Source organism: Paraburkholderia sp. BL21I4N1 (assembly GCF_002973525.1).
In the GTDB taxonomy this organism is placed as follows: Bacteria; Pseudomonadota; Gammaproteobacteria; order Burkholderiales; family Burkholderiaceae; genus Paraburkholderia.
In genome coordinates, this window is record NZ_PVEN01000016.1 from 1 (window position 1) to 115343 (window position 115343).

At 62.7% G+C, this 115343-nt stretch carries 94 protein-coding genes and 1 pseudogene (1 of these 95 running past the window's edge); 31 read left to right on the forward strand and 64 right to left on the reverse strand.

Annotated features, from left to right (window positions below):
* From B0G83_RS29595 to acnA, 4 genes are all read left to right on the forward strand, one after another.
* Nucleotides 1-132, forward strand: a 132-nt coding sequence (locus B0G83_RS29595; protein WP_308701498.1) for a citrate/2-methylcitrate synthase, incomplete at its 5' end; no start/stop codon positions are given.
* A 108-nt stretch (nucleotides 133-240) separates the two neighbouring features.
* Nucleotides 241-750, forward strand: coding sequence for a hypothetical protein (locus B0G83_RS29600; RefSeq protein WP_105510937.1), 510 nt, complete (start codon nucleotides 241-243; stop codon nucleotides 748-750).
* 25 nt (nucleotides 751-775) lie between these two features.
* Nucleotides 776-2227, forward strand: coding sequence for a bifunctional 2-methylcitrate dehydratase/aconitate hydratase (locus tag B0G83_RS29605; protein ID WP_105510938.1), 1452 nt, complete (start codon nucleotides 776-778; stop codon nucleotides 2225-2227).
* Between the two features lie 48 nt (nucleotides 2228-2275).
* Nucleotides 2276-4993: an aconitate hydratase AcnA gene (gene acnA, locus B0G83_RS29610; RefSeq protein ID WP_105510939.1), complete on the forward strand. Its 2718-nt coding sequence runs from the start codon at nucleotides 2276-2278 to the stop codon at nucleotides 4991-4993.
* 166 nt (nucleotides 4994-5159) lie between these two features.
* On the opposite strand, the gene B0G83_RS39270 is transcribed toward acnA, so the two are convergent.
* The 8 genes from B0G83_RS39270 to B0G83_RS29650 all read right to left on the reverse strand — a co-directional run bounded on the left by B0G83_RS39270 (nucleotide 5160) and on the right by B0G83_RS29650 (nucleotide 13744).
* Entirely contained in the window at nucleotides 5160-5462 is a 303-nt protein-coding gene (locus tag B0G83_RS39270) for a hypothetical protein (RefSeq protein ID WP_258168381.1), read from the reverse strand.
* Between the two features lie 758 nt (nucleotides 5463-6220).
* Nucleotides 6221-6889, reverse strand: a complete 669-nt coding sequence (locus B0G83_RS29620) for a hypothetical protein (RefSeq protein WP_146120314.1) — start codon at nucleotides 6887-6889, stop codon at nucleotides 6221-6223.
* Nucleotides 6890-7113: 224 nt separating this feature from the next.
* Nucleotides 7114-7749 (reverse strand): response regulator transcription factor, encoded by a 636-nt coding sequence (locus B0G83_RS29625; protein ID WP_105510942.1) that lies wholly within the window; start codon nucleotides 7747-7749, stop codon nucleotides 7114-7116.
* Between the two features lie 235 nt (nucleotides 7750-7984).
* The gene (locus B0G83_RS29630) at nucleotides 7985-9043 is read right to left on the reverse strand and encodes an OmpA family protein (RefSeq protein ID WP_105510943.1); all 1059 of its coding nucleotides are present in this window, start codon (nucleotides 9041-9043) and stop codon (nucleotides 7985-7987) included.
* A gap of 154 nt (nucleotides 9044-9197) precedes the next feature.
* A complete protein-coding gene (locus B0G83_RS29635) occupies nucleotides 9198-10037 on the reverse strand; it encodes an ABC transporter permease (RefSeq protein ID WP_105510944.1) in 840 nt (279 codons plus the stop codon).
* 15 nt (nucleotides 10038-10052) lie between these two features.
* Nucleotides 10053-11330 (reverse strand): ABC transporter permease, encoded by a 1278-nt coding sequence (locus B0G83_RS29640; protein ID WP_374954954.1) that lies wholly within the window; start codon nucleotides 11328-11330, stop codon nucleotides 10053-10055.
* Nucleotides 11331-11447: 117 nt separating this feature from the next.
* Nucleotides 11448-12497, reverse strand: coding sequence for an ABC transporter substrate-binding protein (locus B0G83_RS29645; protein WP_105510946.1), 1050 nt, complete (start codon nucleotides 12495-12497; stop codon nucleotides 11448-11450).
* Nucleotides 12498-12634: 137 nt separating this feature from the next.
* Nucleotides 12635-13744 (reverse strand): ABC transporter ATP-binding protein, encoded by a 1110-nt coding sequence (locus tag B0G83_RS29650; RefSeq protein WP_105510947.1) that lies wholly within the window; start codon nucleotides 13742-13744, stop codon nucleotides 12635-12637.
* A 130-nt stretch (nucleotides 13745-13874) separates the two neighbouring features.
* On the opposite strand from B0G83_RS29650, the gene B0G83_RS29655 reads away from it, so the two are divergent.
* Nucleotides 13875-15431: a PLP-dependent aminotransferase family protein gene (locus B0G83_RS29655; protein ID WP_105510948.1), complete on the forward strand. Its 1557-nt coding sequence runs from the start codon at nucleotides 13875-13877 to the stop codon at nucleotides 15429-15431.
* A gap of 78 nt (nucleotides 15432-15509) precedes the next feature.
* Here the strand turns inward: B0G83_RS29655 and B0G83_RS29660 are convergent, their stop codons facing one another.
* Nucleotides 15510-19310: a DUF748 domain-containing protein gene (locus B0G83_RS29660; RefSeq protein ID WP_105510949.1), complete on the reverse strand. Its 3801-nt coding sequence runs from the start codon at nucleotides 19308-19310 to the stop codon at nucleotides 15510-15512.
* Between the two features lie 214 nt (nucleotides 19311-19524).
* Nucleotides 19525-20943 (reverse strand): DUF1254 domain-containing protein, encoded by a 1419-nt coding sequence (locus B0G83_RS29665; protein ID WP_105510950.1) that lies wholly within the window; start codon nucleotides 20941-20943, stop codon nucleotides 19525-19527.
* Between the two features lie 329 nt (nucleotides 20944-21272).
* Here B0G83_RS29665 and B0G83_RS29670 point away from each other — a divergent pair, with 329 nt between their 5' ends.
* Entirely contained in the window at nucleotides 21273-23891 is a 2619-nt protein-coding gene (locus B0G83_RS29670) for a heavy metal translocating P-type ATPase (RefSeq protein ID WP_105510951.1), read from the forward strand.
* Between the two features lie 164 nt (nucleotides 23892-24055).
* The gene (locus tag B0G83_RS29675; RefSeq protein ID WP_105510952.1) at nucleotides 24056-26029 is read left to right on the forward strand and encodes a methyl-accepting chemotaxis protein; all 1974 of its coding nucleotides are present in this window, start codon (nucleotides 24056-24058) and stop codon (nucleotides 26027-26029) included.
* A 25-nt stretch (nucleotides 26030-26054) separates the two neighbouring features.
* On the opposite strand, the gene B0G83_RS29680 is transcribed toward B0G83_RS29675, so the two are convergent.
* Nucleotides 26055-26708 carry a glutathione S-transferase family protein gene (locus B0G83_RS29680; protein ID WP_105511069.1) on the reverse strand — a complete coding sequence of 218 codons (654 nt, stop codon included), beginning with the start codon at nucleotides 26706-26708 and terminating at the stop codon, nucleotides 26055-26057.
* 219 nt (nucleotides 26709-26927) lie between these two features.
* Here B0G83_RS29680 and B0G83_RS29685 point away from each other — a divergent pair, with 219 nt between their 5' ends.
* Entirely contained in the window at nucleotides 26928-28307 is a 1380-nt protein-coding gene (locus tag B0G83_RS29685) for a polyhydroxyalkanoate depolymerase (protein ID WP_105510953.1), read from the forward strand.
* A 19-nt stretch (nucleotides 28308-28326) separates the two neighbouring features.
* Here B0G83_RS29685 and B0G83_RS29690 read toward each other — a convergent pair whose 3' ends face one another.
* Nucleotides 28327-28761, reverse strand: coding sequence for a cupin domain-containing protein (locus tag B0G83_RS29690; protein WP_105510954.1), 435 nt, complete (start codon nucleotides 28759-28761; stop codon nucleotides 28327-28329).
* A 175-nt stretch (nucleotides 28762-28936) separates the two neighbouring features.
* Nucleotides 28937-29548: a flavin reductase family protein gene (locus B0G83_RS29695; protein ID WP_105510955.1), complete on the reverse strand. Its 612-nt coding sequence runs from the start codon at nucleotides 29546-29548 to the stop codon at nucleotides 28937-28939.
* Nucleotides 29549-29774: 226 nt separating this feature from the next.
* Between B0G83_RS29695 and B0G83_RS29700 the strand changes: the two genes are divergently transcribed.
* Both B0G83_RS29700 and B0G83_RS29705 read left to right on the forward strand, forming a co-directional pair.
* The gene (locus tag B0G83_RS29700) at nucleotides 29775-30104 is read left to right on the forward strand and encodes a helix-turn-helix transcriptional regulator (protein ID WP_105510956.1); all 330 of its coding nucleotides are present in this window, start codon (nucleotides 29775-29777) and stop codon (nucleotides 30102-30104) included.
* Nucleotides 30104-31447, forward strand: a complete 1344-nt coding sequence (locus B0G83_RS29705; RefSeq protein WP_181157137.1) for a type II toxin-antitoxin system HipA family toxin — start codon at nucleotides 30104-30106, stop codon at nucleotides 31445-31447. Before B0G83_RS29700 ends, B0G83_RS29705 begins: the two co-directional genes overlap by 1 nt.
* 155 nt (nucleotides 31448-31602) lie before the next feature.
* Here the strand turns inward: B0G83_RS29705 and B0G83_RS29710 are convergent, their stop codons facing one another.
* From B0G83_RS29710 to B0G83_RS29725, 5 genes are all read right to left on the reverse strand, one after another.
* Nucleotides 31603-32517, reverse strand: a complete 915-nt coding sequence (locus tag B0G83_RS29710) for a 3-hydroxyacyl-CoA dehydrogenase family protein (RefSeq protein ID WP_105511070.1) — start codon at nucleotides 32515-32517, stop codon at nucleotides 31603-31605.
* Nucleotides 32518-32695: 178 nt separating this feature from the next.
* Nucleotides 32696-32998: a hypothetical protein gene (locus tag B0G83_RS29715; RefSeq protein WP_105510958.1), complete on the reverse strand. Its 303-nt coding sequence runs from the start codon at nucleotides 32996-32998 to the stop codon at nucleotides 32696-32698.
* A 437-nt stretch (nucleotides 32999-33435) separates the two neighbouring features.
* Nucleotides 33436-33594, reverse strand: a complete 159-nt coding sequence (locus B0G83_RS38765; protein ID WP_167444630.1) for a hypothetical protein — start codon at nucleotides 33592-33594, stop codon at nucleotides 33436-33438.
* A gap of 260 nt (nucleotides 33595-33854) precedes the next feature.
* Complete coding sequence (locus B0G83_RS29720) at nucleotides 33855-35432, reverse strand: hypothetical protein (protein ID WP_105510959.1); 1578 nt, start codon at nucleotides 35430-35432, stop codon at nucleotides 33855-33857.
* A 132-nt stretch (nucleotides 35433-35564) separates the two neighbouring features.
* Entirely contained in the window at nucleotides 35565-36251 is a 687-nt protein-coding gene (locus B0G83_RS29725; RefSeq protein WP_105510960.1) for an MgtC/SapB family protein, read from the reverse strand.
* A gap of 200 nt (nucleotides 36252-36451) precedes the next feature.
* Here B0G83_RS29725 and B0G83_RS29730 point away from each other — a divergent pair, with 200 nt between their 5' ends.
* Entirely contained in the window at nucleotides 36452-37561 is a 1110-nt protein-coding gene (locus B0G83_RS29730; protein ID WP_105510961.1) for an AGE family epimerase/isomerase, read from the forward strand.
* Nucleotides 37562-37614: 53 nt separating this feature from the next.
* Here the strand turns inward: B0G83_RS29730 and B0G83_RS29735 are convergent, their stop codons facing one another.
* Nucleotides 37615-37890 (reverse strand): hypothetical protein, encoded by a 276-nt coding sequence (locus tag B0G83_RS29735; RefSeq protein WP_105510962.1) that lies wholly within the window; start codon nucleotides 37888-37890, stop codon nucleotides 37615-37617.
* A 218-nt stretch (nucleotides 37891-38108) separates the two neighbouring features.
* Between B0G83_RS29735 and B0G83_RS29740 the strand changes: the two genes are divergently transcribed.
* Nucleotides 38109-38312, forward strand: coding sequence for a cold-shock protein (locus tag B0G83_RS29740; protein ID WP_007178724.1), 204 nt, complete (start codon nucleotides 38109-38111; stop codon nucleotides 38310-38312).
* 122 nt (nucleotides 38313-38434) lie between these two features.
* On the opposite strand, the gene B0G83_RS29745 is transcribed toward B0G83_RS29740, so the two are convergent.
* Nucleotides 38435-40057 (reverse strand): methyl-accepting chemotaxis protein, encoded by a 1623-nt coding sequence (locus B0G83_RS29745; protein ID WP_105510963.1) that lies wholly within the window; start codon nucleotides 40055-40057, stop codon nucleotides 38435-38437.
* A gap of 268 nt (nucleotides 40058-40325) precedes the next feature.
* On the opposite strand from B0G83_RS29745, the gene B0G83_RS29750 reads away from it, so the two are divergent.
* The gene (locus B0G83_RS29750) at nucleotides 40326-40760 is read left to right on the forward strand and encodes a PaaI family thioesterase (RefSeq protein ID WP_105510964.1); all 435 of its coding nucleotides are present in this window, start codon (nucleotides 40326-40328) and stop codon (nucleotides 40758-40760) included.
* A 130-nt stretch (nucleotides 40761-40890) separates the two neighbouring features.
* Here the strand turns inward: B0G83_RS29750 and B0G83_RS29755 are convergent, their stop codons facing one another.
* The 9 genes from B0G83_RS29755 to B0G83_RS29795 all read right to left on the reverse strand — a co-directional run bounded on the left by B0G83_RS29755 (nucleotide 40891) and on the right by B0G83_RS29795 (nucleotide 49855).
* The gene (locus tag B0G83_RS29755) at nucleotides 40891-41739 is read right to left on the reverse strand and encodes an ureidoglycolate lyase (RefSeq protein ID WP_105510965.1); all 849 of its coding nucleotides are present in this window, start codon (nucleotides 41737-41739) and stop codon (nucleotides 40891-40893) included.
* A gap of 71 nt (nucleotides 41740-41810) precedes the next feature.
* Nucleotides 41811-42554 (reverse strand): SDR family oxidoreductase, encoded by a 744-nt coding sequence (locus tag B0G83_RS29760; RefSeq protein WP_105510966.1) that lies wholly within the window; start codon nucleotides 42552-42554, stop codon nucleotides 41811-41813.
* A gap of 46 nt (nucleotides 42555-42600) precedes the next feature.
* Nucleotides 42601-43431: an amidohydrolase gene (locus B0G83_RS29765; RefSeq protein WP_105510967.1), complete on the reverse strand. Its 831-nt coding sequence runs from the start codon at nucleotides 43429-43431 to the stop codon at nucleotides 42601-42603.
* 7 nt (nucleotides 43432-43438) lie between these two features.
* The gene (locus B0G83_RS29770; RefSeq protein WP_105510968.1) at nucleotides 43439-44479 is read right to left on the reverse strand and encodes an aldo/keto reductase; all 1041 of its coding nucleotides are present in this window, start codon (nucleotides 44477-44479) and stop codon (nucleotides 43439-43441) included.
* 107 nt (nucleotides 44480-44586) lie between these two features.
* The gene (locus B0G83_RS29775) at nucleotides 44587-45897 is read right to left on the reverse strand and encodes a UxaA family hydrolase (protein ID WP_105510969.1); all 1311 of its coding nucleotides are present in this window, start codon (nucleotides 45895-45897) and stop codon (nucleotides 44587-44589) included.
* Between the two features lie 42 nt (nucleotides 45898-45939).
* Nucleotides 45940-46269 carry a UxaA family hydrolase gene (locus tag B0G83_RS29780; RefSeq protein ID WP_105510970.1) on the reverse strand — a complete coding sequence of 110 codons (330 nt, stop codon included), beginning with the start codon at nucleotides 46267-46269 and terminating at the stop codon, nucleotides 45940-45942.
* A 25-nt stretch (nucleotides 46270-46294) separates the two neighbouring features.
* A complete protein-coding gene (locus B0G83_RS29785) occupies nucleotides 46295-47350 on the reverse strand; it encodes an ABC transporter permease (protein WP_105510971.1) in 1056 nt (351 codons plus the stop codon).
* Nucleotides 47340-48872, reverse strand: a complete 1533-nt coding sequence (locus tag B0G83_RS29790; RefSeq protein WP_105510972.1) for a sugar ABC transporter ATP-binding protein — start codon at nucleotides 48870-48872, stop codon at nucleotides 47340-47342. Before B0G83_RS29790 ends, B0G83_RS29785 begins: the two co-directional genes overlap by 11 nt.
* Nucleotides 48869-49855, reverse strand: coding sequence for a sugar ABC transporter substrate-binding protein (locus tag B0G83_RS29795; protein WP_156126846.1), 987 nt, complete (start codon nucleotides 49853-49855; stop codon nucleotides 48869-48871). Before B0G83_RS29795 ends, B0G83_RS29790 begins: the two co-directional genes overlap by 4 nt.
* 360 nt (nucleotides 49856-50215) lie before the next feature.
* Here B0G83_RS29795 and B0G83_RS29800 point away from each other — a divergent pair, with 360 nt between their 5' ends.
* Together B0G83_RS29800 and B0G83_RS29805 are read left to right on the forward strand one after the other, a co-directional pair.
* Nucleotides 50216-51004, forward strand: coding sequence for an IclR family transcriptional regulator (locus B0G83_RS29800; protein ID WP_105510974.1), 789 nt, complete (start codon nucleotides 50216-50218; stop codon nucleotides 51002-51004).
* Nucleotides 51005-51135: 131 nt separating this feature from the next.
* Nucleotides 51136-51681 carry a hypothetical protein gene (locus tag B0G83_RS29805; RefSeq protein ID WP_105510975.1) on the forward strand — a complete coding sequence of 182 codons (546 nt, stop codon included), beginning with the start codon at nucleotides 51136-51138 and terminating at the stop codon, nucleotides 51679-51681.
* Between the two features lie 78 nt (nucleotides 51682-51759).
* Here B0G83_RS29805 and B0G83_RS29810 read toward each other — a convergent pair whose 3' ends face one another.
* Nucleotides 51760-54153: a GNAT family N-acetyltransferase gene (locus B0G83_RS29810; RefSeq protein ID WP_105510976.1), complete on the reverse strand. Its 2394-nt coding sequence runs from the start codon at nucleotides 54151-54153 to the stop codon at nucleotides 51760-51762.
* A 367-nt stretch (nucleotides 54154-54520) separates the two neighbouring features.
* On the opposite strand from B0G83_RS29810, the gene B0G83_RS29815 reads away from it, so the two are divergent.
* Together B0G83_RS29815 and B0G83_RS29820 are read left to right on the forward strand one after the other, a co-directional pair.
* A complete protein-coding gene (locus B0G83_RS29815; RefSeq protein WP_105510977.1) occupies nucleotides 54521-55390 on the forward strand; it encodes a LysR family transcriptional regulator in 870 nt (289 codons plus the stop codon).
* Nucleotides 55391-55612: 222 nt separating this feature from the next.
* A complete protein-coding gene (locus tag B0G83_RS29820; protein WP_105510978.1) occupies nucleotides 55613-56581 on the forward strand; it encodes a fimbrial protein in 969 nt (322 codons plus the stop codon).
* A 108-nt stretch (nucleotides 56582-56689) separates the two neighbouring features.
* Here the strand turns inward: B0G83_RS29820 and B0G83_RS29825 are convergent, their stop codons facing one another.
* The 11 genes and pseudogenes from B0G83_RS29825 to B0G83_RS29875 all read right to left on the reverse strand — a co-directional run bounded on the left by B0G83_RS29825 (nucleotide 56690) and on the right by B0G83_RS29875 (nucleotide 70228).
* Nucleotides 56690-58291: a peptide chain release factor 3 gene (locus B0G83_RS29825; protein WP_105510979.1), complete on the reverse strand. Its 1602-nt coding sequence runs from the start codon at nucleotides 58289-58291 to the stop codon at nucleotides 56690-56692.
* A gap of 300 nt (nucleotides 58292-58591) precedes the next feature.
* Nucleotides 58592-61177, reverse strand: coding sequence for a fimbria/pilus outer membrane usher protein (locus tag B0G83_RS29830; protein WP_105510980.1), 2586 nt, complete (start codon nucleotides 61175-61177; stop codon nucleotides 58592-58594).
* 130 nt (nucleotides 61178-61307) lie between these two features.
* On the reverse strand, nucleotides 61308-62051 hold the full coding sequence (locus B0G83_RS29835; protein WP_105510981.1) for a fimbria/pilus periplasmic chaperone: 744 nt from the start codon (nucleotides 62049-62051) through the stop codon (nucleotides 61308-61310).
* Between the two features lie 78 nt (nucleotides 62052-62129).
* The gene (locus B0G83_RS29840) at nucleotides 62130-62687 is read right to left on the reverse strand and encodes a fimbrial protein (protein WP_105510982.1); all 558 of its coding nucleotides are present in this window, start codon (nucleotides 62685-62687) and stop codon (nucleotides 62130-62132) included.
* A 296-nt stretch (nucleotides 62688-62983) separates the two neighbouring features.
* Nucleotides 62984-64365: pseudogene (locus B0G83_RS29845) on the reverse strand (MFS transporter).
* A 134-nt stretch (nucleotides 64366-64499) separates the two neighbouring features.
* Entirely contained in the window at nucleotides 64500-65939 is a 1440-nt protein-coding gene (locus B0G83_RS29850; RefSeq protein WP_105510983.1) for an NAD-dependent succinate-semialdehyde dehydrogenase, read from the reverse strand.
* Nucleotides 65936-66973, reverse strand: a complete 1038-nt coding sequence (locus B0G83_RS29855; protein WP_105510984.1) for an aldo/keto reductase — start codon at nucleotides 66971-66973, stop codon at nucleotides 65936-65938. The genes B0G83_RS29850 and B0G83_RS29855 overlap by 4 nt, the downstream gene beginning before the upstream one ends.
* 50 nt (nucleotides 66974-67023) lie before the next feature.
* Nucleotides 67024-67548, reverse strand: coding sequence for a formaldehyde-activating enzyme (fae, locus tag B0G83_RS29860; protein ID WP_105511071.1), 525 nt, complete (start codon nucleotides 67546-67548; stop codon nucleotides 67024-67026).
* Between the two features lie 587 nt (nucleotides 67549-68135).
* Nucleotides 68136-68426, reverse strand: a complete 291-nt coding sequence (locus B0G83_RS29865) for an H-NS family nucleoid-associated regulatory protein (protein WP_105510985.1) — start codon at nucleotides 68424-68426, stop codon at nucleotides 68136-68138.
* A gap of 163 nt (nucleotides 68427-68589) precedes the next feature.
* Nucleotides 68590-69789, reverse strand: coding sequence for a serine hydrolase (locus tag B0G83_RS29870; RefSeq protein ID WP_105510986.1), 1200 nt, complete (start codon nucleotides 69787-69789; stop codon nucleotides 68590-68592).
* Between the two features lie 235 nt (nucleotides 69790-70024).
* A complete protein-coding gene (locus B0G83_RS29875) occupies nucleotides 70025-70228 on the reverse strand; it encodes a hypothetical protein (protein WP_105510987.1) in 204 nt (67 codons plus the stop codon).
* Between the two features lie 187 nt (nucleotides 70229-70415).
* On the opposite strand from B0G83_RS29875, the gene B0G83_RS38770 reads away from it, so the two are divergent.
* Nucleotides 70416-70592, forward strand: coding sequence for a hypothetical protein (locus B0G83_RS38770; RefSeq protein ID WP_181157136.1), 177 nt, complete (start codon nucleotides 70416-70418; stop codon nucleotides 70590-70592).
* Nucleotides 70593-70733: 141 nt separating this feature from the next.
* Here B0G83_RS38770 and B0G83_RS29880 read toward each other — a convergent pair whose 3' ends face one another.
* Both B0G83_RS29880 and B0G83_RS29885 read right to left on the reverse strand, forming a co-directional pair.
* Complete coding sequence (locus B0G83_RS29880; RefSeq protein WP_105510988.1) at nucleotides 70734-70994, reverse strand: hypothetical protein; 261 nt, start codon at nucleotides 70992-70994, stop codon at nucleotides 70734-70736.
* 87 nt (nucleotides 70995-71081) lie between these two features.
* Nucleotides 71082-72569, reverse strand: coding sequence for a sigma-54-dependent Fis family transcriptional regulator (locus tag B0G83_RS29885; protein WP_105510989.1), 1488 nt, complete (start codon nucleotides 72567-72569; stop codon nucleotides 71082-71084).
* Between the two features lie 313 nt (nucleotides 72570-72882).
* Between B0G83_RS29885 and B0G83_RS29890 the strand changes: the two genes are divergently transcribed.
* Both B0G83_RS29890 and B0G83_RS29895 read left to right on the forward strand, forming a co-directional pair.
* Entirely contained in the window at nucleotides 72883-74283 is a 1401-nt protein-coding gene (locus B0G83_RS29890) for a GntP family permease (protein WP_105510990.1), read from the forward strand.
* Between the two features lie 112 nt (nucleotides 74284-74395).
* Nucleotides 74396-74803 carry a RidA family protein gene (locus B0G83_RS29895; protein WP_105510991.1) on the forward strand — a complete coding sequence of 136 codons (408 nt, stop codon included), beginning with the start codon at nucleotides 74396-74398 and terminating at the stop codon, nucleotides 74801-74803.
* 8 nt (nucleotides 74804-74811) lie between these two features.
* Here B0G83_RS29895 and B0G83_RS29900 read toward each other — a convergent pair whose 3' ends face one another.
* Nucleotides 74812-78315, reverse strand: a complete 3504-nt coding sequence (locus B0G83_RS29900; RefSeq protein ID WP_105510992.1) for an ATP-binding protein — start codon at nucleotides 78313-78315, stop codon at nucleotides 74812-74814.
* Nucleotides 78316-78615: 300 nt separating this feature from the next.
* Between B0G83_RS29900 and B0G83_RS29905 the strand changes: the two genes are divergently transcribed.
* The 5 genes from B0G83_RS29905 to B0G83_RS29925 all read left to right on the forward strand — a co-directional run bounded on the left by B0G83_RS29905 (nucleotide 78616) and on the right by B0G83_RS29925 (nucleotide 85457).
* Entirely contained in the window at nucleotides 78616-80292 is a 1677-nt protein-coding gene (locus B0G83_RS29905) for a PAS domain-containing methyl-accepting chemotaxis protein (RefSeq protein ID WP_105510993.1), read from the forward strand.
* Nucleotides 80293-80793: 501 nt separating this feature from the next.
* Nucleotides 80794-81045, forward strand: a complete 252-nt coding sequence (locus B0G83_RS29910; protein WP_105510994.1) for a hypothetical protein — start codon at nucleotides 80794-80796, stop codon at nucleotides 81043-81045.
* Between the two features lie 367 nt (nucleotides 81046-81412).
* Nucleotides 81413-82405 (forward strand): DedA family protein/thiosulfate sulfurtransferase GlpE, encoded by a 993-nt coding sequence (locus B0G83_RS29915; protein WP_105510995.1) that lies wholly within the window; start codon nucleotides 81413-81415, stop codon nucleotides 82403-82405.
* 88 nt (nucleotides 82406-82493) lie between these two features.
* Complete coding sequence (locus B0G83_RS29920; RefSeq protein WP_105510996.1) at nucleotides 82494-84224, forward strand: FAD-dependent oxidoreductase; 1731 nt, start codon at nucleotides 82494-82496, stop codon at nucleotides 84222-84224.
* 9 nt (nucleotides 84225-84233) lie between these two features.
* Nucleotides 84234-85457, forward strand: a complete 1224-nt coding sequence (locus tag B0G83_RS29925; RefSeq protein ID WP_105510997.1) for a winged helix-turn-helix domain-containing protein — start codon at nucleotides 84234-84236, stop codon at nucleotides 85455-85457.
* A gap of 21 nt (nucleotides 85458-85478) precedes the next feature.
* Here the strand turns inward: B0G83_RS29925 and B0G83_RS29930 are convergent, their stop codons facing one another.
* The 3 genes from B0G83_RS29930 to B0G83_RS29940 all read right to left on the reverse strand — a co-directional run bounded on the left by B0G83_RS29930 (nucleotide 85479) and on the right by B0G83_RS29940 (nucleotide 87202).
* On the reverse strand, nucleotides 85479-86078 hold the full coding sequence (locus B0G83_RS29930; RefSeq protein ID WP_105510998.1) for a LysE family translocator: 600 nt from the start codon (nucleotides 86076-86078) through the stop codon (nucleotides 85479-85481).
* Between the two features lie 76 nt (nucleotides 86079-86154).
* Nucleotides 86155-86412 carry a hypothetical protein gene (locus tag B0G83_RS29935; protein WP_105510999.1) on the reverse strand — a complete coding sequence of 86 codons (258 nt, stop codon included), beginning with the start codon at nucleotides 86410-86412 and terminating at the stop codon, nucleotides 86155-86157.
* 124 nt (nucleotides 86413-86536) lie between these two features.
* Nucleotides 86537-87202, reverse strand: a complete 666-nt coding sequence (locus B0G83_RS29940) for a metalloregulator ArsR/SmtB family transcription factor (RefSeq protein ID WP_105511072.1) — start codon at nucleotides 87200-87202, stop codon at nucleotides 86537-86539.
* Between the two features lie 86 nt (nucleotides 87203-87288).
* Between B0G83_RS29940 and B0G83_RS29945 the strand changes: the two genes are divergently transcribed.
* Together B0G83_RS29945 and B0G83_RS39610 are read left to right on the forward strand one after the other, a co-directional pair.
* A complete protein-coding gene (locus B0G83_RS29945; protein ID WP_105511000.1) occupies nucleotides 87289-88728 on the forward strand; it encodes an MFS transporter in 1440 nt (479 codons plus the stop codon).
* A complete protein-coding gene (locus B0G83_RS39610; RefSeq protein ID WP_146120316.1) occupies nucleotides 88725-88898 on the forward strand; it encodes a LysR family transcriptional regulator in 174 nt (57 codons plus the stop codon). The genes B0G83_RS29945 and B0G83_RS39610 overlap by 4 nt, the downstream gene beginning before the upstream one ends.
* A 182-nt stretch (nucleotides 88899-89080) precedes the next feature.
* Here the strand turns inward: B0G83_RS39610 and B0G83_RS29950 are convergent, their stop codons facing one another.
* From B0G83_RS29950 to B0G83_RS29985, 7 genes are all read right to left on the reverse strand, one after another.
* On the reverse strand, nucleotides 89081-90289 hold the full coding sequence (locus B0G83_RS29950) for a betaine/proline/choline family ABC transporter ATP-binding protein (RefSeq protein WP_105511001.1): 1209 nt from the start codon (nucleotides 90287-90289) through the stop codon (nucleotides 89081-89083).
* Nucleotides 90286-90939, reverse strand: coding sequence for an ABC transporter permease (locus B0G83_RS29955; protein WP_105511002.1), 654 nt, complete (start codon nucleotides 90937-90939; stop codon nucleotides 90286-90288). The genes B0G83_RS29950 and B0G83_RS29955 overlap by 4 nt, the downstream gene beginning before the upstream one ends.
* A gap of 16 nt (nucleotides 90940-90955) precedes the next feature.
* Nucleotides 90956-91807, reverse strand: a complete 852-nt coding sequence (locus B0G83_RS29960) for a glycine betaine ABC transporter substrate-binding protein (RefSeq protein WP_258168382.1) — start codon at nucleotides 91805-91807, stop codon at nucleotides 90956-90958.
* Between the two features lie 62 nt (nucleotides 91808-91869).
* Complete coding sequence (locus B0G83_RS29965; RefSeq protein WP_105511004.1) at nucleotides 91870-92586, reverse strand: ABC transporter permease; 717 nt, start codon at nucleotides 92584-92586, stop codon at nucleotides 91870-91872.
* Between the two features lie 848 nt (nucleotides 92587-93434).
* Nucleotides 93435-94235: a methylmalonyl-CoA decarboxylase gene (gene scpB / locus B0G83_RS29975; protein WP_105511005.1), complete on the reverse strand. Its 801-nt coding sequence runs from the start codon at nucleotides 94233-94235 to the stop codon at nucleotides 93435-93437.
* Entirely contained in the window at nucleotides 94232-95491 is a 1260-nt protein-coding gene (locus B0G83_RS29980; protein ID WP_105511006.1) for a CaiB/BaiF CoA-transferase family protein, read from the reverse strand. Before B0G83_RS29980 ends, scpB begins: the two co-directional genes overlap by 4 nt.
* 42 nt (nucleotides 95492-95533) lie before the next feature.
* Nucleotides 95534-96862 carry an MFS transporter gene (locus B0G83_RS29985; RefSeq protein ID WP_105511007.1) on the reverse strand — a complete coding sequence of 443 codons (1329 nt, stop codon included), beginning with the start codon at nucleotides 96860-96862 and terminating at the stop codon, nucleotides 95534-95536.
* A gap of 154 nt (nucleotides 96863-97016) precedes the next feature.
* Here B0G83_RS29985 and B0G83_RS29990 point away from each other — a divergent pair, with 154 nt between their 5' ends.
* The gene (locus B0G83_RS29990) at nucleotides 97017-97934 is read left to right on the forward strand and encodes a LysR substrate-binding domain-containing protein (protein WP_105511008.1); all 918 of its coding nucleotides are present in this window, start codon (nucleotides 97017-97019) and stop codon (nucleotides 97932-97934) included.
* Between the two features lie 44 nt (nucleotides 97935-97978).
* Here B0G83_RS29990 and B0G83_RS29995 read toward each other — a convergent pair whose 3' ends face one another.
* The gene (locus B0G83_RS29995; RefSeq protein ID WP_105511009.1) at nucleotides 97979-98878 is read right to left on the reverse strand and encodes a DMT family transporter; all 900 of its coding nucleotides are present in this window, start codon (nucleotides 98876-98878) and stop codon (nucleotides 97979-97981) included.
* A 159-nt stretch (nucleotides 98879-99037) separates the two neighbouring features.
* Between B0G83_RS29995 and B0G83_RS30000 the strand changes: the two genes are divergently transcribed.
* Nucleotides 99038-99955: an AraC family transcriptional regulator gene (locus B0G83_RS30000; RefSeq protein ID WP_105511010.1), complete on the forward strand. Its 918-nt coding sequence runs from the start codon at nucleotides 99038-99040 to the stop codon at nucleotides 99953-99955.
* Between the two features lie 44 nt (nucleotides 99956-99999).
* Here the strand turns inward: B0G83_RS30000 and B0G83_RS30005 are convergent, their stop codons facing one another.
* The 4 genes from B0G83_RS30005 to B0G83_RS30020 all read right to left on the reverse strand — a co-directional run bounded on the left by B0G83_RS30005 (nucleotide 100000) and on the right by B0G83_RS30020 (nucleotide 106665).
* Nucleotides 100000-103020 carry an FAD-binding and (Fe-S)-binding domain-containing protein gene (locus B0G83_RS30005; protein WP_105511011.1) on the reverse strand — a complete coding sequence of 1007 codons (3021 nt, stop codon included), beginning with the start codon at nucleotides 103018-103020 and terminating at the stop codon, nucleotides 100000-100002.
* Nucleotides 103021-103047: 27 nt separating this feature from the next.
* The gene (locus B0G83_RS30010; protein WP_105511012.1) at nucleotides 103048-103803 is read right to left on the reverse strand and encodes a 2-keto-4-pentenoate hydratase; all 756 of its coding nucleotides are present in this window, start codon (nucleotides 103801-103803) and stop codon (nucleotides 103048-103050) included.
* A gap of 46 nt (nucleotides 103804-103849) precedes the next feature.
* On the reverse strand, nucleotides 103850-105136 hold the full coding sequence (locus B0G83_RS30015; protein ID WP_105511013.1) for an MFS transporter: 1287 nt from the start codon (nucleotides 105134-105136) through the stop codon (nucleotides 103850-103852).
* Nucleotides 105137-105444: 308 nt separating this feature from the next.
* Entirely contained in the window at nucleotides 105445-106665 is a 1221-nt protein-coding gene (locus B0G83_RS30020; RefSeq protein WP_105511014.1) for an alanine--glyoxylate aminotransferase family protein, read from the reverse strand.
* A 161-nt stretch (nucleotides 106666-106826) separates the two neighbouring features.
* On the opposite strand from B0G83_RS30020, the gene B0G83_RS30025 reads away from it, so the two are divergent.
* The gene (locus tag B0G83_RS30025; RefSeq protein WP_035560730.1) at nucleotides 106827-107552 is read left to right on the forward strand and encodes a GntR family transcriptional regulator; all 726 of its coding nucleotides are present in this window, start codon (nucleotides 106827-106829) and stop codon (nucleotides 107550-107552) included.
* 525 nt (nucleotides 107553-108077) lie between these two features.
* Here the strand turns inward: B0G83_RS30025 and B0G83_RS30030 are convergent.
* Both B0G83_RS30030 and B0G83_RS30035 read right to left on the reverse strand, forming a co-directional pair.
* Nucleotides 108078-108323 carry a hypothetical protein gene (locus tag B0G83_RS30030; RefSeq protein ID WP_105511015.1) on the reverse strand — a complete coding sequence of 82 codons (246 nt, stop codon included), beginning with the start codon at nucleotides 108321-108323 and terminating at the stop codon, nucleotides 108078-108080.
* A gap of 9 nt (nucleotides 108324-108332) precedes the next feature.
* Nucleotides 108333-110687, reverse strand: a complete 2355-nt coding sequence (locus tag B0G83_RS30035) for a DUF6531 domain-containing protein (protein WP_146120317.1) — start codon at nucleotides 110685-110687, stop codon at nucleotides 108333-108335.
* 399 nt (nucleotides 110688-111086) lie between these two features.
* Here B0G83_RS30035 and B0G83_RS30040 point away from each other — a divergent pair, with 399 nt between their 5' ends.
* On the forward strand, nucleotides 111087-112673 hold the full coding sequence (locus tag B0G83_RS30040; RefSeq protein ID WP_105511017.1) for a Na+/H+ antiporter: 1587 nt from the start codon (nucleotides 111087-111089) through the stop codon (nucleotides 112671-112673).
* A 54-nt stretch (nucleotides 112674-112727) separates the two neighbouring features.
* Here B0G83_RS30040 and B0G83_RS30045 read toward each other — a convergent pair whose 3' ends face one another.
* From B0G83_RS30045 to B0G83_RS30055, 3 genes are all read right to left on the reverse strand, one after another.
* Complete coding sequence (locus B0G83_RS30045) at nucleotides 112728-113021, reverse strand: hypothetical protein (protein ID WP_035560715.1); 294 nt, start codon at nucleotides 113019-113021, stop codon at nucleotides 112728-112730.
* Nucleotides 113022-113265: 244 nt separating this feature from the next.
* Nucleotides 113266-114597 carry an MFS transporter gene (locus B0G83_RS30050; protein WP_105511018.1) on the reverse strand — a complete coding sequence of 444 codons (1332 nt, stop codon included), beginning with the start codon at nucleotides 114595-114597 and terminating at the stop codon, nucleotides 113266-113268.
* Between the two features lie 60 nt (nucleotides 114598-114657).
* Nucleotides 114658-115343, reverse strand: the 3' portion of a protein-coding gene (locus tag B0G83_RS30055; protein WP_105511019.1) for a hydroxymethylglutaryl-CoA lyase. Its footprint extends 256 nt past the window's final position; the window shows 686 of its 942 coding nt (coding positions 257-942); its start codon lies off the right edge, out of view; it ends in the stop codon at nucleotides 114658-114660.

Genomic DNA, 115343 nt, shown 5'->3' on the forward strand with positions numbered 1-115343 from the left:
GTGATTGCCCGCACGGCCGGCTGGAGCGCGCACATCATCGAGCAGCGGATCGACAACAAGATCATCCGCCCGAGCGCGAATTACACCGGACCGGAGAATTTGAAGTACCTGCCGCTAAATAGGAGAAAATAGCGGCCGCTGTGCGTTTTTAAGGCGCGTGCAGTTCCACCGACGCGGTCGCCTGGACCGGCAGCCCGCGCACTGTTCAACTGAATGAAATTAGATAGAAAGGTTTTCTCCATGAAAAAGCTGATGATCGCCGCCGTGATTGGCGCACTGTCCACGACGATGCTGACCGTCGCGACGGACGCCGCCGCGCAAACGACGACCACGACCACCACCACGACCGCCAAGAAAGCGGTGGCAAAGCGCCCGCAACCGAAGCGCCTGATCAAGCGCAAGGTCAATCCGGCCAAGGAAGCGAAGGTCGATCCGGTACCGGACGGCGCGGAAAAGTGGTCGTGCAACGAAGGTCTGGCTTTCGAACTGAAGGGCGACATGAAGCGTGATCAGATCGTCACGGTTCACTGGGCGAACAAGAACTACAACCTGCCGCGCGAAGCGACCACCACGGGCGCGGACCGTTTCCACGACGCCGCATCGGGTATGGATCTGGTCGTGATCCCGACGAAGGCCATGCTGTTCTCGGATAAGGACAGCTCGCGTCTGGCCGACGAATGCAAGACGGCAGCCATGATCCAGGGTGCACCGGCGCCGACGCAATCGAACGCGATCAACAACTCGAACTAAACAAAGTCGTCAGGAACGCTCCCCGATGTCCGCTCCGATTTCCAACGTACGACCCGACCCAGACCAGGTACTGGTCGATATCGTCGATTACGTTCTGGACTATCCGATCGACAGCGCGCTCGCGCTGGAAACCGCGCGTCACTGTCTGATCGACACGCTCGGCTGCGGACTCGAGGCGCTCACCTACCCGGCCTGCACCAAGCTGATGGGACCGATCGTGCCGGGCACGATCGTCCCCAACGGCGCCAAGGTGCCGGGCACGTCGTTCCAGCTGGATCCGGTTCAGGCCGCCTTCAACATCGGCGCCATGATCCGCTGGCTGGACTTCAACGACACCTGGCTGGCCGCCGAATGGGGGCATCCGTCGGATAACCTCGGCGGCATTCTGGCAACGGCCGACTGGCTGTCGCGCAGCGCCATTGCAGCGGGCAAGCCGCCGCTGGCAATGAAAGACGTGTTGATCGCCATGATCAAGGCGCACGAAATTCAAGGCTGTATCGCGCTCGAAAACTCCTTCAACAAGGTCGGGCTCGATCATGTCCTACTGGTCAAGCTGGCGTCCACGGCGGTGGTCGGGCAACTGCTCGGCCTCTCGCGCGACGAGCTGATCAATGCAGTGTCGCTGGCGCTGGTCGATGGACAGGCGCTGCGCACTTACCGCCATGCGCCGAATACGGGTTCGCGCAAATCGTGGGCCGCCGGCGACGCGACCTCGCGCGCGGTACGCCTCGCGCTGATCGCGAGGACCGGCGAGATGGGCTATCCGTCGGTGCTGACGGCGCCGACGTGGGGCTTTTACGACGTCCTGTTCAAAGGCAACGCGTTCAAGTTTCAGCGACCGTACGCTTCGTACGTGATGGAAAACGTGCTCTTCAAGATTTCTTTTCCGGCAGAATTCCATGCGCAGACTGCGGTGGAAGCGGCGATGACGTTGCATGCGCAACTGGTGGCGCACGGCAAACGCATCGAAGACATCAGCCGGATCACGATTCGCACGCATGAAGCCGCGTTGCGCATCATCGACAAGAAGGGCCCACTGAATAACCCGGCCGACCGCGATCATTGCATTCAGTACATGATCGCCGTGCCGCTGATCCACGGTCGCCTGACGGCCGCGGACTATGAAGATTCGATCGCGCAGGACGCGCGAATCGATGTGCTGCGCGCCAAGATGGCTTGTGTCGAAGACGCGCAGTTCACGAAGGATTACCACGATCCGGAGAAGCGTTCGATCGCCAATGCACTGACGATCGAATTCAACGACGGGTCGTCATTCGACGAAGTCGTGGTCGAATACCCGATCGGTCACAAGCGTCGTCGCGAAGACGGGATTCCGTTGCTGGTCGAGAAGTTCAAGACCAACCTCGCGCGCCGCTTTCCGGTCAGGCAACAACTGGCGATTCTCGACGTGTCGCTGGATCAGGCACGGCTCGAAGCCATGCCGGTCAATGAGTACGTCGATCTGTACGTCATCTAGTCAAGTTAATAAGTACTGTAGTTCCGCGATCAAACCAAGGAAAACACCATGGCCCACAACCTCCACAAAACGCTCAAGGAATTCGACAGCGGTTCCGGCAAAGGCAAGTTCTACTCCCTGCCGCAACTCGGCAAGGCACTGAACATCAAGATCGACCGCCTGCCGGTTTCGATCCGTATCGTGCTGGAATCGGTGCTGCGTAACTACGACGGCAAGAAGATCGCCGAAGAACACATCACGCAACTGGCCAACTGGAAGCCGACCGCATCGCGCGTCGACGAAATCCCGTTCGTCGTGTCGCGCGTGGTGCTGCAAGACTTTACCGGCGTGCCGCTGCTCGCCGACATCGCTGCCATGCGCGGTGTCGCCAAGCACATGGGCAAGGATCCGAAGTCGATCGAGCCGCTGGTCCCGGTCGATCTGGTCGTCGATCACTCGGTGCAGATCGATCACTTCCGCGAAAAGAACGCGCTCGATCTGAACATGAAACTGGAATTCCAGCGCAATAACGAGCGCTACCAGTTCATGAAGTGGGGCATGCAGGCATTCGACACGTTCAAGGTCGTGCCGCCGGGCGTCGGTATCGTTCACCAGGTGAACCTGGAATACCTCGCACGCGGCGTGCACAAGAAGGCTGAAGGCACGGATACGGTGTACTACCCGGATTCGCTGGTCGGTACCGACAGCCACACCACCATGATCAACGGTATTGGCGTGGTGGGCTGGGGCGTGGGCGGTATCGAAGCCGAAGCCGGCATGCTCGGCCAGCCGGTGTACTTCCTGACGCCGGACGTGGTTGGCGTCGAACTGAAGGGCAAGCTGCGCGAAGGTCTGACGGCGACCGATCTGGTCCTGACCGTGACCGAACTGCTGCGTAAAGAAAAGGTGGTCGGCAAGTTCGTCGAGTTCTTCGGCGAAGGCACGAAGTCGCTGTCGCTGCCGGATCGGGCAACGATCGGCAACATGGCGCCGGAATACGGCGCAACCATGGGCTTCTTCCCGGTCGACGAAAAAACCATCGACTACTTCAAGGGCACGGGCCGCACGGACGCGGAAATCTCCGCCTTCGAAAACTACTTCAAGGCACAAGGCCTGTTCGGTATTCCGAAGGCTGGCCAGATCGACTACACGAAGGTCGTCACGCTGGATCTCGGCACGGTGACGCCGTCGCTGGCAGGTCCGAAGCGCCCGCAAGACCGTATCGAAATCGGTCACGTGAAGTCGACCTTCAGCGACCTGTTCTCGAAGCCGGTGGCGGAAAACGGCTTTGCGAAGAAAGAAGCCGATCTGGACGCGCAATACACCACGACCAACGGCGTCGACGTGAAGAACGGCGACATCCTGATCGCCGCGATCACGTCGTGCACGAACACGTCGAACCCGAGCGTGCTGCTGGCCGCTGGCTTGCTGGCGAAGAAGGCGGTCGAAGCGGGTCTGACGGTCGCGCCGCACATCAAGACGTCGCTCGCACCGGGCTCGCGTATCGTCACCGAGTACCTGACGAAGACCGACCTGCTGAAGTACCTCGACAAGCTGGGCTTCACGCTGGCCGCTTACGGTTGCACGACCTGTATCGGTAACGCGGGCGACCTGACGCCGGAACTGAACGAAGCGATCACGAAGAACGACATCGTCGCGGCTGCGGTGCTGTCGGGCAACCGTAACTTCGAAGCGCGGATTCACCCGAACATCCGTGCCAACTTCCTGGCCTCGCCGCCGCTGGTCGTCGCTTATGCGATCGCCGGCAACATCACGCGCGACCTGATGACGGAACCGGTCGGCAAGGGCAAGGGCGGCAAGGACATCTACCTGGGCGACATCTGGCCGACCAGCGAAGAAGTCAACGACCTGCTCAAGTTCGCACTCGACGCCGACGCGTTCCGCAAGAACTACTCGTCGCTGACCAAGAAGGGGGACCTGTGGAGCAAGATCGAAGGAGAAGAAGGTCAAGTCTACGACTGGCCGAAGTCGACCTACATCGCTGAGCCGCCGTTCTTCGGCAAGGACTTCTCGATGACGCCGGCCGACAGCATCGCCGCGGTCAAGGACGCGCGCGCACTGGGCATCTTCGGTGACTCGGTCACGACCGACCACATCAGCCCGGCTGGCTCGATCAAGGAAGACTCGCCGGCAGGCAAGTGGCTGAAGGCAAACGGCGTGCAGAAGGCCGACTTCAACAGCTACGGCTCGCGCCGCGGCAACCACGACGTGATGATGCGCGGCACGTTCGCGAACGTCCGGATCAAGAACCTGATGATCCCGGCGAAGGCAGACGGCACGCGTGTGGAAGGCGGCCTGACGATTCATCAGCCGAGCGGCGAACAGGAATCGATCTACGACGCAGCCATGAAGTACATCGACGCCGGCACGCCGACCATCGTGTTCGCGGGCGAAGAGTACGGCACGGGCTCGTCGCGTGACTGGGCGGCCAAGGGTACACAACTGCTGGGCGTGAAGGCTGTGGTCGCACGCAGCTTCGAGCGGATTCACCGTTCGAACCTGGTCGGCATGGGCGTTCTGCCGCTGCAGTTCAAGGGCTCGGATAGCGTGCAATCGCTCGGCATTACCGGCGAAGAAACGTACGACATCGAAGGCCTGGGTTCGGACTTCAAGCCGCAACAGGAAGTGACGCTGGTGATTCGCGGCAAGGACGGCAAGGAAAAGCGCGTCCAGGTACTGCTGCGTATCGACACGCCGATCGAAGTCGACTACTACAAGCACGGCGGGATTCTGCCGTTCGTGCTGCGTTCGCTGCTGGCGGCTTAAGCAGACCGTTTAGGCTGCTGTTTAGCTGTGTAGTGGCAACGCAAACAGCCATGCTGTTTTGCAGGGGCTGCGTTCTGTGGAAGAGCGCAGCCGACTTTAGAAGCCCGACCGTTGGTCGGGCTTTTTTTATGCGCGGATTTTATGCGCGGTTTCTTTCGGCACGCCGTTACGGCTGGGCGCCCTCGGCGTGGAAGGCGCCGGGGTTATCGGTGATCCGGCGCTGCGTCATGCGGGCATTCCAGTCGCTCCCGGTCTCGCCGGGTGCAAGTCCCGTGGCGCGCAACGTGACATTCGCGCGCCGCTGTCGCGCCGCCCAGTCGAGTAGTGCAGCACGCTCGGCGGTGTCGCGGATGGACGAGGCCTGCTCGGTCCATTCGGCCTGACGCGATACGGCCGGTCTGGTAGCCGAAGGAACCGCGCGGGTCACAGCAACGCGCGCGTCCACTTGCGCGCGGGTCAGGCGCGCCATGGCCACACGCCGGGCGGGTTGGGCAGATTGGGCACGGAGTTTCGTTTCGAGACCGAGGCGAGAAACGTGCGTGACCGGGTGCGCCCCGACGGAGGGCGACATTCGTGCTGGCTCAGCTTTGAGCGCGATTTTCGGCGCCTTGCCGACGGCAGGTGACGCGTTGCTCGCTCGATGCCGGTCTGCATCAGGCGTGGTAGTCACTGACGCGCCTGACGTTTGCGGACGCGCCGTGAGCACGTCTGCCGAACGAGCTTCGGCACGCGCTTTCGGCGAAGCCACGCCTGGGCCGCCTTGCGATGGCACGACGGAGCGTGTTGCCGCGCTGGCCGCTACAGTCGCTGACTTGTTGGCGTCGCGCGTTGCACAGGTCGACAGCAGCCAAGCCAGTGCAATGCCGCAACTCAGAAAAATCGTCGCTCCTACTACATGGTCCGAGCGGGACGAGCGCGGTCGCACCTTGCCCATTTCAAGGTAACGTCGCGCTTCGGCCAACTGCGCATCGAAACGTCCCGAATGATCGCGCTGCGGCGGCAACTTGTAGGAAAAGACAAACTTCGGCTCCGGCGCGGCGGGGTTGCGATGTGTTGCAGGCAATCGGGGGTGAGCCGCGTCCCGAATGGCTTGTTGCGCCTTATCAGGTACCGCTGATGCCGGTTCTTGGTGTAGGGTTGTCCGTACACCGAAAGGCGCCGGCAATCCGCTGAGTAGTTGCGCATTCGGCAACGCCAGATCGCCTTGAATCAAGGCCCAAGGTCGGTTCATCGCGGGGTGCTCCGATGGGCGACGGCCATTGTGTCGAGTTGCATGACCAACGTCCTCACGCGGGTTGTCAGCACGTCGATGGAACTGGCGTTATACGCCGGAGGCGCGGCACTCGTGTGCCGCAACGCTTCCATCAAACTACACGCGCCGACAAGGCCCACCGCCCCGCTCAACCGGTGCAGCACGCTGCGCAAACGATCTGAGTCGCCGTCGCGACGCAGCGCACTGAGGTGCGCGAGGTCTTCATTCATTGCACGGCGCCAGCCCGCCAGAAACGCCTGGAGATCGATACCCTCTTCAGACAGCGCATGAAGATAACGTGCTTCGAAGGGTTCAAAAGACGTGTTCCCCGAGAGGTCCTCCCCGACCGCCGCGTTGAAATAACCTGGCGTTTGCGGATCGGCGTGAGCCAACCCCGACTGCTCGCTCCATGACTCGACGGTGAACGGCGCGGTCAAGCTCGCACGGTGGCCCGGCGTGGCTAGTTGGCGAGGAGTACGCAGTTGACGGGTAGCGTTGTTTGCCTGCTGGGCAGTACGCCGCTGCGCGAGCCGGAATAGACCGGCCCCAGCGAGGGCGGCGACAATCAGCGCCGCGAGCATCAATATCCACGATCGCTGACTTGCCACGTCATGGACGCCATACCGTATCGTATCGATCTGCACGGCGTTCGCCGTGTTGTCGCCCAACGGTAGCGCGTTCGCGCGCATCGACAGCATCCACAGCAAGGCAAATGCGCAGAGACACCCCAATACCGACGCGAGACGGATCGAAGCCAACCCAACAGGGCAAGCATGACCCGCTGAAACATGGCGAACCAGCCACCGCGTACGACCATGCACGCTCGCAAAAGAATGCGACGGGCTCATCTTATTCATAGCAGCGAAACTCAATCGATCAGTCTGTGCAACGAAGCGAACTCAACGAGTGCCGCCAAAGATGAGAGCCCGAGTTTTTCCTGAATGCGGCTCTTGTACGTGCTGACGGTTTTGTCGCTCATGAATAACGCGTCGCCGATCGCCTTATTCGACAGCCCTTTTGCGAGCATTTGAAGAATCACCAGTTCCTTGTCCGACAGCAGACCGATCCGGTCTTCCTCGCCACCCATGAAGACGGCAGGCGCAATGCCGGAGCCGTTGGCATTCACCGGGAAAACCGAGTAGCCCGCCAATACCGCCTCCACGCCGCGCAGTATTTCCTTCATTTCCTGCGACTTGCCGACGAAGCCGTGAACACCGGAACGCATCGCGCGCGGCGCGAAAATAGCCGGATCGTGTCCAGACAAAACCAGCACACGAATCGCCGGATGCGCAAGCTTCAGACGCGGAATCACATCGAGCCCGCTGATGCGCGGAATGTCGAGGTCTAATATGGCAAGTTTCGGTGTGTATTGCCGCGCAAGCTCGACAGCGGTTTGTCCATTGTCGGCTTCGATGACTTCTTCGATACCGAGTAATTGCATAAGCTGCATTTTGATGACCATTCGGAATGCCGGATGATCGTCGATAACCAGAATCGTTGACATGATTGATTTTCCTTTTTGAGAATCCTTTGCCGCACGTATCGTTGACATCACAGGATCTGACGATGCATTGATTCGTGCGGCGCTTTCGCTTGTTCCGAGCATGGAAGACAGAGGATCAGTGAGTGCTACCGCCCCGAAACACGCGAGTGGCGGCTATCGCGTCGCGAGTAAAACATCCCGCGCTTCAGGTTGGCGACCCTGTTTCGCACAGAGATATGCTCGACAGAAGAGTGCGCTAGGACGCCGCGCCCACCAGCGCTATCTCGACACGACGGTTTGGCGCGAGACACTGCACCAACGCGTCCCGCTTGCTCTGATGGCATTCAACCCGCTGATTGGCACTGCCTCGACCACGCGCGGTAATCGGCAATGTCACGCCATGCGCACGCAGATATCGTTCGACGGTTTGAGCACGTTGCGTGGACAACCACGCGTTGTGAGCGGCGGCGCCAAGACGGTCTGCATAGCCGGTGACCTGCAATCCGCGGACGGCCGGAGCGCTTCCAAGTGCGCTCACCACACCATCGAGTTGACGCTGACCATCCGGCGTTATCGAGGCTTCGTTGAAACGGAACAGCGAATCCGTCCGCAGCGTGATGGTTTGCGGCGCTTTTGACGATGAAGCCGATGCGGGTGCAGATACCAACGTGGCCTGCTTGCATCGCACCGCCGTTTCCGCCGATTTACGCAGGTTGTCTTCGACTTCAGGCAAGCGCTTCTCAGCATGGGCGAAACTGCGTATCCATGCGTCATGCCCTGCCTGCATCAGTTCGACCTCGGCGCAGGCGAGCGGCGGCTGGGCTTGCGGACATTGAGCAAGCGCTGGATCTGCCTTGATCGCGTTAACAATTGCCCACAAATCAGGGCGTACCGTGGACACGGTGCGCAACGCTGGATTCGCGGCGGATAACGGTGTGCCGTGCTCAACGCCGATCGTGATCGTTGCGGCCTGGCCGATCGCCTCTTCGACGAAACCCCATTGGTCGTGCGTTTCTCGCGCCTGCTGAGCGGCGTCCAGCCAGCATTGCGCCTTCGCATGAAAGTAGCCGTTGCTGTTACCGGGCACCCGATCGAGGCGCTCCCGCAACGACACCATCGCGGTGCGACTGTTCGCGATCGGCGCGTAGGCGTTGATCCATTGCGAGTTGGCCGCACCCGCAGGTTCGTCCTGCGTGGCGCCAATGCCCGTTCTCAACACTGACGTGTCTTCGATACCCAGTCGCTCACGCGCAGCATGGTCCGCGCAGCCCGTTAAGGCCAGCGCGCAGACAAGCATTGTTAGCTGGAATTTCATTGACTGTCTGCGTCGAGCGCATCTTCCTGAAGAGGGCTCAGAGTATGAACAGACGCAGACACACGGGGAATGGGAACAATCTTAGAAACGGTTCGGAACTTTGCAGAATGTAAGGAACCTTAAATATCTCATGCGGCGATGTCGCTCATGCGCCTCATGCTTTGACCGCACGTGCGGCATTGCGGCCTCGCAACCATTCGAGCGCCAACAGAAGACCCGTCGAAAACACGATCAGAATCGTTGCCAGCGCTGCAATGGTTGGGCTGATGTTCTCGCGAATGCCGGTGAACATCTGGCGCGGCAACGTGGTCTGATCCGCGCCGGCAAGGAATAGTGTGACGACGACTTCATCGAACGATGTCGCGAACGCGAACAACGCACCCGAGATCACGCCCGGCGCGATCACCGGCAACGTAACGCGAAAAAACGTCTTCACCGGATTCGCACCCAGCGACAAACTGGCGCGCACCAGGTTGTAATTGAATCCCTGCAACGTGGCCGCAACCGTCGTGACGACAAAGGGCACGCCGAGCGACGCGTGCGCAAGAATCAGCCCGATATAGGTGTTGGCCAACCCGAGCGGCGCAAAGAACAGGTACATGCCGACGCCGACCACTACCACGGGCACGATCATCGGCGAGATCAGTATGGCCATCAGCAGCCCTTTGCCGCGGAAATTCGCTTTGGTCAGGCCGATCGCCGCCAGGGTGCCGAGTACCGTCGCGACCACCGTCGCCGACGGCGCCACGATGAAACTGTTTTTGGCGGCCGTGCGCCATTCATCGGATGCCAGCAGGTTCTGATACCAGCGCAGCGACCAGCCCGGGATCGGATACACCAGAAATGTGCTCGACGAAAACGACAACGGCACGATGGCCAATACCGGCAGGATGAGATATAGCAGCGTCAGCACGGCCAACGCGCGCAGCGCGAAATACCACACGCGTTCCACCATCGACGTATGCGGCGCGAACAAAGGCTTGGCAAGTTTCATCGCAATAGACTCCGTTCAGCCAAGGCTCAATGACGAACGCGTGAAGCGTCCATAAATCACGTACAGCACGAGCGTTGCGGCGAGCAGCAGACCGCCGAGCGCGCACGCCATGCCCCAGTTGATCGTCACGTTGGTGAAGTACGCGACGTAGTAGCTGACCATCTGATCGCCCGGTCCCCCGAGCAAAGCCGGCGTGATGTAATAGCCGATCGCGAGAATGAACACCAGCAAGGCGCCCGCGCCGATGCCCGGATACGTCTGCGGCACATAGACGCGCCAGAACGCGGCGAACGGATGGCTGCCGAGCGACACTGCCGCGCGCTGATACGTGGGCGGGATCGATTTCATCACGCTGTACAGCGGCAGGATCATGAACGGCAGCAGAATGTGCGTCATCGAAATGTAGACGCCGGTGCGGTTGAACAGCAGCGCGAGCGGATCGTGAATCAGGCCGGTTGCGATCAGCGCTTTATTCACTAGCCCCTCGCTTTGCAGAATCACGATCCATGCCGCCACGCGTACGAGAATCGAGGTCCAGAATGGAATCAGCACGAGAATCATCACCAGATTCGCGCGCCGCTCGGACAGCGTCGAAATCCAGTACGCGAGCGGATAACCGAGCAGCAGCGCGAATAACGTGACGGCCGCGCCGATCACGAAGGTGCGGCTGAACACGGCGAGGTAGATTTGCTGATCGGGATCGGTCGGGATGATATGACCGAACGCGTCCTGTTTATGGTCTAGCGAAGCGAGCAGGTAGAACGCCGAATACGCGCCCGAGTTCTTTGCAATGGCTTGCCAATACGTGACGTCGTTCCAACGTTCGTCCAGTTCGACGAATTTCGCGTGGACCTGAGCAGGCGTCAGTTGCAGCGGCTTGTTGTTGTCGTCGACAAACGGCATGGCACGCGCGGACTTGGCGACCAGCGAACGATAACCGGGAATCTCCACGTTGAGGCGGCGTGCGAGCGCGCCCATGCCGTCGCCGTCCGCGACGGCGGTGAGATCGGTAGCCAGTGCCGCATAGGCAGCGTCCGGCGGCGGCGTTTTGCGGTCCCACGCGCTCAGCGCATGCAGCGTATGCGGCAGCGCGCCGACCACTTCCGGATTTTGTGCCGCGCGCGTCAACAACGCGCCAATCGGCACGACAAAAATCAGCAGCAGGAAAATGGCGAGCGGCGCGATCAACAGCAGGGCCATGGCCCGCTTTTTCGATTCCGCGGCCTTCAGTTCACGCTTGAGTCGGCCACTTGCTTCAGGCGTCGAATCGGCGGCGATCGTCATCGTAGTCACACCTGTCTCCGTCTAGCCGTTCGCGCACCTCTAGCCGATTTGCGCGAACGTTTCATTGCATCGATACGGCGCGGCCCTGCATCCATCGAGCCGCGCCTTCTCATATCCAACTGGTTTTTACTTCGAAGCCCACGACGAGAACCGCTGCTCCAGTTCATCGCCATGATCGGTCCAGAACGCGAGGTTCTGCAGCACGGCGTTCTTGCCGTTGGCCGGCGAGTTCGGCAGATTGGCGAGCGTCTTCGCGTCGAGCGCCTTGATGGCCGTCACATTCACCGGACCATAGGCGATGTTATGCGCGTAGTCCTGCTGCGGCTTCGACGAGATCGAATAAGCAATGTACTTCTCGGCCAGCGCTTTGTTCGGCGTGCCCTTCGGAATCGCCCAATAGTCGAGGTCGTAGATGCTGCCGTTCCAGACCACCTTGAGGTTCTTGCCTTCGCGCTGCGCGGCGTCGATCCGGCCGTTGTACGCGGTGGACATCACCACGTCGCCCGCCACGAGGAATTGCGGCGGCTGCGCGCCTGCTTCCCACCATTGAATATTCGGCTTCAACTCGTCGAGCTTCTTGAATGCACGGTCCTGGCCTTCCTTCGTGGCGAGCACCTTGTAGACGTCTTTCGGCGGCACGCCGTCGGCCATCAGCGCGAATTCGAGGTTGTAGCGCGCGCCCTTGCGCATTGCGCGTTTGCCCGGGAATTTCTTCACGTCCCAGAAGTCGGCCCAGCCGGTCGGCGCGGTTTTCAGCTTGTCGGCGTTATACGCGAGCGCCGTGGACCACACGAAAAAGCCGACGCCGCACGTTTGCGGCGCTTCGGGAATCAGATCCGACTTCTTGCCGAGCTTCGACCAGTCGAGCTTCTCGTACAGGCCTTCATCGCAGCCACGGCCGATGTCGCCCGATTCGACTTCCACCACGTCCCAATTCACATGCTTGGCTTCGACCATGGCCTTCACTTTGGCCTGCTCGCCGTTGTATTCGACGGCGGTCACTTTGTTGCTGGTCTGCGTTTCGAACGGCTGGTTGAACGCCGCCTTCTGCGCGTCGCCATTCGCGCCGCCAAAGTTGACGACCGTCAGTTCGGCGGCATTGACTTGCGCGGCGCCCAGCGCGAGCGCGACAGCACCGACAGCGATGGCGCAGCGCGATTTCACGATCTTGCTCATGGTGTGTTGCTCTCCTTGGGTGATGTGCTTCAAATCTGTGTACGACGCGGTTTTGTTATGTGCTGCTGGGAAGACCTACGCACGTAGGGCGCATTGCACGCCCGGCGTGTTCACTACATTCAATACGCTCAACGTCTTTAAGCTTCGGCAAAAACCCGCAGGTGCTCCGGTGCGAACTCCAGTGCGACCGGTGCGCCAGGTGCAAAGGTATCGAGCGCCGCCGTGCCGAGCGGCACCTTCACGAAACATTCGTCCTGCTGCGGCAAACCGCAGCGCATCCGCACGTGGTCGCCGAAATAGATCAGCCCGCGCGCTTCGCCGCTTAGCGCGTTGGCGCCGGCGCGCCACTCACCGTTCGGCGTGCCATTGGCCAGCTTCATGCGCTCGGGCCGGATACACGCGACCGCCGACGCACCCGCTCGCGCGCCGCCGATATTGCGGCCGGTGAGACGCGTACCGTCGCTCAGATGAAACTCGCAGAACTCGCCGTCGACATTCGCGATCGTGCCGCGCAACTTGTTGCTGTCGCCGATAAAGTTGGCGACGAACTCGTTGCACGGCGATTCGTACAGACGATCCACGGTATCGAGTTGCTGCACGATGCCTTTATCGAACACGGCGACGCGATCGGACATGGTCAGCGCTTCACCTTGATCGTGCGTGACGTACACGAAGGTGACGCCGAGCTTCTCGTGCAATGACTTGAGCTCGTACTGCATGTGTTCGCGCAACTGTTTGTCCAGCGCGCCGAGCGGTTCGTCCATCAGCACGAGCTTCGGTTCGAACACCAGGGCACGGGCGAGCGCGATACGCTGCTGCTGGCCGCCCGACAACTGCGCCGGATAGCGCTTCGCGAAGCTCTCCATGCGCACCATTTTCAGCGCGTTATTTGTGCGTTCCGCACGCTCCTGCGCCGAAACCTTGCGCACGGTCAACGGATACGCGACGTTCTGCTCGACGGTGAGGTGCGGAAACAGCGCGTAGTTCTGAAACACCATGCCGATGTTGCGCTTATGCGGCGGCACCGTATTGAGCAACGTGCCGTCGAGCCAGATCTCGCCGCCGGTGGGAAATTCGAAACCCGCCAGCATCATCAGGCAAGTGGTTTTGCCTGAACCCGACGGTCCGAGCAGCGTCAGGAATTCGCCCTGATAGATGTCCAGATCGAGCTGTTTGACGACCAGCGTTTCGCCGTCGTAGGTCTTGCGCACGCCGCGAAAGCTGACGATCACGTCATCGGTTTTCATCGCTCCAGTCTCCTCTGCGATCCAGCTGGCTCCCCCTGCAAAACAGCGGGATTGTGTCAATTGCGTGGCTCACTATAGACCGTTACGGTTCTACAATATGGAACCATTTCATTATTCCGGATAGAACCACTTGGACACCGTGATCTTGTCGGATTGGCTCGCCGCGAGGCTCGACCGCACGGCCGCCGAACCGGTCTACAGACAGACGTTGCGGCTGATGCAGCAGGCCATTCTGACCGGCCAGCTGCCGCCCGGCACCAAGCTGCCGAGTTCACGCACGCTCGCCGAAGACCTCGGCATTGCGCGCAATACGGTGCTGCACGTCTACGATCAGTTGACCGCCGAAGGCTACGTGATTTCAACCACCGGCAGCGGCACCTATGTCGCGGACACGAGACCGGACACGGCCGCGATGAACACGCGCAAACAGCCCCTGGTAGCGAGTGTCGACACGCCGACGCGTCCCGCCGCAGACTCGCTGCCACCACCGCCGTCGCCGAAACGCGATCTCGGCGACCTGTCGGCGCGTGGGCGCCGGCTGATCGACAAAGCGGGCGTATCCGCCAAGCAATGGGGTGCATTCATGCCGGGCGTGCCCGACGTCGCCGAATTTCCGGCGCGTACGTGGAGCCGCCTGCAGGCCAGGTTGTGGAAAGAGGCCAATCCCGATCTGCTCACTTACGCGCCGGGCGGCGGATATCGACCCTTGCGGCGTGCGCTGTCGGACTATCTGCGCGTGGCGCGCTCGGTGAACTGCACGCCCGATCAGATCATCATCACCACGGGTATTCACCAGTCGATCGATCTGGCGGTGCGTTTATTGACCGACGTCGGCGATCGCGCGTGGGTCGAGGAGCCCTGCTATTGGGGCGCGCGCAGTGTGCTGCAGTCGTCGGGGATCACGCTGGTGCCGGTGCCCGTGGACGCTGAAGGTCTGAATCCGCGTGAACAAGATTTGCAACAGCCGCCGCGTCTCGCGCTCGTCACGCCATCGCATCAATATCCGCTCGGTATGGTGATGAGCCTCGCGCGGCGCCGCACGCTGCTCGAATACGCGCGTCAGCACAACGTCTGGATTATCGAAGACGACTACGACAGTGAATTCCGCTACGGCAGCCGTCCGCTCGCATCGCTGCAAGGACTCGACGAAGCCGGCCAGGTGATCTACGTGGGCAGCCTCGGGAAGATGCTGTTTCCGGGCTTGCGGATTGGCTACATGATCGCGCCGGAGCATCTCGTGGAGACCTTCCGGACCGGCGTCGCGGAGTTGTATCGCGAGGGACAGTTGATGCAGCAGGCGGTGATGACGGACTTCATCATGGACGGCCATCTCACGTCGCACGTTCGGCGCATGCGCGCGTTGTACGGCGAGCGCAGGCAGATTCTGATCGACGCGATCACGGCGCGCTTCGGCAACGAACTGCCGGTCATGGGCGACGAAGCCGGTTTGCATCTGGTGCTCGGTTTGCCGGATCACGCGAACGATCGCGCGGTGACTGCCGCCGCTTTCGATGCCGGCGTGATCGTGCGTCCGCTCGCCAGCTACTACAGCAGCGATACGCCCGCGCGGCGCGGTTTGCTGCTGGGCTATGCGTGCGTGCCGAACGAGAAGATCGGCCCCGCGTTCGACACGCTCGCGCGGGTGATCGAGCAGACCGCGCTGAAGAAGCCGACGCGCGCCGCCTGAATCTGCGGCGGCACGCGTTGCGTGACTTCGAGTGCCATGGCGCGCTCGGGGCAGCGCGCAGCGCTCGCCGCGATCACGTTACTTCAAGCCGAAATCGACCCGCGTGGTCGCGCCCTTGTCCTTGATACCGTCGGCATTCAGCTTCGGCGCAACGATAAACACACGGCTGCTGTCGATCTTGCCGTCCAGATACTGCTGCACGCTCTGCGCCCGCTGCTGCGCGAGCTGACGCAGGCTGGCGTCGTCGATCGGTGCGTTGGCGGCGATCGCGCTCTTCATTTCATCGTCCGGCAAGCTCTTGGTCAGACCGACGAAATTGCGCGGCTTCTTGAAGTCGGCGGACTTGTAGGCCTTGGTCAAATACTTGTCGTAATCCTTCGGATCGACCGTGACCGTCGACAGATCGACGCTCTCGCCGTTGCCCACCACGTCCTTGATCTTCTGCTGCTTGACCAGACGGTCCACATATTGCGTGCGCAACGCGGGTTCGTCGACAGCGGGGTCGACGCGGCCGATCAGGTCCATCTTCACCGACGTCTTGTCGGCCAGCGCCTTGACGATCGTGTCGAGCTTCTTGTTGTCCGCGTCAGTGAGTTTCGCGGAGCCCGGCTCGAATTCGACATAGCCCAATTCCTCGCCACCACCGCCGAACGCGTTGGCGATCAGCGAGAACGGTGCAGTCACCGCCTTCTGCAGCAGGTTAAGCACCGCGTGCCAGATTAGCCCACCAACGCTGAACTCAGGATTCGACAACGACCCCGAGACCGGCAGATTCACGTCGATTTCACCGCGCGAATTCTTCAGCAGCGAGATCGCGAGACGCACCGGTAGTTTGGTTGCCGTATCGTTCTGCACGTGGTCGCCGAACGTGAGTTGATCGATGAACAGGTGATTGTTCGCGTTCAGCTGATCGTTATCGAGCTTGTAGTGCAGATCGACGTTCAGCTTGCCCTTGGTGATCGGATAGCCTGCATATTTCGCGGAATACGGCGTGAGGTTGGTCAGCTCGATATCGTGCGCGCTCGCCGTCAGATCGAGCGCCGGTTTCGCGATCAGCGGATTGACCGTGCCGCGAATCGATAGCGGACCGTTGGCCGCCAGTTTCGCGGCGACATCGACCGGCGCGGCGGTCGTGGACTGCGTGCCGAACGCGCCGATCGTGCCCGTAATGCCGACCAGATTCGCCGTGAAATTCGGCTTGATGAAGTTGTCCGTGTAGGTCACGCGGCCTTGCTGCAAGACCAGTTGACCGAAGTGCAACTTGACCGGGCTTTGCGGCGGCGTAGCGGCTGTCACGGCGGCGGGCGCGGCGGGGGTAGCCGACGAAGCCGGTGCGGATGCGGACGCAGCCTCCACCGCCGGCGCTTGCGGCGTCAGCGGCACCGGCTCGGCGCCGCTCTTGTCGCGCGTCAGTGACTGGGGCGCGCCGCTTTCATGCGCGACCACGTCCTTGAGGTTGAGCTTGCCTTGTGCGTCGAGCAGCACGCGTCCGTAGAACTTCGTGAAGGTGACTTTGCCCGCATCAACCTCCGTGCCGCGCTCGTCGTAGTCGGCTTTGAGGTTGGTCAGCGCGAGCGAGCCCCAGCCCGCGAACGGGTCGGAAGTCGCCTTGTCGAGCATCCGCACGTCGACCAGCGCCATGTCGCCGTGATAGTTGGCCTTCAGCGACTTCGCCTGGCTCAGCGCAAGTTCGCCGTTCGCGTTGAGCAACGCGCTCGCGATCACCGCGTTGAGCTTGCTGCCAAAGTACGGCTCGAAAGCCGCCGCGTCGAGCCGGTTCGCGTTCACCTTGACCGCGACCTTGAGCGGCGTGGCCGTGACGTCGCCCTTCACGCCGAGCGTGCCTTTCTTGTTCAACGTGGCCTGCAGATCGATCGGCAGCGGACGGCTGAGGTCGTCGCTAATCTGCTGCACTTTCAGTTGCAACGGCGTGATGCTCAGGCGCACCGGTTGTGGCGTGGTGTTGTCGGTGAAATTGGCGGTCGCGTCTTTCAGGTTCAATTCGCCGATCTTGTAGTGCCACACGGGCCCTTGCGCCTGCGCCTTCTTGACCGCGTGAATCGCCGTGCGCTGCTGCTCGGCTTCATGCGGACCGGCCAGCGACGTGAGATTGATGCTGCCGTCTTTCAGGCGTTGCGCGTCGACCGAAAGACCGGTCGTATCGACGCTCGTGATGTCCGCCGTGCGTGCCGCCACGTCCACCTGCTTGATCGCCACGTGCGCCTGCGCGAGCGCGACGAGCGGCTGCCTGCTGCCGCGCGCCGCCAGCTTTAGCGATTGCAGATCGAGCTGCGTGTCGTCGACCATCACGGCGACCGGCGCTTTCGACCAGTTCGCGCCGAGATTCACGGTGGCGGACAGCGCGCCGTCGGTCACTTGCGCGGCGGTTGCGGTGTCGATATACGGCTGCAGCAGCGGCAGCTTCAGCGACTTCAGATCGAGCTTCGCGCTCGCGGTCTTCGCGACGAGGCCGAACGCACCCGCCACACCAAGCGAACCGGCGCCGTCCTTGAAATCGGTATTCAGCGTGTAATGCGCCGGTGCGGTGGCGAGCGTCGAGAAATCGGTCAGCGTCACAGCCAGTTTTTGCAGACCGAGATCGACGGGGCGCGAGGCGGCTTCGTCGTGAACGTTCACGGTGCCGTCATTCAGCGCGAGGCGTTTGATCGCCAGATCCAGCGGCGGCGCAACCGTTTCCGTTGCAGCGGCGCCGGATGCGATAGCCGGTGCGCTGGCCGTCGTGGCCGACGAGGCGGCAGCCGAGGCTGAGGCCGACGATGCCGAGGCTGTCGCCGGAGCAGACGCCGACGGCGCAGGCGCGAACATGTGCTCGACACTCAACACACCGTCTTTGTCGCGCGCCAGCTCGGCGCTCGGCGCGTCGATGCGGATCTCATCGAAGTGATAGAGGCTCTTCAACGGCTCCAGCGTCGCGGCCGCCACGTGCACCGCATGGGCCGCGAAGAACGGCGCCTTGCCCTGATCCCGCACGTCCACGTCGATCATATCGACGGTGCCGGCCACACGCAGCGACGGCGCGTCGTTGGAGATCACGAAGTTGAGTTTGAGGTCGGTGGACAGCTTGCCGGACTGCACGATCACCGGCAGTTTGGTCGGCACATACGACATGAGCTTGGGCACGTCGAGCCCGTCGAAGCGCAGCGACACTTCCGATTCGCGTGACGTGGCGAACGGCTTGGTCTTGCCGTCGATCGCCAGCGGACTGCCGTCGATCCGCGCGCGCAGCAACGGCTCGACGAAGATGTCGGTTTTCGACGGCAACGTGGCGATAAACGGAATCCCGAGCTTCCATTGATCGATCACATGGGTCACACCGAGCAGCTTATCGTCGAACGTGATCTGGCCGTTTTCGAGGCGAATATTCGACACGGAGAACAGCGTCGGCTTGCTATCGGGGCTGGTCGGCTGTTTCGAGAATTTGTCGATCAGGTCGGTGAAATTGAAACGCTGCGCGTCGTAACGAACAATATGAAAACGCGGCGAATCGAGCTGCACTTCGTCGACGATCGGCGCCGCGCGAAACAGCGAACTCCACGACGCCTGCACGATAAGCCGCGAAATATCGACGAAATCGCCCGCGCCGTCTTTATCGCCGATATGCACGCGGTCGGCTTCGAGTCGAAGCGTATAGGGATTGAGCGCAATCCTGCCAATGGTGGCTGGACGGTCGAGCTGTTTGCCGAGCTGTTGCTCGGCAATATGGCGAATCAGCGGCGGTGCCGCGAAGAAGCCGAGCAGACCGAACACTACGATGAAAATGAGCAGGCCGATCAGGACACGCCGGGTCCGGCGCGACTGCGCGACATCGCGCACGGTCTGCATGGAGGATGCTAATGATGCTTTGTTGAGGCTTGCCATGCTCGGTCTTGGGTAGTGCGGCGGCAAGCCCGCCGCGAAAACGAAAATCCCGCAAGCGGCAGTATAAGTCGTGAATCTGGTGGGGGATAGAAATGTAAGCCGGGGCTTACACAATCGCTGACGCGATTAAAAGTTTATGCCCGCCGTTTTACAACGGCGGGCATAAGTTAATCGATGCATCAAACACGCGCTGCTGTCACATCAGCGACGCATTTCACTGACGCACGACCGCCGGCGGTTGCCAGCTTCCGTCGGTGGCTTGCGGCTTCGGTGCATACAAACGCAGCACCAGTTGCAGATCGGCGCGCGGCGCCGGCAACCAGTTGCCGCTCTTGCCACGTACCGACGAGACCGTCACGTCGAGCGAACCGTCGCGATTGCGACGTGCGCCGTTGCGATCGCCGACCGCCAGACGCGCCGGCGCGCTTTCACCCAACGCACCGTCTTTCGTATAGGCCGTGATCGACCAGAAACCGCGCACCGGCGGCAACTGGTTCGGCGCAAAGTGAATCACATAGCGATTGGCGCCGTTCAGCGCACGACCGTCGCTGTCTTGCGTGACGACCGCTCGGACTTCGTCGTCTTTCGTGCCGATACCCGGTTGCATCGACGCAGCGTAAGCACGCAACGCGTAGTCGGGACCGTAATTGCCGACGCCGTCGCCGAACCAGTTCCAGCCGTTGCCGTTCAGCAGATTGGACGGCGCCGTGACGACCCGTTCATGACCTTCGGTGAGGCCGGCGGCAATCGCATCGGCCGCCTTCGGCAGCTTGACTGGCTCGCCCGGCGTCACGCCGAGGTCGGCGAGGAATTTCAGCGCATGCGGATCGGCCGGGGTCGGCGGATTGTCGGGCAAGGCTTGCGCGAGTCGCGTGAAAAAACCGTTGGCGTCGAGCGCGGCGACTTGCGCGGCCGGCGTGCCGGATGCGCTCACGGCCGCGTCGGCGGCATTGCTGCGCGGCGGCGTAATCGTCGCCGTGCGCGTGTCGCCGGCGTAGACGCTAAGCGGCGCAACGCGAATGGCGCGCTGCAACTTGCGGACCGCCGTCAGGTCGCGCGTGCCGTTCGACTGGATACGCACGCTCACCCACGCGTTACGGGTCGGCACGTCGACGCGCTTCACACCCTTGGGCAGGTCGCCCTGCCAGCCGGGGCCGACAAAGGCAATCGTTTGCGATTTAATGCCGGCCGCGCGAGCAGTGAATTGTGCACTGGTCGACCAGACGACGTTGGTCCACATGTCCAGCACGCGGGCATCGACGTAACGGCCGTGCGAATCGGGTAGCGAAACGATCACCGGCTCGCTGCCGACGTCCAGCCAGCCGGTCGAGTCGAGCGTGTCGAGGCTCGGCTGCGGCGGGTTGGATGCACCGACCGGCGGCAACGCCTGCGCGTGGCGCAGCGTATTGAGCGGCGCCTGGCCCGGATCGGTGCCGACCGCCGCGTCGCGCGCGACGCCCATCAGCACCAGCGGGTAGCCGAATACGTACGAGTCGGCGACTTCGTCCTTGATCCAGCCCGTGGGTTTCTGAGTCGCAACAGGAGGCGACGCGCAACCGGCCAGAAACGCGAGGCCTGCGAACGATGCGCAGGTCCAATGAAGCGAAAACAGTTCTCGGCGATTTTTTATCATTCGTTCAGGTGGCGGAACGTGCGGTCCTAAGGGAAACGTCGGCGCGCAGCGAGATCTGCTTTGGCGGGGTCTCCCCAAACCCCGCGCAGCCAGTCCGCCGTGCGCGATGCCGACAACACCGGGTTGTATCGTATCCTTGCTCACCAGGCAAGCGCAAAGGTATGAATAGCGCGTTGTCATGCACACGCCATAAGCGATTGCGTCGGAGCGGCGGCGCTCCAAGCGGCGACGTTCGGCCGCACCGTGCAATACGTCCTTGACCTTCCCGTCATGGGAAGGTCGATACTGGGTTCATTACGCGGCCCATGCCGCCATGAGCCTTGCCTACCATGACCGAACTCGACAACCCGCAGCGTCCCACGGACACCACCGCCGTTCCGGCCCGAACCGCCGAACTCGAGATTGGCGGAATGACTTGCGCGTCCTGCGCCACGCGTGTCGAGAAGGCGCTGGCGAAAGTGCCGGGCGTCACACGCGCCTCGGTGAACCTCGCCACGGAAAAAGCCCGTATCGAGAGCGACGCCTCCGTCGAACCCGACACGCTCGCTAATGCCGTGCGCAAAGCGGGCTACGAAGCGACGCTGGTGCCGTCCGAGGAGACCGCGCCCGCGGCTTCTTCCGCGTCGGCCGCGTTGGCCATTCAGCCGCCGCAAGCCACGGAGCTGGCGATCGGCGGCATGACCTGCGCGTCCTGCGCGATGCGGGTCGAGAAAGCCCTCGCAAAGGTGGCGGGCGTGACGAGCGCGTCAGTGAATCTGGCCACCGAAACGGCGACCGTCAGTTTGAGCAGCGCTGAGTCCGCCCCCGCCACGGAGGCACTGATCGCCGCCGTCAAGAAAGCCGGCTATGAAGCGACCTTGATCGCGCCGCCGGATGCGCCGGCTTTTGCAGTCGAGGCAGACCAGGCATTCCGCCTGGATCACGGCGATCACGCGGTACCGGCCGCCTCCATCGTCCCCGCCGACCGCAAACGCGACCAAAGCCGCCGCGAGCTGGCCGCCGTCCTCGCCTCCGCCGTGCTGACCCTGCCGCTCGTCGTGCCGATGGTCGCCGAATGGTTCGGCGTGCAAGCCATGCTGTCGCCGTGGTTGCAGCTCGCGCTGGCGTCGCTCGTGCAATTCGTGTTCGGCGCGCGCTTCTATCGCGCCGCTTTCCGAGCCGTGCGCGCCGGCGCGGGCAACATGGACTTGCTGGTGGCGCTCGGCACGTCGGCGGCGTATGGCATCAGCGTCTACGAACTGGCGACGCATCCCGGCGACATGATGCATCTGTATTTCGAAGCGTCGGCGGTCGTGATTACGCTGGTTCGCTTCGGCAAGTGGCTCGAAGCGCGTGCCAAACGCCAGACCACGGACGCGATCCGCGCGCTCAACGCGTTGCGTCCGGACCGCGCGCGCATTCGCGTCGGCGCCGACGAGCGCGAGGTGCCGCTCGCGCAAGTGCGAGTCGGCACGGTCGTGATCGTGCGTCCCGGCGAACGCGTGCCGGTGGACGGCGCGGTGCTCGAAGGCCGCACGCACATCGACGAATCGCTGATTACGGGCGAAAGCCTGCCGGTGCCGAAACAGGCCGCCGACAAGGTCACCGCCGGTTCCATCAACGGCGAGGGCGCGATTGCCGTGACGACCACCGCGATCGGTGCGGAAACCACGCTCGCGCGAATCATCCGCCTCGTGGAAAGCGCGCAGGCCGAGAAAGCGCCGATCCAGCGACTGGTGGACCGGGTCAGCGAAATCTTCGTGCCGGCGATTCTGGCGATTGCCGCGCTCACGCTGGTGGGTTGGCTGATCGCGGGCGCGGGCGGCGAAACCGCCATCCTGAATGCAGTAGCCGTGCTGGTGATCGCCTGCCCGTGCGCGCTCGGACTGGCCACGCCGGCCGCCATCATGGCCGGCACGGGCGTCGCCGCGCGGCACGGCGTGCTGATCAAGGACGCGGAAGCGCTGGAAACCGCGCATCGCGTAACGATCGTCGCGTTCGACAAGACCGGTACGCTGACGCTCGGCCAACCATCGGTCACGGCGTTCGAGCCGATCGGCGAAATCAGCCGTGACGAAGCGTTGGCGCTGGCTGCAGTGGTGCAGCGGCATAGCGATCACCCGCTGGCACGGGCGGTGATCAAGGCGTATGAGGCGGTGTCGGCAAACCAGCCCAATGCGCCAATGACGGCGAGCGCCGCGCGTGCCGTCGCAGGTCGCGGCGTCGAGGCGGATGTCGACGGCCGCACCTTGGCGCTGGGCAGCACGCGCTGGCTCAACGAACTCAACATTGCGTTACCGCCGGCATTGACCGAACGCGCCCATCAACTCGAAGCCGCGGGCAACACGGTCTCCTGGCTGATGCGGCGCGACGAGCAAGCGCCCACCGCGCTCGCCCTGATCGCTTTCGGAGACACCGTCAAACCGACGGCGCGCGCGGCGATCGAACGGCTGGCCGCGATGGGCATCAAAAGCGTGCTCGTCACGGGCGACAACCGCGGCAGCGCCGCCAGCGTCGCCCAAGCGCTGGGCATCGACGAATTCCACGCCGAAGTGCTGCCCGACGACAAAGCCCGCGTGATCCGCGACCTGAAAATCCGTAGCGCCGGCATCGTCGCGATGGCGGGCGACGGCATCAACGACGCGCCCGCGCTGGCCGCCGCCGACATCGGCATCGCGATGGCAACCGGCACCGACGTCGCCATGCACGCGGCCGGCATCACGCTGATGCGCGGCGATCCCGCGCTGGTGGCCGACGCGATCGACATTTCACGCAGAACCTGGCGCAAGATCCAGCAGAACCTGTTCTGGGCGTTCGTCTACAACCTGATCGGGGTTCCGCTCGCCGCCTTCGGCTTGCTGAACCCGATGCTGGCGGGCGCGGCGATGGCCTTTTCGAGCGTCAGCGTCGTCACCAATGCGCTATTGCTGCGCACGTGGCGCGGTGCGCGGCAGCCCGCAGTACGCTGACGGCACAACGCGCCGGCCGCCGCTGAACACCCCACCGATTACGTCAAGCTTTCAAAAACCCTAAAGAAAGCGGACGACACTGCCGTTAACCCTGACATCAACGCGCGGGCCCCGCTTAAGCGGGGCCCGCGCTTTCGCTTGTCCTCCTCACTGCGTAATCGTCAATGGAATTCCTCTCTCTGCGCCGCGCCAGCGTCGGCGCCCGGCTTGCCGTTCTCTCGTGCGTACTGGTGGCGCTGATATTCGCCGCCTTCACCTGGGCGCTCACCCGCACGGCCGGCAAACAGGTCAGCGATCAGGTGCTCGACCGTATCGCCGATCGGGACCGCTCGATCGCCGCGATGATCACGCTGTTCGACAAGGCGCTGTCCGCCGAAGTCGACCGCTCGATGTCGCTGTTCGCGAGCTTCCTGCCACCCGGCTATACGCTCGACGACACCCAGAAAGTCGACATTGGCGGCGTCGCGACGCCGACCATCAAAGCCGGCGACAAGGTCCTCAACATGGACTTCACGATTCCCGACCAGTTTCTGGAACGCAGCGGCGCGGTTGCCACGGTGTTCGCGCGCAGTGGCGACGACTTCGTGCGCGTGACGACCTCGCTGAAGAAACAGGACGGTTCGCGCGCCATCGGCACCTTGCTCGATCGCAAAGCGCCGGCGTATGCGCTGATCCTCGCGAACAAGTCCTATACGGGACTGGCCGCGCTGTTCGGCAAACGTTTGATCACGCAATACCGGCCGATCACCGACGCCAGCGGCCGCGTGATCGGCGCGCTGTTCGTCGGCGTGAACGTGGACAAACAGATCCAGTCGGTCGAAGACGACATCCGCAATCTGAAGATCGGCGACAGCGGTTACTACTTCGTGCTGAACGCGTCGAAGGGTGCGGATCGCGGCAAGCTGATCGTGCATCCGGCCGCGGCCGGCCAGAGCGCGGACAACGCGAACGCGCCGTATCAGCAGATGCTCGACATGAAGGAAGGCCAGCTCGAGTACCGCTCGGCCGACGCCACGCTCGGCGAGCGCGACGCGCGCGACAAGTTCGTCTCGTTCGTCACGGTGCCGGAATGGCAATGGCTGGTCGGCGGCGTCGCGCCGCGCGACGAAGTCATGGCCGACGTCACCACGACACGCAACACGTTCCTGGTGCTGGGCTTCGTGCTGGTCGGCGCGTTCGCGGTGGTATTCCTGGTCGCGGTGCGGCGCATGGTGAGCCGTCCGCTCGCGGAAGCGGCCAAAGCGTCCGAGCGCTTCGCCTCAGGCGATCTGAGCGTGCGCGTGGGCCGGGGCGGCAACGCCCGCGCCGATGAAATCGGCCGCCTGATGCAATCGATCGACGGCATCGGCGAAGGGCTCGCGCGCATCGTTTCGCAAGTGCGCAACGCGTCGGCGGGGATGTCGCAGGGCACGGAGAAGATCGCTACCGGCAGCGGCAATATCGCCGCGCGGATCGCCACCCAGGCGAGCAGCCTCGAAGAAACGGCGGCCAGCATGGAGCAGATCACGTCGACCGTGCAGCAGAACGCCGACCACGCCGCGCAAGCCAATACGCTCGTCACGCGCGCGGCCGAAGCGGCGCTCGAAGGCGGCCGCGCCGTGGAACGCGTGGTGTCGACCATGGGCGAGATCAGCCGCTCGTCGCAGAAAATCGCCGAAATCACCACGGTGATCGAAGGCATCGCGTTCCAGACCAACATCCTCGCGTTGAACGCCGCCGTGGAAGCCGCGCGAGCGGGCGAACACGGCAAGGGCTTCGCGGTGGTGGCCTCGGAAGTGCGCGCGCTGGCGCAACGCAGCGCGGCGTCGGTGAAGGAAATCGAGAGTTTGATCGCGACATCGGCGGCGACCGTGCGCGGCGGTTTCCAGATCGCCGAAGAAGCCAGCTCGACGATGCAAGGCATCGTGCAGCAAGTCGGCCAGGTGCGCGCGATCATGGGCGAAATCAGCGTCGCGTCGCGCGAGCAATCGGGCGGCATCGAGCAGGTCAATCTCGCCGTGACGCAAATCGGCGAGGCGACCCAGCAGAATGCGACGATCGTCGGCGAAGCGGAACTCGCGGCGGCCGAGCTGCGCGATCAGGCCGCGCGCCTGGCGCAGGTGGTCAGTGTGTTCAAGCTGGAAAGCGGGCGGGATTGAGCGCGAGCTTTAACGGAAGCGGTCGTTAAAACTCGACGTCCAGTTCGTCGATCTCCTCTACTTCCTGCTGCGCGTCGGCAATCCACGCCTGCATTTCGGGCAGCGCCATGATCCGCTGCCCGTATTCGACGATCTCCGGATCGAGCTTGACGTCGTAGGTCACGAAACGCGTCACCACGGGCGCGTACATCGCGTCCGCCGCGCTGCGCTCGCCGAACAGGAACGGGCCGCCGTACTGTTTCAGGCAGTCGCTCCAGATCGCCACGATCCGGTCGATATCCGATTGCGCGCGCGCCCACACCTTGAAGCCCGGAAAATGCGCTTTCAGGTTCATCGGCAGCGCCGAGCGCAGCGAACCGAAACCCGAATGCATCTCGCCGCAAATCGAACGGCAATGCGCTCGCGCGCGAATGTCTTTCGACAGCAGCGCCGCTTCGGGTCTCAACTCGTTCAAATACTCCGCGATGGCCAGCGTGTCCCACACCTTGATGCCGTCGTGAACGAGGCACGGGACCAGAATCGACGGCGACAGCAGCAGTAATTCGGCGCGCGCTGCGGGGTCGTCGATCGGCATCACGATCTCGTCGAACGGCAGGCCGCTGAAGCGCGCCAACAGCCAGCCGCGCAACGACCACGACGAATAGTTCTTGCTGCTGATGGTGAGCGTGGTATTCGCCATACGATTCTCCTCCAGATGACGCGTTCGGCCGTCGCCCGACGCGCTGTATGCACGTTGCCGTGCGCGCACGCACCAAAGCGTGGCAATTTCGGCCCGTCGCCATGAACAGCGCAAATGCTATGCCAATGTGCAGCGCCGGTTGCGCGTGTGCACCTGCATGATTGGCACATGACTTGCCTCTACGAGAACTCCATCCTCTTCGGCACTCGTGCGAAGGTTATGAACCTGTTCGCATACTCCACATACCAGGCCCTTAGCGACATGATGCTGCCGATGCGGCATAGCGCGGCCCTGATGATTCACTCGCTCGACGCATGGCCCGCGTTTAGTGAAACGCCGCACGGACGTTCGATGCGGGCGGGCTGCGAGTTGTTGACGCTGGCCGGGCTCACGTCGGTGCGGCCGCCATTCGGCATCGACAGTGTGGTGACGGAAGGCAAGCAGGTGGCGATCGTCGAAGAGGTCGCCGCGCACACGCCGTTCTGTTCGCTGCTGCATTTCCGCAAGGACACCGCGCTCTCGACGCCGCAACCGCGCGTGCTGGTGATCGCGCCGATGTCGGGCCACTTCGCGACGCTGTTGCGCGGCACGGTGCGCACCATGCTGGCCGAACACGACGTCTATATCACCGACTGGCACAACCCACGCGATGTGCCGCTGAGCGAAGGCCGCTTCGGCTTCGACGAATACGTTCGGCACGTGATCGACTTTACGGCGATGATCGGCCCCGGCGCGCATCTGCTGGCGGTGTGCCAGCCGACCGTCGCCGCGCTGTCGGCGGTCGCGCTGATGGCCGCCGACGATCATCCCGCGCAGCCGGCCAGCATGACGCTGATGGCCGGTCCGCTCGATACGCGCATCAACCCGACGCGCGTCAACGAGTTGGCCAGAAGCAAACCGCTCGAGTGGTTCGAGAAGAACCTGATCAGCGCGGTGCCGTTCGGTTTCGCGGGCGCGCAGCGGCGGGTGTATCCGGGCTTCGTGCAGTTGACCGCGTTCATGTCCATGAACCTCGGCCGTCATCTCGACTCGTTCGAGACGATGTACTACGAGCGCGCGAAAGGCGATCCGGCGAAGGCCGACACGATTCATACCTTTTACGAAGAGTATTTCGCAACGATGGACCTCACCGCCGATTTCTATCTCGAGACGGTCGATACGGTTTTTCAGCGGCACGCGTTGCCGTTGCACGAGCTTGAGGTGGCGGGACGTCTTGTCGAGCCGTCGAAGATTCGCCGCACCGCGTTGTTGACCGTGGAAGGGGAAAAGGACGATATCTGCGCGGTCGGGCAAACGCTCGCCGCGCAAGATATGTGCGACAAGTTACGACCGTATCTGAAGACGCATCATGTGCAGACGGGCGTGGGGCATTACGGTGTGTTCAACGGTCATCGCTGGGAGCGGCAGATTTATCCGCGTGTGCGGGCCGTGATCTACGACAACGAGCCGCGTGCGGTACTGGTGAGTTCGAAGGCGCGCACGATTCAACCGGTGCCGGCGGCCACCGCCGCCGAGGTGACGGCTGCGGCGCCGGTCGCGTCGGCGGTGGTGGATGTGTCGGTGGCTGCCACGCGCGTGAGCGGCGGCGGCTCGGCTTAACCTGACACCGTGGCACCGCTTAAGCCGCGACGCTCTTCCACGGTGTGACGGCTGGCACCTCGCATGGACCGTCGACCTCGATCGATTTGAAATCCGCCGGCGACACGATCTCGATGTACTCCATGTCCGCCGAGTAGTCGAACAGATAGTGGACGATGCCCGGCGCCTGATGCACGCAATCGCCGGCGGCGACGAGCGTCTCTTTGTCGCCGTACATGAAACGCGCCCAGCCCTTCAGCATGATCACAATATGGAAATCGGCCTCATGACGGTGCCAGCCGGTGCCTTGCTCTGGTGCGTGATTCGCCTTGACGAGTTGCGCGAGGACCTTGCCACCGGTCGCCTGCGCAATGCCTAAATCGCGGTAGAGAAAAAAGTTGCGCAGGCCCTGGTCCTCGTAGGACGTGTCTTGCGGACGGATGTGGCTGAACTGCGTGGCGAATTCGGTGGACATGATCGCGCTCCTGGAGAGTGAGCCGGCAGTTGAAAACGACGCGTTGGAGCGTCGGTTGCAAGCATCAAGCGGGCCAGTTTGCGCGGACGGGTTTTGCTTCAGGTGGGGCGATGGAGCGAGCGCCGCGCTTTTCTTTTCCATTCGCGGCGCGGACTGCGTGAAACGCTTGGGCGGTTTATGCGGTCGGGCGGAACATCTGAAACATGTCGCCGATCTCCGCGTAGTCGGCGCGATAGCCCGCGCGCATGATCGGCTGTGCGGCGTGCGTGTCGAACAGGCCGTCTTTCAGATAAGCCTCGTTGATGTGGACACCGACCACTTGGCCGAGCGACAGATAGTTGTCCATCGGCGTGCCGTCGAGCGTGTGCAAACGGATCACTTGCAGTAGCTTGCATTCGAGCGCGGCCGGCGATTCGGCGACGTGCGGCACGCTCACGTTGCGGCCCGGCGCGGCGGTGAGGCCGGCGAGTTCGAATTCGTCGATATGCGGCGCGACCGGAGCCGACGAGCGATTCACCTGCTCGGCAAGTGGTTTGGTCGCGAGGTTCCAGACAAATTCGCCGGTGGCTTCGATGTTGGCGATGCTGTCTTTACGGCCTTCGCTGCAGAAACCGATGATAGGCGGGAAGCTCGCGAACGCGCCGAAGAAGCTGTACGGGGCGAGGTTCAGTGTGCCTTCGGTGTCGCGTGAAGCGATCCAGCCGATCAGACGCGGCGCGACGATGGCTTTGAACGGGTCGTGCGGGAGGCCGTGGCCGGTGGCGGGGTTGTAGAAGTAGTGGGACATGGGTTGGGCTGGAGGTTTTGCGGGGGCGCGGAGGGGTATTTATACCGCAGAGTCTTTGAGGCTGCTATGAGCGGCGCGGGAGAGCAGCCCTGCTGGCACCTTGTATTTAACAGTCTATGGACTGTTAAATAAAAATACAGCCCATAGACTGTTTATATGCATAACAGCCTTTAAGCTGTATTTGTGTGATACAGTTTAAAGACTGTATGAGATCGAAGATAATCCCATGGATTACGCTATCAAAACGCCAAGTCAGCTCCGGCCCATCTTGCAGGGTTTTCGCAAGTCCGCGGGACTCACTCAAGCGGCGGTCGCGGACCTGTTAGGCATCACCCAGCAAAGCTACGCGCAACTGGAGGCCAATCCTGCCGCGGCCAGCGTTGAACGCATTTTTAAGGTCATGCGCCTGCTCAATGTAGATCTGCGATTGAGTCAAACGTTAGCCGCAACGAGCGGCGAATCTGCGTCGGTTGCCACGCCGAAACGTCAACGGTCCGCCCCTGCGGTCAAGAAGGTCCGGCCAGTTACGGGTAAAAAGAACAAGGAAAACTGGTAATCATGGCGCGCCGCGCTCAGACGCAACGACTCGACATCTGGATGAACGGTATCCCCGTCGGCTATTGGGAAAGAGCGCGTGACGGGGAGCGTTTGAGTTATTTCGACACGTGGCTCAGCGATGAACAAGGGCGCCCGCTGTCCTTGTCGATGCCATTCACACCCGGCAATCAGCCCTATCGGGGCAACCTGGTGAGCGCGTTCTTCGACAATCTGCTCCCCGATAGCGACGCCATTCGGCGGCGGTTAGCTCAGCGACACCGTACAGGCAGCACGAATGCGTTCGATCTGCTGGTCGCGCTTGGCCGCGATTGCGTCGGCGCAATCCAGTTACTTCCCGCGGACGAAAGCCCCACCGATCTCTACAACATTTCCGGCGCGCCGCTCTCCGAACCGGAGATCGCACAGCTTTTGCGCAACGCAACCGCTGCAGCCCCACTCGGCCAATACGATGATGGTGCGGATCTGCGCTTATCGATTGCCGGGGCGCAGGAGAAAACCGCATTGCTGCGCCGTGACGGGGAATGGATCTACCCGACAGGCAGCACGCCGACCACGCATATCTTCAAGCTGCCGCTCGGGCTGGTTGGGAATATGCAAGCGGACATGCGCACATCGATTGAGAACGAGTGGTTGTGCGCCAGAATCGTCGCGGCTTATGGACTGCCTGTGGCGAATTGCGAGGTGGCGACATTCGAAGATCAGAAAGCACTCGTTGTCGAACGCTTTGATCGCAGGCTATCGAGCGACGCTCGCTGGATCGTTCGTCTTCCGCAGGAGGACATGTGCCAGGCTACCGGGCGACCGTCGCATCTGAAGTATCAGGCCGATGGCGGCCCTGGCATCGCCGAGATCATGGACGTATTGCTCGGTTCAGAGAATGCGGATCAGGATCGGCTGCAATTCTTCAAGACTCAACTGGTGTTCTGGCTACTCGCGGCGACCGACGGGCACGCGAAGAACTTCAGCATTTTTCATTTGCCGGGCGGGCAGTATCGGTCCACGCCGCTCTACGACGTTCTTTCCGCGCATCCGATCATCGGTTCGGGAAGGAATCAGATTGCCCGTCAGAAGGCCAAAATGGCAATGGCGGTTCGTGGCAGCACAAATCACTATCTGATCGACCGGATTCAACAGCGGCATTGGATTGAACAGGCTCGGCAAGTTGGGTTAGGGAGCGTAGCTGCGCAGGAGATCATCGAGGAAGTGGTTGATGCGACTGATGGGGTGATCAGTGCGGTGAAGGCGCAAGTGCCCCCCGACTTTCCGGGAGGACTGGCGGAATCGATTCTGAAGGGGATTGGAAAACAGCGGGACAGGTTGCGGGCTGCAGGGGCTCGGTAGTTGCGAAGCTTGTTCCACCATCGAATGTCAGCCTTGCAATCGGACCGCGGAACGAAACGCCATACCGGGCTTCCACCGCAGGCCAATTTCCATTGAGGTCCGTTACATCGTCCGCGGCGGCTACGACGCCCAACCGTTGGCCACTTACCGAGGCACTATCCGCGGCTAATCAACCGCTTGCGCCCAGCCTTAACGTGCGCCAAATGCGCCTCGTCCCACTCGTAAAATCCCGCGCCGCTGCGCACACCGACTCGCCCGGCGTCGACCTGTTGCCGTAGCAGATCCAGCACGTCTTCGTCTTTGGCGAGTTCCGGCATCAAATGCGTGGAGATATCCAGGAAGGTGTCGAGTCCACCCATATCCGCGCCCTCCAGCGGCCCCACGATGCCCCAACGCCGCCCGAGCGACGCCTTCATCACGCGATCGACCACCTCCGCCGTGGCCGCGCCTGAACGGACGATATTCAACGCCTCGCGCAACACCGCGAACTGCAAGCGATTGCCGACAAAGCCCGGAATCGCCTTCGCCAGCACCACGGGCTCCATGCCGATCGCGCTCATCAGCGCAGCGGTCTGTTGCGTCACATCCGGCGCGGTCGCGGTGCCCGGCACGACTTCGACCAACGGAATCATGTGCGGCGGATTCCAGAAATGCGCGATCAGAAAACGCTCTTTCGCCCGCAATGGCGCGACCAGCTGATCCGGCGGAAAGCCGCTGGTGTTGCTCGCGAGAATCGCGTCGACGGCCAGCAAAGGAGTCAGGGCCGCGAATAGCCGATGCTTCAGTTCGAGCACCTCGGGAATAGCCTCGATCACGAATTGCGCCGACGCCATTGCATCGAGCTGCGCATGCGTCTCGATGCGCGCGAGCGCCGCCTGTTTCGCGGCCAGGTCGATGCGCCCAGCGTCGATCAGTTCGTCGAGCACCGCTTCCGCTTTGGGCGCCACGCTCGCGAGACGCGCCGGGTCGACGTCGTGAACGATTGTCCTGTGCCCATGCAACGCACTTTGCGTCGCAATGCCGACGCCCATCAAGCCCGTGCCGACCACGCCTATTACTGCCTTCTTCACGCCATTCTCCACGCCGCTCTCCCGCTACCGTCGATGAAAGCGTTGAAGCATAGCGCAGCGCGTCCGCTCGCCGGTCCGAATGCAACAAAGCCGGTCTTCCGCGAGGAAGGACCGGCTTTGTCGATTTCACGCCACGTCATGCGGCGCTGTCATGCGCCCGTTGAGAGCGCATTGCGCATTAATAACGCGGGGGCGGCGGACGACGATCGTCGTGGTGATGCGGATCGAAGTCGTGCGGATGATGACGCATCCAGTCGTCGTGCGCCCAGTAACGATGGCCGTCGTAGTAACGATCGCCGTGCCAGCCGATGTTAATCGACACGCCCACCGGCATCATGTGCGGCTGACCGTAGACCACCGGGCCCGGACCGCCCTCGACCACCACCCGCTCCTGCGCGAAAGCGCTACCTGCTGCCAGCAACGCGCCGCCGGCCAGCAGAGTCGCAATGATCGAACGCGATGTCTTGTTAAAGGTTTTCATAGTGACCTCCCATCAAAGTTTGGTATCAAGCCAGCGTCCGTGTGCGGTCAACCGCGACCTGAGGTTTCAGGCTCCAACCAGACGCCGTACGCTTGAGACCAACTTTAGCGGCGCAAACCGCATGAAGACGTGAGGACTTGTAAGCGCACATTTCAATGATAGGGACCGATGGCAAGGTCGCGTTTTCGCGTTCCACTCCAACCTGCAATGCCATGCGCGGCGAATCGCTCGAGTGATACGTCAGCAGACTGTCAGCCCCCGTTACATTCATTTCGGCGCGGAAATATTCGGTGATACAGGCAAGCCGGTGCGGCGACGCCCAAAAAACAAAAGCCACAGTACGCGTTTTTGCGAACAGTGGCTTCAAAGATACGACGCACCCGAAGTGCGCGCCCGCGCGCGGTAGTCCACGCTCAGGCTGGTACGACCTGATTTTCTTAGTCGCTCAGCTTGACGCCGAACAACGTGGACTGTGCACGGCGCACGCGGTCCGCTTCGCGGCTACGCGCTTCGTACGAATAGTCCGAATCCAGCGGCAGATGGGGCGACGCAAAGAGGTCGCTGACCTTTTGGAACAAAGCAAAAATGAAGCTCATGGCGACTCCCGGTTGGTGACTGCATTGACTAGGGTTTTCCCTTAAGACTGATTATAGGGTTTTCCCTAGGCAAAATCTAGTGCGATGCAGCAATTTCTCGGGTGTGGCTCATTGCCACAGGCTTGATGCTCATGATGCGTCGCATCATGACAACGGCCCTTATTTTGAGATTCGAGGTGGGAGAGCCGAGCGTGAAACCCTTCGGGCCGTTGAGACCGCCCGCGCCGCAGCCAATGAAGCGTCGGCGCGGTGCTCAGTGCTCAGTGCGCGTTGGAGGCTTTAGGTTTGTGCGCGTGCTGCGCGCGTGCGGCACGCTTGGAGTGCGCTGGCGTAGCGACAGCTTGCTGAGGCGTGGCGGCAGCGGTCGCGGCAGCGGCACTGGCCTTCGCCGCAGCGGCGTCGGCCATTGCCATGTGCGTGTCGAGCAGGCTGGTCATGGCCGCCTGCTGGTTCTGCATCAACTCTTCGATGCGATGCTGTTGGGCCGTGGTTTCGCGCGTCAGACGCATCAGCAGCAAAGTCTGCGTGATGCCGATGGCCACGGTCACCAGCAAGGCGCCCACCACGATCGGCAGCAGCCATTTCATGCGACGCGAGTGGTCACTTGCCGCGCGGCGCTGATCGGCGATCACGCCGTATAGCGCATCGACGGTATCCGCGAAGGCAGTCGCCCGTGCGCGATCGAGTTCGGGCGCGGCACGCAGCGCGGCGGCGGCAGCTTCGGCGCGACGCGCTTCCCGCCAGGGCTCGGCGAACGCGCCGTTGGCCGGCGCGGACCCAGCGGTGGACAGCGAGGGGTTCACGCCCCGTTTCGGCCCGGCAGGCGCTGCGGCCGATGGCGGTGTGGCTCGCTCGCTTGACTCGTCCGGTTCGTTCCGTTCGTTCGGCTCGTTTGTGCCGATGGTCGCGGCGGCATTCGTGTCGGTGGTGTTGCCAGTGGTCGCGGAGGCAGTTGCGCCAATGTCCGTGCCAGCAGCGGCGCCCATCTTCGCATCCGCCGCGACGCTTTCGCTCGCCCGCATGGTCGCACCAGAAGCCGCGCCCGCAGGCGCATCGCCAACCGCACCGACGGCACCCACAGCGCGAGTGTTCGCATCGGCAGCCACCCCCGACGCACGCTCCATGTCCCGCGAGGCCGTCGTCGCCTTGGCAAAAGTCGCGGCGAACCGTGGCGGGGCCTTCCCACCGCCGGAGGTCGATGCCGTCGCCGAATCATCGGTCGACGTCGCATCCATCGCAGCCGTTGCGCCCGTCGCACTCGCCTGGCGCAGCGCGGTCACGCTGCGTGCCACCGTCGCCGCCGCCATCGCGGGCGTCAGCGGCGTCGCCGCATCCCGCGTCGATGTCGCCAGCTTCTCATTCGCGGCAGTCTGTTCCTTCGGCGTCTCATCCCCGAATGCCAGTTCAGCCGCCGGTGACCCCGCCGCGTCCCAAGGCTCGATATCCAACCCGCTCAAAACCGCGTTGACGGGCGTCGGCTCGTCGACCTTCGCGGCGCGTGGCGCACGACGCGCCGACCGCGCATCGAGTAGCGCGCCGTCGCCGGCATCGATCACGCCGACCGCTGCCAATACCACGTCGGGTAACTCGAAACCATGCAGCGTGCCTTGCCGGATGTCGATATTCATCGCTTCCAGCGTCGCGCGGGTGGGATCGTCGGGGAACAGGTCGAGCGTGCTGTCGTCGCGGGCGGCGTCGCTTAGTTGCGCGAGCCGTTGTGCCGAACGCGCGGCGCGCGCCAGCTTGTTTTCAGTTTCGGTCGAGACGGTGGCCTGGCGTCGCTTCTTCGAAGCGGCGCGCGAAGGCCGGGACTGCGTGGATGCTACGGAATCTGCCATAGAGAAAAAAGCGGTCGTCGCCGGAAAGCGGGCGCCGAGCACCGCTCGTCAATGCCGTTGGAATTTTTGAGACCGCATTGTCGCATGGCCGCCCGCCCCTGCCGAAGCCATTCACGGACGATTTTCGGCATTTTAAGACGACGCCTCGTCCTGCCGGAACTGCTTGACGCCGTGCAATTGACGCAAGCGCGCGCAGATCGCTTCGTATTCCACATTCGACACGCGATGCAGCGTGATCATCACCTCGTCGCACTCGGGCGCGTCGTCGCTTTGCTGCATCACGAACTGCTTGACGCGCGGGCTCGCGGCGCCCAGTTCGTCGTGCAGCGAATGAAACGTCATGGTGCCGCGCTCGACGATCATCGTCACTTGGCGCCGTTGTTTGACCGTGATGAAACGCCGCTCGAGCGGCTTGATGCCCGCGAGGATAATCAGAATGATGATGGTCGCCGCGATCGACGCCGTGTACAGCCCGCCGCCGACCGCCAACCCGATGGCCGCGACCGACCACAGGCTCGCCGCCGTGGTCAACCCGCGCACGATCTCGCCGCGCAGCAGAATCGAGCCCGCGCCGAGAAAGCCGATGCCCGACACCACCTGCGCCGCCATCCGCGACGGATCGAGCACGACGTGATCGCCGGTGAGCACTTCAGCAAACCCATAGGCCGATACGATCATGATGAGCGTCGAGCCGACGCAGACCAGCATATGCGTGCGCAGCCCGGCGGCCCATGAAAGCCGTTCACGCTCAAAGCCAATCACGCTGCCAAGCGCTGCAGCGAGCACCAGACGCAAGATGAGATCGAGATTCCCCAACATGGTTTTTCCTCCTTATCGGCAATAACTGGAGCGGTTTCCGCTCCTTGGTCGCAGTGCCAAACGCGACCCGTTTGCTTTATCCTAGGCCGCACGCCGCGGCGGCCGCCGTTGTGCGGAACGTAGCGGAGCGCGTCGCTTGTCTGAATGTGGCCGGAGTCCGCAGACGCATCGACATACCGTGTTTGACCAACTGAACGACTATGCAGAGCATGAACCCTTCCGCCGCTTCGACGATCGTCCTCGCCACCGCGCTACGCGATCACTTCACGAGCGTGGTGCTGCCCATGTGGCGCGGAGCGGGTTTCAACACCGCGCTGAAGCTGCCGTACGAAGCGGTCAGCGCCGAGCATCACCAGCCCATGCCCGCCGAGCGCTACCGGGCAATGGCGTGCGCGCGACAGTTGTTCGTGTTCTCGCAAGCCGGCGACGCGGACCATGCGCAGGTGCTGTTCGACTCGCTGATGCACACCTTTCGGGACACGCGCCACGGCGGATGGTTCTACAGCGTCGATGCGCAAGGCGCGCCGCTCGACACGACCAAAGACCTGTACACGCACGCGTTCGTCGTGTTCGCCTGCGCGGAATTCGGCCGACGTTCGGGCAATCGTGACGCGCTGGAAGCCGTGCATGGCACGTCGGCGCTGATCCAGTCGAACTTCGCCGCCGAGGGCGATCTGTTCAACGCCGCGCTCACCGCCGACTTCGGCAGCGTGACCGGCACGCCGATCCAGAATCCGCTGATGCACCTGACCGAAGCCTGGCTGGCCGCCCGCGAAGCAACCCGCGACAACGCGTTCGACGCCGCGTTGCGACGCCTCGCCGGCGCGATCGCGCGGCACTTCGTACACAAGCCCACGGGCTGCGTCGCCGAATTGCCGATCGGCGCGGCCGACAACCGTCTCGAACCCGGGCACCAGTTCGAATGGTTCTGGCTGGTCAAGCAGGCGGGAGGGTTGTTCGAAGGCTCGGGTCTTGCCAAAGCGCTGCCGCGCGCGTTCGCGTTTGCGCGGCAAAACGGCGTGGACGAGGAAACCGGCGGCGTGTGCGCCTCGCTCGACGAAGCCGGCGGCATCAAGGACGCCACGCAGCGGATCTGGGCTCAAACGGAATATTTGCGTGCGCTCGCGAGTCACGATGACGCGGCAATGCGCGCCGCGCTGCCGCGGCAAATCACGCTGTTCCAGCAACGCTTTCTGCGTCCGCAAGGCTGGTTCGAGTGCAAAACGGCCGCCGGTGACGTGGCGCGCGCCGACATGCCGTCGACCACGCCCTACCACCTCGCCACCGCCTACGCCGCTTTGCCGGCCTGAACGGCGGCTAACGTCTTGCCGGGCATCGGCACACGAGCCGACCGGCCGGTCGATCAATACTCTTCGCGTTGCCAGGGACCCCAGCCACTGTCGGCTGATTTAAAACGCATATAAGTTGCGCTGTGTCCGGTAGGGGTATCCGACGTATCGCCGAGCGACTTTTTATCGGTCGTGTGGAGGGCGAAAGCCTGGCGGTCTTCGGCATCCACCGTGATGCGGCCGATCGGGTCCGGGGTGTCTTCTTGAGGGGATTTCGACTCCAATATCGCCAGATAGGGGGTCAAACGACTCCAGAACGACGTAAGTTCTTCCTGCAAATAATGTGTCAATGTTTTTCCTGGAAGAGTAATACAAACAGTTTACCCTACCGGGCGGAGCCCTCTTAAAAATGCGCTTCAGGCCTCAAAAGGGCCCGAGCGGGGGAATACCCGAATACTGGTTGATTGGCGTCCATCATAAAGACGTGATACAACTCGTACTTCGCGCTCGATCTCACGTTGAGAAATAGCGGTCGCGAATGCAACACACAACATTTATTGGATCAAAAATGGCAACAGGTACTGTGAAGTGGTTTAACGATGCAAAGGGCTTTGGCTTCATCACGCCGGACGACGGCGGCGAAGACCTGTTTGCGCACTTTTCGGAAGTTCAAGGCAGCGGCTTCAAGTCCCTGCAGGAAAACCAGAAAGTGACGTTCGAAGTCAAGCAAGGCCCGAAGGGCAAGCAGGCTGCAAACATCCAGCCGGCCTAAGTACCTTCAGGTACTTTGAGGCACCCTTAGGCGCTTGCGTCTGATGCAAAATGGCCCGCTTCGGCGGGCCATTTTCTTTTGTCTGATGCTTTATTTTTAAGCGCTGCCGAGCGCCGCGACGCTTAAATCGCGCGCATGCCAGACAACGCCATTTCCCCCATTTGCCCGCGCATTTCATCGAAATGTTGCGTGCGCAACACAGTTTCCGAAATTTCGAAGACGGAAACGGCCTGCTTCAATTGTTGCGTCTGCTGATGCAGCGAAGCTGCCGCCGCCGCAGCCTGTTCGACCAGCGCCGCGTTCTGCTGCGTCATCTCATCCATCTGCACGACCGCCTGGTTGACCTGCTCGATCCCCGTGCTCTGCTCGAGCGACGACGCGCTGATCTCCGCCATCATCTGCGTGACGCGCGAAATCGATGCGGATACGTTGCTCATCGCCTCGCCGGCATGCTCGACTAGCGTCGAACCGCCCTGAATCTCGGCGACCGATTCGCTGATCAGCGTCTTGATTTCCTTCGCCGACTGCGCGCTGCGCTGCGCGAGGCCACGCACCTCGCCGGCTACCACGGCGAAGCCGCGGCCCTGCTCGCCGGCGCGCGCCGCTTCCACGGCCGCATTCAGCGCCAGAATGTTGGTCTGGAACGCAATGCCGTCGATCACCGAAATGATTTCCGCGATCTTGTCCGAGCTCTGCGCAATGCCGCGCATCTTGTCGACCACCTGGTTGACCACTTCACTGCCGCGCGAGGTCGCCTCCAGCGCGGTTTCGGCCAGCGCGTTGGCTTCGCGTGCGTGATCGGCGTTCTGGCGTACGGTGGCGGTCAGCTCTTCCATGCTCGACGCGGTTTCTTCCAGCGAGGCAGCCTGGTTTTCAGTGCGCGCCGACAGATCGGCGTTGCCGGTCGCAATTTCGTCGGCGCCGAGGTGAATCGAATCGGCGGATTCACGCACGGTTTGCACCGTGCGCGCGACGCTCGCCTGCATCTTGGCGAGGCCCGAAAACAGGCGGCCGATTTCGTTGGTGCCGCGCGACGCGATCGGCTGGTCAAGTCGACCCTGCGCGATACGGTCGAAGTGGCGCCCCGCTTCTTCCAGCGGCGCCACGACGCCGCGACGCAGCGCCGCGTAGACGGCGGCGGTACCCACCACCAGCAGCACCAGAATCGCGATGCTCACGCCGCGGAACATGGCCATGCGCGTATCGATCGAATCGAGCGACGCACGGCTGGCGGCTTTACCGAATTGCACGAAGTTGTGCGACTCGACGAGGTAAGCATCCTGGAACGACTGGGTCGGCTGGTCGAGGAACGCCTGAATATTATTGCCATCGAGGAACTGCGCGAGTTCCGTGAGCGCGTCGTGGAGCTTTTTATACCGCTCGGCGAGCGCGGCGGCGCGCGCACTGTTCTCGTCGCTGGTCTTTTCCGCGCCCATGAAGGCGGCGAAGGATTGATCGGCGGCGGTGAGCTGTTCGCGGGCGTGCTGCACGATGTCGGCCGGTTCGCCGCCGCCGCGCACCATCCGCGTACCGGCGCGCGACAGGTTGATTCGCGCATCCATCAGACGCTGGGTCGTTTCATTGACCGCGTCGACCTGCTTCAACGCGATATTCGACAGATCGCCGACGTCGTCGTGAGTACGCGTGAGCGACCAGAACCCCAATCCCACTGTAACCAGCTGAAAAACGCAGAACGCGGCCAGAACACACAACAGGCCGGATGCGACCTTGATCTTGCTGAACATCGTGGACACCTGAAAGCAAAGAATGACGGGAGCTACGTCAGGGTTAACGGCAACGCCGAAGTTTGCTTGAGATCAATGTCGGCAAAGATCGCCTTACCACCCCTTTTCATCGTCCAACTTCGCAATTCAGGTCATTTTCCGCAACAATGCTCCGCCTATCTTTCCGATTCACCTTGACGTGACGCGTAAGCGCTTCCTAGAGTGGGTAGGGACTGCACAGCGCACTCCCGTGCGGACCTCACTGCGGGCCTTGCCCCAAGGAATCACGATGACCGACCTCCTCGACCGGGCGCGCGGCGCGCTGCATGCCCAGCCGTTCAGCATGCTGCTTGGCGCCGAGTTGATGCACACCGCCACGAACGAACTGACGCTGTGTCTGCCTATCCGCGACGAACTGCGGCAACAGCACGGCTTCGTGCATGGCGGTGTCATCAGCTACCTTGCCGATAACGCGCTGACGTTTGCCGGCGCGCTGTCGCTGGGGCCGAGGGTGGTCACGGGAGAATTCAAGATCAACTATCTGCGTCCGGTGATGAACGGCACGCTGATTGCACGGGCCAAGGTGGTGTTCGCGGGACGCACCCAGGCAACCTGTCAATGCAACATCTACGTGATGGACGGCGATCGCGAGAAGCTGGTCGCCGTGGCGCAGGGCACGATCAACCGCATCGGCGATTCGGGCGAGCACGAGCCGACGGCATAGGAAACCGTTCTTCCGCACCGATATCGCAATCAATGACAAAGGCCGTTCCGGCTTGACGCCGGAACGGCCTTTCTACTTTCTGGTCACGCTTCTATTCGTGCTGGCAGCGCCAACCCGAAACCTGCGCGACTTACTCCGCCGCGTAAGTCTTCTGCGTCTGCTCGCCGAGACCTTCGATACCCAGGTGAATCGTCTGTCCCGGCTTCAGGTAAACCGGATTCGGCTTTACACCCATGCCGACGCCCGGCGGCGTGCCGGTCGAGATCACGTCACCCGGTTGCAGGCTCATGCACTGCGACACGTACGACACCAGTTTGGCGACGCCGAACACCATCGTCTTCGTGCTGCCGTTCTGATAACGGTGCCCGTCCACCTCGAGCCACAGGCTCAGATTCTGCGGATCGGCCACTTCGTCGCGTGTAACGACCCACGGACCGATCGGGCCGAACGTGTCGAAGCCTTTACCCTTATCCCACGTGCCGCCGCGTTCGATCTGCCATTCGCGTTCCGACACGTCGTTGATGACGCAATAACCGGCGACGTAGTCGAGCGCGTCGGCTTCGTCGACGTATTTCGCCGCCTTGCCGATCACCACGCCCAGCTCGACTTCCCAATCGGTCTTCTTCGAACCGCGCGGAATTTCCACGTCGTCGTTCGGACCGCTGATCGCGCTCGTCCACTTGTTGAAGATGACCGGCTCGGCCGGCACCGGCAGATTCGATTCCGCCGCGTGATCCGCGTAATTCAGTCCGATGCAGATGAACTTGCCGATCTTGCCGACGCACGGTCCCATGCGCGGATTGCCTTCCACGACCGGCAGCGAAGCCGGATCGAGCGCGCGCAGTTTCGCGAGACCTTGGTCGGTCAGCGCCGCACCGTCGATATCGGCGATCACGCCGGACAGATCGCGAATCTTGCCTTGCGCGTCGAGCAGGCCCGGCTTTTCCTGGCCTTTCGGCCCATAACGAAGCAGTTTCATCGTTGCACTTTCCTATCGTTCAAGGGTGTTCGGTTCGTCAATCCGTGCGTGTCGGTGTGTGTCCGTTTGCGTCAGTTCGACCAGCCGCCGTCGATCACGTGCGCGTGGCCCGTGGTGAACGACGATTCGTCGGACGCGAGATACAGCGCCAACGCGGCGATTTCTTCCGGCTTGCCGATGCGGCCCATCGGCTGACGCGCGACGAAGGCGGCTTGCACGGCGTCCAGCGTCGCGCCCTGCGCCTGAGCCTGCGCGACGATTCGCTGTTCGAGCGACGGCGAAGCGACCGTTCCCGGGCAAATCGCGTTACAGCGTACACCACGCGTGATGAAGTCCGCCGCGACCGACTTGGTCAAACCGATCACCGCCGCCTTCGACGCGCTGTACGCAAAGCGGTTCGGCACGCCCTTCACGCTCGACGCCGCCGACGACATATTGATGATAGACCCGCCGCCTTTCTCCAGCATGGCCGGCAGGAACGCGCGGATCATCCGGTACATGGCTTTCGCGTTGAGGTCGAAGGCGAAGTCCCAATCCTCTTCGCTGCATTCGAGAATATTGCCCGCATGCACGAAGCCCGCGCAGTTGAACAGCACGTCGATCGGGCCGAGTTCGGCGGCCAGCGCCGTGATCGCCGCGCCGTCGAGCACGTCGAGCCGACGCGCTTCGACCGGCTTACCGGCGAGCCCGTCGATGCGGATATCCGTCGCGATCACGCGTGCGCCTTCGCGTGCGAACAGTTCGGCGGTAGCGAGGCCAATGCCTTGTCCCGCCGCGGTAATCAGGGCCGTCTTGCCAGCCAGTCTTTGTGTCATCTACGACTCCAGTTGAATGGGCTTGTCTCGTGTTTGCTTCGTCAGTTCATAAGCGGTAAAACGCCGTGGCATTGCCGCCGAACACCGCTTCGCGTTCGTCGTCGCTCAACGACGCGAGCAAGGTGGTCGCCACCGAATGCCACAGCAAATAATCGCCGTTCAGATCGAGCACCGGCCAGTCGCTGCCCCACATCAGGCGCGTCGGACCGAACGACTTCAGCAGATGCTCGACGTAGGGCCGCAACGTATCTTCGGTCCACCCAAGCGACGCCTCGGTGACGAGGCCCGACAGCTTGCATTGCACGTTCGGCAAGGCCGCCAGCCGGGTGATCGCGTCGCTCCAGGCTGCGTAGCCCGCGCGGCCGTAGCGTATCGGCGGCTTCGCGCCATGATCGACCACGATGCGCAGCGCGGGAAAACGCGTCGCGAAGGTCTCGAAATGCTCGACATGGCGGGCGTAAATCAACGCGTCGAAAGTCAGGTCGTGCGCGATCAGGGCTTCGATCGCCGGCGCGAGATCGGGGTTCGCGATCCACGTATCGTCCGGTAAATCCTGCAGCATCGGCCGCACGCCTTTGAACTTCGACTCGTGCGCGAGCGCGTCGATCAGCGCGGGCGCGGTGGGCAACAGCAACGGCACCCAGCCGACCACCCCGGCAATGGACGGCTCATGGCGCGCCACGTCCAGCAGATAACGCGTTTCGTCGAGGGTCGGTGCCGCCTGCACCACCACGGTCCGTTCGATGCCCGCGCGTTCGCGCAACGGTTTGAGATCCGCCGGTCCGAACGGCCGGTACAACAGCTTCAGTTCCGGCGTCAGCCACTCGTAGTCACCGCGAGCGGGGTCCCAATAGTGCTGGTGGGCATCGATAGCCATCGTCAGATTAGTCCTCGGGCGCGGGCGCGCGGCTGTCGAGCAAGCCTTCGCCGCGCAACGCGGACCACAACGCGGCGGGGATCGGCTGCTCGAACGACGCGACGTTCTCGCGCAATTCGTCGGCACTGCGCGCGCCGGTCAACACGGTGGCGACCGCCGGGTGCGCATACGGAAACTGCAAGGCAGCAGCAGCAAGCGGCACGCCATGGGCTCGGCACACTGCTTCCAGCCGCGCGACGCGCTCGATCACTTCGCGCGGCGCTGTGCCGTAGTTGAATTTCAGATCGCCCTCGACGCCGCGCGCCAGAATGCCCGAGTTGAACGCGCCGCCTAACAGGATGCTGACGCCGCGCGTTTCACAGGCGGGCAACAGGTCGTCGAGTGTGGTCTGCTCAAGAAGCGTATAACGGCCCGCGAGCAGCGCGCAATCGATATCGAACTCGGCCATCGCATCAAGTATTACCGCGCCTTCGTTGACACCGAGCCCGACGGCTTTGATCGCACCCGACGAGCGCAGTGTGTCCAGCGCACGGAAGCCGCCGCCTTCAGTCAATTGCCGCCAGTAGTAGGGATGCTTGTCGCCATGCGTCATGCGGCCAATGTCATGCACCAGCAGCATGTCGATCTCGACAATGCCGAGGCGTTGCTGACTATCTTCGAACGACCGCAGAATGCCGTCGTGCGTGTAGTCGTAGATCGCTTCGAAGGGCAGTGGGTTTTGCCAGCCTTCCTTGTCGTCGAACGGCGTGGTGCGCGGCACAAAGCGGCGCCCCACCTTGGTGGACAACACGTATTCGCTGCGTGGATAGCGACGCAACACGTCGCCCAGACGATGCTCGGCCTTCGTGTTGCCATAGTGCGGCGCGGTGTCGAAATAGCGCACACCGGCGTCCCACGCGGCGGCAATGGTTGCGTGGGCTTCTTCGTCGGACAGGTCGCGGTAAAGGCCGCCGAGCGGCGCCGTGCCGAGTCCCAAGCCACTCACTTGCAGCGCACCGCGACCGATGCGGCGCCGCTGCCCGATCTTCGAACCGATCGTTGCCGTCATGGAGCGCGTCTCCTGTTTTTTACGTTTTAACATGCGCGGGCGAGATTTGCCCGCTGCTTGGCTGGCCTGCGAGAGGTGACCACGTTGCAGGGCGGGTTGGCGGTCGTTCAGTGCGATTCGATCGCGACGACCCGATGTGCCAGCGCAGCGCCCGACGGCAGACACGCAGGCCCAACCGGCTCGAACGTCTTGTAAGTCAGGATGAACTCCTGATGTCCCAGCATCTCCGATTTCGACGCCGTGCCGCGCGACACCGCGACCGTTTGCTCGAACACTTCGCGGCCCACTTCGTCGAGCGTGCCGCGGCCTTCGAGTATCCGGCCCGCGTCGACGTCCATGTCGCCCGCGAGATTGCGATACGTCGCGGGATTCGCGCACACCTTGATCACCGGCGAGATCGGCGAGCCGACCACCGAGCCGCGTCCGGTGGTGAACAGAATCACATGCGCGCCGCAAGCGATCAGCTCGCCGATTTCCGCGTTGTCGCTAATGTTGGGAAAGCCGAAGCGCGGCTCGCCGTCCGGCACCACGTCGAGCAGATAGAGGCCGCCGGTCGGCGGAATGTCGCCGGGTTTGATAATGCCGACAATCGGCGACGCTCCGCTTTTCGCGTATGCGCCCAACGATTTTTCTTCTTGCGTGGTGAGCCCGCCGTCCGCATTGCCGACCGCGAAACTGCCGTGGCCGAGTATCGAGTAATAGCGCGCCGCCTTCGCGACGCAGGCGACGATTTCTTCGCCGAGTTCCGGCCGCGCCGCGCGCGTTTTCATATGAAACTCGCAGCCCACCAGTTCGCCGGTTTCTTCGAAGATACAGGTTGCGCCCGCATCGATCAGATGATCGAAAGCGCGGCCGACCGCCGGGTTCGCCGTGATACCGCTGGTGCCGTCCGAGCCGCCGCAAATCGTGCCGATCACCAGTTCGCTCAGCGCCATCGGCACTTTCGGTTGCGCGGCGAGTTGCTCGCGCACGCCGCGAATCCAGTCGACGCCATATTGAATCGTGCTGCGCGTGCCGCCCTTCTCCTGGATCGTCAGCACTTCGACCGGACGGCCGCTCGCGCGCACCGCGTCGACCAGATAATGCTTGTTCATGCTCTCGCAACCGAGCGACACGAACAGCACGGCGCCCACGTTGGGATGCGTGGTCAACCGTTCGAGCATGGTCTCGGCATAGCTGTTCGGATAGCAGCCGGGAAAGCCGATCAGATGAACCGGCGGTTCGTGTTCGGCGGAAGGATCGTCGAACGCGTCGAGCGGCGCGCGGAACTGCGTGACGATTTCACGCGCCACGTGATGCGCGCATTCAACCAGATACGCCACCGCCACCACATTGCGGATGCCCTTTCGGCCGTCATTGCGCGGATAGCCTTGCAGCATCGGCGGCGCGCCGGCGGGTGCTACGGAAATGTCAGTCATGATCGTTCCAGCGCGGCGCAAGGCCACGTCGTTGTGCCCGTTTCAGTGATGGACGAACTCGTGGCCCGCGTCGTGGGTATAGGTCGGCAGGTAGTCGCTTTCGAGGTTGTGCGTATGCAGATGCGCGCCACGCGCCACCGCTTCCGTCACATGACCGATCACCGCGCCGTAGCGCAGCACCTTGTCGTCTTTCGCGAGAGGATGACGCGCGACCTTGTGACCGAGTTCGATGGTTTTGGCGAGCGTCACGCGTTCGCCTTCTATTTCAACCGGCGTGCCCGCGTCGAGACGCGCCGCCGCGATCAGGCAGTTGTCAGCGGGACTAAGCAGGATCAAACGAGGATCGGTTTGCACGGACTGGCGGGTCGTCAAATGAGTTCTCCGGATAACGTGCGCATCAGTTCTGACCTTCGCCGCTGGCGATCCGCGCCACCATCAGCGAGCCCAGAATGATCGCGCCGTAAATGGCCTGAATCCAGAACGACGGCACCTGCGCGAGCGTCAGCAGGTTCTGCACGACGCCGAGCAGCAACACACCGGTGAGCGCGCCGAACATCGTGCCCTTGCCGCCGTCGAGTGAAATACCGCCGATCACCGCCGCCGCGAACACCGTGAAGATCATGCCGTTGCCCTGGTTCGCGTTGATCGCGCCGACGTAGCCGGTCACGATCAAGCCGCCGACCGAGGCCAGCATACTGCCGAGCACGAATACGCCCCACGTGATGCGCTCGACGCGAATTCCCGCCGCGCGCGCCGCCTCCGGATTGCCGCCGATCGCGTACAGCGCGCGGCCCAGGCGGTGATAGCGCAATACGAACGCAGCGATCGCGAAGGCCACCGCCGCGAGCCACACAGACAACGGCAGTCCGAACACGATGGTGGTGGCGAGCGAGAAGAACGCCGGCGGCATATCGAACAGCGTGCCGCCCTTGGTCGCGCCGACCAGCATGCCGCGCAGCACGATCAGCATGGCCAGCGTGACGATGAACGCGTTCAGCCGCAAGCGCACGACCAGGAAGCCGTTGATCAAACCGATCACTGCGCCCACCGCCACGATGGCGAGCAGGCCGACCGCCGCCGGCCATTGCGTACCGAAGCCGGCGGACGCGGCCGGCATGACCAGCATCGCGCCGACGGCGGGCGCGATGCCCACGGTCGACTCGAGCGACAGATCGAACTTGCCGGTCAACACGATCAACGATTCCGCGAGCACCACCAGCGCGAGCGCCGCCGACGCCCCCAGCACGCTGATCAGATTCGCCTTCGTCAGAAAACTGGGGCTGACGAACGCGCCGATCACCAGCAGCAACGCGAGCGCAGGCAGCAAGGCCAGTTCACGCAACCGCGCGAGTTCGGAACGCGCGCGTTTGCCGCGTGTCGCGGCGGCCACAGCCTGCGTCGACCCCGAGGCCGACGCTGTGCTGAATGCGGGACTGGGCACACTATTCTTCATGGAGACTGACTCCTTCAACGGAAGCGATCAGGTCGTGGTCCTGCCAACCCGCGGGGAATTCGGCCGCGACATGGCCACGGAACATGACCAGCACACGGTCACAGGTGCGCAGATCGTCGAGTTCGCCGGACACGACCAGCACGGCCTTGCCCTCTTCGCGCACGCGATCCACGACGGAGAGCAACGCTTCTTTCGATTTGACGTCGACGCCAGCGGTGGGGTCGATCAGCACGAGCACGTTCGGGTTCGTGGCGAGCGCGCGCGCCATCACCACTTTTTGCTGATTACCGCCCGATAGCCCGGACACGACATGCTCCGGACCTTGCGCGACGATGCCGAGCGCGTCGATCATTTTCTGGCCGAACGCGTTCTTCTTCGCGGGCGGTGCAATGCCGAATTTGCCGAGTAGACGCGCGATCGTCATCGACGCGTTTTCCGCGACCGATTGCGTCAGCACCAGGCCTTCGTGATGGCGATCCTTCGGCACGCAGCCGATGCCGTGCGCGAGCGCGGCGGGCACATCGCCGGGCGGCAGGATCGCACCGTCCACGCTGATCGTGCCGCGTTTGGCCGCGCGCAAACCGGCAATCGCTTCGGCTACGCTCGTGCGGCCGCTGCTTGTGGCACCGGTCAGACCAACCACTTCGCCGCGCTTCACGGTGAACGACACGTTGTCGTAATCGGAGCCGGCCAGGTCTTTGACTCGCAACGCGATCGCCGTATTGGCGGGCAACGCGTCGCGCGCCGCCGCATCGGCGACGGCCAGGCCGCCGCGTTCACCCGTCATCGCTTCGATCAACTGTTCGCGCGGCAACGCGGACACCGGCGCGCTGACAATATGCCGCGCGTCGCGCAGCACCGTCACGGCCTGACAAATCTCGTACACCTCTTGCAGATGGTGAGAGATGAACAGGAAGGTCACGCCTTCGCGCTGCAACTCACTGATACGCCGGAACAGACGCTTGATTTCGTCGCCGTCGAGCTGCGCGGTCGGTTCGTCGAGAATGATGAAACGCGCGCCGTACGACAGCGCGCGTGCGATTTCCACCAACTGCCGCGCTTCCACGCTTAGATCGCCGGCGCGTGCTTCTTCGCGCACGTCGATCTTCCAGTGGTCGAGCAACTCGCGCGCGTCGCGGCGCATCGCACGCCAGTCGATCACGCCGCCGCGCGACGGCTGACGATTGATGAACAGATTCTCCGCCACGCTCAGATCGCGAATGATCGTCGAATGCTGATAGACGCACGCGACGCGTTCACGCCACGCGTCGCGATCCGCGATTGACGGCGCAACCGCGCCGCCGAAGCGTACCTCGCCGGTATCGGGCTTGCGCAGGCCGGTGAGAATCGACACCAAGGTCGATTTCCCCGCCCCGTTACGCCCGACGAGTGCATGCGACTCGCCAGGCATCACGCGGATGCTCACGTCGTTCAGCGCGGCGGTCGAACCGTAGCGTTTGGTGACGCCAAACGCTTCGACCACCGGCACGGAAGGCGTCGGCTCGCTCAGGTGACCGTTCATTTGACGGTATTGCCCCACAAGGCTTTGTCGTCGACGTTCGCCTTCGTCACGAGCGGCGCGGGCAGTTGGTCTTCGAGAATTCCCGGCGCCAGCTGGATGATGTTGCTACCGTGATCGGTCGGGCCCGGCTTGAAGGTTTGCCCCGCCAACGCAGCCTTGATATAGAACAGGCCGTATTTCGCGTACGAATCGGCAGGCTGCGACACAGTCGCGTCGATATCGCCGCGGCGGATTGCATCGAACTCCTGCGGGATGCCGTCATTGCTGACGATCACGACGTGCTTCGGATCGCCCACCGGAAACAGCATCTGCTTGCGGCGCAGCGTTTGCAGCGTCGGCGACAGATAGACGCCGCCCGCTTGCATGTAGATCCCCTTCACGTCGGGATTCGCGGTCAGCAGACTGTCGAGTGCAGTGGCCGCGACGTCGCCCTTCCATGCCGCCGGAATTTCCAGCACCGTCAGGCCCGGATAGCCCTTCATGCACGAGCGGAATGCTTCCGACCGGTCGCGTCCGTTCACCGACGCCAGATCGCCCATGATCTGCACGACCTTGCCCGACTTCACGTGGTCGCCGATGTATTTGCACGCCTTCTCGCCATACGCGCGATTGTCGGCGCGCACCACCATCGCGACTTTGCCTTGCGTCGGCGCGACGTCCACGGCCACCACGGGGACGTTTTTCGCCGCTGCGGCGTCGAGCGCGCGGCTGATCGCCGCCGAGTCCAGCGGGCCGACCACGATGCCCTTCGCACCGAGGTTCAGCAGGTTGTTCATGTCGGTGATCTGTTGCGCGGGATCGCCGTTCGAATTGACCGGCGCGAGGATATCGAGGCCCGAATCCTTCGCGTATTTGGGCAGATAGTTGTTGTACGACTGCCAGAACGGCGACGTGAGCAGCGGCAGATCGAGGCCGATCTTGCCGGTGTCGGCCTGGGCGGTACCGGCAGCGCCGAGACTGGCGATGCAAGCCGCGGCGGCCATGGTGAAGAGCGAACGGCGGACCGCGTGCGGCCTTTTGGCGAACGACATGGTTGTCTCCTTTGGCGGGCGGGAGTCGCGCTTTGGCACTGACTCCGGCCCCATGCAAGGCACTGCGTTGTGGGAACGGCGTGGACCGGACCTTGACGGCCGGCACTTCGTCCTGCGCTTTCTTATCGTGTATTGGCGTGCGTCTATTCACCAATGAACGTATTATTCATATACGGACTTTTCGAAGTCAAGGAAAGTGCACTGCAGCATGCCCCCGTGTTTTCCCTGGAGATCGTCCGCTCGCTAGAGATTCGCCCCGCACTTACACTCACGCGCCAGATAATGAGAAAAAGCCACGGAACCTCGCTCACCATGGACGCAGACGACAAAGACGACGCCGACCGTTACCGCGCCCCCGCGCTCGACAAGGGCCTCGACATTCTGGAACTGCTCGCTGAGCAGAAAGACGGACTGACACGCGCCGAAATCACCAAGTCGCTAGGCCGCAATGCCAGCGAGATGTACCGGATGCTCGAACGCCTGGTGGCGCGCCAGTACGTGGTGCGCTCGGCCGCCGGCGACCGCTACTCGCTGAGCCTGAAGCTGTATGCGCTCGCGCACCGCCATCCCCCGATGAACCGTCTGATCGCGGAAGCCCTGCCGTTGATGCAGCGCTTCGCCGATGCTGCCGAACAATCGTGTCACCTCGTGGTGTACGACCGCGGCAACCTGCTGGTGATCGCTCAAGTGGATGGCCCCGGCACCTGGGGCATCTCGGTGCGGCTCGGCTCGCGGGTCGGCTTGATCGACACCGGTTCGGGTCGCGTGATGCTCGCGTTTCAGAGCGTCGAGCAGCGTCAGCAGATGCTGGCCGAACACACCCGGGTGAAGGGCGAGGTCACGATCGATCGCGACGCGCTCGAACAGGCCTGCGAGCGGATTCGCACGGCCGGCTTTTCGCAGAAGGACAGCCAGCAGACGTTCGGCGTGACCGACGTCACGTTTCCAATCCAGGGACCCGCCGGCCAGGCGATCGCGGTGCTCACCTGCCCGTATTTGCGGCGCATCGACGAATATGTCGCGCCGACGCTCGAAGCCGCGACCACCCTGCTACGCGAGACGGTGCAGGCGTTGTCGATGTTTCGCGAGGACGTCGGCTAACACGGCGTCCGCAGAGAGTGTCGTCGAGCCGTGGTTAAGCGAAAATCAGTCGCTCGCGCACATGGTTTAGAATGGCGACCCTCTCAAATTTAAGCCGCATGGGTTCGCTCATGCGCGCGCATCGATAAGCAATGGCGAAACTTCTGACCGATTCCGAATTCCAGCGTTTTTCCGAACTCCAGCAGAAGCAGTCGAGCTTCACGATCACGCCCGAAGAAGCCGACGAATTGCGCGACATCGTCGCGCATGCGCAGAAGCGCCGCGACGACCGCGCTGCGGCGATGCAAAGCATCGAGACGTTCATTCAGCAATTCGACATCAGCCCGGACGAGCTGTTTTCGGCCGAGCAGATCGGCGACGCCGCGCGCATGTTCGGCCTGATTCCGGCCGCCAAAAAGGAACGCGTGCTGCCGCCGCAATTCACGTTCAACGGCAAGCCGTACCAGTGGACCGCCCGTGCGCTGCCGGACGATATTCGCGTACCCTTGTTCGATGCGTTCAAGGCCGGTGAATCGGTGAAGTCCTTCATCGCGACGCCGAAGGATGCGATCCGTTGCGCGGCGACGATCGCGCGCCTGGAGCGCGAAACCGGCGCCGTGTATGCGGACGCATGGCTGGAAGAGTTGTCGGTAACGCGTACGCAGGTCGATGAGGCCGTCGCCAAGCTGCCGGTTTAAGCAGGTTGAGTAGTGAATCGAGCGTCGAGTGAGGCTGTGCGAGTCTCACTCGACGCTATTTTTTTGCGCTGACGCTGGCTACGAGGTGGCGTCGGCCGCGTCGTCTAGCGCCATGCGAAAGCCGACCACGCCCGGGTCTTCCGTCCGCGTGACCGTGAAGCCGCAAGCCTTGGCGAGAGCAATCATCGGACCGTTTTCGCGCAACGCCTCGCCGACCAGCCAATGGATACCGCGCGCCCGCGCATATTTGATGATACGGTCCATCAGCAATTGACCGAGCCGCCGGCCTTTCTGATCCGAGCGCACCGCCACCGCGAATTCGGCCGTTTCGTTGTCGGGATCGGCCACGGCGCGCACGACGCCGAGCGTGCGCGTGAAACCTTCGTCGTTGACGATCGTCGCGATCAGCGCCATCTCGCGGTCGTAGTCGATCTGCGTCATGCGTGCAAGTTGCGAGTGGTCGAAGCTTCCCACCGCGCCGAAAAACCGCAGGCGCAAATCTTCCGGCGTCATCGCTTCGACGAAGTCATGGTGCGCGGCCTCGTCTTCGGGACGGATCGGCCGCACCGTCACCTGCAAACCTTGCCAGTCGAGCGTCTCTTCGAAGCGGCGCGGATACGGCACGATCGCGAGCCGGCTGCGCGTGGTGGCAATCCTCAGCGTGGGGTTGACGACAACCACGTGTTCCTTGAAAACCCGTAGCGTCAATGCCAGGCCCACGATTTCCTTGACGTCGCACACCGCCTGCGAGAGCGCCGTCAACGCGGCCAGTGCCGGCTCGGGCGACACCAGCCGCGCGTAGCGCGAACGCGTGACGATATCGCGCGCCAGCATCGGATTCAGCGGCGGCAGGCCGTAGACGCGCAGCGCTTCGGATACGCCGTCCACCGACGGCGCGACAAAGCGGAACACCGGGCCGAAGTTGTCGTCGTCGTGGAGTTCCACGGCGATATCGACAACCGGCCGCGTGGACGGTGCGGCGTCGCTTTCCGCGAAATCGGGTTGCGTCTCGACCCGCAACCCGAACCGCCGGAGAAACGTCATCGCCGCGGCGCCAGTGAGTTGGTGCTCGCCGGCCGTCAGCGCCTCGCGCGCTTGCGCCTGCGCGGCGTCGATCGACGCCGGAATCTGCGCCGGCAAACCTTCTGGCGTCTGCATCAGCAGTTCGCGTCCCATCCGGTAATCGATCAGGCGAGCGAAAGCGCGAGCGAGCCGCTGCGGCGTCGTATGAACCGGAATGCCTTGCGCGTGCAATGCGTCGCGCGTGGCGGCATCCACGCCGCCGAAGAAGCACGCCAGCAAGCCTCGGTACGCGAACCGCTGGTTCTCGATCAACGCCTGCGCGACTTCGCCGACCGGTGCGCCATGCGTCGATGCGTGCACCACGAACGCCGTGCCGGTGCTGCGATGGTCCGCGAGCAGCTTGAGCGCGGTGCCGAAGTGCTCCGGCCGGGCGTCGTCGCCCAGTTGCAGCGGGTTGCCGCCCACCGCGTGCGGCAGAACCTCGCGCAACGCGTCCGACGCCTCGTCGGGCCACGGCGCGAGCGTGTCGCCGGCCGCCGCGAAGGCGTCGCAGGCGAGCGTGGCGAGGCCTCGGTCGCTGGTAATCAGCGTCGCCGTCGCGCCGGCCGCGACGCGGCCCACGCCGAGCGTTTCGATTTCGTCGAGCAGATCGTCGAGCGCGTCGACGCGCACCATGCCGGCACGGCGGAACGCGGCCGTATAGAGGGCGTCGGCGGGATCGGCGCGCCCTGAACGCAGCGCCAGCACCGGCTTGTTGCGCGCCGCCGCGCGCGCCGCCGACATGAATTTGCGCGCCGCGCGCACGCTGTCGAGTTCGAGCAGAATGGCGCGCGTGCCGGGATCGCTCGCCAGATAATCGAGGACGTCGCCCGCGTCAACATCCGCCTCGCCGCCCAGCGCGACCGCGTGCGAAAAACCGAGCCCGCGCGCATGCGCCCAGCCGAGCACCGCATTGGTCAGCGCGTTCGACTGCGACACCCACGCGACGCCGCCCGCCTTGACCGTGCACGACGGCGCGCCGAGATGCGCGCGCAGCGCCGGCGACACCACGCCGAGACTGCCTGGTCCGACGATCCGCAGCAGATGCGGCCGCGCCGCCGAAAGCGCATGACGCAACGCGAGCCGGTCGTCATCGCTGCGCGCCTCGCCGACGATAATCGCCGCCCGCGTGCCTAGTCCGCCGAGTTTGTGGATGATGCCAGGCCACGTGGCCGGCGGCGTGCAGATCAGCGCGACGCTCGGCGCTTGCGGCAGATCGCCGACGTCGCCGATCACCTTGTGGCCGCCCAGGCTGGTGTGATTCGGATTGACCGGCCACAGCTGACCGTCGAAGCCGCCTTCCAGTACGCGCGCCCACACCATCGCACCGGTGCTGCCTGGCCGCTCGGACGCGCCGATCACGGCGACGGATTTGGGTCGGAATAAGGCGTCGAGGTTGCGGACGGTCACGGGCGCTCCGTAGAGTGGGAAGGCGCGGCGGCTTGATCGCCGGACGCGCGTCTTCGTCAGGATAGGCGAAGTCGGGCGCTTGCGCGGCGCTGCGCGAGCGCTCGCATGACAAGTTGCGGATTCCGCTTGATGTTCATCTTCATGCGGTGGAATTTTTTCCGGCTCTCCAAGCACAATATCCAGCGTCAATGCGACAATCTCAAGCGATGCCAACCGGCATGCCTGAATAAAGACGCGAGCCGATCACGGCTCGCGCGGCGCGTGGGAGACAACGCGCGGTCCGTACGCAGTACGGCCATCCATTCCGCAGTGCGGCTCGCACCCTGACCCGCCCGCACCGCATGACTAAAGAAATAGAAGGTGATGTATGCGACGCTTGCCCTCGTTGATCGCGTTGCGCTTCTTCGAAGAAACGGCCCGTCATATGAGCTTCAATCGCGCGGCGACGGCGCTGTGCGTGACGCAAGGCGCGGTGAGCCGGCAGATCAAACTGCTCGAGGAATCGCTGGGCGCGAAGCTGTTCGAGCGCGATCACAAGGGCATTCGGTTGACGCCGGCCGGGTTGCAGTTCCTGCCGTGCCTGTCCGAGGCGTTCGACACCATCGAGCGCGGCTTCCGCCAAATTACCGCAGCAAAAGGGCAGCGCCGCCTCGTGGTCGCCGTGCCACCCACCTTTGCGACGCAATGGTTTTCTCCGCGGCTCGGGTCGCTCGCGGTGGAACTGCCTGACGTCGAGCTGTCGATCCGCACCGAACCGACCAGCGACTGTCATTGCAACATCCGCTTCGGCCGCCATGCGCTGGCCGACGCCCATTCCGAATTGCTGATGATCGAGCGTCACGTGCTGGTCGGCGCGCCGCGCCTGCTTGGACAGCCGCTCGATCAGTTGCTCGGACAGATGCCCGCGCTGCATGTGCTGCATAACGACGCCCGGCTGGATCTCTGGCCGAACTGGCTGGCCAAAGCCGGGTTGCCCGCGCACTACGCCGAAAACGGTATCGAGTTCTCGACGCTCGAACAGGCGATTCGCGCCGCGCGCAAAGGCGCGGGTTTGGCGATCGTCGACCGGAACATGATCGTCGACGAACTCGCGGATGGAAGTCTTGCGCAGTTTTCCGATATCGAAGTGACGGGGCCGTTTGGGTATTGGTTGGATGTGGCGCAGCGCCATGCGGAGCTTGAGCATGTGCAGGCGTTTGCGGGGTGGATGCGGGAAGAGGGATTGAAGGTAGGGTAAGGGCTGGAACGGTCCGCGATATCCCCGTCACATGTCTCAAAAACCTAAGAATGTTCCGATTTAATTTGAGACACCGGTGGATCAAAATTCTGGATAGCCACGGCAGCATTGTGGTAAGGCCGGGAGGGCACCAAGGACGAAAGCTGTCGAGCGTTTCAGTCATGACGTGAGGCAGACGGGCAAGTCTTCTCGCACAACAGCCCCGATCCGCAGGAACCGACGATGCGCCACCCCATCAACACCACGCGAGCCGCCGTGCGCGTGATTTTGCTTGTCGTTTTTACGTTGTGCTGGACCGCCAACGCGCGCGCGGACTGCCCCACTACCGGCCTGCCGAAAACGTTCACCTATGGGACGTTGGCCATATCCAATTCGCTCGTGGCCGGCGATACGATTCCCGGCACCGTTCAGAGCTTCACGCTATCAGGGCAATGCACCAATTCCGCAACATTCGATATACCGGTCGTTGTTTGCGCATCGGGCCAAACCCCTGTGTCTGGAATGCCCGGAGTATTCACAACGGGGCTGCCCGGTGTCGGTATGCGCATGCGCAACGGTCAAGGCGTCGCGCTTAATCAATCGGGGGCTTGCGGTGCCGATTCGTCGTTGGGCAGTACCAGTTCGAACGGAAGCTTCAATGTCTCGGGCACGCTTGAACTGGTGAAGACCGGCACCGTGACTGGCGGCACAATCGCTTCGGCCCAGTTCGTCAGCGGCGTCCTGAATACGGGTATCCAACTCAACAACGGCTCGAACAGACTGACGGTCACGACGGGTGCCATTCGCCCCGTCACCTGTTCTGTCACGGCCGATACGGCCGCTCAAACCGTCGCGCTACGTCCGGTTAGCGCGTCCGCCTTTCCATCGGCGGGTTCCACGGCCGCGAATACGCCGTTTTCCATCGGCCTGACTTGCCAGACGGGTGTTTCGGTGGCTGTCACGTTTTCGTCCACGTCCTCGTCAGGCATGCCGAACGTCATAGCGTCGAACGGTACGGCAACGGGCATAGGCGTGCAGTTACTCAATGCCTCACGTTCGGCAATTGCGCTAGATAGCCCACTTCAGTTGACTTCCGGTACCACAGGCAATACATCGTTCCAGTTTTTCGCGCAGTACTACCGTTTGGGTGCCGCATCCGTGACGCCGGGCACCGTCAATGCCACGGCTATATTCACGATGACCTATCAATAGTCGCGTTACCCAAAAAAGCAAAAAGGCCACGTCGAGAATGACGGGGCCTTTTTTGCTTTGCGGTGAGGCGCTGGGAAGAGCCGAAACCGGGCACTAGCGCTAGTGGATTTACATCGTCTTCTTGAACGGCGCGCCCGAATGCTCGCGCAATTCGTTGAACACGATCTTCGGCCACGCCTTCTGCGCTACTTCAATTTCCGACACGTGCGACGCCAGATACGTCGGCGCATCCGACGCGTCGAGCGCGATCCGCGCCGCGTAGGAATCGGTGAAGCGGCGCAATTCGGCGGCGTCGTCGCAGGTCACCCAACGTGACATGCGGTAACGTGCCGGCGCCATCCGCACATCGACCTTGTATTCGGTCGACAACCGGTGCGACACCACTTCGAACTGCAGTTGTCCAACCGCGCCGAGAATCATCAAGCCGCCGACTTCCGGACGGAACACCTGAATCGCGCCTTCCTCGCCGAGCTGCTTGAGCGCCTCGCCGAGTTGCTTGGCGCGCATCGGGTCGACCACTTCCACCGTCTGGAAAATTTCCGGCGCGAAGAACGGCAGACCAACGAATTGCAGCATTTCGCCTTCGGTCAACGTATCGCCGAGACTCAGCGTGCCGTGATTCGGAATACCGATGATGTCGCCCGGATACGCCTCGCTCACCGTCTCACGACGTTGCGACAGGAACGTCACCACGTTATTGGCGCGGAACGTCTTGTTGGTGCGCGTCACCTTCACGGCCATGCCACGCTCGAAGTGCCCCGAACACACACGGATAAACGCCACGCGGTCGCGGTGCGCCAGATCCATGTTCGCCTGAACCTTGAACACGACGCCAGTGAATTTCGGCTCGTCCGGCAGCACCGGACGCTGCACGGTCATGCGCATGGACGGCGGCGGCGCCAGATCGACCAGCGCGTCGAGAATTTCCTTCACGCCGAAGTTGTTGATCGCCGAGCCGAACAGCACCGGCGATTGCTGACCGGCAAGAAATTGCTCGCGATCGAAGTCGGGCGACGCACCGGTGATCAGATCGATTTCTTCTTTCGACTTCACCCAGCTATGGCCAAAGCGGCGTTCGCCTTCTTCGTTGCTCAGCGCCTGCAGCGTTTCGACCTCGCCACCCGCCTTATCCTGACCGGCGCGGAACAACCGCACCTGATCGCGCTGGATGTCGTAGACACCCTGAAATTCCTTGCCCATGCCGATCGGCCAGGTGAACGGCACGGCCGCCACACCCAGATGCTGCTCGATTTCATCGAGCAGTTCGAGCGGCTCGCGCACTTCGCGGTCGAGCTTGTTGATGAAGGTGACGATCGGCGTCTTGCGGCTGCGGCAGACTTCGAGCAGCTTCAGCGTTTGCGCTTCGACACCGTTCGCGCCGTCGATCACCATCACGGCAGCGTCGACCGCGGTCAACACGCGATACGTATCTTCGGAGAAGTCTTCGTGGCCCGGTGTGTCGAGCAGGTTGATGACGGCGTCGCCGTACTCGAACTGCATCACCGAACTAGCCACCGAAATGCCCCGCTGCTTTTCGATTTCCATCCAGTCGGACGTCGCGTAGCGGTTGCTCTTGCGGCCCTTCACGGTGCCGGCGATCTGAATCGCGCCCGAGAACAGCAGCAGTTTTTCGGTGAGCGTGGTTTTACCCGCGTCCGGGTGGGAAATGACCGCGAACGTGCGGCGGCGTTTGAGTTCGGAGACTGACATCGGGTCTGGCGGTCACGGATAGGGGTTCGGGCGGTTGCCGGCGGCTTGTGGCTACCGGCGTGCCACGCCTTGCGCGGCGGCGTCGAGCTGCGGGAGTTGGGCCGGAACCCGCGTCACAGTGGCAACCCGAGCGCGTCGGAAACAGGTCACGAACGAGCGTTCGACAATCCGGGAATCGCCAGCGCAGAACAGCGCAGGGAACGAATGATACACGTCATGGGGGCGGAAGGCGGGAAAGGAGGTGCCGGCCGAAGGACACGGCGCCTGCCAGTCGGCGTAAATCGTAGCGGGCCGATCCGTTTAACCGCCGGCAAGACAATGCGCTTGCACCGATGTATAGGCCGTGGCCGCCTTCTCCGTCTTCTTCGGCAACACATAGTCGATACGGCATTCTTCCGACACTGCGGCGCCCCATTTCACAAACAGCGCACCCTGATCTTCGAGGCCACGCGCAAAAATCCGGCTGTCCTGCGCCACGACGCCCACGGTGCGCCCGTTGCCATCCACCACATCGGCGCCGAACGGCAGCGCCTTGCCGCCCAATTGCGGCGCGCGAATCAGCGCGGCACGACCGCTCACGGTTTTGTACTTCAGCATGACAACCGACCCGAGGCGCGGTACTGCCTGTTCCGAGGTCGATTCGAACTCGACATCGGTCGACGTGCCCTTCGGGTCGATATCGACTGTATTCATGCCATACGGCGTGAGGTACGGCACCACCGCGTAACCACGCCGATCGAGCTTGACGCCCGGCGCGCTGGTCACCTTCGCGCCCGCCGCACCCGGCGCCTCGACGATACCGAAGGTGTCGCCCACGGTCTGCGACAGCGTGACGCCGCCCGGATGCACGACGACCGAGCCGCTGATACCCGCCGACACCTGGCTCGACTGGGAACCGGAACTCGCGGACGCCGTCATCTGCGCATACGGCGCGCGATACGTGCCGCTCACGCCGGCAATGGCGGAACTGCCGCCGTTACCGCTGCCATACGTGCCGTAAGCGTTATACGCGTACTGGTTGGCATCGCCGAGCGAACCGCTGACGTTGGCCTGCAGGTTCGTGCTGCCTGCCTGGTTCGACAGATTGGTCGACAGTAAAGGCGCATGCTGGCCGTGGCCAAGCGGAATGGTGGTGCTGACCATGAACTGATTCGACATCGAACCGTTGGCGCTGCGTGTGCGTCCAGCAGTCACGCTGTAGGTTCCGTATTGGTAGCTGTTGGTATAGCCAGCCTGATAGAACGTGTCGCTGCCGTCGTGATTCCAGTATTGCTGAGCCGACGCGCTCAGAAACACCGAGCCGTAGTTCTTGAAGTTCTGGTTCACGGAGAGCTGGAGACGGTTGCGCTGCCGATAAACCGAATTGATATCGCCGCCGTGCAGGGCGAGGTCGCGCACGGACGCGGCATCCGACAGATTCATGAAGCCCGCTGTCGAGTAGCGGTAAGCCGCCACGGAAATGTTCGTGTGGGTCGGATCGATGAACTTGCTGTAGCCGATGCGCAGGCTGGCGCCGCGCTGGGCACTCTGGTTCGGCACGTGGGTCTGCGCGGCGGTCACGTCGGCTGAAAATGCGCCGAACTTCGTGTTGAGCGCCGCGCCGATATCGGCCGCCACATAACCGTTTGCCGCGACGCCGCCGCCATAGGCCGTCACCGAGTTCGTGAGGCCGCGTTGCAGGGTGAACTGCGCAAAGTTCGGCTTTGTGTCGAGGGTTGCGTTGCGCAACTGGCCGGCCGTCACCGAGAAACGCGTCGTACCCGGCCGCAGAGACTGCGCGACCGCGGCATACGGTACGGTGAAACGCTTGGTGCGACCGTCGGCCTCGGTCACCGTCACGTCGAGGTTGCCGCCATAGCCGGTCGCGTACAGGTCATTGATTTCGAACGGGCCAGGCGACACGCTCGTTTCATAGATCACCTGACCGTTCTGCCGGATCGACACGCGCGCATTCGTTTCCGCCGTGCCGCGCACGACCGGCGCAAAGCCGCGCAGCGATTCGGGCAACATGCGGTCGTCGGTGGCGATCTGCGCGCCGCGGAACTGCACGCTGTCGAATACATCGCCGGTCGTGTAGCCATCGCCCAGCGTCACCTGCGATTTCAGCGCGGCCACGTCATGTTGCACATAGGTCGCGATGTCGTCGAAACGCGTGGCCTGGCCACTTTGCTGTGACACGGACGATTGATGACGCACATGCCACGCGCCGATGTTCACGCCGGCATTCAGACCAAGGTAGCTCTGCGTCGAATCCATGCCCGGGCCGGCAGTGCGGTACGCATTCGCGTTGTAGCTGACGAAGCCCGCGTTGACGCCGGTTTGCCACATGTCGGGCGGCACATAGCCACGTGCGGCATTACGCAGGTATTTCTGCGGCACGCCCAGCGTCAACTTCTGCTCCGAAAAATCAAAGTCGATCGACGACTCCGGCACCAGAGCAGCGAGATCGACGCATTCGGCGGCAGCGGCGCCGCTCCGGTTCGCGTCGACCTTGGCAAAATCGACACCCAGCGTTTCCAGCATCTGACGGCTCAAGCAAGCGCGAGCGCTTTGTCCATCGCGTGCCGCGACAAAGCGCAGATCCTGACGCGCCACCCGAATGTCGTTGACCCAGACGTCGACCGAATACACGCCCGCCGACACCGTATTGCCGCGTGCGAATCGCGTGAGGTCCACGCCTTGAGTCGCATCGGTGTGCAGAAACGTCGTATCGAACTGGACGGCGGCGTCCGCATTATGGGCTTCAGCTGCACTCACGCTCGCCGACTGGACGCCGCCCAACACCGCAAAAACCGACAAGACGACGGCAGCGACGGGGCTAAGGCCGAACGGACCTGCGAACGCGCTAGCGCGAACTTGCGACCGTTGATCCGCTGAGAGTTTCATGATCTGACCGACTTCCCATGCCCGCAACCGACGTGCGTTATCCCTGTGCGTTGCGGATGCAACGCACGCCATGTTTGAAAAAAGTTGAATTCGGACGGAGGCGGCCGTCCAGCCGGCAAACTGCCGCGGTCTACTGGCCGAGCGACGCGTCGCCGTCGAGCGCGCCGCCGTAGTCGTTGATGGCGGTGTAGTGAACCTTGGCGCCGGCGCCCACGGCATTCATCTTTGCGATCGGCAAAACCACCGATGCACGCGGTGCAACCATGCCGCCCTGTTCGTTCTTGAAGACATGCCCGTTGCTTTCCACGTCGACTTCGCTGAACGACACGTAGTAAGGCGTCGGATTCGTGACGCTGACCGCTTGCCCTTTACCATCCGGCGACGTCGCGATCTTCCAGGTCAACTGCGCCGGTGCGTCCTCGGGCTTGCCCGGCAATCTGGCCGGACGCACGAAAACCTTGATACGCGTGCGATACGCCATTTGCAGCGAGTTGACATCCGGCGCGCTGTCGGCCTTCGGTGGAATGTCGAGAACGTTGAGCCAATAGATCGATTCGCGATCCTGCGGCACCGCTTCGCCGCTATACATCACGCGCAGCGTCTGCGCTTTCTTCGGATCCATCCGGAAGATCGGCGGCGTGATCACGAACGGCACCTTGATTTCGCCAGGTTTTGCATCCGCATTGCCGTCGTCCATCCATACCTGAACCAGCGACGGGCCGCGGCTGTCGTTGTCCAGTTTGACCGTGACTTCGCGTTGCTCGAGCGGATACACCACGCGCGTACCACCGATCGTCACGCTGGCCTGTGCGCCGCCCGCCAGCAGAGCGCAGACAAAACCGATTCCCGTCGTCATTTTTCCGAGCAACTTCATCACAGCACCTTTGACAATAATCTTGAAAATAGCCGTTAAAAAAAGGCGCTCGCGTCGACGAACGCCTTCGTTCTTCGCTTACTGATACTGCATCGTGTATTGAACCGACGTACTGACGGTGCCGGCGGTTGCCTTACCCGCCGAGTAGTACTGCGCGAAATACTTCAGGCTCGCGCCACCGCTGGTGATCATCGTCGCATTCGCCGAGATGTCGTTGTTCGCATTCGTGGTGATGTTGATCGGTTGCATCTGCGCGTTCAGCAAACGCACTTGCACTTTCGTCGCCGTTCCGGAGTTGTTGAGGTAACCGTTGTTCTGGTCGACGGTAGGGCCGTTTTCGAAACGGGCGATCGCCTTGGTGGCGGCGCCCGAGCAGCCGCTCAGGGTCAGCGCGAGGTCGCTCGGGCTCGACGTACCGCCGACATTACCCGCCGTCGACAGCGAACCTGCCGACACCGACGGCAACGTGATCGACTTGTCGGCCGAGGTGCCCGTTGCCGCGCCGTTGATCGAGCACGTGGTATCCGACACCGTGCCGGTAATGGTGATCGTGCCATCCGCGGCGTGCGCGCTGAGCGATGCGAGACCCATCATGCCGCTGGCTGCGATCGCGATAGCGGGAAGAATTGCTTTCATGGTTGCTGCTCCGGTAAGTTGAAAAGTGGCCTGTCTTTCAGGCGCAAAGAAATATTAAGATTTCGTATCTCTTAAATATCTAGGACGATTCTTATTAATTGAGATAGGAAGGGAGGTGGAGTTTGAGGCGTTTCTGGAGGCACGTTTTTCGAACAAGGAGAAAATCAGACTTCTCCTAAAAATCCAAAAAAGAGCGCGCGAATTGAATGTTCGAGCCGCAATTCGAGCCACAAATAGAAAACCCGCCGCATCGTTGCCGATGCGGCGGGTTTTTTATGCGTTGCAGCGCGTTGGTGTTAGGCGCCGCTGGCTTCGTTGAGCGTAAGGTGCTTCGTCTCAGGCGCCCACGCTATCGACACCACCATGCCGATCAGCAGCACCGCCGCGAGCACGGTCATCGTCGCGTGAAACCCCAAGTGCGCGATGCCTAACGGCAACAAAAACGTGCCGACCGCCGAACCCAGCCGGCTGCAGGCAATCGCGAGGCCGACACCGCAGGCGCGCACCTCGGTGGGGAAGCATTCCGGCGGAAATACGCCGACGAGATTCGAGAACGCCGACATCGTCAGCGTGAAGATCGCGAATGCGACGATCATGCCCATCGCCGCCGACTCCGGCAGCACGCTCAACGCGATCAGCGACAAACACGTCACCGCGAACGACCCGATCAGGAACACCCGGCGCGGCAGTTTGATCGTCAGCCAGATACCGATCAACGCACCGAGCACGAGAAAACCATTCAGCAGAAAATCCGCGCTCGAGTCGTTGTTCAAATGGATCGCTTTCAGGATGGTTGGCAGGAACGTATAGATCGCGAAATAAGGAATGACGAGGCACACAAAGAACGCGCAATTGAAAAACGTCCGGCGAATCAGGTCTTTTCTGAACAGACGCGCGAAGCCGCCGGCCGTCTGACCGTGTTCGTCGTGGCCGCCGTCGAGTGTGACGTGCGCGCCGAAATGTTTGAGCAGGACTGCGCGGGCTTCCGCGACGCGCCCTTTGCCATGCAACCAGCGCGGCGATTCCGGCGTGCCCATGCGCAGCACCAGCACGATCAGCGCGGGAACCCCCGCGGAGGCAAGCAGCCACCGCCAGGCATCGGGCGATGCGTCGGCGTAATGCATGCCGAGCACGTTCGCCACCACATAGCCGATCGTCCACACCACGCTGAACGAGCCGAGCAACGTGCCACGGTGCTTGCGCGGCGAGAATTCCGCGAGAATCGCATGCCCCACCGCGAAATCGCCGCCCATGCCGAAGCCGATCAGCACACGCAGCAAACACAATTCAGCCGGCGAGCGCACATAGAACTGCGCAAACGCGGCCGCGGTGATGATAAGAAAACTCAACAGAAAATTTTCTGGCGTCCCAGCCGATCCGACAACCAGCCGAACACCAGGCTGCCGAGGAAAATCCCCATCAGCGCGGAACTGCCGATCATGCCCATCCAGAACGCGTCGAGCGGCATCTGGCGATTCATCGCGGCAAGCGCGTAGCCGATCGTGCCGAGCGCGAATCCTTCCGTGAAATGCGCGCCGAACGTCAGGCCGGCGATCTTGATGTGAAAGGCGTTCAGCGGAACGTCGTCGAGCGAAACGGGGCCGCGCGCAGGGGCCGCAGCAGCCGGCAAGGTAGGGGCAAGGCCGAGGGTGGCCGTCTGGATATCCTGATTGCTCACGCTGTCTCCTTCGTGTTTATGAATGACCGGGCGTGGTCGGCATGAGGCCGCACGCCCGGTTGTGCCTGGTTGCGCCGCGTGTGTTCCGCGGCATATCTCCGGCACGCGCGTGGCGAGACGCGCAGGTTTGCCGATCAGCGCCCGAGGCCGCCCATCATCATGTATTTCAGCTCGGTGTATTCGTCGAGCCCGTACTTGGAGCCTTCGCGGCCGAGGCCCGATTGTTTGACGCCACCGAACGGCGCGACTTCCGTCGACAGAATCCCCTCGTTGATGCCGACCATGCCGCTTTCCAGCGCTTCGCCCACGCGCCACGCCCGCGCCAGGTCGCGCGTATAGAAATACGCCGACAGGCCGAACGGTGTGTCGTTGGCCGCGTGGATGGCTTCTTCTTCAGTCTTGAAGCGGAAGCACGCCGCGACCGGACCGAACGTTTCTTCGGCGGCAATCAGCATCGCGCTGGAGGCATCGGCGAGAACGGTCGGCTCGTAGAACGTGCCGCCGAGCGCATGCGGTTTGCCGCCGGTCAGAATCTTCGCGCCCTTTTGCAACGCATCGGCGACGTGCGTTTCGACCTTCTTCAGCGCCGCCTGATTGATCAGCGGACCTTGTTCAACCTCGCCTTGCAACGCGTTCCCGACGCGCATCTTGCGCACCGCGTTCGTCAGCGCTTGCAGGAACGCATCGTAAATACCGTCCTGCACGTAGAAGCGATTCACGCACACACAGGTCTGCCCGGTGTTACGGAATTTCGACGCCATCGCGCCTTGCACGGCGGCGTCGAGATCGGCGTCGTCGAATACGATGAACGGCGCGTTGCCGCCGAGTTCGAGCGACAGCTTCTTCAGCGTGTCCGCCGACTGTTTCGCGAGCAGTTTGCCGACGCGCGTCGAGCCGGTGAACGAGAGTTTGCGCACCACGTCGGATTCGGTGAGTACGCCGCCGATCGCCACCGCGTCGCCGGACACCACGTTGAACACGCCCGGCGGAATGCCGGCCCTCTGCGCCAGCACCGCGAGCGCCAACGCGGACAACGGCGTTTCCTCCGACGGCTTGAGCACCATCGTGCAACCGGCCGCGAGCGCGGGACCGGCTTTGCGCGTAATCATCGCCAGCGGGAAATTCCACGGCGTGATGGCCGCGACCACGCCTACCGGTTCGCGCGTCACGATGATCTTCGCGTTCGGATTGGGACTCGGGATCACGTCTCCATACGCGCGCTTCGCTTCTTCCGCGAACCACTCGAAGAAGCTGGCGGCGTAGCCGACTTCGCCGCGCGCTTCGGCGAGCGGTTTGCCTTGCTCGAGCGTCAGCAGTTCGGCGAGCGCTTCGCGGTTTTCAAGCATCAACTCGCCCCAGCGTTTGACGCGTGCGCCGCGCTCTTTGGCGGTCAATGCACGCCACGCGGGAAATGCACGTTCGGCCGCGGCGATCGCCTGCGCGGTTTCTTGCGCGCCGCCTTTCGCGACCTCGGCGACGACCTCGCCGGTCGCGGGATTCAGCACGGCATACGTGCTGGCGCTTTCGACCCACTCGCCGCCAATGTAATGCGCCGTGCGCAGAAATTCGTTCATGCCGCTTTCTCCAGATTCTCGACGAACGTGCCCTGCGCGAGCCGAGGCTCACGAGCAATGCGCCGTCCCGCGGTGTAATCGTTGATCAGATCGCACGGCGTGTAATTGCGTTCGAGTTCGAACAGCTCATCCGCCGAAAGCGTGGTGCCGAGCGCGGCCACGGCGCTGTCGAACTGCGCCGGCGTATCCGCGCCGACCAGCATGCTCGCGACGCCGTGGTGATTCAGCACCCACGCCTGAGCGATCTGCGCGGCCGACACGCCACGCCGTGCGGCCACCCGCGCCACCGACGCGGCGATCTCGCGCGAAGCCTCGTCGCCATACATTTGCGCGGTAAAGAAGTCGGTCTGATTGCGCGTCGAGTTCGGATCGCAGGTCAGCAGGCCGCGCGCCAGCGGACTGAATACGGATACGCCGACGCCCTGATCCTGGCAATACGGAATCATTTCGCGCTCTTCCTCGCGATACGCCAGATTCAACTGCAATTGCATGTTGATCGGCTTGTGCCAGCCGTCGCGCTCGCAGACCTGCATGATCTTCGCGAACTGCCACGTGTACATGGTCGACACGCCGATATAGCGGGCCTTGCCGGCGCGTACGATATCGTTCATCGCGCTCATGCTTTCTTCGACCGGCGTGTTGACGTCGAAGAAATGCAGCATGTAGAGATCGACGTAATCCATGCCCAGGCGTGTCAGTGAGCCGTCGATACCGTCCATGATGTGCTTGCGCGAATGGCCGCCGGCGTTCTGATACGCGCCCATGTCATAGCCGACCTTGGTGGTCACGACGATTTCCTCGCGACGCGCAATGCGCTTCAGAATGCGGCCCACCACTTCTTCGCCGACGCCGGTCGAATAGAAATCCGCGAGGTCGATGAAGTTCACGCCCGCTTCGAGCGCGTGACGAACGATCGGCTCGCTTTGCGCTTCGTCGAAGATCCAAGGCTTCCATTGCGGCGTACCCATGTTCATCGTGCCGAGGCACAAACGCGATACCTTGAGGCCGGAATGGCCGAGGCGAATGTATTCCATGATGTTTGTCTCCTGTCGTACGAGGCTGCGCTACGTGGCGCGTCACACGATCAACGTTGTTTGGGCGTATAGAACGGATTCGACACTTCGCGCGCGGCGGCGAATACTTCATCGCGATGCGGCAGGCCTTTCATCGCGGCAAGAATGGCGTTCTTGCACGCGCGGTAGTTGTTCTCGAAGACGGCGTCGAGATCGTCCGTACCCGGATTGACCCAGTTCGCCGACACCACCACCCAATCGTTTTCCGCTTCGGGCGGCAGCGTGCCGTTTTCCAGCGACTCGGCGACCGCCTTCGCGATGCCCGCTTGCGAAGCGCCCCATGTCGCGTTGCCGTGGAAATCGCTGCCGATCTGCGCCTTGTTCACATACAGCGTCAAAGGCTTGGTCGGCACGCCCGGACGCGCGATCACGACGAACGGCGCGTGACCCGCTGAAGGCGTCGCCAGGGCCGTGGCGAAGGCCTGTCCTGCCGGACCGTTGCGCGGGCCGACCAGCACGTTGATGTGAGCGAGGTTGACGCCCGGGCCTTCGAATCCTTCGCCGATAAAGAGTTGTTTGTCCGTCGATACGCTCATGGTCATTCCGTTGGGGGTAAAGGGATGAGCGATTGTGCTGTTCGGCCACCCCGCCCCTGTAACGATGAGTTTTGATGCGGGGTATGAGGCGAACTCAACTCCGGGTTTGTGCGGAGCGCGCCGAAGGGCGGCGGCCCGAGGCGAACGTAAAGGTGAGGGTTTTCGGGACCGGCGACGGTGAAGCCCGAATCACGCGGAAAGGTGATTGCGCGAGACGACGCTCACGCACGGATAACGCGAAGCGGAAAAGAGAGACGATACGCGATTAAAAGCGGCGGAAACCGATGCTTCGGATCGCCTGGTAAAGCCCGTCAGCCAAGGCCGGCGCGGGTTTAGGAGGAATGGGCGGCAAGCTCGCGACAACGACGACAAGCACGCCCGAAGGTGCGTCAGTGGACAAAACCAGGCTTACCGAAACCACGCGGCCCGGCATGCGCCACGCAAAAAACGCGGGGTGTCCGCCACTCGGGCCGAGGTCAAAGGTGAGAGTTTTCGGGACCTGCCCAGTGGTGCGGAGAAGACCGCGTGCAACATCACCTCAGACCGCGCGACGCGCTGTCCCGGCACGCGCCACGCAACGCCAGCCGTCAGCTTTCGATCAGAAAGCGCTCGCGATTCTTGCCCGCCAACCAGCCGGGCGAGCGGCCGCGACCGCTCCAGGTCTCGCCGGTTTTCGGGTTGCGATACTTGGCGACCGACGCCGTTTTACGCCCCGGCACACGCTTGCTCGAAAAACCGAGCTCTTCGGCCGTCAGATCGTAGTCGACGATCTGCTGCTTGATGTCGGCGATTGCCTGCGCAATTTCCTTCTCGCGGGCCACGGCGACTTCCTTGTGGAGTTTTTCGAGCTGGGCAGTCAACTGCTTGTACGTGGCCATGGCGGATGCTCCGATTGGGTGGACGAACTGCAGGACGCCCCCTGAGGAAGTCCCCTCGGGGACACTATCAGATGAATAAAGTGCCGGATAGGGAGGCCCGCTCAGGGAGGCCCGCCTTTGCGGGCTTTCCAGGCGGGCCGCTTAGCGAGCGCAGCCGGCGTATTCAATCGTCAATTGCATCGTACACGCGGCGTTCGAAGTCGAGTGCCATTGGGAACGGTTCGATCCCGCGCCGCTGAATCAGCATCAGGCCGATCAGGTCTTCCACCGGATCGGCAAACCAGCTTGTGCCGTACGCGCCCGGCCAACCGAACGAGCCGAGCGAGCGATAGCCGAGCGGCAATTGCTGCGCCGGATCGTCGACGATCGACAAGCCCAGCCCGAACCCCTGCCCGGCCCACAGCACATGGCCGAACGCGGGCACGCGGCGCTGGTCGCGCGTGAGAAAGTTAGAGCGCATCAGATCGACCGAGCGATGCGACAGCAAGCGCGTCGCGCCGACTCGTCCGCGGCCGAGCAACAGTTGCGCGAACTGCAGATAGTCCGCGGCCGTCGACACGAGACCGCCGCCGCCGCTCTGGAACCGTCCGGGATTTGCCCAACGGCTCGCCGACGGGTGATCTTCGACCACCCGCTGCCGTGTGCCCGGTTCGACGCCATAGGCGGTCGCCAGCCGGGCAAGCTGCGAGTCGGGCACCCAGAACGCGGTATCGCGCATGCCGAGCGGCTCGAAAATCCGCGTGCGGAAGAACTCGCCGAGCGACATGCCGCTCACACGCTCGACCAGCACGCCGAGGACGTCGGTCGCGATGCCGTAGTGCCAGCGCGAACCCGGCTGGAACATCAACGGCAACGACGCGATGCGGGTGAGCCACGCGCCGGTGTCGCCGTGCGCTTCGAAGCCGTTGAACGCGGCCGCGTAAGCTTCCGCCAACGGCCCGGTCGCCGTGAAGTGATAGGCGAAGCCCGCGCGATGCGTCAACAGATCGAGCACGGTGAGCGGCGCCTTGGCCGGATCGGTTTCGTCGAGCGGGCCGGTGGGGTCGCGCAATACGCGCGGCGTGCCGAGTTCGGGCAGCCATAGCGAGATCGGTGTATCCAGCGCGAGGCGGTCTTCTTCGATCAACATCAGAATCGCCGCGCTCGTGACCGGCTTGGTCATCGACGCGATGCGAAATAGCGTGTCGCGTTCCATTGGCAATTGCGCGGTTTCATCGCGCCAGCCCAATGGTTCGAAATAACCGATTTCACCACGCCGCCAAACCATCGACACCACACCAGCTACTTCGCCACGCTCCACGTAGCCTTGCATGGCATTCGTCAGCGCCGTCAGTCGCGTCGCTGAAAGTCCTGCTGGTTGCATGTTTATCCTGAATCAGTGGAGGACTCATTCGCCCATTTATGTTTCACCCGCCCGTGCGTCGTCCGGTCGTCGACGATCCGCACTGGAAAACCCGTGCAATCGTAACGCCTGATACGACGCAAGTCGGGTCAAAGATAACGTACACTCTGATTCGGAAATAATGACCGTTACCGTTTTTTTCAGAAAACGTTACCCGATCTGGGGTGACACACTGTTCGCCCACCAGGGTGACGCGTCACACTTTTTGCCGTTGCTCGAGCGCCAACAGAACCGCGTTGAGTCGTTTGACACGGCTGGCCTGGGCGGGCATCCGCACCGCGCCGGACACCGAATCGACGCGGCCGCGCCAGTAGGACAGCGGAATGCGGTCTTCAGCGGAAATGTGTGAGATGACGTGCTCAAGATGCTCAATATCTTTTTCGAGTTGGTGATGATCCATTGCTTTTCCCCGGAATACTGATTGAACTCATTTCGAAGCAATCAACAAAGCATAAAGCGTGCCGCAACGAAGTACCACCGTAAACCCTTACGGAAAATTATTCTTCGTTTATTCTCTGGTCCATTTATAAAATCGGCAAAAGCTGCGTGATGTGTGATATAGCCAGCCTCCGGAAAAGCATACTGCCGTGAAACTTCGCGTTCCGTTAGGTGCCGCACCGAATCCGAATAGAGACGATAAAAATGAACGCCCTGCAATTGGCATGATTAATGGCGTGATTGGAAATAATCAGAAAAAACGGCGCAATGGTATTTCGTATGAGAATTGCCTGAAGAAACGATTACCTGGCGCGGATATGACATGACCGACCACATCACACTTATTGCGGAGACGGTGATTCCCCAGCCGCTTGAGTGTGCCGGGGCAAAGTGAAAGCTGTGAGACAGGGCGCTTCGCCTTCGTTGAACAATGGAAAGCGAAGCGTCAGCATGACGCTGGCAAAGCGTTACTTAGGGCGGCAGGCGTAGATCAGACTGAGCGTGCCGTTCTCGTTGGACTGACGCACCACGTCGAACGCGCCGCCGCAGCTTGCGTTGGCTTGTTGCGTGCAGGAGTCGGAACCGACCGGACATTGAACCAGCGTGGTGACGCGGCCGTCCGGCAAGAACAGCGGCGCGCTGCTGCTGCAACCGGTCAACGCCGCGAAGGCGCCAACCGCCGCGATAACGCTGGCCCGGCGCGCCAAGAAGGAGAGACTGCGTTTCATTTGAAACCCCGATCACGTCTTGTTTTTCGATCACGCGATTGTGCCACGCGACTATTACGCTGCGTCACTCGATATGAGCGGGTTTCGCTACGCGTCGATACCGTAGGCCGCAATCTTTTTGTAGAGCGTGGCACGGCCCATGCCGATTTGCACGGCGGTGTCGATCACGCGGCCGCCGTTGGCGCGCAATGCATCGCTCAGGAAACGCTTTTCGAACGCGGCCATTGCGTCGCTCCATGACGCGGGCTCGGCGGCGGTGGCGGGCGTCCCGGATGACGCATGCGTCGTTGGAGCCGTGCCGATGGCCACGCCTGCGCTTGTGCCCGTACCACCGGCACCGTGCGTCATGCCAAGCAACGGCGCAAGCGCCCGCGCATCGATCCGCTCGCTGTCGGACAGCATCACGGCCCGCTCCAGCGTGTTGCGCAACTCGCGCACATTGCCCGGCCATCCATGGGAACACAGCAGGCGCAAGGCATCGTCTTGCAATTCGAAGTGATTGCCGCCGCGTGCTTGCGTCGACAGATCCTCCAGCATCGCGTAGGCCAGCGCTTCGATGTCGGACGCGCGTTCGCGCAATGGCGGCGCCTGGATCGTCAGCACATTCAGCCGGTAGAACAGATCGGCGCGAAAGCGCCCCGCCGCGACCAACGCGGGCAAATCCGCCGATGTCGCGGCGATGATGCGCACGTCGGCGCGAGCGATCCGGTTCGAGCCGAGCGGCTCGAACTCCTTGTCCTGCAACACGCGAAGCAGCTTGCCTTGCAGGGGCAACGGCATATCGCCGATTTCGTCGAGAAACAGCGTGCCGCCGTTCGCCAGCTCGAATTTGCCGACCCGCCCCTTGCGGTCCGCGCCGGTGTACGCGCCCGGCGCGGCGCCGAAGAACTCGACCTCGAGCAAGGTATCGGGAATCGCCGCGACGTTGACGGTGACGAGCGGCTGGTTCGCACGCGCCGAGCCGCCGTGGATGGCATGCGCGAGCAACTCCTTTCCCGTGCCGGTTTCACCGAGCAACAGCACCGGCGACTCCAGCTGCGCCGCGCGCCGCGCCTGGCGTTTCACTTCGAGACTGGCGGCACTCGTGCCGACGAAACTGCCGAACGTATATTTAGCGCGCCGCGCCTGCGCCAGCGACTGACGCGTCGCGATTAATTCCTGCTGCACGCGCGAGTAGTGAGAAAAGAGCGGCGTCAGCGCCTTCAGCTCGTCGAACAGCGCAAAACCCACCGCGCCGACCGTGTTGCCGGCGTCGTCCTTGAGCGGCAAACGCGTGACCACGAGCGGCTCGCGGTCCGTTTCCAGAATATCGAGGAGAATCGGTTTGCCGGTCTTCACGACCTCGCGCATCAGGCTGTTGGGAATCACCGCTTCGCAATCGCGGCCTATTGCCTGTTGCGGGTCCGAGAAACCAAACCGCGCCGCGTAGCGCTTGTTGATCCAGACAACGCGCGCTTCGGCGTCGACAATGAACGTGCCTTCGCTGAAATTTTCAAAGGTGCGGAATAGCGAGTCCATTGCGCGGCGAAGTACGTCGCCGTACGTGGCGGGCAGGCCTGCCCAGTCGTTCATCATGTTGTCGCTGTCTCCGGCTATCGTTCTACTTATGCTTTTCTCATTCTGGAGACAAGCTTATCTCATGGAAGAGATCGCCAGCAAGCCTACCCGATAAGGGTTTAACCTCGGTTTGGCGTATCTTCTGCTGAATTGCGTCCCGTTTTGGAGACGTTTGGGTACAATCGGCCGCATCACGTTTCGACCTTCGGCCTGCGAAATCAATGGCCTAGCCGTTATGCCGCAGATGGCACGGAACCTGCGTTTGCGGGCGGCCGTGCCGTCGCGTCGTCGGGACGGCGACCACGTAGAACAACCAAGCTTTGGAGACTCAATGTCCTTTGTCATCGTCCTCGCCGCCCTGGCGTTTCTGATGTTTGCCGCGTATCGCGGCTACAGCGTCATATTGTTTGCGCCGATCGCCGCGCTCGGCGCCGTGCTGCTGACCGATCCGTCCGCTGTCGCGCCGGTCTTCACCGGCATCTTCATGGAGAAGATGGTCGGCTTCGTGAAGCTCTACTTTCCGGTGTTTCTGCTCGGCGCCGTGTTCGGCAAGGTGATCGAACTGTCCGGATTCTCGGAGTCGATCGTGGCCGCGGCCATTCGCTATATCGGCCGCTCGCGCGCCAATGCGGTGATCGTCGCGGTGTGCGCGCTGCTCACCTACGGCGGCGTGTCGCTGTTCGTGGTGGTGTTCGCGGTCTATCCGTTCGCCGCCGAGTTGTACCGTCAAAGCAATATTCCGAAGCGCCTGATGCCCGGCGCCATCGCGCTCGGCGCGTTCTCGTTCACGATGGATTCGCTGCCCGGTACGCCGCAGATCCAGAACATCATTCCGACCACGTTCTTCAAGACGACGTCGTGGGCCGCGCCCGCGCTCGGCGTGATCGGTTCGCTGTTCATCATCGTGGTCGGCCTGACGTATCTGGAATGGCGCCGCCGCGCGGCCATGGCCTCTGGCGAAGGCTACGGCACGAATCTCGTCAACGAACCGGAACGCGTCGAATCGAAACAGCTGCCGCATCCGCTGCTGGCCGTGGCACCGCTGGTGCTGGTGGGCGTTGCCAACTTTCTCCTGACCCGCTGGATTCCGAACTGGTACGGCGCGACATACACGGTGGCGCCGGACATTCTGCCGGGCATCCATGCGCCGGTCACCACGACAATCAAGAGCGTGGTCGCGATCTGGGCCGTGGAAGGCGCATTGCTGCTCGGTATCGTGATGGTCGTGGTCACGGCGTTCGGCCGCGTGCGCGAGCGTTTCGCGGTCGGCACCAAGGCGGCGGTGGCGGGCGCGTTGCTGGCTTCGTTGAATACCGCGTCGGAATATGGCTTTGGTGGCGTGATCGCCGCGTTGCCGGGTTTTCTGGTGGTGAGCAACGCGCTGAAGAGCATTCCTAATCCGCTCGTCAATGCCGCCGTCTCGGTGAGCTCGCTGGCGGGTATCACGGGTTCGGCGTCGGGCGGCATGAGCATCGCGCTGGCCGCCATGTCGGACACGTTCATCAAAGGCGCGGAGGCCGCGCATATTCCGATGGAAGTGCTCCACCGGGTCGTCGCCATGGCGAGCGGCGGCATGGACACGCTGCCGCACAACGGCGCGGTGATTACCTTGCTGGCGGTGACGGGTTTGACGCACCGTCAGTCGTATCGCGACATTTTCGCGGTGACGGTAATCAAGACCATGGCGGTGTTCTTCGTGATCGGGGTGTATTACGCGACTGGGTTGGTTTAAGCGAGAACGCTTTTCTGTCGTGTCGTGGGCAGCGGCGGCCGAGCTGGCTTGAGCGGCGCATAACGTTTTGTTCGGTTAGCGTAGCGTTTCGACAACCGCCGCCGCCCCGCCCATGACCTCCGCCCCCACCTTCTGGATGATCCCGACCGCGCCCACGCCGGTCGGCCCCTTCTCGCACGCGACCGAAGCCGACGGCTGGGTCTTCGTGACCGGCCAGATGCCGACCTCGCCCACCGACGACAACGCGCCTTTACCCGAGGGCGTCGTCGCGCAAACGCAGCGCGTCATGGACAACCTGACGCTGGTTTTGCAAGGCGCCGGCCTCGGACTGCAACACGTCGTCGCTGCGCGCATCTTTCTGACCGAGTTCAAGCGCGACTATGCGTCGATGAACGCCGTCTACCGCGCCTACTTTCCCGCCACCGCGCTACCGGCCCGAACCTGCATCGGCGTCACCGCGCTTGCGCGCGATGCGCTGGTCGAGATCGATTTCATCGCCAGACGGCCGGGGCCGGGCTAGCCGCCGATTCAATGCATGGACTGTCCATCCAGGCCGAAGTGATCGATCAACGCGTCGTGCAACGAGATGGCGCGCTCGTCCATTTCGACCGTCCACCGTTCGCTGCCGCGGCATAGCTGCTGTAACTCGCGGCATTGCTGCGCGAAGGCCTCCTCCTGCACGATCAGGAGCGCGCCGCCCGCGCTATGCGCCCAAGCGCCCAGCGCCTCCCGATCCTCTCCGTCGACAATCGCCATCAGCCTCGGCAGTTCGCTCTGCAGATGCGTTCTGAGCATGGCGTTGTAGCGCGCTTTATCGTCCGCGCTGAGGGTAGACCCCGGCGCAGCGTTCTCGCTAGTCGCCACCGCCTGCTCTTCGGCGCCATGCAAACGCGCTGACGCGACCTCGAGCAACGCCGCCTCCAGTTCGCCCAGCAACGCCGGTTTGGCGACATGTCCGGTGAAGCCGCGCTCGCGCCACGCGGCGGCGTCCTGCGTGTCCGTCACCGCGCTGAACGCCAGCACCGGCAGATCCGGATGCGACTGGCGCACGCGCGCCAGCAACTCGTACCCGTCCATCACGGGCATGTGAATGTCGCTCAGCAGCACGTCGAAATGCGCCTGCTGAACGGCCGCCAGCGCTTGCCGCCCGTCTCCGGCAATGGTCGGCAAACAGCCCAGCGCCGTGAGTTGCTCGACGATCAGGCTTTGAATCAACGGATTGTCTTCAGCGACAAGCACGCTCAGCCCCTGCAACGCGGCAGGAACTTCGTGAGGCGACGCGACAGCGGGATCGACGGGCGGCGTCGCAACAGCGTTGCGCCCTGTCGCGCCGCCCGTCGCGAGATCGAGCGCGGACAGCACCGCCTTGCGGCTGAACTCGCTGACTTCGAAAATGCCGTCGCCGCGCAAAGCCGGCCAATGCGGGCCGCTGTACGTGATCCACACCGTCCCGATGTCCTGCGCCTTGCGCAATTCAGCGACCGCATCGAGAGCGTATTCGCCGGTCACGACCAGCACATCCGGACGATTCACGCGCAGCCATGCTTGCGCGCCGCGCATCGACATTTCGGTGTGCACGCTCCAGCCTTTCCGTTGCAGAGCGGTTTCAAGCAATTGTCCCGACTCGCGCTCCTGACACAGCACCAGCGCATGGCCACGGCGCGGCGCCTCGACGGCCGCCGTGCGCGACTCTTCCGGCGGCAGCGCGAGCGGAATCGCGACACGGAATGCGCTCCCGACACCCAGCACGCTTTCCACCGAAATATGCCCACCCATCAATTCGCACAGCCGCGCGCAGATCGACAAGCCGAGGCCCGTGCCGCCATAGCGGCTCGACGTGCTCGCCTCGCCCTGCACGAACGGATTGAAAATGCGCGCCACCAGCGCCTGATCCATGCCGATCCCCGAATCGCAGACGCGGCAGATGAGAATCGGGTTGCCCTGCGGGTCGTCGTTGATCTCCGCGCTCAACGCGATCTTGCCGCACGACGTGAACTTGAACGCGTTGCTCAGCAGGTTGTTCACGATCTGCGCGATGCGCGTGCGATCGCCGCGCAGCGGCTGGTCGAGCGTTGGCGACAGATGCGAGTAGAAGCGGATCGGCCGGTCCGCCTTCATCGGCGCATACGAAAGCGCGATGTTTTCCAGATCGTCCACCGGACGGAACACCTCGACGGCGAGCCGCATCTCGCCGGCATCGATCTTCGAAAAATCGAGAATGTCGTTGACGATGCCGCGCAGCGCATTAGCCGCCACGCCGAGCGTCGCGAGTCGCTGGGTATGGGCGTCGAGTCCCGGCGTCCGCGCAAAGAGTTCGAGATTGCCGAGCAGCGCATTCAACGGAGTGCGGATTTCGTGGCTCATCGACGCGAAGAAATTCGAGCGCGCCCGCATCATGTTTTCCGAAGTTTGCTGCGCGCGCCGCAATTGCTGTTCGAGTTCATGTTGCGCGGTGACATCGAGAATCGCGCAGAACAGCACGTCCTGATCGTCGTAGCGGGCCGGCGCGTAAGTGACCTGGAGGAACCGGCCGGGCGCGGCGGTGTGATCGTCGGGGGGCGCGGCGGGCGGCGGCGTTTGCCCCGACTGCGCAGTCTGCGCAGTCTGCGCGGGCAAGGCCGGCACGACGAACGCGGCAATCTTCGCAAACGCGTTGGCGGACGGTTTATCCGGCGCCTGCGCGTGAAACTCGTCGACGATATGCGACGGCAAGCGCTCGCTGCCCGACTCGATATGCAGCAGTTCTTTAGCCAACGCATTCGCGGTCAAAATCGAATGATCGCTTTGCCGGACGATGCACAAACCAATTGGCGTTGCGCTAACCAGAATGTGATTGATCGTCTCGCTTTCCAATGCGCGCGACGTCTCGGCAAAGCTGACGCGCAACAGCCGCAAGCCCCAGAAACGGGCGGTCAGCACGATAGTCAGCAAGATCAGCAGCGTGAGTACGGCGAGCACCGCCAATTGCCAGCCCAGCGCCGACGCCAGCCCGCTCCAGGTCACATAGCCGACCAGCGCGCCGAAGCCGGGCGTCAGCGGCTCGTAGAAAACGACGCCGTCGCGGGCATAGCGGTTGGTGTCGGGCGGCGTGTGCGCCACGACATCCTTCACCATGGCCACCCGCCGCGCGTCGAGCGGCGGCGACGACACGATCAGGCGGTGATCCGCCATCATCAGCAGCATCGCGCCTTCGCGGTCGGGCCACTTCAGACGCGCCGGCAGCGTCTCGACCGGGATGCTGATCGCGATCAGCGTGACAGGCTTGCCGTCCGCGTCGTAGTACGCACTGACCGCCGAAATCACCTGCATGCCCTGCAGCGGGTCGCGATACGGGCCCAGCCAGACCCGCTCGCCCTTGCCCGGTAGCCGCTTGCCGGTTTGCGTCTGCAGTTCGTGCAGAAGGGTCGCGCGCAACGTACCCACGGCCGCCGCTTGCAATGGCGGTGCAGCAGGCGGGCCGCTCGCGCCCGCCTGAACGACCGAAGGCAAAATCGCGGCGTAGTCTTCGTTCAGCCCGAGCAACACCGCGCGTTGACGGAGTTCGAAGGCCTGCTGCGTGACCAGCGTCGATTGCGCGGCTTCGTACAGCCGCCAGAGTTTCGTGCTCAGCTCGTCGCCCCACGCGGTCCGCGCTGCCTCGCCGATCAACACGTCGAAGCCGGCGCCGATCCGCTCGACGTCGCCACGCGCAACACCCTTCTGGCGAATCGAGTCATCGACCGCATCGGGGACGCGCAATACGTTGGGGGTGGTCTGGTAGAAGTCGAGCGTGAACTCGGTGCGCCGCAGAAACGATTCCTCGCGATGCAGCACCAGCGAAAACTCCGCCGCATTCTGCGCGGCGTAAGTATGCAGGTAGTCCAGTTGCTTGCTCGCCCCGATCACCGCCAGGGCGAACGAAAAGACGACCACGATCAGCATCAGCAAGGCGATCGTCGCCAGATACACCCGCTGTTGACGCTTCGCGCTTTGCTCGAGCGAAGCAAACGCGTGCGCCAGTGACTCCTGAGTACGATCGAGGATCTTCTGCATCGACTCGCGCAGGTTACGTGAATCAAGCCGACGGGCCGCCACGGCAGCGAGGCGGACAAGGGATTCTGCAAGCCATATACGGCCGAAGTGTAGCGCTTTTGAAGCAGGCCGCCACATTCCTCCAACGGTACGTCGACGGCTACGCGAAACGCATGAACAACCCTGCGATAACGGCTGCGGGCGGCATAAACCTGAGTGGTTTACTGGGAAACCCTCAAGAGAAAGCGTTAAATTGCCGTTAAACCTTGCAATCACGTAAGCACCGCAACCCGTCTGCGGATAGCACGAGCAAGGAACGCCATGCGCAACAATCAGCCTGTTACCGGGCACGAGTACGAATTCCCTTCGTCGCAAATGCTGGTTTCCGCGACCGATCTGACCGGCCGCATCCAGTACTGCAATCCGGCTTTTATCGCCGTCTCGGGTTTCACACGCGAAGAACTGATCGGCCAGCCGCATAACCTGATCCGCCATCCGGACATGCCGCGCGAGGCGTTCGCCGATTTGTGGACGACCATCCGCGACGGCCGTCCCTGGACCGCGCTCGTCAAGAACCGCCGCAAGAATGGCGACCATTACTGGGTCCATGCCAACGTCACGCCGGTGGTCGAGAAAGGCACGATCGTCGGCTATCTGAGCGTGCGTGTGAAACCGGCACGCGAAGCCGTGCGCGACGCCGAAGCGCTCTACGCTCGCATGAGCGCGGGCGAGTCGCGCGGCCTGACGCTGCGCCGCGGCGTGGTGGTACGCACCGGCGTACTCGGCCGGATTCAGGCGCTGATGCGCCTGCCGGTCGCGACGCGCGCGGCGATCGGCTATGCGCTGACGCCGCTCGCACTGCTGGCGACCGGGTTCGCGGCGTGGCAGGGTGTGCCACCCACGCCGTTCTGGATTGCGTTCGGCGTCACCGCCGCGCTCAGCATGGTGTTGTGGCAAGTGCTGACACACCAGCTCGCCACGCCGATTCGCGACATGTCCGGCTTCGCGACGCGTCTCGCCGCGGGCGATCTGACCGCCGATCTGGAGATCGCCCGTCACGACGACCTCGGCGACGTGCTGCAGGCCTTGAATCAACTAAAGGCGAATCTCGCGGCGATCGTCTTCGACGTGCGCGCGCAAATCACCGGCATGCTCGACAACGCGCGCGAAATTTCCAGCGGCAATGTCGATCTCGCGCGTCGCACGGAATTGCAGGCGGCCTCGCTCGAAGAAACCGCGGCCACCATGGAAGAACTGACCACCACCGTCCAGGCCAACGCCGACGCCAGCGTGCGCGCGCTCGATCTCGCCAAGGACGCCCAGGCGGCCGCCGCGGTCGGCGGCCAGATCGCGGGCCAGGTCGAGCAGACCATGGCCGGCATCACGGCGGCATCGCGGCGGATCGCGGACATCACCGGCGTGATCGACGGTATCGCGTTCCAGACCAACATCCTCGCGCTGAATGCCGCCGTCGAAGCGGCGCGCGCCGGCGAATCGGGCCGCTCGTTCGCGGTCGTCGCGGGCGAAGTGCGGATGCTGGCGCAGCGCTGCGCGGCGTCGTCGAAGGAAATCAAGTCGGTGGTCGAAGCGAGCGCCAGCGAAGTCGCCGTGGGCACCGAGCTCGTTGCCCGCACCACGTCGCAGATGCGGGTGATCGACGAGGCGGTGAGCCGCGTGTCGTCGATCATCGTCGAAGTCGCCAATGCGAGCAGTGAACAGGCGGAAGGGATTCGCCAGGTCAATCAGGCGGTTTCGCATCTGGACGGCGCGACCCAGCAGAACGCCGCGCTCGTCGAGCAGGCGGCGGCCACCGCACAACGTCTCGCGGAACAGGCCGACGTGCTGGACGAGGCCGTGCGGCTGTTCACCGTCGCCGAGGCCACGCCCGCGCAACGTGCCGCGACGCCTCGGCATCAGGCACGCACGCCGAACGCCGCGATCGCTTCGACGCCTGAACCGAAGCGCCATGCCGCGCCGGAAGAAGCGACATTGTTCTGATAGATCGGCGTTACTCCCACCTCGACAGCCCACTATTGAAAGGGCACGATGTGTTCGTCAGCGCCCAACTAGTTGCAAGGGCCGGCTGACCCGAGTAACAACGGCGTTTAGCAGCCCGTCCATTTATGGACGGGCTATTTTTTTGGCGGTGCGCCCGGATCGGTCGAGTCGCGCAACCTGATGAACGGTGAGGAAATACGGGAGCCGCCCGTATAACCGGCGCGCACGTCACCCGCGTGACAGCGACGGAGAACGATTGCACCGCCAAGGGGCACGAAAAATGCAGCCGTCGTCATGAAGAGTCGCGTTAAACTGGTTGCGCAAGCTGCGCGTGGCGACACGCGCAGCCCGGCGAGCCGCACCAGCCAACGCGCGCGGCGGTGCCCGGGTAAGCGGGCAGCTGGACGGGCAAAACGACGAGGCGTGAAATGGCGTGACAGACGGCGCGCTATCCTGCTCGTACAATGGTTCGATCAACACAACGGAACAAGGACAACTTCGATGCGCACTACCGGGTCCTCCGGGTCAATGGCCCTGCTCACCGAATACGACGACGCAACGGCGCGCGAACTCCGCACGCTGCGCCTCGAATCGACAGAAGACGGCAAAGGCATTCTTCTGGTCGAAGTCGACGAGCGCAAGCCGGGCATACATCGCGAAGTGCGCTACGAAATCACGCCGGCCGAACTGATTGCCGCGATTCGCGCGCACGGCGCCGAACTGCCGGGCGAACAGCACAATCATCGTCAATGAAGTTAAAAGCACGCGGCAGCGGCGTATCAACGCCCTGCCGCGTGTTGTTTGCCGCCTGTCGCCACGGCAAGTCGGCCAAGCTTTCCGCTAATGTGATTCAAGCGTGACTGCTCGCCTGCTTTAATCGGGCATTATTTCCATATCTGTCTGAATCGCGCGAGGGCGCGATACCCGGTTCACGCCAGTCCTAGCGCCTCGACCATTCGCGCTTTCAGTCTTTCGGCACACCCCAGTTCCGCTTTCAACTACGAATTCAAGGACGTCGTTTCCTAACGTTTGCACGTCTTGAAAATACGTCCATAATCCCTTCATTCTCCTGTGCTTTCCCTACCTGCGCCGCTCCCGAAAGGGCTGCGGATGTAAGCCGATGCTACATGATCTCGTCGAGCAATATGGCCCCGCGCTCGTCTTCGTCAACGTGCTGGCCGCCTCGATCGGGCTGCCGGTGCCGGCGATGCCGTCGCTGGTTCTGTTCGGAGCCATGGCGGCCATGCACCCGGGTTCGGTGGGAACGCAATTGGCGCCCGTTCTGATTCTGTCGATCTTCGCCACCCTGATCGGCGACAGCGTCTGGTATCTCGCCGGGCGTATGTACGGCGGCAACACGCTGAAAACGATCTGCCGCCTGTCGCTGTCGCGTGATACCTGCGTGAAAAAGACCGAGCGCTTTTTCGGCCGCTGGGGCGTGCGCGTGCTGGCGGTGGCCAAATTCGTGCCGGGCCTGTCGATCGTGTCGATTCCAATGGCCGGCGCAATGGGCACACGCTACCGCACGTTTCTCACCTACGACAGCATCGGCGCCGCGCTGTGGTCGGGCACGGGCCTTATCATCGGCGCGTTGTTCGCGAAGCAGATCGACATGCTGTTCGCCATGGCCGGGCGCCTCGGCCGCACGGCCGCGCTGGTGGTCGTCGCGCTGCTGTTGCTGTACGCGGCTTACCGGTGGATTCGCCGTCGCCAGTTGATTTCCAAACTTGCGTCCGCACGTATAGAGGTCGATGAGCTGGCCAAGCTCGTCGCGGCGGGCAAAACACCGGTCATGTTCGATATCCGTTCGAACGAGAAGCGCAAGCTCGATCCGTTCGTGATTCCGGGTTCGCAATTCGCGGATGAACGGCAACTCGACGAAATCGTCGCCACGTATCCGCGTGATCAGAAGCTGGTGATTTACTGTTCCTGCCCGAATGAGATTTCGGCTGCATGGATGGCCAAACAATTGAACGAGGCTGGCTTTTCCGACGTGCTGCCGTTGCGCGGCGGCATGGAAGCCTGGCGCGACTCGGGTAAGCCGGTCGAGGCACTGCCCGACACGCCGCCGCCCGAGATGACGGTCGACGACATCGCGCCGAAGGCCGTGTAGCGCAGCAGCGCATCCGTCCTGGCGCCGTGGGCGCGCCGCGCCGCTCGCCTCCGTTCGATCTATCAATGAACACCGAAGGAGCGGTTCAATGCTTTCGACTCAAGACGTTTCGACTCAAGAAGCTGAAGGACAGCCGCAGGCGATCGTCGCCGACGCGCCGTTTTCGAATCTGGCAACGCGCATGCACCAGATGTTTCCCTCGCTGACCGGCGCGGAAATCGAACGGCTGCGCCGCTTCGGCGAGATCGGCAATTGGGAAACCGGTGAGCTGCTGTTTGAAACCGGCCGCACCGGTCCGGGCATGTTCGTGGTGCTGGAAGGGCGCGTGAAGGTGTATCAGCGCGACGGCATTGGCCGCGAAGTGGTGATCGCCGATCACGGCGCCGGGCATTTTCTGGCGGAAGTCGGTCAATTGTCGGGCCGGCCCGCGCTGGTCAACGGCATGGCGTTGAGCGCGGTGCAAGCGCTGCTGATTCCACCAGACCAGTTGCGCGCGCTGATCGTTGCCGAGGCCGAACTGGGCGAGCGCATCATGCGCGCGCTGATTTTGCGGCGCGTGTCGCTGATCGAAAAGGGCGCCGGCGGGCCGATTCTGATCGGCAACAGCAGCGACGCGCGGCTCGTCATGCTGCAGGGTTTCCTGTCGCGTAACGGCCATCCTCATTCCGTCATCGACGAACGCGATGAAGACGCGCTGCGTCTGATCGAGCAATTCGCCGCGCAGAAAGAAGACATGCCGCTGGTGATCTGTCCGGACGGTTCGGTGCTGCGTCATCCGAGCATGCCGGAACTGGCCACTTGCCTCGGCTTGCTGCCCGATCTCGACGACTCGCATGTGTATGACGTCGCGATCGTCGGCGCTGGGCCCGCGGGTCTCGCAACCGCGGTGTATGCGGCCTCAGAAGGTCTCTCGGTGATCGTGCTCGACAGCCGGGCGCCGGGCGGTCAGGCCGGCGCGAGCTCGCGGATCGAAAACTACCTGGGTTTTCCGACCGGCATTTCCGGTCAGGCGCTGGCAGGGCGCGCTTTCGTGCAGGCGCAGAAATTCGGTGCGCACGTCGCGATTCCGGTCAACGTGAAGGCGCTCCATTGCGCGGAATCACCATATCGGCTGGAGCTCAAGTGCGGCGGCCATATCACGTCGCGCACCATCGTGATTGCGAGCGGCGCGGTGTATCGGCGGCCGGCGCTGGAAGGACTCGATCGTTTCGACGGGCGCGGCGTGTACTACTGGGCGTCGCCGGTCGAAGCCAAGTTGTGCAAACGCCAGGAAATCGTGCTGGTGGGCGGTGGTAATTCGGCCGGCCAGGCGATCGTCTATCTGGCAACGCACGCGGCCAAGGTTCACGTGCTGATCCGGCGCAGCGGCTTTGAGGCGACCATGTCGCGCTATCTGATCGACCGTATTCGCTCGCTGCCGAATGTGTTCGTGCATCCGCATTCGGAAATCGGGCAGCTCGAGGCGGACGACAGCGGCCTCGCACGCGTCGGCCTGAAAAAGCCTTTGCCCGACGGGACCGATCACTTCGACACGCGGCATCTGTTCCTCTTCACCGGCGCGGATCCCAATACCGACTGGCTGCGCACCTGCGGCGTGGAACTCGACGAGAAGGGCTTCGTGCTGACCGGCACCAACATTGACGGAGCGTCCGTCTGCGATCTCGCCACCACGGTCGAAGGCGTGTATGCGATCGGCGATGCCCGCGCCGGATCGACGAAACGGGTCGCGGCGGCCGTGGGTGAAGGCGCGGCGGTGGTCGCGCAGATTCATCAACTGTTGGCCGCCTCGGCGGAGGAAGCAGTCGCGTTGGGCGCTTGAGGCGCCCGCGTGAAGACTCTGCCGCTCTCCGCCGCCCGTACGCTGCATCTGACCGCACAAGGCCTGCTGACCCCACCGCGCCGCAAGGCCATCAAGGCCGACGTGCTCGACACGATTCGCCGCATGGCGCAATTGCAGATCGACACGATTCATGTGGTCGCGCGCAGCCCTTATCTCGTGTTGTTCAGCCGGCTCGGCACGTATCCGCAGCAATGGCTCGACGAACATCTCGCGGAAGGCAAGCTGTTCGAATACTGGGCGCACGAGGCCTGCTTCGTACCGACCGAAGATTACGGCCTGCTGCGCCATCGCATGCTCGACCCGAGCGGGATGGGCTGGAAATACGCCGCCGAGTGGCACAAGAAGCATCGCAAGGCGATCGACGCGCTGCTCACGCATATCCGCGTGACAGGTCCGGTGCGTTCGGCGGACTTCGCGCGCGAAGCCGGCAAGGGCAACGGCTGGTGGGACTGGAAGCCGGAAAAACGCCATCTCGAGGTGCTATTCGCGATCGGGCAGTTGATGGTGGCCGAGCGGCGCAATTTTCACCGCGTCTACGATCTGACCGAACGCGTGCTGCCCGATTGGGACGACGCACGCGACCTGCAACCCGTCCACACGGTCACCGATCAGGTGTTGCGCCGCAGTTGTCGCGCGCTAGGCATCGCGCGCGCCGATTGGGTCGCCGATTACTACCGCCTGCCGCGTCGCCCGTATCGCGACGAACTGCACGCGCTCGCCGATCAGGGCGAGTTGATTCCGGTGCAAGTGGAAGGCTGGAAGCAGGACACGTTCGTTCACAGCGACTATGCGGCGATGCTCGACGACGCGGCAAACGGCAAGCTCGCGTCGACCGTGACGACCGTGCTGTCGCCATTCGATCCCGTCGTGTGGGACCGTAAGCGCGCCGCCGCGCTATTCGATTTCGACTACGCGATCGAATGCTATACGCCGGCGGAAAAACGCAAATACGGCTATTTCGTGTTGCCGCTGCTGAGCCGTGGCCGCCTGGTCGGCCGCGTGGATGCCAAAGCGCACCGCACTCAAGGCGTGTTCGAACTTAAATCGCTGCACATCGAACCCGGCGTACGTCTGAGCGCCCGCCTTGCCGGCGATCTGCGCCGTGCGTTGCAACGTTGCGCGGAGTGGCATGGCACGCCGCAATTGGCGTTCACGGAGGCGCCGCCGGAATGGCTCGCTGCGTTGGACGTCGGCGATAGCGTGGAAGCGTGACAGAGCAACAAACGCTCGCCTTCAATGCAGCGCGGCCCATGCCAGCGACAACGAAAACGCGCCCAATACGATCGACGCGGCACGCTGCATCCTCACTGGATCGAGCCACGTGAGCTTGCCGCTGCCGAGCGCGGCGCCGAACGCGATCCATGCGAGCGCAATCGGCACCAACAGACACGCGAACATCAGCATCGCGAAGAAGTAAGCCGGCACCTGTGCGAAAGCGACCGCCGGAAAGATTGTGCCGGCGAACAATAGGCCTTTCGGGTTGAGCAGTGTCGCGACGAACAGCGTGCGCGTGCCGATAGTCCGTTGCGCGGAGTCGGGCAGGGTGACGGCAGCGCGCCACATGTCGACGGCGAGGTACGCCATGTACAGGCCAGCCGTCACACGCAGCAACGAAGGCAGCCAGGGCCACGCATGCTCGGCTTGCGCGAGAAAATGTCCCCACACGGAAATCGACACGAGATAGCCGGCGAGTTCGGCGGCGATCAAGGGCGACGAGCGTCGCAGGCCCTGACGCAAACCCGCGGCTGCGAGCAGCGTATTGGTGGGGCCCGGCGTAATCAGCACAACCACAATGCCGACGGCCAGCAACGCCATGGCGGATTCGGAGATCATAAAAAAAGACGCAATGTTGAAAACAGTGCGCCTTTTTATCACGGACCGATGAATCGCCGAAATGCGGCGACGCGTTTCAGCGATCCAGCCTGGCGCGCAATTCGCGCGCGGTTTCCAGCAGCCCTTCGTAACCCGAACGCGCGTGTTCCGGCAGATCGGGATCGCCGACAAACGCGCCGAGCGTTTCGATCAGGCTATACAGAATGCCCTTTGCTGCGCCCGATGCAATGCTGCCGGAAGAGACCTGCTGATCCACGTGACTGAGCGCTGCGTCGAGGTGTTCCAGGTCGGGGCGGTCGCCCATGGGCGGCTTTGGCGAAACGTCTTGCGTCATGATGAAACTTCGCTCCTGTTGACGGGTGACTGTTGATGTCTCGGTAAACAAGCCATCCTTGCACCTTGTTATATACCGATCGTGCGTTCGCGTCTATTCGTGATGGGGACAAAACCGACCTAGCTCATTTACCGGCCGGCGTGATGCGATACGCACATCGCCGCGCGCCGGCGAGCACATGCTCCTCGCGTGCAATCGCGCCCTCTTCGCCGACGATCTCAGCGAAGAGCTGCAACTCCGCGCGACAGAAGCCCTGGCAAGTCCGCGCCGCCGCGCAGATCGGGCAGTGGTTTTCGAGCAGCAGCCAGTCGCGTCCGTCTTTCTGCAACTCGGCCATGTAGCCTTCGACGCTGCGTATTTCCACCAGCTTCGTGAGCCGCGCCTTGAGTCCTTTCATGGGCTTCAACGCCGCCAGATAATTCGCGCGCGTTTCGACCGAACGCTGATCGATCAGCTTGTCGAGCCCCGCTTCGCCGAACAACTGGCGAATCGAACCGAGCAATTGCACGGTCAATTGCGGATGCGTATCCGGAAAGCGCGCGTGGCCCGCCTCGGTCAGCGCCCAGCTTTGGCTCGGCCGGCCTGGCCCGGCCTGCGACGCCTGACGCCCTTCGATCAGGCCGCCGCCCAGCAGCTTCTGAATCTGCTGGCGCGCGGCCTCGACGGTAATGCCGAGCTCACTCGCAAGCGACGCGGTCGACAACGCCCCCTGCGTCTTCAACAGCGTCAGGATGCGATCCACCGGCACCGAGCTCGTCACCGTGGCCACTGTGCCAGGCGAATTATCCAAGCTTTCATTTGCATATATCATCGGGCCACATTATTATCCAAGTCAATACTTGCATAATAAGTCAACCACGAACGGCTGTCCACGATATGAAAAATCCGCAATCGAACGCGCCGGCATGGAGCGATCTGCTCACCGGCAGTAATGGCTGGCGAGCCTTGGGACTCGCAGGCGGCGTCGCGCTGCACGCCACCAACGTACACGTCGCGACGACAATTCTGCCGTCGGTCGTGCACGACATCGGCGGTCTCGAACTGTATGCGTGGAACACCACGCTGTTCGTCGTCGCGTCGATCCTGGGGTCAGTGCTGTCGATGCGTCTGCTTGCCGTGCTCGGCGCACGTTCCGCGTATTTCAGCGCGCTGGCCGTCTTCACGTTGGGCACCGTGGTCTGCGCGAGCGCGCCGTCCATGCCGTGGATGCTCGCCGGCCGCACGCTGCAGGGTCTCGGCGGTGGGGTTCTGCTCGCGCTCAGCTATGCGCTGATTCGCGTCGTATTCGAAGAGCGTCTTTGGCCGCGCGCGATGGGCCTGGTGTCAGGCATGTGGGGCGTCGCCACATTGTGCGGGCCGGCCCTCGGCGGCGTCTTCGCGCAACTCGGCGATTGGCGTCTCGCGTTCTGGGTGCTGTTGCCGGCCGTCCTGTTGCTTGCCGTCATCGTGCATCGCGAGGTGGACGGTAAGCGTGTTTCAGGCGCAGGCGCAGCCGCCGCGCCGATTCCTTTGCTCAAGGCCACGTTGCTCGGCGCCTCCGTGCTGGTGATTTCGCTCGCCGCATTGACCGAGCAGATGGTGTGGAATGCGCTCGGTGTGATCGCGGGTCTCGGCTTTGTGTGGCTGCTCGCGAGACTCGAACGCCGCGACGACACCACGCGTTTGCTGCCAAGCGGTTCGTACTCGATTCGTACGCGTATCGGCAGCATCTATGCGTGCATGAGCCTGCTCGGCATCGGCGTGACCTGCGAAATCTTCGTGCCGTATTTCCTGCAGACGATTCACGGCCGTTCGCCGCTCGCGGCCGGCTATCTGACGGCGTTGATGGCGGCGGGCTGGTCGGTCGGCTCGATGTTCAGCGCCGGACGTTCCCCAGCGGTCGCGCTGCGCATGAGCCGCGCGGGGCCGCTCGTCGAGGCGCTGGGACTCGGCGCACTCGCCTGGCTGATGCCGATGCCCGATCTGTTCGACAGCCCCGGCGGAACCGTGGCGCTGTGCGCGGCGCTGACGAGCGTCGGTCTCGGCGTCGGCATCGGCTGGCCGCATCTGCTGACACGTGTGTTCACCGCCGCGCGGGCTGGCGAGGAAAACCTCGCGTCGCTGTCCATCACCACCATTCAACTCTTCGCGATGGCGGTCGGCTCGGCGCTCGCGGGCCTCGTCGCGAACGGCGCGGGGCTCACGACTTTGGCCGCGCTGCCTGGTGCTCAGCACACCGCCGTGTGGCTGTTCGCCATTTTTGCCGTCGCGCCGCTGCTCGCGGTCGGTTTGACGCGTCAGCGTCCCGGGTCGCGTTTAACCGGAGAAGCATCGTGATAGATCGCGTGCAAGCCATGCGCATTTTCGTGCGCATCGTCGATACGAGCAGCTTTACGCGCGCCACGGCGACCACCATCGTGCCAGCGCTGGCGTCGCTGCTCGGCGTGCAATTGTTGGTGCGCACGATCCGCAAGGTCACACTGACTGCCGAAGCCGCCGCGTACTAAGAACGCTGCGCGCAGATTCTCGCGCCGATCAAAGAGGTCGAGTTCGGTTTACTCAACCGGCCGGAAAATCTGTGCGGCCGTTTGCGCGTGGCGATGCCGGGCGTGCGTCATCGCGCGCTGGATCCGACGTGGATCACGTGGGCGATAAATCCAAAATCGAGCGAACGACCCGCCTCCCGGCTTTAACCCTGCCCCCCCGTCACCGCATGCCCCGCCGCCGCAGCGGCTTCCGCCGCGGCCACCGCTGGCGACACGATCGCCGGTTGCCCCGTCTGCCGACGCGAACGCCCCGAGCTCAGATAATCCGCGATCGAATCCTGCGTGACTTCGCCGACATAACGGCCATCCGCATCCAGCACCGGCATCCACGACGAATTGAACTGGTACATTTTCGACAGCACGATGCGCAGATGCTCGTCCGCTTGGACCGTCGCCTTGAACGCCGTCAGATGGTCGCCGCACACGCCCTGCCCCGCGCGCGCTGCACGGCGCGTCACATAACCAAGCGCCTGCTGCTGATCGTCGACGATGGTCAGATAGCGGTTGTCGCTGTCGTCCATCATCTGGAACGCGCTTGCAATCGGCAACTCGGCACGCGCGGTTTCCGGTTGCGTCGCGGCGTCGCCGGCCTTCACCAGCAACAGACGCTTCAACGTGCTGTCCTGCCCCACGAACGCGCCGACGAACTCGTCGTGCGGATGCGCCAGCAACGTATCCGGATGATCGTATTGCACCAGTTGACCGCGACGGAACACGGCGACACGATCGCCAAGCTTGATCGCTTCGTCGATGTCGTGGCTCACCATGATCACAGTCTTGTTCAATTGACGCTGCATCTGGAAAAACTCGTTCTGGATCGACTCGCGATTGATCGGGTCGACCGCGCCGAACGGCTCGTCCATCAGCAGCACCGGCGGATCGGCGGCCAACGCGCGAATCACACCGATACGCTGCTGCTGTCCGCCCGACAGTTCACGCGGATAGCGCTTCAGATACTGTTTCGGATCGAGCGCCACCATCGACATCAACTCAGTAGCGCGTTCGCGACAACGCTTCTTGTCCCAGCCGAGCAGACGCGGCACGACGGTGATGTTTTCTTCGATCGTCATGTTCGGAAACAGCCCGATCTGCTGAATCACATAGCCAATGTGCCGGCGCAATTCGACTTCGTTCAAACCCGACGTGTCCTCGCCGTTAATCAGCACGCGGCCCGACGTCGGCGCGATCAGACGATTGATCATCTTGAGCGTAGTGGTCTTGCCGCAGCCCGACGGGCCGAGAAAGACGCAGATTTCGCCTTCGCCCACCGTGAGGCTGACCGAGTCGACGGCCTTGACCTGCTGGCCGTCTTTCTGTGTAAACGTCTTCGTCAGTTTATCGAGTTCGATCATGTCTTTTGCACTCCCTTCGGTGTCAGCAAGCGTTGCAGCGCCTGCAGCAGCAAGTCGGCGACGATCGCGAGCAAGCTCACGAGCACCGCGCCCACCAACAGTTTCATCATGTTGCTTTGGCCGATCGCCCGGATGATCAGCGTGCCGAGGCCGCCTGCGCCGATCACCGCGGCGATCGTCATCACGCCGATGTTCATCACCACGGCCGTGCGTACGCCGCCGAGAATCACCGGCACCGCGAGCGGCAAATCGACGAGCCGCAACCGCTGCCAAACGGTCATACCGATACCGATGCCCGCTTCTTTAATCCCGGCGTCGACGTTGCGTAGCGCGAGGTAGGTGTTGCGCATGATGGGCAGCAGCGAATAGAGGAAGACGGCGGTGATCGCCGGCACCGCGCCGATGCCTTGGCCGAAGCGCGAGAACAGCGGAATCATCAAGCCGAACAACGCGATCGACGGCAAGGTCAGCACCACGGTGGCGACACTCAGCAGCGGTGCGGCAAGCCACTCATGCCAATTGATCAGGATGCCGAGCGGCACGCCGACCACAATCGCGCAGCCCACGGCAATGCCGACGAGCCACACATGTTGCGCGGTGAGTTGCAGCAATTCTGGCCAGTTGGCCGACAGGTAGTCGAATACAGTCATTTCAAAAGGTCTCCGCTCAGGGCAGCTTGTGCGTGCGCAGGAATTCCGCCGCAACTTCACGCACCGGCTTGCCGTCGATGTCGACCTGCTTGTTCATTTCCAGCATGGTGTCGTTGTTCAGTGCGTCGGAGAGCGCGTTGAGCTGCGTCGCGAGTTGCGGGTTCTGGTCGAGCGTCGTCTTGCGCACCACCGGCGTCGCGTTGTACGCGGGGAAGTAGTGGCGGTCGTCTTCGAGCGGCACGATGTTGAAGCCCTTCACGCGGCCATCCGTCGTGTAGATCAGACCGATCGACACCTGGTTGTTATGCAACGCGGTGTAGACGAGACCCGGATCCATCTGGCGGGTTTCCGCGCGGCTGAAATGCATGCCGTACGCGGCCTCGAGCGGCTTCAAACCGTCAGGACGATTGGCGAATTCGGCGTCCATCGCGAACACGTGCTTCTTATTCGGCTCGGCGGCGAGCTTCGCGGCGAGTTGCGAGATCGTGCGAATACCGGTTTGCCGCGCCACCTGCTGCGGCAAGCCGAGCGCGTACGTGTTATTCAGCGGCGAGCAGTCGAGCCACACGAGGCCGCGTTTGGCGTCGAGCGCTTTCACACGTTCATACATGGTTTTCGGATCGAGCTTCTCGGTGATCTTGTTGTAGACGATCGCCGCCGTGCCGGTGTATTCCCACGTGACGTCGACCTGGCCGTTCTCCTGCGCGCTGCGCAGCAATGTGCTGCCGAGGCCGGTGCGCGCGTCAATCGTGTAGCCCTTCGAGCGCAAGTACTGCGAGGTGATCTCGGTAAGAACGTATTGCTCAGTGAAATTTTTTCCACCGAGAACGAGGGTGGCTGCACTGGCGTGCAGGCTTGCGAACAGCATGGCGCCGACGGCGATCAGTCGACTGGTTCGCGCTGTGCCGCGTTTAGGTCTAAACAAAGCGATCATGCCGTCACCCCACGCCGTGCGAGCAGATAACGGCTGCTGGCCGAAACGATGCCGTCCAGCACCAGCGCGAGAATCGCAGTAGCCGCGGCGCCGAGTAGAAGCTGCTGCTGATTGTTCAGATAAATGCCGGGGAAAATCAGCGTGCCGAGGCTGTCCGCGCCGATCAGATACGCGAGCGGTGCACTGCCGACATTGATCGCAAGCGCGGTCCGCACACCGCCGATGATGATCGGCATCGCGTTCGGCAACTCCACGCGCAGCAGCGATTGCCAGCCGGTCATGCCAAGGCCGCGCGCGGCTTCGCGCAGCGCGGGGGAAACGTTTTTCATGCCTTCGTAGGCGTTGCGGGTGATCGGCAGCAACGAGGCAAGAAATAGCGCGACGAGCGCGGGAATATCGCCGATGCCGAAGATGCCCAGTGCGATCGCCAGCACGGCTAGCGACGGGACCGTGTTGCCGATGTTGAAGATCTGCATGAAGCGTTCGGCATGGCGCGCGAAAGCGGGACGGCTCAGGAGTATTCCGGATGGAATGCCGACCAGTAGCGCCAGCGCCATCGAGTAGCCGACTAGCAGTAAGTGCCGTTTCGTGTAGTAGACGAGATCGGGGGCGTACTGGTGGAGTGCGTTGGGGTCTATTGCGCGGCATAACAACGCGATGACTATGCCGATGGCTACAAGACTGCCAATCAGTCTGGCAGGACGTTTATTCATGAAGATGCGCCTCCTTGTTCGAGCAGCGTGCGGGAATGGCCATGCTGCACAGGCGTCGCTCGTTATCGACGCTGCGAATGGAAGTTCGGGACGCGGTTTGAGGCCGCGAGGTGAACCGAGGGGGCCAGAGGTTTGGAGTTTTTCCTCTGGCGCGAGGGCGGGTTTTTTCGCCTTCGGTGGCTGTTGCCAGTTAGCTGGGTAGCAATACTGGTGCCAGATCCTTCGATCAGGATTTGGGAGCTGCGTTGGGGCAGCTTTTTCCTGGTGGGGTTCAAGCCCTGTTGAGTGCCGGATTTTTCACCGGCGATTGGGTGCACGTGATCTTCTGCCAGTACGCAGGCTATCACATCTAACTTGGCTTAAGTTGCTGCTATTTCGCGGTTAGGGTGGGGGCATTATAGGCGTGATGGGGTGGTGCGTCTACCCATGCGGTTAATCCATAGGCTCTTTGCGCCCCCTTGGCCTCGCCTTGTTTGCTTTGTGGTCTGCTAGCGTTGCCCCTGTGCGGGGCGGCACTCACTTTCTTTGCCGCCGCAAAGAAAGTAAGCAAAGAAAGCGGGCTCACACCGCCAGCTCATAAGCGGGTCCCCCGCACAGTCCCGGTAGTGGTGCATCTGGAATCCGTGCTCTCGCACACTCCGCGTTGGTGACACAGCAGTCATTCTTCCAGCAGCGCTTCGCGCGCTGCCGCGTTTTTTTTCGAACCGTCGTCGTTATTTTTTTGTCGTAGCTTGCTTTGCCTCTCTCCGAGCATCGTGTTTGTCGCTTACTCGTCGCTCTCCCGCAAAAGCTCACCAGTCAGAAACCCCGTCGCTCTGCTCGCTCCCGTAAAGTCTCACCTACCTCTTTCATCTTCCCTCGAACTGCGGTGCGCGTCTCTCCGAAAACGCCACGAGCCCCTCGCTGAAATCCACACTCTCACACGCTCGTCGACGCAACGCCGCTATCTGCTCCATCGCCTGAACCGGCATCGGCTGCATGTCTTCCAGAATTCGTAGTTGCTCCTTCACCGCCTGGATCGCTAACGGCGCTTTGGCCGCTATGCCGCGCGCTATTTCGAGGGCCGTCGCCTCCAGTTTTTCGCTGTCCACCAACCGGTTGATCACGCCATAACGCTCCGCTCGCAAAGCGTCAAGCGGCTGTGCGGTGAAGAACATTTCCTTCAATACGTGGATCGGTACGTTGTTGAAAAAACGCAGCAAGCCGCTCGTCGTGTACGGCAGTCCAATGTTCGCCGGCGTCATCGCGAAACGGGCGCTCCCGTCCGCAATCACCATGTCGCAACTCATCGCCAAATCCACCGCGCCGCCCCACACCGAACCCGATACCAACGCGATCACCACGCCCGGGTAAGCTCGCACGCGACGCAACACCGTCTCCAGTGGCTTGCCATACGCAATCGGATCGCGGTCGCGCGCCAATTCGCCCAGGTCGTGACCCGCGCTCCAAACGTCCTGGCCAACGTCAGCGCCTAATATCACCACCGGCACTCGTTGCTCCACCAGGTCGACAAGCCGTGCGTCCAGCTCCTCCAACAACCCCGCGCTGAGCGCGTTTCTTCGTGTCGGATTGCTGAACGTCACGCGGGCGATCCGCTCGTCCACCCTGTCCGTCGTTACCGAAAATTCTCCCGTTTCCGTCGTGCTCATTGCGTCACCCCCGCAGCACGTTCCAATGCCCTCTGCTGCGAATAATAGTCGCCCGTTTGATGCACGGTTTTGGCAGCCAACAGTGCGTCGATCGCGGCTGTGTCGAAACCGGCTTCGCGCAATACGTCGACGGTGTGCTCACCTAGCGCAGGTGGTGCGTGGCGGCTCGTGTGCTTCGCCATCTCGCCCGCCTCGGTGGAACTCGTTACCGGCGTCACCACCTGGCGCAACGCGCCGAGCGTCGGATGCTCGAGCGTTTCAACCAGCCCGCAATGCCGGACCTGCGGGTCGGCGAATACTTCGTCCAATGTGTTGATCGGGCCGGCCGGCAAACCCGCGGCAATGAATAGCTCCGTCCACTCGCGTTTGCCCCGCGTTTTCAGGCGCGCTTCCAGCAACGACTTCAATTCGTCGCGATGTGCGACGCGCGCCTCGTTTGTTGCGAATCGCACGTCGTCCGGCAGCGCAGGCAAGTCGAGCAGTTGGCACAGGCGCAACCACATGTCGGAAGTGATCGGCGCAAGGTTCAGCGGGCCATCGGCGGTTTCGAATACGCCATAGGGCGCGATCACCGAATGCGCATTGCCCGTGCGGCGCGGAATGTCGCCGAGGCTCAGATAACGCTGGCCATGTACGCTCAGCAGTCCCACCAGACTCGCCAGCAGCGACGTGCCGACGTGTTGCCCACGCCCGGTTCGTTCGCGCTCCAGTAGCGCGGACAGAATCGCCATAGCGAGCCACATGCCGGAGCTCAAATCGCCAATTGCAGTGCCGGTGCGCGTCGGGTCGCCATCGGCGAAACCCGTTAGGCTCATCAGGCCGGAATAGCCCTGCGCGATCTGGTCGAAACCGGGCCAGCCGCTCATCGGGCCATCCGCGCCGAACGCGTTGATGCTGCCCATCACGAGGCGCGGATTGCGCGCGCTCAGCACGTCGTAACCGAGCCCCATGCTGTCGATGGTGCCAGGCTTGAAGTTCTCGATCACCACGTCGGCGCCGTCGATCAACCGATGAATCGCGGCCAGCCCTTCCGGCTGCCGAAAATCGATGCACACGCCGCGCTTGTTGCGGTTGCAGGACAGATAGTAGGTGCTCACGCCACGATCGAATGGCCCCCACGTGCGGCTCATGTCGCCGCTCGGGCCGGGCTCGACCTTGATGACGTCCGCGCCGAGATCGGCCAGCACCATCGAACAGAACGGCCCCGACAACGCGCGGCTCAATTCGACGACCTTGATTCCTTGTAAGGCTTGCATCCAGTTCTCCCGCTAATCGACGATGACAGTTAAACGAGCACGCTATTCCGGCAGCGTCTGATGACGCGTTTCAACCGCGAACGGCAGGATCAGCAAGCCGATCACGAAGGCCGCCGCGGTCCAAGCGATCGGTAAACCGAGCGAGCCTTGCCAGTGAATCGCGGCGGCCAGCAAAAAGTTGACGCCCGCGCCGAGCAGGCGACCCGCCGACGCGTTGAACGCGAACGCCGTCGCACGAATCCGCGTCGGGTATTGCTCGGGCAGCCACAGCGAGAAGATCGCGAAATTGCCGCCGAAAAACCCGAGGAACAGCAGCGAGCCCATGAACAGGTTGAGACCGTTCGGCAGGTAGAAAACCCAGCCGAACGCGAACACGATCGACACCGCCATGCCGGCGAAATACGCGCCAAGCGCGAGCCGTCGTCCGACCCGTTCGGCGAGCCACGGTGCGGCAAGACAGCCGAGGATCGTCCCCACCGCCAGCACCGCCGCGCCGATCGAAGCAAGATGCACCGCGCCGATCCGATCGATGCCGGCACGCGTCGCGAGCGTCACGACGGCGCTGGCCTCGTAGACCGACCCCGCCCAGAGCCCGATGATCGCGACGCCCACCAGACTCGCGCTGGTCAGCGTACGGCGCAGATACGCCGGCGCGAAAATCTCCAGCAACGGACGGCGAACCGGCGTCGACGGCGCGCTCGTCTGACCGACACCATGCGCGGCCTTGCGCCACTGCCCCGGCTCCTTGACCCGGAGCACCGTGAAAATAGCGAGCAACGCGGGGGCGAGACCGCATAGAAACATCGCGCGCCAGCCGTATGTCGCGCCGACCGTGTAGTTCAGCAACGCGGCGAGAAAGAAGCCCACGTAGTAACCGGTCTGCAGATAGCCCGCGCCCATCTTGCGGCGGTCCTCCGGCCAGCTCTCGGCAACATAGGTGCCGGCCAACGCCCATTCGCCGCCCACGCCGATGCCGGCAATCAGCCGGAACGCGGCCAATTCCCAGACGTTGTGCGCGAACGCCGCGGCGCCGGTAAATACCGAGTAAATGAGGATGCTCGCAGCCAGTGTCTTGACGCGCCCGAAGCGGTCGGCGAGTGGCCCCCAGATGAACGAGAGCCCCCAACCGATCAGAAACAACGCGAACAGAATCGAGCCGTACATACCGAGGTTGCCCGGCGTCGCGGCAATGCCCGAGGCAGGCAGCAATTCGGTCAGCGCCGGAATCAGCACCAGCGCGTAGATGACGGAATCGACACCGTCCAGCACCCATCCCGAGTAAACGGCCCAGAAACCGCCGATCTGCTCGCGGCTTAGGGGCGTGCGCCGAGGCTTGAGCGCCGACGTCGATGCAGCGATCGCTTTGGACATGCTTGTCTCCGTTTGAAGCGGCATCGCGCCAGGTGGACCGACACGCTTCGGTTTTTTGTGGTTCGAGTATAAGAATGCCTCCGATAATCGAAAAATATGATATTTCTCTTATTCGATCGGATTTTCTTATGGCACAAGGGAGCGAGCGACGCACATGGATCTGCGACAGCTGAGGTATTTCGTCAAGGTGGTGGAATGCGGCAACGTCACGCGTGCCGGCGAGGCGCTGCATATTGCACAGCCGGCGATCAGCCAGCAGATGCGTAACCTCGAAGCGGATCTCGGCATGCAACTGCTCGAACGCAGCGTGCAGGGCGTCGCACCGACCGCCGCGGGGCAAACGCTCTATCGCCACGCGATCGAGTTGCTGCGGCAAGCCGACAGCACCCGCGAACTGCTGCGTCAGGACGCCGAGCTACCGCAGGGCAAGGTATCGGTGGCGATGCCGTCGAGCACGGCGCGCATGGTCGCGATTCCGCTCGCACGAACGATCCGCGACCGCTATCCCGGCATCGCGCTGGAATTGATCGAAGCGCCGAGTGCGGACCTCGCCAACCTGATCGGCGGCGGGCGTGTGGAATTGGCGGTGGTGGTCGATGCGGTCGAAACACGCGGCGTCGCGTCGCACAAGCTGCTCAGCGAAGCGCTGTATCTGATCGCGTGGCCGGAATTTCGGATGCCGGACGAACCGGTACCGATCGCCGAACTGGCGCGCATGCCGCTGATCCTGCCGAGCGCGCCGAATACGATACGCAGCCGCGTGGAGTGGGCGTTGCGCGAGGCCGGCCAGCCGTGCGAGATTCTGTTCGAGGCCAGCTCGACCGCGCTGCTGTTCGCGGCGGTGATGGCCAGGCTCGGCGTCACGATCCTGCCGTGGACCGCGGCGCACGTCGAACTCGACGAACACAAGCTGAAGCTCGCCAAGGTCGATCACCGGCTGTTTTCGCGCGATCTGTCGCTGTGCTGGCACGACACGGCGTTATTGAGCAACGCCGTGCAGAAGGTCAAGGCGACGATCCTCGAACTGTTCGACATGCTGGGAAAACGGCCGGAGTGGGCGGCGGCGGCGTAACGCGCCGCCTCCCGGGAAACACTACGCCAGCTAGCGCAGGTCGTTCAGGAAGGGCGCGTCCGTCGCATGAAGACGCGCCGCGTCAGATCGAACGCCACCAGGTTGCCGGCCACCACCAGCAGCAGTCCGACCACGGCAAGCACTGACCATTGGTAGCCCTCGAATACCGTCGACACCGCCAGCGCCACGATCGGAAACAACACCGTACAGTAGGCCGCGCGTTCGGGGCCCATGCGACCGACCAGCATCAGATACGCCGTAAAGCCGATCACGGAGCCGAAGATCGCCAGATACGCGAGCGCGCCGAGATAGCGCACGGACGGGTCGACAGCGAACGACAAGCCGCCCAGCGCGCTGCCCACGGTCAACACACCGGCGCCGATCATCATCGCCCAGCTATTGGTGGCGAACGGATGCAGACCCATCGATTGCATACGGCTCGACAACAGATTGCCGGCCGAAAAACACAGCGTGCCGAGAAACGCGATGCCGAGTCCCAGCCATGCGGTGTGATCGCCGAGGTGCCCCGCCATCTGCTGAACGAACAGACACACAATACCCACGAGCCCCAGCATCGCCCCCGCGATCGCCGTGGGTTGCAGCGGCCGGCCCATGAACAGACGGCCATTGATCGAGTTCAACAGCGGCGCGGTGGAAAACACCACGGCCACGAGCCCGCTCGGCACGACCTGTTCGGCGTAGTAGAAGCACAGGAAGTTGACGCAGAACAGCGCCAGTCCTTGCGCGACGAGGAACCGCCACGCGGCGCGCGGCGGCCAGATCGGCCGGCGCATGATGCGCAGCAGCGCGAACAGCACCAGCGCGGCGATCCAGAACCGCCACGCGATGGAAACCGGCGGCGGCACCGACCCCAGTTGCCATTTGATGGCGATCCAAGTGGTGCCCCAGATCAAAACGGTAACGGCATAAAGCGCCAGATTCATGGTCAGGCCTGCAGCAGCGATTTCGGAAGCCCGACTATGCTCCCGCGCGGCGCGCCGCACTTGTCCAGGATTGCGCACTTTTTAGTGGAGGCCGGCAGCGGTGCAAGCATCCCCGTATACTGGCGCCTAGCCCGCTTTTAAAAGTATTCCGCCTGTTCCGTGATCGCCAGACCGCCCGCCGCCGAGTTGAATCCCATCGAAACACCGTTTGGCCTCCAATCGGTGTGTCACACGCTGGGCAGCTCCAACGCCAATCTGGATCGGTTCGCATGGCTCGGCGACCGGCTCGCCGTCGCCATCTGGACGCGCGAAACGAAAGAGGCCGAGACCGTCTACGACCGGCCCGGCCATCACACGTTGTCCTGCTATCTGGACGGCGGCTACCGCACCGAACGTCAGAAAATGCCGGGCCATTACGGCGCGCCGTCGCGGCTCTGCACCCTGCCCGGCGATCACGAATCGCGTTGGTGGGTGCGTGGCCACATGCATTTCATGCATTTGTATTTCCTGCCGGAACACTTCACGCAGCGCGCCGTGCAGGAGCTCGATCGCGAGCCGCGCGAACTGACGCTCGCCGATCGCACCTATTTCGAAGACGCGCGTATCGCCAGCCTGTGTCAGTCACTCGCCAATGAAGACTGGCAAGACCCCGACGGCCTGCTGCGCACCAACGAAACCGCGCATCAGGTGCTGAGTCTGCTGCTGCGTGCGCAAGGCGTGCGTCGCACCGACACCGCCCTTAAAGGCGGCTTGTCGGTGGCGACTCGCCGGCGTTTGCGCGATTACATCGAAAGTCATCTTGCGCAGACGCTCACACTCGGCGAACTCGCCGGCGTCGCGGCGCTTTCCGAATTCCATCTCGCGCGAATGTTCCGGACGTCGTTCGGTTTGCCGCCCGCCGCGTGGATCGCGCAACAGCGGCTCGAACGCGCACGCACGTTGTTGCGCACCACCGCGCTGCCGCTCGCGCAAGTCGCCAAAGAATGCGGCTACGCGAACGCCAGCCATTTCAGCCATCGCTTTCGCGAGAGCGTCGGCGTGGCGCCGTCCGCGTATCGGCACGCTGTGGTCGCCTGAAACGCGAAGCGGCTTACCTGCTCGATCTAGCGTTAGCTTCTGCGTTATTTCAACGCCATCGCCAGCACACGCGCCACGTGGATCGCGTCGACGCCGGCGCCGTCGTGGATCTGATGGCGGCAACTCGTGCCGTCCGCCACCATCACCGTATTGGCGTCGATCTTGCGCACCGCCGGCAGCAACGACAATTCCGCCATGGCCTGAGAAGTCGCGTAGTGCTCGACTTCATAGCCGAAGCTGCCCGCCATTCCGCAGCACGACGATTCCACCGTCGACACCTTCAGCTCGGGAATCCACTTCAGCACGGTTTGCACCGGCGTGAACGCGTCGAAGGCCTTCTGATGGCAGTGGCCATGCACCAGCGCCTGCGACGTGGTCAACGGCTTCAACGCGAGTTGCAAACGTCCGGCCTTTTCCTCGCGCACCAGAAACTCCTCGAATAGAAACGCCTGCTTCGACAACCGCTGCGCCTCTTCGCCAAAGCCATACTGCAGAAACTCGTCGCGCAACGACAGCAAACACGACGGCTCCAGACCGACAATCGGCACGCCCCGCTCCACGAACGGCTTGAACAGATCGAGCATGCGCCGAGCTTCCTGCTTCGCCAGATCGACCAGACCCGCCGCGAGGAAGGTCCGGCCGCAGCACACCGGCCGTTCGCCCTGACGCAGATTGAAATGCACCGTGTAACCGGCCGCTTCCAGCACTTGCTGCGCGGCGCGCGCGTTGTCCGGCTCCATGTTGTTGTTGAACGTATCGACGAACAACAACACTTCTTTCAGCGCGCCGCCTGCGGGCGGTTTGGCCGCCACCGCGTGCGACAAAAACGACTTCCTGAAGCGCGGCAAACTCCGCTCAGGCGCAAACCCGACCGCACGCTTGAACCACGCCGACAGCACCGGCACGTTGACGGCCAAGGCCATCAACCCCGGCATGCGGCTCGCCGCGCCGGCATAGTGCGGCATGAAGGCGACCAGCTTGTCGCGCAGTCTGAGTCCGTGCCGTTTGACACGCGCCGCCCGCGCTTCGATCTTGAACTTCGCCATATCGACGCCCGTCGGGCAATCGCGCTTGCAGCCCTTGCACGACACGCAGAGATCGAGCGTGTCCTTGACGTCGTCGCTGGCCAGACCCGCTTCGCCGAGCTGGCCCGAAATCGCGAGACGCAAGGTGTTCGCGCGTCCGCGGGTCACATGCTGTTCGTCTTTCGTCACGCGATAACTCGGGCACATGGTGCCCGCGTCGAACTTGCGGCAATGACCGTTGTTGTTGCACATCTCCACGGCTTTCGCGAGACCGCCGGACAGATCGTTGCCGGTTCCCGGCGAGGTCTCCTGTCCCGTGAGCGGATCGCGTTCGACATTCCACGCCGACCAGTCGAGCGCGGTGTCGATCCGCTGTTCCTGGTAGCCGGGCGCAAAGCGAAAATTGCTCGTGTCGTCCATCTTCGGCGGACGCACGATCTTGTCGGGATTGAAACGGTTATCCGGATCGAACAGCGTCTTGATCTCGCTGAACGCCTCGTTCAGACGCGGTCCGTATTGCCACGCCACCCATTCGCCGCGGCACAGACCGTCGCCGTGTTCGCCCGAATAGGCGCCCTTGTATTCGCGCACCAGTGCGGCGGCCTCTTCGGCGATTGCGCGCATTTTCGCCGCACCGTCGCGCCGCATATCGAGAATCGGCCTCACGTGCAGCGTGCCGACGCTCGCATGCGCGTACCAGGTGCCTTCCGTGCCGTAACGATGAAACACTTCCGTCAGCCGGCTCGTGTACTCGGCCAGATGCTCGAGCGGCACCGCGCAATCTTCGATGAACGACACCGGCTTGCCGTCGCCCTTCATGCTCATCATGATGTTCAGCCCGGCTTTGCGGACCTCCCACAGTGCTTTCTGCTCGTTCGCGTCCGGCATCTCCACGACCGAATCGGGCAAGCCCAGATCGGCCATCAGTTCCGTGAGCTGCTTGAGCGACGCACGTTGCGCGTCGCGGTCCTCGCCCGCGAACTCCACCAGCAGAATCGCCTGCGGCTCGCCGACCAGCGCCTTGCCGATCACCGGCCGGAACGCGGGGTTGCTCATCGCCAGATCGATCATGGTGCGATCCACCAGTTCCACCGCCACCGGCTTCAGCTTGACGATGTGCTGGGTCAGGTCCATGGCCTGCCAGAACGTCGGGAAATTCACCACGCCGAGCATCTTGTGCGCGGGCAGCGGCACGAGCTTGAGCGTCAATTGCCGGCTGAACGCGAGCGTGCCCTCCGAGCCGACCAGCAGATGCGCGAGGTTCGCGAAACCGTCGTCGGTATAGGCACGCGGATTCTGGCAATCGAACAGATCGATGTTGTAGCCCGCCACGCGGCGCAATACCTTCGGCACCTGTGCGACGATTTCGTCGCGCTCGCGCTGGGCGATCCGCATGACGCCTTCAAGAATCTGTTGCAAGCGCGCGCCTTGCGGTGCGTCGCGCAATGACGCGAAATGCGCTTCGCTGCCGTCGGCGAGAATCGCGTCGATCGACTCGACGTTGTGCACCATGTTGCCGTATTCGATCGAACGCGAGCCGCACGAGTTATTGCCGGCCATGCCGCCGATCGTGCATTGCGCCGCCGTCGAGACATCGACGGGAAACCACAGACCGTGCGGCTTGAGCCACGCGTTCAGATGGTCCAGCACGACGCCCGGTTCGACGGTGACCGTGCGCGCGTCGGCATCGAAATCGACAATGTTGTTGAGCCATTTGGTCGTGTCGATCACGAGCGCTTCGCCGACGGTCTGGCCGCATTGGCTCGTCCCCGCGCCGCGCGCGAGCAGCGGCACTTTCTCGCTGCGGGCAATTTCCAGCGCGATGCGCAGATCGTCCTGATCGCGCGGCACGACCACGCCGATCGGCGTGATCTGATAGATCGACGCATCGGTTGCGTAACGGCCGCGGCTCGCCGGATCGAACAGCACGTCGCCGCGCAACGACTTGCGCAGGTGCTGCGCGAGCGGTGTCGTCAGGCGTGCGGCGGAGGGCACCAGATGAATCGGCTTGACGAGCAAAGCGGAGGTGGGGTTCGTCATATCGTCTGCCTTTGGAAAACGGGCTAGCTAGTACAGTGTCAGGCTGACCGGCGCGAGGCCTTCAATGCGTCCGCTCGCGGTGCCCGCGCTCTGCGGAAAAAACAGGCCGGTGTAGGAGCCGGCGGTCACGACCATATCCGGCGTCACGGCAATGCCACGCGACGTCGCGTGATTGACGAGCCACGTCAGCAGACGCCGCGGATCGCCGGCAGGGTTGGCGGGCGTCGTCCGAACCACGTCGTGACCGTCGAAACTAAACCGCAGTGACGGCGCCACGAACGGAAAGTCCTCGCGATACGGCGTGAACTCGCCGACGATCAACGCGCCGTGGTTCTGCAAGTCCGCGAGTTGCGCGAACTTGTCGACGTCGGGCCATGCCGCGTGGCGGCTCGACACGATTTCGATGGTCGCACCGATCGAGCCGATGCCCGCGCGCACTTCCGCTTCGCTATACGGCGTGGTCGAAGCGTCGAAGCGACGACCGAAGCGAAACGCCACTTCCAGTTCGAGTCCCAACGGCGTGAAATCGGCACGCGCCAACCGCGCGCCGTCGGAGTACATATCGACGGCGGGCAGCGGCGCGCCCTGGATCGGACCGCTATCCGACTTCGCGCCGATCTTCCAGCCGCCGAGCCGCGCGCCGCTTGCGTCCAGCATCGCGTGCTGGATCGCGTAGGCCGCGTCGGCGTCGGCGTCGGCGGGGAGGTGCTCGGGCGACAGCGTGTCGAGCGTGGTGTGATTCCGGCGTGCGTCGGCGAGACGCTGGCTGAGTGATGTCGTCATATCGTGCTGAAAGCGAGGAGAGAAAACGGCGTCGCGAGTCGCGTAATTACACGCCGAGGCGAGTGGGCACCTGCCCCTTGTCCGCCGGATTGACGGCGAATTTGCTCTCGGGCTGCATGCGGAACGCGAGCACCACGCCGATCGCCATCAACAGCATGCTGCCGACGAACGGCAACTCCCAGCTGCCGAAGTAGTCGATCAGGAAACCGCCCGCCACCGGCGAAATAATCGCGGCCAGTGCCGAGCCGGTATTCATCATGCCGCTCGCAGTGCCGGAAAATTCCGGCGCGATGTCCATCGGGATCGCCCACATCGGACCGATCGTCATTTCGGCGAAGAAGAAGCCGGACGCGAGACAGGCCATCGACAGATACAGGTCGTGCGTGAACATCAGCGGGATCAGCGAGAGCAGGCAGAAGAACATGCAGACCGACACCATCCAGCTACGGGCGCGCTTCAGACTGCCGGTGCGCTTGAAAATCCAGTCGGTCACGATGCCGCCGAGCGTGTCGCCGAGCACACCGGCGAAAAACACCACCGAAGCGAAGATCGCCGACTTCGACAGTTGCAGGTGATAGCTATGCAGGAAGTACTGCGGGATCCAGCTCAGGAACAGCCACAACGTCCAGCCGTAGCAGAAGTACACGATCGTGACTGGCCACATGCGGCGGAACAGTTTGCCCCATGGCACGCTGGCGGCTTTCGGCTTCGGCGCGGGCAGAATCTCGAGCTCTTCGGTCGTGATACGCGGATGATCTTTCGGATGCTCGGTGAACGTGAAGGCCCACACCGCGACCCACAACAGGCTGAATACACCGCAGATATAGAACGATTCGCGCCAGCCCCATGTCGCCATGACGAGCACGATCAGGCCCGGCGCCACCGCATTGCCGATCCGCGACGCCGCATGCGTGATGCCCTGCGCGAAGCCGCGTTTCTCTTTCGCGACCCAACGCGCCATGGCGGACGTCGCGGCGGGAAAGGTTGCGCCCTCACCGAAACCGAGCAGCACGCGCGCGGCCAGCAGCGAGACCAGACCACCTGCGAAACCGGTCAGCAAGGTCGCCACGCCCCACACAGCGCCGCAAAACAGCAGCGTGCGTTTCGCACCGAAACGATCGCTGACCCAGCCGCCGATGATTTGAAAGATCAGATACGGATACGCGAAGGCCGAGAACACGAGGCCGACTTCCGTATGCGACAGGTTGAATTCCTTGCCGAAACCCGCAGCCGCCGTGCTGACGTTGACGCGGTCGAGGTAGGTGATGAAGTACATGATGCATAGCATCACTAGAACGATACTGGTCGCACTGGTCACACGAAACCGCTTCATCGTCTCTCTCCATTGCATGTGTCGACGGCACGCCTGAAATGGCGCGCTGCGTCGTTGCCCGTCAGCGGTAGCGGCTGAGGCGGGGTCATTGCATGTTGTTCGGGCCGCGTCTGAGCACGGCTCATTGAGGGAAGTGCTCCCCGCCTTCCCTGGCAGCGAACGGCTGCCTGCTGCTGGTGATCGGTTGCCTGTTGCTTGCGGCTGCTTTACCTGCTGCTTTTTATCGACTGTTTGTTACACGCTGCAGGTTGCTTGCCGTTCGTGGCGCGACTGTCGACGTGGGTGCCGGGCAGCCGCGCCATGCTGGCTTAGGCTGCCGCCTTCAAACCCGACGCCTTCGTCGGCTGGCTCAACCACTCCATGGCGGCAGGCAGGCCGCTTTCCTTGAGCGGCACACCCGCGATCCGCAGACCCATCTCGCAGCCGGCCAACGTGGCCAGCAACATCAGGTCGTTGCAGTCGCCCAGATGTCCGATGCGGAACATGCGGCCTTTCATCTTGCCGAGACCCGTGCCGAGCGACATGTCGAAACGTTCGTAGATGACTTTGCGCACCGCGTCGGCGTCGATACCGTCGGGCATCATTACGCCGGTCAGCACCGGGCTATACACCGACGGATCGGCGCACTGAATTTCCAGACCCCACGCACGCACCGCGCGACGGGTCGCTTCGGCGAGACGCTCGTGGCGCGCGAACACGTTGTCGAGCCCTTCGCCGAGAATCATGTCGAGCGCTTCGGAAAGCCCGTAAAGCAGGTTCGTATTCGGCGTGTACGGCCAGTAGCCCGTCTTGTTCATCTCGACGATGTCGGCCCAATCCCAGAAGCTGCGCGGCAGCTTCGCCTCTTTGCTGGCGGCGATCGCTTTCGGCGAGATCGCGTTGAAGCTGATACCCGGCGGCAGCATCAAACCCTTTTGCGAACCGGATACGGTGACGTCGACGCCCCATTCATCGTGACGGTAATCGGCGCACGCGAGGCCCGAGATCGTGTCGACCAGCAGCAGCGCCGGGTGGCCCGCGGCATCGATCGCGCGGCGTACCGCGGCGATATCCGACGTGACGCCCGTCGACGTTTCGTTGTGCACCACGCACACCGCCTTGATCGTGTGATGGGTGTCTGCGCGCAGACGCTCTTCGATCATCTGCGGCTGAACCCCGCGCCGCCAGCCTTCGATGCCCGGCAACCCGAGAAACTCCGGCTTCAGGCCGAGGCTTTCAGCCATCTTTTTCCACAAGGTTGCGAAGTGGCCGGTTTCGAACATCAGCACGTGGTCGCCGGGGCTCAACGTGTTGGACAGCGCCGCTTCCCAGGCGCCCGTGCCCGAAGCCGGGTAAATCACCACGGGCTGCTGCGTCTTGAAGATCTTCTTGATGCCGTCGAGCACCTGCAGACCCAGTTCGCCGAATTCGGGGCCGCGGTGATCGATGGTCGGGTAGCTCATCGCCCGGAGGATGCGATCGGGCACCGGGCTCGGACCCGGAATCTGCAGAAAGTGACGGCCAGCGGGGTGAAAGTCTAATTTGAGCATTGGGCTCCTCCGATTGAATTTTGCATGCAAAAAACTATATCAGACGAAGTACGATGCTCCCAAGATGAAAATCGCCTGTCGGCACCGGTGTTTACCCCCGCTCTTAACTAATCGGTGCGCTTCCGATAAAATCCGACGTAACACGATGTGAGGGCTTTTGTATGCAAAATTCGGATTTCGATGCGGGTGTGGGCGCTTCCCCGCTGATGCCGAAGGTCGAGCGGCAGCGTTTGCACGACACGGTGGTGGAGCACATTCGCCGGTTTATCGTCGAAGGGGTGCTGGAGCCGGGCAAGAAACTGAATGAGCGCGAGTTGTGCGAGACGCTCGGAATTTCGCGCACGCCGTTGCGTGAGGCGTTGAAGGTACTGGCGGCGGAAGGCCTGATCGAGATCGAGCCGAATCGGGGTGCGTCGGTATCGAAGATGTCCGAGGCGGAGTTGCGCGAGACCTTCGAACTGATGAGCGGTCTCGAAGCGTTTTCTGGCGAGCTGGCGGCGGAGCGCATGACGGCGGCGGAGTTGGCCGAGATCAAGGCGCTGCATTACGCGATGCTCGCGTGCCGCACGCAGAACGATCTGGCCGGCTATTACAGCCGCAATCAGGCGATTCACGACAAGATCAATGAGGCGGCCAGAAATTCAGCGCTGCGACAGACTTATGTCGCGGTGAATCGTCGGTTGCAGGCGCTCCGGTTCCGGTCGAATTTTCAGATCCCGAAGTGGGATAGCGCGATTCATGACCATGACGAAATGCTGAAGGCGCTTGAGGCGCGCGACGGCAAGAAGCTCAGCGCGATTCTTCGGCAGCACTTGCTGGATAAGCGCGATGCGGTGTTGCAAGTGCAGTCGCGGGAAGACGTGTCGGCTTCAACGTTTAAGGCTTAGGGCGGTGAAGCGGTGTTGGGGCCGGCGTCGGTGTGCGTGCGCCGGCGTTGCCATGGAAAACTTGTCCACGTAAATTGTTCGCAAGCCTGTGGACAACGTTCGGACATCAAAGCCAAGTGCTTGACTCTGCAGAGATATCGCCCGACGGCTCATGCATAAGCATCACGCGCGATTACAGGCTCGACGATGCTCAAATAGGCACCCGTCGGGTACCTTGTACAAGACTCCGAACATCATCTTCTAGTTGTCCACAGAATTTGTTGGCAAGGCTGTGGACAACACCCTTGAAACAGCGCCAAGCCATTGACGCAAATACGCTTGTGCAAATCGATGCGTCGGTCAGCCCTTGGTGATCTGCTTGGGCCTCCCCAGGTTCGTCTCGATGCCTTGGCTGAATCCACCCCGATGACCACTTGGCGCATCCGCTCGATGCGCACGTTTGTCTTCTGAAGCGGTTTAGCGCCCTTCCTTTGTACCTTTCCGCTTGATTTTTTCTTGGACAGCGCCATTGCCCCTCGTCGTCGGCTAGCGATCTTTTTTTCGAGGTACAAACTCCAATTCAGGCGGTGCGATATCTGGATGCGCTTCATAGAGCGGTTCGAGACCCAGCACGTAAACCTGGTCTAGCAGTCGCCCCATTGCCCTACGAAATTCATTGAATTCACCGACTGAACAGCGATCCTGCACCAGGATAATCGCATCATTGATCGCACCGCTGACTTTGAGAATTCTGTCGCTCAGTTCCGCCGCTACTTCACGATTATTAATCATGGCGCCTCCCTAGCATCCGTTGTCTTCAATGCACTTGTTCTTGCAACGGAAGAAGGGAATTCCGGTTCCGCCGGGGGTCGGAAGCTTTGTTTCCGTACAGTAGTCGATGCACTTCTGATATACACGCGCACACCTTTTTGACAAGGTGCACTTCACAAATCCCGGATCTGAATCTCCATTGCTCTGAAACACCTGAGCATACAACACCGCACGTTTTGATTGCCCGCTCTGTTCCGGCATCAGCACAGGAAACGGCACCTGCTCCTGCGCCGCGATCTGTAACTCGGGCACGTCGCCTTGCATCGGCTGCCCTGTCTGCGTCAATGTAAGCCCGCGATAGAAGAGCTTCCACGCCAGTTTCGCTTTCGTGAAAACGTAGCACTCAGCGCATACCGGCGAGACCGTCGCTGTCGCGCTCGCCTTCACCGACCTCAGCGAGCCCAGACGATTCACGGTTGGTCCAACAGGGTCGACACCGTTCTCGTAGTTGCCGATCCACTGGTCGATTTCCTCGCTTGATATCGGCTCGGCCGTACCGCCATTTCTGGCGACGTTGCCCGTACGCGATGCAACGCGACCGTCCGGCGTGTAACTGTAGTCCACCGTCAGGAAACGTTTCAAGCCAGCCGTCAGTACGGTCGCGTCTTCGCTGTAAGTGAAACGGGTTATCCGGCCGCGCTTGTCGTAAGTGAAACGTGCCTCTCGACTGTTGCCGGTGACCCGCGTCACGCGATTCGAAGTGTCACGGTCGAATCCGCCGAGAAGCCAATGTGAAACCAATTCCTGAGCGATCTGCAGGTTGCCGGTTTCATCGGTCCTGTACAGCCAGTCTTCGGTTTTGACTCCGTTCACATAGGCCGTCGCCTGCTTCAGGCGATTGTCGGCGTCATAGACGGCGCCAACGGTGAGCTTGATCCCCGTTGCGGTTGCATCAAAACCGTTCGCGCCGGTCGAGTCGGATGTGTCGTACTCACTGTATCCCGTGACGTTACCGTTCACGTCGTACACAAATGCGCGCATTTTTCCAGGCGTTGCGACTAGCGACGGATGTAGCGTCGTGGTGTCCGCATATCGCACCGACGTAACCACCGCGCCACTTGCGCTGCTAACCGCTGCTCGCACGGGTCGACCGGTCGTGTCATAAGTGTAGGCGGCGGTTCCGTCCGGCGCCGCCTTTTGCAGGAGGTTGCCATGCGCATCCAGCGTGCGGTTTTCGCTGCCCTCGGCAGTGCTACCACCGGTGAGCCGCAACATGCCAGCGATCGACGCAAACCTGATCGTGCCGGACATGTCTGCCCCGGTGATCGTCGTTGAACCATTTCCATACCCAAACTGGACGTTCCGCGTGACATCGGGATGCGTCACCGAAACAGCACGCCCCATCGCGTCATACACCCATGTCGCGATGCGCACGCCGGTTTCGTCAATGACGCCTGTCAGCGCATTCCTGAATCGCGGATCGTCGTACACGTAGCGACGTATGTAGCCATCAGGCCACGTAGCGGTGACCAGGTTGCCATTCGCGTCGTACCCGTACTGCGTGAGGCCACCGGATGGATCGGTCATGCGATAGAGACGACCCTGCGTATCGTACTCGAGCCGGATCGCCAGCAATGCATACCGGGTTGCAGCGCCCGCGGCTCGTTGCTCAATCGCGGTGAGCCGCCCCGCTCCGTCATAAGTGAGCGTCCGTGTGAAGCCGGTATGCGTCGTCTCGGACAGCAGGACGCCTTGAGCCGAATAAAACTCCGTGGTGTCAGTGGTCAGATCCTTCAGTGCCCATCCCGCTCCGGCCTGAGCTAGCGCCAGCCCGCTGAATGCCCCGGTGCTCCACTGACCGCCGATTAACTGAAACGTAAGGGGTTGACCATTTGCCCGGTAGGCGACGATCTTCGATGCGCTTCCGGTCGCGCCAGCGACGTTCAACTGCCGTTGCCAGTTGTTCAGCCATACCGGCCCCATGGCAGTCGCCGATTTTAAAAACGGGGACGACAGGTAGCTGCGCGTAAACGTCAGGGGTACCGCATCGCCACTGCGAAAGTCGTTTTCTACCAGACTCACCTTGCCATTAGCTGGATAGACTGGATCGGCGACCGGGCATGACTCATCCGGCTCGGCCGGCGCGGCACACCACTGATCGATCAGGGCAAGGTCGTTGATACACGCATAGTTGCCCATCCCGCCTGGCGTATTGCCCACCACATCGAGACGGCACGTCTTCGATCCCGGCGTTGCACCGGACTGAGCGTACAGCGTGAGACAGTCGACGGCATTCGCGCCGAAGGTCACCGTTAGCAACAGGAATGCGGCAAGCAGGCGCACTACTATGCCGACCGGCCACTCAGTAATGCCGTAGTTTTTCACCGTCGCTCCTATCAGTCATACCTGTTCGAAGAACAAGCACGCTAAAAGGAGCGGTGAGGCGCGAGGCGGCGAAAAATCTTAAACTTCTGCCGTTATTTCATCGACGACAGTGCACTTCCCACGACGCCTAGATCGGACTTAGGAAATCACTCATCGGCGTGTCATCCCCTGACGAGATGCTCATCCGTTTCGTCGTACAGACACATCTTGTCGACAGCTTCTACCCCCAACCTTATCCCCACATTTTGTCCATAAGCCTGTGGACAACCTGAGCACATCCCACCCAAGTCATTGAAGCGGCAAACCAATCGCCCTCCGGTTCACCCACAGGCACCGGCACAAGCACACGTCGCCCCTGTGATAAAAAGTAACTCCCCCCGCCATCCACCGAGGCCGCGCATGTCCTCCGTCATGGGCTTCAAACTCGTCCTGCTGTCGCTCGTCGCGATCATCGGACTCGAACTGCTCGCCAAACGACTGCGTCTGCCGCCCGCCGCCGCGCTGCTGGTCGGCGGCGCCGCGATGGCCTTCGTGCCCGGGCTGCCGACCTTCAATCTCGATCCCGAGCTGATCCTGATCGTGTTCCTGCCACCGCTTCTTATGGATGGCGCGTACTTCTCGGTATGGGACGAATTCAAACGTAATCTCGGCGGCATCCTGCTGCTTGCGATCGGCGCGGTCGCCTTCACTACGCTCGTGGTTGGGTTGGTGGTGCACTGGGTCGTGCCCGCGTTGCCCTGGGGTGCCTGCTTCGCGTTGGGCGCGGTCGTCTCACCACCCGACGCCGTCGCCGCGAAAGCCGTGCTCGAACGCGTCGCGCTGCCGCGCCGCCTGATGGTGCTGCTCGAAGGCGAAAGCCTCCTCAACGACGCCGCCGGCATCGTGCTATTCCGCTTCGCCGTGACCGCCGCATTGACCGGCGCGTTCAGCGCGCAACACGCGGCGGGACGCTTCGTTGTGCTGGCGCTTGGCGGCGTAGCCGTCGGTGTGGCGATCGGCTTTGTCGTCGTCAGACTGCTGCGCTTTCTCGACGACAGCTACCTCATCATCACCGCGTCGATACTCTCTCCGTGGATCAGCTACATCGCCGGCGACATGCTGGGCGTGTCCGGTGTCATCGCAACCGTGAGCTGCGGCATGATGCTCGGCTGGTATCAGCACGAGGTCTTTTCGGCCGCCGTCCGGATGCGCGGCACCGCCTTCTGGCAGGTCGTGATCTTTCTGATGGAAGCGCTGGTGTTCATTCTGATCGGCCTGTCGCTGCGCGGCGTGATCGCGCGGCTGGGCGGCGTCGGCGACACGCTCGCCGCGCTGGCGCCGGCGGTCGGCGCGGTGCTGGCGGCGGTCGTGCTGTCGCGTTTCGCGTGGGTCTTCGCGACGGAATGGTTGAAAGTGCTGATCTGCAAGCTGGTAAGGCGCGAAGGCGGCACACCCGATTGGCGCTCGGCCACCGTCACCAGTTGGGCGGGCATGCGTGGCGTGGTCACGCTGGCTATCGCGCTGTCGTTGCCTGAGGCCATGCCCGGCCGCGATCTGATTCTGGTCGCGTCGTTCGCGGTCATACTCGTGACCGTGCTAGGTCAAGGCACGACGATCGGTCCACTAATCCACTGGATCAATCCGGATCACGCGGACGAGCAAAACGCCCGGCATCTCACCGAACCGCAAGCGTGGGCCAGGCTCGAAGCCGCACAACTCGCCGCAGTCGTACCGCTCGCGCATGGGCCGGATGGCAGCGTGATTCATCCACGGCTGCTGGAGCAGTACACCTATCGCGCGAGCATGACCGAGGCATATCAAAGCGAAGCTGCCTATCCATCGGACGTTCGCGCCTCGCACTACGACGTGGTATTGGCCGCGGTCGCCGCAGCGCGCGTCGAATTGCTACGTCTGCACCGAACAGGTTTGATTCACGACGAACTCCTGACCGTGCTCGAACACGATCTGGATCTGCAGGAAATCGCCGCGACCCACGGCAAAGGATGACGGATGCGCGCGCCATTTTCACCACGCGCGCATCCGAAGGCACTTCGTCGACGTTCAGTGACCCTTGAAGATGTCGAGCAGTTGGCTTTGCATCTGCATCATGTCGTGGGTGTGCTTCATCTCCATCTGAGCCACGTTGTCCTGATACTCCATTTCCATCTGCATCATTTTTTGCTGAATGCCGATGGCTTGCGTGCGCTGCTCAGGCGTCAGCTTGTCCATCATCATGCTGTAGTTCGGCGGCATCAGGTACATGCCGGCGTGCCCGATTCCCTGCGCCTGCGCGGAACCCGCGGCAAACGCGAGCGGCAACAGGCAGCACATCATGGCGGCGCGAATCGATTTCATGTCATCTCCAGTTTCAGGCTGGTGGCCGCGCTTCGATAGCGGGCCACGCAGCGACGTTTAAACGCCTGGACGTAGCGGGCAGCGGTCGATCCACTGCCCATGCCGTACCCGGCAAGGCAACATCCGGGGCTGGCCGCCATGTACGATCGTCCGGATGTTTCGTGGACTTAGTCGCCGCCGCTAACTGGAAATGACGTAACTCGCAAAAAATGTTTCGAAGGATGCTTCAACTACGCGACGCCGCTCATCTCGCCGCGTCCCTCTGCCGCAACGACTCGGGCAAGCCGTACAACACGATCAACGCGCAAACCAGGCTCATCGCGCCGATCACGTAGAGCGCCGGTGTCGTGCTGCCGGTCAGATCCCGCACTCGCCCCACCATGATCGGACTCACGATCCCGCCCAGTTGTCCGAGCGTATTGATCAGCGCGATGCCGCCGGCCGCGCCGGCGCCGGTGACGAGCTTGGGCGGCAGCGCCCAGAACGCCGGGATCGACGCCACCACGCCCGCGCCCATCACCGCCAACGCGACGACCAGTAGGGCGGTCTGCTTATCGAAGTAGCCCGCCGCGAAAAAACCGATCGCCGACATGACCAGCAAGCCGCTAACAAACTTGCGCCGCTCGCCGCTCGTGTCGGACAGACGCCCGACGACCACCATGCAGATGGCGCCGCACACATAGGGCACCGCCGTCAGCAAGCCGATCACAGTGGGGTTGTGTGTCCCCGCCACACGAATCAGATGCGGCGCCCAGAAATTCAATCCGTACGACGCCACCTGAATCAGGAAATAGACCAGGCCCAGCGTCAGAAAACCCGGCGTTTTGATCGCACCGAGAAACGAATGCCCGGTCTCCGGATGACGGCTTTGCTGCGCGATCTGCGTCGTCAGAAAAAACTTCTCCGTCGACGATAACCAGTCGGCGTCCTCGATCCGATCCTTCAGCCCCTTCAGCACGAGCACGCCCAACACGATGCACGGCAGCCCGCCGAGCAAAAACAGCCAATGCCAGCCCGGCATCCCCAGCACACCGTTCATATGCCCGATCACCAGACCCGCGAGCGGCGCGCCGACCAGACCCGAGAACGCGGACGCCAGAAACAGCATCGACGTAATCCGTCCGCGATGACTCGGCGGAAACCACAGCGTCAGGTAATACAGCACACCCGGCGCAAAACCCGCTTCCATCGCGCCGATCACAAACCGCAGTCCATAGAACTGCCATTCGTTATTGACGAACACCATCGCGGCCGTCGCCAGACCCCACGAAATCATGATCCGCGCGATCCAGCGCCGTGCGCCGACTTTGTACAGAAACAGATTGCTCGGCACTTCGAACAGCACGTAGCCGATCACGAACAGACTCGCGCCGAGACCGTAGGCGGTATCGGACAAGCCAAGATCGCTTTGCAACTGGAACTTCGCGAAACTGATATTGATGCGGTCGAAGAACGCGAACAGATAGCAGATCATGATCAGCGGCATCAGCCGCCAGGCCACTTTGCGGATGATCGCCGCGACATCGTCCGAGTTGTGCTCACGGTTGCCGGCAGCCACTGCGCCCAGGTCGCTCATGCTTGTCTCCAAAGCCGGATTCGGCGAGGCCGTCCGGTCGTGTAATCGGTTAGGGATGAGTCAGATGTGTAGAACGTAGTCCGGCACGGGATGCAGGTCGCGATTGCGGCCGGCCTTCGCCAGTTGTCCCGGCATGTCGTGGCCGAGCAAAGCAGGCAGTCCGCGCGACAAGCTCAGCAGCTTCTCCAGATCGATCCCGGTGGGAATGCCCATTTCGTCGCACAGGTTCACCAGGTCTTCCGTGCAGATATTGCCGGACGCACCCGGCGCGAACGGGCAGCCGCCCAGGCCGCCCAACGCGGCGTCGAAGCGGCGCGCACCGGCTTCGTACGCCGCCAGCACATTGGCGAGGCCGAGACCGCGTGTGTTGTGAAAGTGCAGCGTGAGCGCGGCGACCGGCAAACGCGCCAGTACGCGCGCGACGATCCGCGCCACCTGACGTGGATTCGCCATGCCGGTCGTATCCGCCAGCGTGATGCCCTCGATACCCATCTCGCGATACGCGTCGACGATCGCGATCACGCGGTCTTCGTCGATCTTGCCTTCGAACGGACAACCGAACGCCGTCGCCACGGACGCATTCAGCAGCACCCCCGAGCCCTTCACGTGCCGCACGATGTCGGCAAACGCCGCGAGCGACGACTCGCAACTCATCCGCATATTGGCGCGGTTGTGCGTCTGACTCGCCGACATCACCAGATTCAGCTCATCCGCGCGTGAAGCCAGCGCGCGTTCGGCGCCCTTCA

Coding starts and splice junctions, on each gene's coding strand:
- B0G83_RS29600 (WP_105510937.1), top strand. CDS start 241: ATGAAAAAGCTGATGATCGCCGCCGTGATTGGCGCACTGTCCACGACG.
- B0G83_RS29605 (WP_105510938.1), top strand. CDS start 776: ATGTCCGCTCCGATTTCCAACGTACGACCCGACCCAGACCAGGTACTG.
- acnA (WP_105510939.1), top strand. CDS start 2,276: ATGGCCCACAACCTCCACAAAACGCTCAAGGAATTCGACAGCGGTTCC.
- B0G83_RS39270 (WP_258168381.1), bottom strand. CDS start 5,462: ATGGCGCGCCTGACCCGCGCGCAAGTGGACGCGCGCGTTGCTGTGACC.
- B0G83_RS29625 (WP_105510942.1), bottom strand. CDS start 7,749: ATGTCAACGATTCTGGTTATCGACGATCATCCGGCATTCCGAATGGTC.
- B0G83_RS29630 (WP_105510943.1), bottom strand. CDS start 9,043: ATGAAATTCCAGCTAACAATGCTTGTCTGCGCGCTGGCCTTAACGGGC.
- B0G83_RS29635 (WP_105510944.1), bottom strand. CDS start 10,037: ATGAAACTTGCCAAGCCTTTGTTCGCGCCGCATACGTCGATGGTGGAA.
- B0G83_RS29645 (WP_105510946.1), bottom strand. CDS start 12,497: ATGAGCAAGATCGTGAAATCGCGCTGCGCCATCGCTGTCGGTGCTGTC.
- B0G83_RS29650 (WP_105510947.1), bottom strand. CDS start 13,744: ATGAAAACCGATGACGTGATCGTCAGCTTTCGCGGCGTGCGCAAGACC.
- B0G83_RS29660 (WP_105510949.1), bottom strand. CDS start 19,310: ATGGCAAGCCTCAACAAAGCATCATTAGCATCCTCCATGCAGACCGTG.
- B0G83_RS29665 (WP_105510950.1), bottom strand. CDS start 20,943: ATGATAAAAAATCGCCGAGAACTGTTTTCGCTTCATTGGACCTGCGCA.
- B0G83_RS29670 (WP_105510951.1), top strand. CDS start 21,273: ATGACCGAACTCGACAACCCGCAGCGTCCCACGGACACCACCGCCGTT.
- B0G83_RS29675 (WP_105510952.1), top strand. CDS start 24,056: ATGGAATTCCTCTCTCTGCGCCGCGCCAGCGTCGGCGCCCGGCTTGCC.
- B0G83_RS29680 (WP_105511069.1), bottom strand. CDS start 26,708: ATGGCGAATACCACGCTCACCATCAGCAGCAAGAACTATTCGTCGTGG.
- B0G83_RS29685 (WP_105510953.1), top strand. CDS start 26,928: ATGAACCTGTTCGCATACTCCACATACCAGGCCCTTAGCGACATGATG.
- B0G83_RS29690 (WP_105510954.1), bottom strand. CDS start 28,761: ATGTCCACCGAATTCGCCACGCAGTTCAGCCACATCCGTCCGCAAGAC.
- B0G83_RS29695 (WP_105510955.1), bottom strand. CDS start 29,548: ATGTCCCACTACTTCTACAACCCCGCCACCGGCCACGGCCTCCCGCAC.
- B0G83_RS29700 (WP_105510956.1), top strand. CDS start 29,775: ATGGATTACGCTATCAAAACGCCAAGTCAGCTCCGGCCCATCTTGCAG.
- B0G83_RS29715 (WP_105510958.1), bottom strand. CDS start 32,998: ATGAAAACCTTTAACAAGACATCGCGTTCGATCATTGCGACTCTGCTG.
- B0G83_RS38765 (WP_167444630.1), bottom strand. CDS start 33,594: ATGAGCTTCATTTTTGCTTTGTTCCAAAAGGTCAGCGACCTCTTTGCG.
- B0G83_RS29720 (WP_105510959.1), bottom strand. CDS start 35,432: ATGGCAGATTCCGTAGCATCCACGCAGTCCCGGCCTTCGCGCGCCGCT.
- B0G83_RS29725 (WP_105510960.1), bottom strand. CDS start 36,251: ATGTTGGGGAATCTCGATCTCATCTTGCGTCTGGTGCTCGCTGCAGCG.
- B0G83_RS29730 (WP_105510961.1), top strand. CDS start 36,452: ATGCAGAGCATGAACCCTTCCGCCGCTTCGACGATCGTCCTCGCCACC.
- B0G83_RS29740 (WP_007178724.1), top strand. CDS start 38,109: ATGGCAACAGGTACTGTGAAGTGGTTTAACGATGCAAAGGGCTTTGGC.
- B0G83_RS29745 (WP_105510963.1), bottom strand. CDS start 40,057: ATGTTCAGCAAGATCAAGGTCGCATCCGGCCTGTTGTGTGTTCTGGCC.
- B0G83_RS29750 (WP_105510964.1), top strand. CDS start 40,326: ATGACCGACCTCCTCGACCGGGCGCGCGGCGCGCTGCATGCCCAGCCG.
- B0G83_RS29755 (WP_105510965.1), bottom strand. CDS start 41,739: ATGAAACTGCTTCGTTATGGGCCGAAAGGCCAGGAAAAGCCGGGCCTG.
- B0G83_RS29760 (WP_105510966.1), bottom strand. CDS start 42,554: ATGACACAAAGACTGGCTGGCAAGACGGCCCTGATTACCGCGGCGGGA.
- B0G83_RS29765 (WP_105510967.1), bottom strand. CDS start 43,431: ATGGCTATCGATGCCCACCAGCACTATTGGGACCCCGCTCGCGGTGAC.
- B0G83_RS29770 (WP_105510968.1), bottom strand. CDS start 44,479: ATGACGGCAACGATCGGTTCGAAGATCGGGCAGCGGCGCCGCATCGGT.
- B0G83_RS29775 (WP_105510969.1), bottom strand. CDS start 45,897: ATGACTGACATTTCCGTAGCACCCGCCGGCGCGCCGCCGATGCTGCAA.
- B0G83_RS29785 (WP_105510971.1), bottom strand. CDS start 47,350: ATGAAGAATAGTGTGCCCAGTCCCGCATTCAGCACAGCGTCGGCCTCG.
- B0G83_RS29790 (WP_105510972.1), bottom strand. CDS start 48,872: ATGAACGGTCACCTGAGCGAGCCGACGCCTTCCGTGCCGGTGGTCGAA.
- B0G83_RS29795 (WP_156126846.1), bottom strand. CDS start 49,855: ATGGCCGCCGCGGCTTGCATCGCCAGTCTCGGCGCTGCCGGTACCGCC.
- B0G83_RS29800 (WP_105510974.1), top strand. CDS start 50,216: ATGGACGCAGACGACAAAGACGACGCCGACCGTTACCGCGCCCCCGCG.
- B0G83_RS29805 (WP_105510975.1), top strand. CDS start 51,136: ATGGCGAAACTTCTGACCGATTCCGAATTCCAGCGTTTTTCCGAACTC.
- B0G83_RS29815 (WP_105510977.1), top strand. CDS start 54,521: ATGCGACGCTTGCCCTCGTTGATCGCGTTGCGCTTCTTCGAAGAAACG.
- B0G83_RS29820 (WP_105510978.1), top strand. CDS start 55,613: ATGCGCCACCCCATCAACACCACGCGAGCCGCCGTGCGCGTGATTTTG.
- B0G83_RS29825 (WP_105510979.1), bottom strand. CDS start 58,291: ATGTCAGTCTCCGAACTCAAACGCCGCCGCACGTTCGCGGTCATTTCC.
- B0G83_RS29830 (WP_105510980.1), bottom strand. CDS start 61,177: ATGAAACTCTCAGCGGATCAACGGTCGCAAGTTCGCGCTAGCGCGTTC.
- B0G83_RS29835 (WP_105510981.1), bottom strand. CDS start 62,051: ATGAAGTTGCTCGGAAAAATGACGACGGGAATCGGTTTTGTCTGCGCT.
- B0G83_RS29840 (WP_105510982.1), bottom strand. CDS start 62,687: ATGAAAGCAATTCTTCCCGCTATCGCGATCGCAGCCAGCGGCATGATG.
- B0G83_RS29850 (WP_105510983.1), bottom strand. CDS start 65,939: ATGAACGAATTTCTGCGCACGGCGCATTACATTGGCGGCGAGTGGGTC.
- B0G83_RS29855 (WP_105510984.1), bottom strand. CDS start 66,973: ATGGAATACATTCGCCTCGGCCATTCCGGCCTCAAGGTATCGCGTTTG.
- fae (WP_105511071.1), bottom strand. CDS start 67,548: ATGAGCGTATCGACGGACAAACAACTCTTTATCGGCGAAGGATTCGAA.
- B0G83_RS29865 (WP_105510985.1), bottom strand. CDS start 68,426: ATGGCCACGTACAAGCAGTTGACTGCCCAGCTCGAAAAACTCCACAAG.
- B0G83_RS29870 (WP_105510986.1), bottom strand. CDS start 69,789: ATGCAACCAGCAGGACTTTCAGCGACGCGACTGACGGCGCTGACGAAT.
- B0G83_RS29875 (WP_105510987.1), bottom strand. CDS start 70,228: ATGGATCATCACCAACTCGAAAAAGATATTGAGCATCTTGAGCACGTC.
- B0G83_RS29880 (WP_105510988.1), bottom strand. CDS start 70,994: ATGAAACGCAGTCTCTCCTTCTTGGCGCGCCGGGCCAGCGTTATCGCG.
- B0G83_RS29885 (WP_105510989.1), bottom strand. CDS start 72,569: ATGATGAACGACTGGGCAGGCCTGCCCGCCACGTACGGCGACGTACTT.
- B0G83_RS29890 (WP_105510990.1), top strand. CDS start 72,883: ATGTCCTTTGTCATCGTCCTCGCCGCCCTGGCGTTTCTGATGTTTGCC.
- B0G83_RS29895 (WP_105510991.1), top strand. CDS start 74,396: ATGACCTCCGCCCCCACCTTCTGGATGATCCCGACCGCGCCCACGCCG.
- B0G83_RS29900 (WP_105510992.1), bottom strand. CDS start 78,315: ATGCAGAAGATCCTCGATCGTACTCAGGAGTCACTGGCGCACGCGTTT.
- B0G83_RS29905 (WP_105510993.1), top strand. CDS start 78,616: ATGCGCAACAATCAGCCTGTTACCGGGCACGAGTACGAATTCCCTTCG.
- B0G83_RS29910 (WP_105510994.1), top strand. CDS start 80,794: ATGCGCACTACCGGGTCCTCCGGGTCAATGGCCCTGCTCACCGAATAC.
- B0G83_RS29915 (WP_105510995.1), top strand. CDS start 81,413: ATGCTACATGATCTCGTCGAGCAATATGGCCCCGCGCTCGTCTTCGTC.
- B0G83_RS29920 (WP_105510996.1), top strand. CDS start 82,494: ATGCTTTCGACTCAAGACGTTTCGACTCAAGAAGCTGAAGGACAGCCG.
- B0G83_RS29930 (WP_105510998.1), bottom strand. CDS start 86,078: ATGATCTCCGAATCCGCCATGGCGTTGCTGGCCGTCGGCATTGTGGTT.
- B0G83_RS29935 (WP_105510999.1), bottom strand. CDS start 86,412: ATGACGCAAGACGTTTCGCCAAAGCCGCCCATGGGCGACCGCCCCGAC.
- B0G83_RS29945 (WP_105511000.1), top strand. CDS start 87,289: ATGAAAAATCCGCAATCGAACGCGCCGGCATGGAGCGATCTGCTCACC.
- B0G83_RS29950 (WP_105511001.1), bottom strand. CDS start 90,289: ATGATCGAACTCGATAAACTGACGAAGACGTTTACACAGAAAGACGGC.
- B0G83_RS29955 (WP_105511002.1), bottom strand. CDS start 90,939: ATGACTGTATTCGACTACCTGTCGGCCAACTGGCCAGAATTGCTGCAA.
- B0G83_RS29960 (WP_258168382.1), bottom strand. CDS start 91,807: ATGCTGTTCGCAAGCCTGCACGCCAGTGCAGCCACCCTCGTTCTCGGT.
- B0G83_RS29965 (WP_105511004.1), bottom strand. CDS start 92,586: ATGAATAAACGTCCTGCCAGACTGATTGGCAGTCTTGTAGCCATCGGC.
- scpB (WP_105511005.1), bottom strand. CDS start 94,235: ATGAGCACGACGGAAACGGGAGAATTTTCGGTAACGACGGACAGGGTG.
- B0G83_RS29980 (WP_105511006.1), bottom strand. CDS start 95,491: ATGCAAGCCTTACAAGGAATCAAGGTCGTCGAATTGAGCCGCGCGTTG.
- B0G83_RS29985 (WP_105511007.1), bottom strand. CDS start 96,862: ATGTCCAAAGCGATCGCTGCATCGACGTCGGCGCTCAAGCCTCGGCGC.
- B0G83_RS29990 (WP_105511008.1), top strand. CDS start 97,017: ATGGATCTGCGACAGCTGAGGTATTTCGTCAAGGTGGTGGAATGCGGC.
- B0G83_RS29995 (WP_105511009.1), bottom strand. CDS start 98,878: ATGAATCTGGCGCTTTATGCCGTTACCGTTTTGATCTGGGGCACCACT.
- B0G83_RS30005 (WP_105511011.1), bottom strand. CDS start 103,020: ATGACGAACCCCACCTCCGCTTTGCTCGTCAAGCCGATTCATCTGGTG.
- B0G83_RS30010 (WP_105511012.1), bottom strand. CDS start 103,803: ATGACGACATCACTCAGCCAGCGTCTCGCCGACGCACGCCGGAATCAC.
- B0G83_RS30015 (WP_105511013.1), bottom strand. CDS start 105,136: ATGAAGCGGTTTCGTGTGACCAGTGCGACCAGTATCGTTCTAGTGATG.
- B0G83_RS30020 (WP_105511014.1), bottom strand. CDS start 106,665: ATGCTCAAATTAGACTTTCACCCCGCTGGCCGTCACTTTCTGCAGATT.
- B0G83_RS30025 (WP_035560730.1), top strand. CDS start 106,827: ATGCAAAATTCGGATTTCGATGCGGGTGTGGGCGCTTCCCCGCTGATG.
- B0G83_RS30030 (WP_105511015.1), bottom strand. CDS start 108,323: ATGATTAATAATCGTGAAGTAGCGGCGGAACTGAGCGACAGAATTCTC.
- B0G83_RS30040 (WP_105511017.1), top strand. CDS start 111,087: ATGTCCTCCGTCATGGGCTTCAAACTCGTCCTGCTGTCGCTCGTCGCG.
- B0G83_RS30045 (WP_035560715.1), bottom strand. CDS start 113,021: ATGAAATCGATTCGCGCCGCCATGATGTGCTGCCTGTTGCCGCTCGCG.
- B0G83_RS30050 (WP_105511018.1), bottom strand. CDS start 114,597: ATGAGCGACCTGGGCGCAGTGGCTGCCGGCAACCGTGAGCACAACTCG.